Source organism: Microbacterium sp. SL75, from assembly GCF_026625865.1.
Classification (GTDB): domain Bacteria; phylum Actinomycetota; class Actinomycetes; order Actinomycetales; family Microbacteriaceae; genus Microbacterium.
In genome coordinates this window covers 1,082,180-1,193,800 of record NZ_CP113067.1, presented here as the reverse complement: position 1 = coordinate 1,193,800, position 111,621 = coordinate 1,082,180, and the positions used below count along the sequence as shown (strand labels likewise).

The window sequence follows — 111,621 nt, the reverse complement described above, 5'->3', positions numbered from 1 at the left end:
GTCGAGATGCTGGCGCAGGGTCGGACCCGGGATGAGCTCCATGACCAGGTAGCCATGCCCCTCGCGCGTGAGGTGCGCGTCGTACAGCGTCACGAGCGACGGGTGATCGAGGGCGGTGAGGATGCGCGCGGCCGCGAGTCGCCGGCGGGGATGAGCGACCTCGTCGGGGTCGAGAGGAAAGACCTTCGCCGCCACATCGCGCGCGAGCACGTCGTCGCGCGCCCGGTACACGGTGCCCTCGCGGTCGGAGCCGAGGGGCTCGATCAGCCGGTAACGCCCCGCGAAGGCGCCCTCGAGCGACGGGAGCGTCGCGTCGGGGGTGCCCATCGGATCCTCGTCGAGAGGCCGGTCGCCGTGCGGGTGGAGCTCGGACAGGGTCGTCACACGAGGGGGTCGCCGTTGTCGCTGGTGCGACGGGTGGTGACGCTCTGGCCGCTGGCCGGGTCGACCGTGGAACGGGTCGTGGACTCGACCGAACGACGACGGAACATGAAGACCAGGCTGATCACGAAGACGACGACGCCCGCGGCCATCAGGATGTACCCGATGGTCTGAAGATTCGCCACGCCACCGAGGTCGAGGTTGACCGCGAAGGCCAGGATGGCACCGATCACGAAGAGTGCGATGCCGCTGCCGATACCCATGGGAAACTCCCTCGTTGCTGTGATTGTCTAGTGATCGCGACCGGTGACATGGACCTGTGCCGGTCGCGATCGCTCAAACGCTACTGAGTGAAAAGACTTTGCTGCGACCGATGGCGCGGCGCATTCTTGGGGTGCATAATGGACGACCTTCAGCGCAGGGCGAACGCTTTCGCGGCGCTCGGAGACCGCGGTCGTCTGCGGATCGTCGACCTTCTGGCGGTCGGAGACATGTCGTCGAGCGAGATCGCGGCCGCCCTCGGAATGAAGTCGAACCTCGTGGCCTTCCACACCAATGTGCTGCACGAACGGGGAATCGTGCGGCGGGTGCGCTCCGAATTCGACGGCCGCCGCACCTACCTGCAACTGATCCCCGACGCATTCTCGGCGCTCGCCGCCGACCCCACGTCGGTGGGCGGTCGCGTCGTCTTCGTCTGCACCGCCAATTCCGCCCGATCTCAGCTCGCCCAGGCGATCTGGGTGGACCACAGCGGCATTCCCGCCGCCTCCGCAGGAATGCACCCGGCCGATCGCGTGAATCCGGGAACGATCGACGCAGCGACCCGCCACGGCATTCCTTTGGACCCGGATGCCAGGCCCCGAGCGCTCGACCAGGTGGCGCGCCCCGGCGACTTCTTGATCAGCGTGTGCGACCAGGCGCACGAGCAGATGAAGGGCCGCGACGACGTGCACTGGTCGATCCGCGACCCCGCGAACAGCGGCAGCGTGGAGGCGTTCGACCGCACCGTCTCGGAGCTGCGTGCGCGGATCGCGCGGGTTGCGGCGCAGCTCGTCGCGGCGTGAGCGTCGGGCACCTCACGACCGCGCGGTCAGCGCCGGGATCAGCACCGGAGTGCGGTCACGGTAGGCGAGGTAGTCGGACCGGTCGCCCCAGCGCTCGTCGGCGCGCTTCTCGAGCAGAGGGATGCCGCTGACCCGCGTCAGCAACAGCACCACGAACAGCGGCGACAGGACGGCGACCCACTGCCAGCCCTTCAGCACGGGCACGGCGACGAGGAAGACACCGACCCACACGAGGATCTCGCCGAAGTAGTTGGGATGCCGGGACCGCGACCACAGGCCCGTGCGGATGAACTCCCCCCTGTTCGCGGGGTCGGCGCGGAACGCCTGCTTCTGGAGGTCGGCGACGACCTCGAACACCATCCCGGTGAGCCACACGACGATCCCCGCAACCGCGAACCCGTCGAGGGGCGCCCGGTCGGCGGCATCCGCGCTCATGGCGATCCAGGCGGCCGACGCGGTGAGAGCCACCCAGAGCCCCTGGATGCACCAGACCTGGAAGAAGCGCAGCGGGTTCGTCTTGATCTCGTCGAAGCGTCCGTCGGTACCCGCCCGGTGCACACGCGCGAAGAGGAACGAACCGAGGCGCGCGGCCCACACGACGACCATCGCGGCGAGGATCCACCCGCGGGCGTCCTGCGCGGGGGCGAGCAGGGCGAGGGCGATCGAGACGGCGATGAAGGTGAGGCTGCCGGTCAGGTCGAAGAACCGCTCGGTGCGGCGCAGGGCCGAGGGGAGGAAGACGACGAACTGGATGACGAAGGCCGCCGTCACAGCGATCGCGAACACCGGGATGCCACCGACCTGCGCACCGCGGAAGCTTCCGGCGACGGCGAGCCCCGCGCCGATGACGAGGGCCACCACCACGGCGACGAGCGCCGTGAGGTTCCGGGTCGCGGGGGACCGTTCCGAGGTGGGGGGAACGGGTGCGGTCATGATGCGGCTCCTCTGTACAGGGTGTCGATCGTGTCGGCGGCGCGGTGCAGGACCTCGCGGCGCTTGATCTTGAGAGTCGGGGTGACGAGCTCGCGATCGTCGAGGTCGGCGAGCACGACGGTGAAACGGCGCACCTGCTCACTGCGCGACACGAGGGCATTCGCCGCGTCGACGGCGGTCTGCAGGTGGGCGGTGAGGCGGGGGTCGTCGATCGCGCGCACGGCGCCCGGAATGCCGGGCTCGAGCGTAGAACCGTTCGCGGCCACCCAGGCGGCCGACTGCTCGGGATCGAGGATCAACAGGGCCGAGAGGTAGGGCTTGCCCTCGCCGATCATGACGGCGTGCTGCACGAGCGGACTCGCCTCGACCGCGCCCTCCCAGCGGGCGGGCACCACCGTCTTGCCGTTCGAGGTGACGATGACGTCTTTCAGGCGGCCCTCGAGGATGACCCGCCCCGAGTCGTCGATGCGACCGAGGTCGCCCGTGCGGAAGAAACCGTCCACGAATGCATCGGCGTCGTGACGGGGGTCGCGGTACCCCGAGAACACGCCCACACCGCGGGCGAGCACCTCTCCCTGCGGGCTGATGCGCACGGTCGATCCGGGAAGGGGGAGTCCCACCGTGCCCGAGGCGATGCGCCCCGGCAGGTTTCCGGTCAGCGGCGCGGTCGTCTCGGTGAGGCCGTAGCCCTCGATGACCGGGACCCCGATGCCCCGGAAGAACAGCGACAGATCGCGATCGAGGGTCGCCCCTCCCGACAGGATGTACCCGACCCGCCCACCCATCACGGAACGGAGCCGCGCGTAGAAAAGCGCGTCGAAGACGGCCTTTCGCACCCGGAAGCCGAGGGGAGCGCGGCGCGGGTGGCCGGCATCCCGGAACTCTTCGAACCGCCCGCCGAGGATCGCGGTGGCGACGGCGCGAGCCCACAGCCGGCCGAGGTGCTTCTCGGCGGCTTTCTCGCCCGCGGCCGACTGGATCTTCTGCAGGACGCGGGGAACCGCCACGAGGAAGGTCGGGTGCAGCACGGCGAGGGTGGGCACGACCTGCGCCGGCTCGGAGAGGTGCGCGATGCGCATGCCGCTCGCGATGCAGATGAGCTGCAGGCCGCGCGCGAGCACATGGGCGAGCGGGAGGAAGATGATCGTGTTGCCCTGCGGGTTCACCACTTCGCGGTACGCGGCGGCGATGTTGAGCACTTGACCGAGGAAGTTCGCGTGCGTGAGCACGGCGCCCTTGGGCTCGCCGGTCGTTCCCGAGGTGTAGACGATGGTCGCCGGATCGTCGTGGCCGGCGCGGATGCGGCGGCTCTCGAGCTCGGCCTCGGAGACATCGGCACCCCGCGCGCTGAGCTCGTCGAGCGAGGGGACGTTCTCGACGCCCGCCATCGCCCAGGTGCCGAGCGTCTCGTCCCCGGCCTGCGCGAGTGCGTCGGTGAGGAGGTCGGCGTGCGCGCGGGTTCCGGCGACCGCGAGGCGCACGCCGGCGTCGCGCACGATCGCATCGACCTGCGAGGCCGACGACGAGTCGTACACGGGAACGACCACGCCCCCGGCGAACCAGGTGGCGAGATCGGCGACGGCCCACTCGTAGCGCGTCGGCGCCATGATGGCCACGGTGTCGCCGGGCTGCAGGCCGACGCCGACCATTCCCTTCGCGAGCGCGCGGACGGCATCGAGGAAGGCCGCGGTGGTCACCGGCTTCCACCCGCTGTCGGTCGGCACCTCGAAGGCGATGTGATCGGGGGCTTCCTCCGCACGGCGGACGAGCAGATCGGTCACGTTGGTGAACGCGTCCAGGCGCGCCAAAGCGGGCGTGTGCGTCTCGAACATCATTCCTCCGGGCGAGTGCGCGGTCCTCGGGTGGGGGACCGCCGAGATCATTTCGGAGGCGTGCTCGGTTCGGATTGCCGGTCGGGGCTTCCCGCGCGCGGGCTCAGGGGGCGCTGAGGGCCCGCACGGTCAGGCGCACGAAGAAGTAGCCGATGGCGATGTTGATGACCACCCCGATCAGATACGTGACCGAGAGGCCGTTCGTCGCCGAGATCGAAGCGAACGCCACCACGGCGGCGATGACGCCCCCGCCTCCTGCCACCGCCAGGGCCGCGAGGTGCACGTTCGGCGACGGGCGAACGGCGGCCAGCAGCCACAGCACGCTGAGCAGCCCGACTGTCACCCCGCCCGCCAGGAGGGTGGGCTCGTCCAGACCGATCCACAGGTACATGACCGCGACGACGACGAAGATCGGCGCCAGCACGAACGCAAGAGCCCGCGCGCGGCGGGCGAGCTTCTCGGGCGGAACCGGGTCGATCGAACGCGAGGCCATCTGCCCTCTTCCCCCTGCGTGGCGCGGAGTCGCCAGGCTATCCACCGGGTCCGCTCCTCGTCCAGGAGAAGGGAGGCTGTCGCCGTCAACCCCCGGGCCTTTCAGGCTTTTCTTGGCACTCGACCGGTATTTTCTCTCGCGTCGGTGTGGACTCGTGCGCCCCGCACGGGTCGCTGATCGCCGGCCAGCGAGACGACGCGGAGGCGACGACGATCAGTACCTTGACGGCACCCGCTCCTCGCGTGACGGCTCCGGCGACGGCATCCCGCCCCGCGAACCCCGCGAACCCCGCGCGCCACCTGCCCTCTCTGACAGGGCTCCGCTGGGCGACGGCGATGCTGATCTTCGGTCACCACCTCATGGCGGTCGAGTACTTCGGCGGCACCGCCGGAACCGTCTGGGCCTTCGTCTTCGAAGCCGGCAAGACCGGCGTGACGCTCTTCTTCATCCTCTCGGGCTTCGTGCTCGCCTGGGGCCACAAGCCGCGCCAGAGCGCCGGGTCGTTCTACTGGCACCGCTTCGCCCGCATCTACCCCCTGCATCTCGTCGGCGTGGGACTGGCTCTGGTCGCCGCGGCGACCCTCGTCCCCGAGATCCGGACCGCGGGACGGGCGCCCCTGGTCGCGAACGTCTTCCTCGTCAACGGCTGGGTGCCCGACTGGTGGCAGGCCGGCAACCCCGCGAGCTGGTCGCTCGTGTGCGAGGCCTTCTTCTATCTGAGCTTCCCGTTCCTCATCCGGCCCCTCGTGCGTCTATCGAACCGCGCTCGGACCGTCGTGGTCGTGGGATCGCTCGTGCTCGTCGCCCTGGCCCCGCAGATCGCCGCGGTGTCTCCGGTGCCGATGGCGGCGGCATCCACTCCCCTCCTGCGCCTGCCCGAGTTCGTGCTGGGCGTCACCCTCGCGCTGGTGCTGAAGAGCGGGGCATGGATGCCGCTGAAGCTGCGCTACACGGTCCCGCTCGCCGTCGTGGGCTACGCCCTGTCGGAGGCTCCCCCGATCCCCGGCACCGACATCCACCCCGGCCTGGCCGCGACCGTCGGGTCGTTCGCTCTGCTGGTGGCCTCTCTCGCCGCCGCCGACGCCCACGGGCGGTCGACGTTCCTCGCGCGCCCTGTGTGGCAGGAGCTCGGACGCGTGTCGTTCGCGTTCTACCTCGTGCACCTGCTCGTGATCGCGTCGGTGTCGTCGTCGTGGCCCGACGGTCACCCCCAGCTGCCCTGGCGGCACGCGCTTCTGCTCGCGCTCGCCGCTTTCGCGATCGCGCTGGCGATCGCGTGGGTGCTGCACCGGGCGGTCGAGATCCCGGCGCAGAAGTGGCTGCTGCGGTACGACCGGTCGCGCCACGTGTCGGAGGGCACGGGCGCTTCGGTCGGGGGAGAGGCGCGCGCGTCGACTGCCGCTTCCCCCGCCTCCCGCTAGGCTCGCGGGATGTTCGGGGCGCACATGTTGATCCTTCTGCTCACCTGGGGTGTGGCCCTGGTCGCGATCGGCGCGGTGCTGTACGTCGCCGTGCGTCTCGCGGTGCTGCACGCGCTGAAGGCGCACACCCGCTGGGTCGAGTCCGGGCAGCGCTGACGCGGCGCCCGACCGCTCCCGGGGGCCTGCGTCGAGAACAGGGGATTCGCTGAGAACAGGCCGTTTCACGGCGAATCGTCCTGTTCTGGTGGCATCCCCTGTTTTCGTGACGCGGCGGTCCGGGCCGCGACACGCCCGGCCCACCGATCGTCCAGATTCGCCTCGGTACACTTCCCTGTGCCCGAAACACAGCTGAACCCCGACCGCGATGCCGCGCGGGCGGTATCCATCGATCCGACCGAGCTCGAGATCGCGCTGCGCGTCATCGACGCCGCGTCCTCGCTCGACCCCGAGGATCCCGCGTACATCGCCCTGCGCCGCCAGACCGGCAAGCTCTACAAGGACGTCAAGCGCCAGTCGCGCAAAGAGAAGCGTCAGCGCATCGCCGAGGCCGACCGCGCGGTCGTGGCCGCGACCGCCACGGGCGCCGCCGACCGCATCGACGACGAGACGCGCGGCATCCCGCTGGCCGCTCGCACGTCCATGCCCTTCGCCGGAGAACTCATCAAGGCCCGCGCCTGCTACATCTGCAAGCAGGATTACACCCTCGTCGACGCGTTCTACCACCAGCTCTGCCCCGACTGCGCGGCCATGAGCCACGCCAAGCGCGACGCCCGCACCGACCTCACCGGCAAGCGGGCCCTGCTCACCGGCGGCCGCGCGAAGATCGGCATGTACATCGCGCTGCGGCTGCTGCGCGACGGCGCGCACACGACCATCACCACGCGCTTCCCGCGCGACGCGGTGCGCCGCTTCTCGTCGCTGCCCGACAGCGCCGACTGGATCCACCGGCTCAAGGTCGTCGGCATCGACCTGCGCGACCCCGCCCAGGTGATCGGGTTGGCGGAGTCCGTGGCATCCGAGGGTCCTCTCGACATCCTGATCAACAACGCCGCGCAGACGGTTCGGCGCTCTCCGGGGGCCTACAAACCCCTGGTGGATGCCGAACTCGCACCGCTGCCCGAGGGACCCCTGCCCGAGTTGGTGACCTTCGGCCACACGAACGACGCCCACCCGCTCGCCCTCGCGCAGTCGGTGTCGGCGCACCCGATCCTCGCGTCGGCCGCGCGCACTGCGGACGAGCTGACCGCCGAGGCGATGGCGGCGGGGTCGTCGTCGCTGGAGCGTCTGGCGGCCGGAACGGCGATCGACGCGGGCGGGCTCGTGCCCGACGAGGACCGCATCAACAGCTGGACGCAGCACGTCGACCAGGTCGAGCCCCTCGAGATGCTCGAGGTGCAGCTGGCCAACATGACCGCGCCGTTCCTGCTCGTCAGCAGACTGCGCCCCGCGATGGCGGCGTCTTCGGCGCGGCGCAAGTACATCGTCAACGTCTCGGCGATGGAGGGCGTCTTCGGTCGCGGCTACAAGGGCCCCGGCCACCCGCACACGAACATGGCGAAGGCCGCGCTGAACATGCTGACGCGCACGAGCGCCCGCGAGATGTTCGAGACCGACGGCATCCTCATGACCGCCGTCGACACCGGCTGGATCACCGACGAGCGCCCGCACTTCACCAAGGTGCGCCTCGCCGAGGAGGGTTTCCACGCCCCGCTCGACCTCGTCGACGGCGCGGCGCGCGTGTACGACCCGATCGTGCGCGGCGAGGCCGGCGAAGACCTGTTCGGGATCTTCCTGAAGGACTACAGCAAGGGCAGCTGGTAAGGCGCCGCGGGGTGGGCGCGGGGCGTGCCCGGCGCCCGCTCCGGTGCCGCGCCCGGTCCGGTCCGGCCCGGCCCGGTTGAGTGTCCAAAACACCCGGACGACTTTCGAATCCGTCCGGGTGTTTTGGACACTCAACGCGCGTTCGGGTCGCGAGGGCCTCAGGCGGGCAGAAAGTACTCGCGGGCGAGAGGGGCGATCTCGAGACCGGATGCCGTGGCCGTGGTGACCCAGCGGAGCTCGGCGATCTCGGCATCCGGTGTCGGCTCCTGGTCGCCGATGTCGACGCGGAAGACCTCGGCCACGACCTCGAAGCCCGGTTCGTTCGCCGCGCTCGCGGCGTAGGAGCCGAGGGGTTCGAGCAACGCGGGGTCGACGCGCAGGCCGACCTCCTCAGCCAGTTCGCGCGCGAGCGTCTCGGCGGGCGTCTCGCCGACCTCGGGCTTGCCGCCGGGCTGCATGAACGCCGTCGTGCCGGCCTTGCGAACGAGCAGCAGGCGCCCCTCGGCGTCGGTTATGACCGCGGCCGAAACGTGGATACGGCGCGGGGAAGTGGCATCCGGGATCACCTCGGCACGCTAGCACCCGGGAGCCGCCCTCTCGGCGCGGAGGGGGCGTGGGCGTGGGCGTTGAGTCGGCGTGGGCGTGGGCGTGGGCGTGGGCGTGGGCGTGGGCGTTGAGTCGGCGTGGGCGTGGGCATAGGCGTTGAGTGTCCAAGAAACCCGGACGTTTTGCGGAATCGTCCGGGTGTTTTGGACACTCAACACTCGACGGGCGCCGTGCGACGGTCCCGCGGGTCAGAGGGCGCCGCGGCGGATGCCGGTGACGATCGGCCGCGTCGACGCCAGTGCCGCGGCCACCAGCGCGAAGCCCGCGGCGAAGGTCAGCGCGATCGTGAGCACCGAGAGTGGCGCGACGATCAGGCTGATCCCGACGAGGGGGAACGCGAGCATCAGGCCGAGAGCCGCGCCTCCCACGGCGGCCCACCGCAGCGGCACCATGACGGTGATGCGGCGGGCGCGGCGGAGCTCGGCATCCGGGATGCCGAGGCGATCCAGGCCCACGATCAGCTCGCGCTCCTCGAGCACCGATGCCGCCTGCGTCACCCCCACCGCGCAGGCGAGCAGGACGAAGGCGATGCCGAGGGTCACGAGAACGCCCGTGCGGATGTCGGCCATGAGGGGGCCTGCTTCGGCGGCGGCGTCGGCGATCGCGAGACCGCACCCGGCGACGACCGCGATGAACGACACGAGCGCCATGCCCGACACGCGGCGCCAGGCGGGGCCCGCGTGGGCGGCGAGCTCTCGGCCGGCGACGAGTTCGGCGGCGGAGCGGGCACGCCGGGCCATCGCGCGCCCGCGGGCGGCGACGATCGGGGCGCCGATGAGGTTGAGCAGGGCGAGGGCCCCGGCGAAGAGGCCGAGCAGCACGACGAGGGTCACGGCCGGCCCCAGCAGCGGCGCCAGAGCGCCGAGGTTCCCCACGAGCGCCACGACCCCCACGATGAGCACCGCCCCGACGACGAACGCCGTGGTCTTCTTCGCCGGCGCCTCGCTCCGTGTGCGCACGCCGAGCGGGGTGACGGCGACCCCGCGCAGGCTCGCGGCCGCGCTCGCCGCGCCGATGAGCACCACGGATGCCAGCACCCCGGCCCCCAACGGCGGGTCGACGACCACGGCACCGACGCCGACCGGCCCGCCGAAGAACGGCAGCAGCCCGACGAGGGGAAGGAGGGCGGCGTACAGCAGCACTCCGGTGAGGGCCCCCGCGGTCGCGATCGCGGTCGCCTCGAGCACGGTCAGCGACCACAGCTCGCGTGTGCTCGCGCCGAGCAGGCGCAGGGTTGCGAGGCGGTCGTTGCGGCGGCGGCTCGTCAGGCGCGCGGCGGCCGCGCCGAGGGTGACGAGCGGTACGGCGAGCAGCACCAGGGCGAGCACGGCCAGGATGCCGTAGAGCCCTCCCTCTGCCCCGGCTCGCGGGTCCACGAGGAACATGCGCGCCCCGCCCGCGACCACGAGCAGCAGCGCGGTGGTGACGGCGAACGCGACGACCGGGAGGGCGATCGCCGCCAGGCCCTGGCGCGCGGGGCGCGAGAGCAGCCGGGCGAGGGGGAGGACGGTGCTCATCGGTTCGCCTCCGTCGAGGTCGAGGTCGAGGTCGAGGTCGAGGTCGAGGCCGAGGCCGGAGTCGAGGTCGGGGTCGGGGCCGCGGCCGGGGTCGGGGTGGACGCGGGGGCCGGCCACGCCGCAGCGGATCGCGGCGCCGGGCTCGCGGGCGACAGCGCTACCGCGGCATCCGTCTCCGAATCCCCGACGATGCGCCCGTCGCGCACCCGCACGATCCGCGAGCAGCGGCGGGCGACGTCGGCATCGTGCGTGACCATGACGAGGGTGCGGCCCTGGCCGGTCGTGGCGAGCAGCAGGGCGTCGAGCACCTCCGACGAGGTCGTCGAGTCGAGGGCACCGGTCGGCTCGTCGGCGAAGACGACGGGAGCCCCGGTCACCTGGGCGCGGGCGATCGCGACGCGCTGCGCCTGACCGCCCGAGAGCTGGCCGATGCGCCGACCCTCCATCCCCGCGAGACCCAGGGCGGCGAGCCAGACGGCGGCGTGCCGCTCGGCATCCTGTCGGCGAAGACCCTTCAACAGCAGGGGGAGCGCTGCGTTCTCGACGGCCGTGAGCTCGGGCAGCAGCAGGTGCTCCTGGAAGACGAAGCCGAGCGCTTCGCGACGTACCCGGGCGCGCTCGCTCTCGCTCAGCCCGACGAGCTCGCGCGGGGCGGCGCCGGGGGCGCTCAGCACGATGGAGCCCGCGTCGGGGGCGATGACGGCCGCGAGGCAATGCAGCAACGTGGTCTTGCCCGAGCCCGAGGCGCCCATCACGGCGACGGACTCTCCGGCGCGGATCGTGAGCGAGACGCCGTCGAGGGCGCGCAGCGCGCCGTACTGCTTGACGAGGCCGGAGGCGGTGAGCACGGGTGAGGAGGTCATGTTCCCATCCCAGCGAGCCGGGGCCTCGGGGTCGTCCGCCCCGGGGAGTATCCGCGTCCCCCTCGAGATCGATCTGTCGCTCAGCCGCCGGTCGCTGTGCTTCGGCCTTCGCCGGGCACATCGGCCACCGTGATCCCGGTCACGGCGGCGGCGGTGCTCGTGGTGTCCGCCGGGTGGGTGCCGACCGCGTCGCCCCGACCGACGGCTCGGCGGTCATCCAGGTGCAGGTGACCGCCGGCGCGGGCACTCCGATGTCGTCCGCGCTGACGTCCGTCTCGAACGCGATCGCAGAACGCGCAGAGGGACCGAGCCGTGCGGCCCGGTCCCTCTGCGTGCTCGAGTGCGATTCAGGAGCAGGTGTACGTCACACCGTCGACGTAGTGCTGCCCCGGTCCCAGGTCGCCGCACGCGGCGAAGATGCCCGCGAAGACGCTGATGACGATGATGGCGACGATGATGCCCACCACGAGAAGGACGGCGCCGACGATGATGCCGATCAGTGCGGGGGTGTTCTTGTACCCGGCCTTCTTCGACTGCACGAGAGCGACGATCGAGATGATCAGGCCGATCAGGTTGAACGGGAAGGCGACGATGAGGCCGATGATGCCGAGCGTCTTGCCCGGGTAGGTGGTTCCGGCGGGTGCGGGCTGCGTGGTCACGATGTTCTCCTCTGGTGTCGGACACGATGCCCTCGGCCGCGGTCGAGGGGGGATGCTCGGGCCGCTCGAGGGATCGTCGAGAGGCTATCGCCCTGGCTGCTCGGCGTCGGGGAGGCGCGATCCGTCTGACGCCGCACACCGGACGACGGCTTCAGGTGCGGCCAGGGTGCTCGATCGACGAATGCTGTCGGCGCGAGAGGTCGTGGATCCCCCAGTGGTGTCTCACCCTCATCGCTCGGCGGTGTCCGGTCGGTCCTGAGCGGCCTCCCGACCGACGAAGGCGGATGCCAGCACGTCGACGACGTCGTCGAGGGCCTGCTCGTCGTGACTGCTCAACCACCACTCGACCAATCCGTCGACGCTCGCGCGGAGGGCTGCGGCGACGATCGGCGTGGGGGTGTTCAGGGTGCGCCCGGTCGCGTCCGACCACCGCTCGATGCTCTGGGCGATGGCCCGCACGCTCGCCTCGATCTCGCTCTGCGCCGCGGCGCGCAGTTCGGGATGAGCGCGGGCGGATGCCGTGAGCTCGCTCACCACGCGGTACTCGCTCTCGTGGCGGCGGAGATCGTGAGCGAGGCCGTGCAGGGAAAGGCGCACGGCCTCGGCGAACCCGTCCAGCGGCAGGTCGTCGGCCCAGACCGCGTCGAGCGCGCGCTGCGACGCGCGGTGGAGCACGGCCTCGACGAGGGCCTGCTTCGACCCGAAGGCGTAGGTGACCACGCGGTGGGCGACGCCCGCGCGCTCGGCCACCCGTCGCAGGCTCAGCGCGGATGCCCCCGCATCGGCGACGACCGAGAGCGCGGTGTCGAGCAGGCGCTCTCGGCGCTCCTCGAGGGGAAGGTAATCACGAGTGGGGGCCTCGGTGTTCACGGCGTTCTCCAAGCGATCGGGGCGGTCGAGTCTCGCATACTGAATATATCCACCCGGACCAATTGGAGGTCGAGATGACCGAACTGCACGTCACCCCCGCTCGCGAAGCCGACCTCCCCGCCGCCGCGGCCGTGCTCGCGCACGCATTCCGCGACGACCCCGTGATGGCCGCGATCCTGCCCGGAGGCCGCCGCCTCGAGCGGCTCACCACCCTGTTCACGGCCATGCTCCGCGGTGCCCCCTTCGAAACCGGCAGCGTCGACCTCGCCCGCCGCGCCGGCGGCGACGAGATCCTCGGGGTCGCCGCGTGGGAGGGCCCCGGCGCGCCGTCCCTGCCCTGGCGCCAGATCCCCGGGTACCTGTCGGCGCTCGGCCTCGCCGGTGTCGTCCGGGCCGCTGCCCTGTCGTCGCGATTGGCCCGCCACCGTCCTCGCTCACCGCACTGGTACCTGGCGCAGATCGGCGTCTCGCCGAAGGCTCGAGGACTCGGCGTCGGCGGCGCGCTCCTGCGCTCCCGGCTCGAGACTCTCGACGTCACGCGAGAGGCCGCCTACCTCGAGTCGTCGACTCCCGACAATCGTCGGCTTTACAGCCGCCTCGGCTTCGAAGAGATCGCCCCGATCCGCGGCATCCGCGGGGCCTCTCCGATGGCGATGCTGCGCCCGTCCGCTCCCGCCCGGCAGGCGGTGCCCGCTCGAGCGGTCTGACGAGGGGCCCGGGTAAGCGTCTCGACGTCGAGCGTCCACGAAGTCCGCTCAGGCGCCGAGGAATAGACTGGATGCCATCGACACCGTCTCTCCGGGACCCTCCGTGACCACTCCTTCTTCCGAGCGAGCCTTCGACGTTCGCCACGTGCAACTCGCGCGCGCCCTTTTCGCCGCTCTCGCCGCGGTGATGGTCACCTTCTCGTCCGACCATTCCGCCCCTCTCGGGCTGGGCGTGTTCAGCGGATTCGCGATCGCGACCGGGCTCGTCTTCGTGCTGTCGGTGTGGCTCGTCTTCCCGCGCGATCAGCGCCTGACGCCGGCCCTCCTCGCGGCCGTATCGATCGTGGCGGGCCTGGTCGGCAGCGTTGGCAGCTGGCGCACGACCGGTGTCTTCTTCGGGGTCGTCATCGCCTGGGCGATCCTCTCGGGCGTCATCGAGCTGGTGGGCGCCCTGCGCCAACGCAAGACGGTCGGGGCCGCGGGCGCGCGCGACGGCGTGCTCATCGGCATCCTGAGTCTCGTGCTCGGGGTGGTGCTGATGCTCCCGATCCAGCAGTACGCGCTCGACTACAGCATCGCCGGGGCGGGTTCGTTCACGCTGACCGGTATCACCATCGCCGTGGGACTCTTCGGCGGGTACGCGGCGGTCGTCGCCGTGTTCCTCGCGATCGCGGGGTTCTCTCCGCGTCGCCCCGAGCCCGTTCCGGCCGTACCCTCCGAGGAGGCCGCGTCATGACCGACAAGCCCACCACCCGCCGCGATCTGATGAAGCCCGTCCAGCTTCTCGGTCTGGCTTTCATCGCCGCGCTGTTCGCCGGCTTCGTCACGCTCATGTCGATGGGTTTCTTCCAGACGCGTCCCGCCGACGAGATCCAGCGCGCACTGATCGTGGCGCTGGTCGCGGCCGGCGCGACGTTCATCGTCACTCTGGTTTCGCTCGCGCTGTTGCTGCTGGTGGTCGACCCCACCAAGGTCACCTCGACCATCGATCGCCCGCTGCTCCTGCCGAAGGATGCACCGGATGCCGACTCCTCCAGTGCCCCGACCACGCCCGAGGCTCCGCGCGCCGACGACGGCCCCGTCGAACCCCGGGCGTAACGCCTACCGACGCGGGTCGATCATCGTCATGCCCGCGGGGGAGGCCGAGTCCATCGTGGGGAGCAGACCGGCGGCGTCGTCGAGTCCGACGACTCGCTCGATGAGTTCCTGCGGGCGCAGGGCGCCGCTCTCGATGAGCGACAGCATCTCGGGGTAGGCGACCGCGGCCATGCCGTGGCTGCCGAGCAGGTCGAGCTCCCACGCGATCACGCGTGCCATGGGCATCGGGGTCTCGCCATCGGCGGTGGGCAGCAGGCCGATCTGCACGTGCCGGCCGCGACGGCGAAGGCTCAGCACGGCATCGCGGGCCGTCTGCGCGCTGCCGACGGCGTCGACCGAGACGTGACTGCCGCCGCCGGTGAGCTCGTGCACGGCTGCGGCGATGTCGGAACCGTCGGCGAGTAGCGTGTGCTCGGCACCGAGTCTCTCGGCGGCATCGAGGGCCGCGGGGGTGCGGTCGACGGCGATGACGCGCGCGCCGAGGGCGGCACCGATCATCACGGCGCTCAGGCCGACCCCGCCCGCTCCCACGACGGTGATCCACTCGCCGGCCTGGGCCCTGGCCCGACCGGTCAGCGCGCGGTAGGCGGTGGCGAAGCGGCAGCCCAGGGCCGCGGCGGCCTCGAACGAGACGTCGTCGGGAATGCGCACGACGTTGGTGTCGGCCGCGCGCAGCACGACGCGCTCGGCGAAGCTGCCCCACTGCGTGAAACCGGGCTGCTGTTGGTCGGGGCACACCTGCGCGTCGCCGCCGCGGCACCACTCGCACACGCCGCACCCCATGACGAACGGCACCGTGACGCGGTCTCCGACGCTCCAGCGGTGCACGCCCTCGCCGACCTCGACGATCACCCCCGCGAGCTCATGTCCCGGCACGTGCGGGAGTGCGACATCGTCGTGCCCGACCCACGCATGCCAGTCGCTCTTGCACAGTCCCGTCGCGTGCACCTCGACCACGACCCCGCCCGCCGGCGCGCTCGGTTCCTCGACCTCGCGCACCTCGAGGGCTTCGGCCAGGGCATCCATGATCATCGCGCGCATGGCATCCATTCTCCCGCGTGTGCCCGGCGCTCCCGCGCTCCGTGCGGTCGCCCACCTCGGGTGAGTCGTCGCGCGGCGGGCGGTGACGCCGCGTTCGCCCCTTGAGTGTCCAAAACACCCGGACGTTCCGAAATTTCGTCCGGGTGTTTTGGACACTCAAGTGGGCAGGCGGCGCGCGGCCTGCGCGGCGCGCGCTGCCTCCGCTGGGCGGTCGGTGACGCGTCGTCTGCCCGTTGAGTGTCCAAAACACCCGGACGTTCCAAAATTTCGTCCGGGTGTTTTGGACACTCGCGAGGTGCGCGGCGGGGGAACGCGCGCACCCGGTCAGGCGCGGCGGCGGCGTGCCCCGAGCAGCGCGGCGCCGAGAGCCGACAGAGCCAGGGCCAGGATGCCGAGAACCACGGGTGCCTCTGAGCCTGTGACGGCGAGACCGCTGGCGGTGCCGCCGTCCGAGCTCCCCGGCCCGCCGATCGTTCCCGCGGGAGCACCGGGCGTGCCGGAGCCCGTGCCGGGGCCCGTGCCGAAACCGTCGCCGTCGCCCGGGGCGGTGCCCGCTCGCACCGTGACGGTCACGGACCGCACCTGTTCGCGGTTGCCCGCCACATCGGTCGAGCGGAACTGCACGACGTGGTCGCCGGCGCCCGTGAGGGTCACGCGGGAGCCGGTGGTCCACGTGGTTCCGTCGAGCGAGTACTCGGTCAGGGCAACGCCCGAGGTGGCATCCGTCGCAGCGAACACCACCGTGGCTTCGGTGGGGGCCAGAGCCTGGAACACCGCGGCCGGCTGCATCAGGCGCCGCAGGGTCGAGGGCTCCTCGACCGAGGCCGCGGTGGTCGGGGCGGCGGTGTCGATGCGGACGGGCAGGGATCCGGCGACCTCGGGCACCTCACGGCCGTTCCACAACGCGCGGTAGTCGACGGTGTGGTCGCCGTCGGCGGTGATCGGGAAGTCGAGGTCGTCGCTCCACGCCCCGCCGTCGAGGCGATGCTGCACGACGACGTCGCTGTTGCCGTCGTGGTACAGCGAGACCGAGACGGGAGCGGTGGTGTGCCAGCCCGAGGCGTTCGGGGCCGTCTTCACTGCCGGGTCGATGTGCACGATGCCGCCGGCCTCGGGCACGAAGATCTCGGGGATCTTGAGATACGACCCGGGAGTCGCGAAGGTGAGGCGCAGACCCGTGGCGAGGACCTTCGGGAACGACAGCGTCGTCTCGGTGCCGTTCGTCACGGTGGGCGCGTCACCCGTGAGAGGCAGCGGCTTCCACTGGTTCTCGTGGTAGTCCCGGTACTCCAGCGAGACGCCGGCGATCGATCCCTCGATGTTCGTGAAACGCACCTCGTTCAGGCGGTGGATCTCGAACGTCTCCATCGTGAAGGTCGCGGTGTCCTTGTAGCCCGCGTCGGTCCAGGTCGACCATGCCGTCCCCAGTCGGCCGTCGCACGCGTTCGAGGCGGGCATCGTGGCCCACTTCGTCTGGTGGAAGGATGCCGACACCTGGGCGTCGCCGCCGCGGCACACGTTCGCGGCCGAGGCGTCGCCCCACACGTCGACCTCCGAGATCGACTGCCACGTGTTCGCCTCGCTCGTCAGACGCAGTCGCAGAGCGCTCGCTGCCGGAAGTGTCCGGGCGTTGATCACGGCCGTGGGGGCCGGGGTGCTGGCATCCTGAGCGAGGGTCGCCTCGACCGCGGTGTCCTTCCACGCGCCGGCCGGGTCGCGGTACTGCACCTGGATGCGCGAGGGCCAGGTCGCGGTCGAGCCGTCCTTGTACGTGTGCACCACGATCGAGTCGAAGGTGCGGTCCGTACCCCAGTCGAACTGCAGCCAGCTGTCGCGCGGATAGCCGTTGCCGGTCCAGTCGTCCCAGCCCTTGGCCGTGGGATTGTCGTCGGTGAGCGTGCCGACGAGGTCGTTGCGGCTCGACGCGGTGACGGTCGCCTCGGGGGCGATGTCGGCGACGCCGGGCTCGGCGACGGTGATCGTGCGCTGGAACGAGCGGCCGGCGGTGAACTGCGCGTCGGCGGCGAGAGTGCCGGTGATGGTCTGGGGGCCGAGCGCGCTCGTGTCGATCGTCGACCACGTGACGGCGACCGGGGCGGTGCCGGCGGAGGTGGTGATGGGGACGCTGGCCGGCAGCTGCGGGGTGGCGCCACGTCGGACGTTCTGGGGGAGCGCGGCGGTGTCGGCCTTCCAGGTGCCGTGACCGAAGCCCTTGTCATCCCAGTAGGAGGCATCCCAGCCGTCGCCGTAGCGCGCGGGATCCTCCGCCGCGGGGTTGTGCATCTCCAACCGGCCGTTCTCGCCCACGGTGAGCGGGAGCCAGACGTAGGTCGAGTCGGACTTTCCCTCGTTCCAGCGATCGCCCATGTAGACGAACTTGCCGGGCTCGAGCTCGAACACGTTCGTCGTCTGCGAGCCGAAGGTCGAGCGGCGCACGTCGCCGATCGAGAGCAGGCCGTCGCCCCCGTCGGGGATGGCGTCGTACGAGACGGTCTCGTTCACGTCGTTCGCATCGACACCGCGGATCCACGTGCCCATCAGGTTCTTCGCGGTGTAGTACGTCTGCGGGTTGGGTGCCCAGCCGGTCGCCCCGGAGGTGACGACGCTGTAGGTGCCGTCGCGCTCGAAGATCGCGGGGGCCTCGAGGTGGCCGCATTCCTTGACGATCTGGAAGTCGGTGCCGCGCTTCGGCGCATCGGGCGTACCGTCGGCGAACACGTAGGGGTACCGGCCGTCCTCGGAGTACTGGTTCACGTCGAGGGTGTCGCGGTCTGTGGTGTGCGTGACGTTCGTGTAGCTGTCGTCGAGCGCGGCGATGTAGAGGCTGTAGTTCTCCTCCGACGAGTACGAGATGTACGCCTTGCCGTCGTCGTCCTGGAACACCGTCATGTCGCGCGCCTGACCGGGAACCGCGTACGGCGTGCACGCCTGGTAGTCGGTGCGGTTGGGCATGCGGAAGGCGCCCGTCATGCGGAAGGGCCCCGCGGGGGAGTCCGAAACGGCGACCGCCGCCATCGATCGGGCATAGGTGCTGCCGCCGGGTTCGATGCGTCCGTCGGCGTGCCACCACATGACCCACTGACCGGTCTTGTCGTTGTGCAGCACCTTCGGGCGCTCGAAGATCGCCGTGTAGTCGGAGTTCTGCGTCGAGTTCAGGTGGTAGGCCAGGGCATCGATCTTCTCGGTGCGGGGCTGGCCGTTCTCGTCGACGGTGTCGTAGAGGTCCTCGAAGTAGGGCGTGAGCAGGTCGTCGCGCGTCGAGATGCTGCGCAGGGCGTCTCCGAGGTTCGTCCAGTTCTTGGCATCCGTCGACCGGTAAACCGCCACGCCGGGGCTGTTCCAGTAGCCGTTCGTGCGGTCTTCGCCGTACCAGTAGTAGACGGTCTGGCCGTTCTCCTCGGTCGTGACGACCTGCCCGCCGTGCGCCTGGATGTGCCGGCCGTCGGTGTCGAACCACTTCGGCTGGAAGTAGTCGGTCGCGCCGGAACCCGGATCAGCGAGCGGCTGGAAGGTCGTATACGTGGCGGGTGGGTCGATGCGGGGGACGCCGTCGTTCGGATCGGTCGGGACGCCGGCTGCCGCGCTCGCCGCGAGGGGGGATGCCAGGGCGGTGGCGAGCAGAGCGGCCGTGGCGGCGGCCAGCAGGCGTGAGGTGAGCGGGCGTCGAGGCGTCATTGCGTCTGTTCCGATCCGCGCCGCGACGGTGCGGCACATGGCGACCTGAGGCCGCGGTGGGGGATGTTGACGTCAACACTATGGGCCGACGGTGCGCGGCGTCCAGGGGGGATTTGCGTGGACGCTGGCCGGGGGCGGCGCGTCGCTCGCCGCCCGCGCACCCACGTCGAGTGTCCAAAACGCCCGGACGTTTTCGAATTTCGTCCGGGTGTTTTGGACACTCAACAGGACGGCGGGCGACGCGACGCGCGGTGCCTGGCGAGGGGACACGCGAAGGCGTGACGCGGGACACGCGAAGGCGCGACGCGGGGTACGCGAAGGCGCGACGCCGCCCCACGTCACGACGTGAGTGTCCGAGAAACGCCGTCGGCGCGGGGGCCGACGCGGCGTGTCTTGGACACTCGACGGAGGGGGCGCGTTCCCCGCAGCGCGTTACAGCGCGTCGACCACCCGCGAGGCCAGTCCCGCGTACGCGGCGGGGGTCAGCGCGAGCAGGCGCTCTTTCGCGGCGTCGCCGATGTCGAGGCCGCGCACGAACTCGGCCAGCTCGGCCCCGCCGACGCGGCGGCCGCGCGTGAGGTCCTTGAGCAGCGCGTAGGGGTCGGTGATCTGCGAGCGGCCCGCGGCGATCTCGGCGCGCACGACCGTCTGGATCGCCTCGGCGAGCACTTCCCAGTTCACGTCGAGGTCGGCCAGCAGCACGTCTTCGGCGAGCGAGATCTCGGTGAGACCGCGCTGCAGGTTGTCGAGAGCCAGCAGAGAGTGCCCGAAGGCGACGCCGATGTTGCGCTGGGTCGTCGAGTCGGTGAGGTCGCGCTGCAGGCGGCTCGTCACGAGAGTGGATGCCAGGGTGGCGAACAACCCGCCCGCAATCTCGAGGTTCGCCTCGGCGTTCTCGAACCGGATCGGGTTGATCTTGTGCGGCATGGTCGACGACCCGGTGGCGCCCGCGACGGGGATCTGGGTGAAGTACCCGAGCGAGATGTACGTCCAGATGTCGGTGGCGAGGTTGTGCAGGATGCCGCCGGCGTGACGGGCACGGTCGTAGAGCTCGACCTGCCAGTCGTGCGACTCGATCTGCGTGGTGACCGGGTTGAAACCGAGGCCGAGCGACTCGATGAACTCACGCGTCAGCGACGGCCAGTCGACGTCCGGCTCTGCGGCGACGTGCGCCGACCAGGTGCCGGTGGCTCCCGAGAACTTCGCGAGGTACTCGCCGGCATCCAGTTGACGGATGACGCGCTCGAGGCGCCACGCGAAGACGCCGATCTCTTTGCCCATCGTGGTGGGCGTGGCCGGCTGGCCGTGGGTGCGCGAGAGCATCGCGGCGTCGCGGTGCTGCTTCGCGAGCTCGGCGAGTGCGGCCGTGACCGAACGGAGCTTGGGCAGCCACACGCGTTCGACCGCGCGCTGCACGGTGAGGGCGTAGGCGGTGGAGTTGATGTCCTCGCTGGTGCAGGCGAAGTGCGTCAGCTCGGCGAGGGCGGTGAGGCCCAGGGTGTCGAGGCGGTCGCGCACGAGGTACTCGACGGCCTTGACGTCGTGGCGGGTGACCGCCTCTTTCTCTTTCAGCCACGCGATCTCGTCGGCGCCGAACTCCTCGTAGAGGGCGCGCAGGCGCGCGCGGTCGGCGTCGGAGACGGGCGAGGTGCCGAACAGCGAGCGGTCGGTCAGGGCGAGCAGCCACTCGACCTCGACCTCGACGCGGGCGCGGTTGAGCCCGGCCTCCGACAGGTAGTCGCCGAGTTCCGCGACGGTGGCGAAGTACCGTCCGTCGAGCGGGCTGAGGGGCTGCGGGGGCAGAGAGGACACGGGTCTCCCGGGGGTTGCGCGAACGGGTCAGCCCGCGGAACGGATGGCGGGCTCGAGCTGTCGGAACAGGGCCCTGCTGGCGCGTTCGATCATACCGAGCACCTCGTCGAACATCGGGGCCCCGGCGTAGTACGGGTCGGGGACGTCGAGGGTCTCGGCATCCGGAAGGAAGGACTGCAGCAGCGCGATCTTGTCGGCGTCGTCGTCGTCACGCGCCCAACCGCGGAGCACGCGTTCGTGGCTGCGGTCGAGGGCGACCACGAGGTCGTTGCGCTCGAAGTCGGCGTACTGAAATTGGCGGGCGCGGTGCGACGAGCCGTCGTAGCCCAGGCGCTCGAGGGCCGCGAGGGTGCGGTGGTCGGCGCGTTCGCCAACGTGCCAGTCGCCGGTGCCGGCCGACGTCGACGCGATGTGCGCTCCGAGACCGGACGTGTGGGCGATGCGGCGGAACACCACGTCGGCCATCGGTGAGCGGCAGATGTTGCCGCTGCAGACGAACACGACGCGGAACGGCGCGTCGGGGTTCGCGGTCATCCCTCCATCATGGCGGTGATGAGCCCGGCGCGCATCAGCGGCGTTCGCGCTCCTCGCGCCGCGGGCGCAGGATGCCGCCGAGCACGGCGTTGATGATGCCGATGACGAGCGCCGCGACGACCGTCAGCCAGAACTCGCCGGTGCGCAGGCCCCAGTCCCAGTTCTCGGTGATGACGCCCGTGAGCCACAGCAGGAAGCCGTTGATGATCAGCGAGATGAGCCCGAGGGTGAGGATGTAGAGCGGGATCGCGACGATCTTGACCACGGTGCCGATGATCGTGTTCACCAGGGCGAAGATGAGCCCGACCAGCAGCAGCGTGAGCAGCACCTGGAACCACTCGCCCGGCGCGAACGGGATGAGCCGCACCTGCAGGGCGGGCAGCAGGGTGACGATCCAGATGGCGAAGGCGTTGACGGCGACGCGGACGACGAAGCGCATGCCCCCATCGTGGCACGCACCCGCTGGAGCACCACGGCCTTGTGGAGAGCTCGCGGCTCTCCCCATCGTGGGGAGGAGCGGGTCGGAAAAGTCGGACTGACGCGCGCGGCGGGCCCCCGGTTAGGCTCGCGGGGTGAGTGAAGAGCCGGTTCTGCCCCGTATCCGCCCCGAGATCGCCGCCCTGCCCGCGTACCGCCAGGGGCGACAGGCCAGCCCCGACGCCTTCAAGCTCTCGAGCAACGAGAACCCCTTCGAGCCCCTCCCCGGCGTCCTCGATGCGGCCGTCGCGGCGGGAGCGTTCAACAGATACCCGGATGCCACGGCCGCACGCCTGCGCGAGCGTCTCGCCGCGCGGTACGGCGTCTCGCCCGACGAGGTGCACGTCGGTGCCGGCAGCGTCTCGGTGCTCGCGCAGCTGCTGCTGGCGACCTCGGGCCCCGGCGACGAAGTCGTCTACGCCTGGCGCTCGTTCGAGGCCTACCCCTCGCTGGTCGCCGTCGCGGGCGCGAAGAGCGTGCAGGTGCCGTTGACGGCGGACTCGCGTCACGACCTTCCCGCGATGGCCGCCGCCGTCACCGAGCGCACGCGCCTCGTGATCGTCTGCAGCCCCAACAACCCCACCGGCCCGACCGTCGGCTACGACGAGTTCGCTGCCTTCGTCGACGCCGTGCCGCGCGATGTGCTGATCGTTCTCGACGAGGCCTACGCCGAGTTCGTCACCGACCCCGACTCGGTCGAGGGCAGCCGCGTGCGCGCCGTGCTCAACCGGCCGAACGTGGTCGTGCTTCGCACCTTCTCGAAGGCGTACGGTCTCGCGGGTCTGCGCATCGGCTACGCGATCGGCCACACCGGCGTGCTGAACGCCGCGCGCAGCACCGCGATCCCGCTCTCGGTCACCGCTGCCGGCGAGGCCGCGGCGATTGCGAGCCTGGATGCCGAGAGCGAGCTGCTGCACCGCGTGAAGGTCATCGCCGAGCGACGCGACCGCCTGGTCGACCGCCTCCGCGCGGTCGGGTGGGACGTCCCCGACGCCCAGGGCAACTTCGTGTGGCTCGCCGCCGGCGACCGCACGGTCGAGGTCGCCACCGCTTTCGAAGAGGCCGGGCTCATCGTGCGCCCCTTCCCGGGCGACGGCATCCGCATCTCGATCGGCGAAGAGGAGTCGCTCGACCGCGTGGTCGAGGTCGCCGCGGCCGCCGCCGTGCGCTGACCCGCGGGGGCGCCTTTGTCGATCGGGCACGTCGGATTCCGGCATCCGTTGTGCACCTCATGCGGTCTCGCGCATGGGTCGCGCGTTAGCGTGGGTTCATGACCCCGCTCGACGACCCCGCTCTCGTGCGCGTTCTGGCAGCCGACGGCACGCTGGCCCCCACGCCCGCCGCCGAGCGCTACCTGCCGCTCATCGACGCCCTGACCGACGCCGAACTCGAGACCTTCTACCGCGACATGGTCTCGATCCGCGCGTTCGACGTACAGGCCACCAACCTGCAGCGCCAGGGGCAGCTCGCCCTGTGGCCGCCGTCCTTCGGGCAAGAGGCGGCGCAGGTCGGCTCCGCCCGCGCGGCCCGCGCGCAGGACCACGTCTTCCCCTCGTATCGCGAGCACGTGGTCACCCGCATCCGCGGCGTCGACCCGCTCGACATCATCCGCCTCATGCGCGGACTCACCCACGGCGGGTGGGACCCCACCGACCCCAAGAACGGCAACACGCACATCTACACGCTCGTGCTCGGTGCGCAGACGCTGCACGCCACGGGCCTGGCGATGGGCCTGGTGTTCGACGGCAAGAGCGGCAGCGGCGACCCCGAGCGCGACGAAGCCGTCATCGTCTACTACGGCGACGGCGCCTCGAGCCAGGGCGACGTGCACGAGGCGATGGTCTTCGCCGCGAGCTTCCAGACCCCCGAGGTGTTCTTCCTGCAGAACAACCAGTGGGCCATCTCGGTGCCGGTCGCGACGCAGTCGCGCTCGCCGCTGTACAAGCGCGGTGAGGGCTACGGCATCCCGAGCCTCCAGGTCGACGGGAACGACGTGCTCGCGAGCTACGCCGTGTCGAAGGTCGCCCTCGACGAGGCGCGCGCAGGCGGCGGCCCCCGCGCGATCGAGGCGATGACGTACCGCATGGGCGCGCACACGACCAGCGACGACCCCACCAAGTACCGCACCTCCGACGAAGAGAAGGCGTGGGCCGGGCGCGACCCGATCGCCCGCATGCGCGCCTACCTCGAGGGACGCGGCGCCTCGCAGCAGTTCTTCGACGACGCGGATGCCGAGGGTGCAGCCCTCGCCGACGACGTGCGCGTGCGCACGAACGAGCTCGGCGGCATCCCGCGCGTGCACATGTTCGAGAGCGTCTACTCCGAGGCTCACGCGCTGATCGCCGAGGAGCAGCGCTGGCTCGACGACTACGAGACCTCGATGGAAGGGGGCGCGCAGTGACCGACAACATGCCGATCAGCCGCGCGCTGAACGCCGGACTCCGTCGCGCGCTCGAGACCGACGACCGCGTGCTGCTCATGGGTGAGGACATCGGCCCGCTCGGCGGCGTCTTCCGCGTGACCGAGGGCCTGCAGAAGGACTTCGGTCCGCGCCGGGTCATCGACTCCCCGCTCGCGGAGTCGGGGATCGTCGGCACCGCGATCGGTCTCGCGATGGGCGGCTTCACGCCCGTGCTCGAGATCCAGTTCGACGGCTTCGTCTTCCCCGCCTTCGACCAGATCACCTCGCAGCTCGCGAAGATCACGAACCGCCACGAGGGCGCGGTACGCATGCCCGTCGTCATCCGCATCCCCTACGGCGGACACATCGGCGCGGTCGAGCACCACCAGGAGAGCCCCGAGGCGTACTTCACGCACACGGCAGGGCTCCGGGTGGTCAGCCCCTCGAACGCGAACGACGCCTACTGGATGATCCAGCAGGCGATCGAATCGCCCGACCCCGTCGTCTTCCTCGAGCCGAAGGCCAAGTACTGGCAGAAGGGCGAGGTCGACCTCGAGGCGCCCGCGCTGCCGTTGCACGCGAGCCGCATCGTCCGCCGCGGCACCGACGTCACGCTCGTCGGACACGGCGCGATGGTGACGACCCTGCTGCAGGCCGCCGCTCTCGCCGAGAGCGAGGGCACGAGCTGCGAGGTCATCGACCTGCGTTCGCTCTCGCCCGTCGACTACGGCCCCCTGCTCGACTCGGTGCGCCGCACCGGCCGCATGGTCTACGCGCAGGAGGCGCCGGGCTTCACCTCGCTCGGCTCCGAGATCGCCGCGACCGTCATGGAGAAGGCCTTCTTCGCGCTCGAGGCGCCCGTGCTGCGGGTGTCGGGGTTCGACGTGCCCTTCCCGCCCGCGAAGCTCGAGGGCACCTACCTGCCCGACGCCGACCGCATCCTCGAGGCCGTCGACCGGTCTCTGGCGTACTGATCCGCTCTTCCTCTCCCCGCCATGAACCGCGAGACTGCAACTCGCTGACGAATCCGCGACAGCCTGTCACCGTTTCGTCAGCGAGATGACGTCTCGCGAGCAAAGGACACCACCGTGACCGAGCAGACCTTCGTTCTCCCCGACGTCGGAGAAGGCCTCACCGAGGCCGAGATCGTGCAGTGGCGCGTCGCTCCGGGTGACACCGTCGCCGTCAACGACGTGATCGTCGAGATCGAGACGGCCAAGTCGCTCGTCGAGCTGCCGTCGCCGTACTCCGGCACGGTCGGCGAGCTGCTGGCATCCGAGGGGTCGACCGTCGAGGTCGGTGCGCCGATCATCACGATCGGATCCGCGGATGCCGAGACCCCGTCGCAGGCAGAGCCCGTCACGGTTCCGGAGCCCAGCGATCCCGGTGGGGCGGTGCTGGTCGGGTACGGCACGGGTGGCGCGGTGTCGTCGCGTCGGCGCAAGCCCGCGGAGCGCCCCGTGAAGGCGTCGGTGGGTGTGGTCGCGAAGCCCCCGATCCGCAAGCTCGCGCGTGACCTCGGCGTCGACCTGTCGGCCGTGACTCCCAGCGGACCCGCCGGAGAGGTGACCCGCGACGACGTCGTGAAGCACGCCGAGCAGGCGAGCGTCTTCCGCAACATCGAGACGCCCGCGTGGGGTGCCGTCCGCGAGGAGACGATCGCCGTGGCCACTCCCGCGGCGCCCGCCCCCGTGGCATCCGCTCCCTCCTCCGACGCCCGCGAGGAGTCGATCCCCGTCCGCGGCGTCCGCAAGGCGACCGCCAACGCGATGACCTCGAGCGCGTACTCGGCGCCGCACGTGTCGGTGTGGGTCGACGTCGACGCCTCGCGCACGATGGAGCTCGTCAAGCGCCTCAAGGCCTCGCCCGACTTCGCCGACGTGAAGATCTCGCCGCTGCTGATCATGGCGCGCGCCGTCATCTGGGCGCTGCGTCGCACCCCGATGATCAACGCCGCGTGGGTCGACACCGAAGACGGCGCCCAGATCTCGGTGCGCCACTACGTGAACCTCGGCATCGCCGCGGCGACCCCCCGTGGCCTGCTCGTGCCGAACATCAAGGACGCGCAGTCGATGAACACCCGCGAGCTCGCCAAGGCACTCGAGCACCTCACCCTCACCGCACGCGAGGGCAGGACCAGCCCCGCCGACCAGACCGGTGGCACGTTCACGATCACGAACATCGGTGTGTTCGGAGTGGATGCCGGGACCCCGATCATCAACCCCGGCGAGGCCGGCATCATCGCGCTCGGCGCCATCCGTCAGAAGCCGTGGGTCGTCGACGGCGAGGTGCGGCCCCGCTGGGTGACCACGGTCTCGGGCTCGTTCGATCATCGCGTGGTCGACGGCGACGGGATCTCGCGGTTCATCGCGGACGTGGCATCCGTGCTCGAGGAGCCGGCGCTGCTGCTGGACTGATATGAGGCTTTATCGTCGAGGCTCGCAACTCGATCGGCACTGGCCATGGCACGTCCGAGTTGAGTCTCGCCACCCTGAAGCGCGCACGCCTATCTGCGATTCGATCGTCGCTGTTCCGCAGTTCGTGGCTGATACCTGAGGCGCCTTTCTGACGAGGGAATTCGCACCGGGCCCGCTCCTCAGGCGGCCGAGCGCGTCCTGGCCGACGAAGGTCTCGGGCCTCATCGACTTTGGTCGTCGAGAGTCGTGGCACTGGCGGTCGGCACGTCCCGTCCGCATTGGCACAGACCACATCATTCGCCGTGTGTCGTACGAACTTGCGACGGCGTTATGGCGTCGTCCACCCGTACGGGAGTTGGTTCGGGATCCCCCCTAGGGCAAGATCGGAGGAGAGGCCTGCTTTGGGCTCCTCATTCGCGATCACGAAATGAACCACGACGATGCTTCCTTCGTCTCACTCGCGCCTCGTCGAGGCATACCTAGAGGCGCTCTCTTCAGCGGACATAGACGCCGTGCTCGACTTGTTCACCCCGGATGGTGTCGTGAGTTCCCCTCTGTACGGTGAGCGCTCGGCACGAGACTTCTACCTCACCTTGTTCGCTGACACAGCTGCGTCCACGCTCACCCTTCGCCAGATCCTGATCAGCCCAGCGGCAGCGGCGCCAACCCTCGCGTTCTGGTTTGACTTCGATTGGACACTCGCGGACGGCACCCCCGCCCCATTTACCGTCGTCGACGTTGCTGAACTCGATCCTGATGGGCGCATCCGACACCTGCACATCATCTACGACACGTATCCGATCCGGTCCCTTTGGGATCAACAGCAGCGGGCGGGCACAGCCCCGACTCGTTGATGGCTCACAAACCGGAAGGGCAGGCGGACCGGAGCGTTGTCAGACGCAGCACCAATGTCCCCGTCGAGGTCAGTGAGCCCAGCGGCCGCGTTCAGGGGGCGGCTTGCGCGTAAACGAGCCGATTGAGAAGCAATGCGAGGGTTTGCTGTTCTTCGATAGTCCACCCGTCCACAGATGCTCGAACCATGTTGGTTGCCGCATCGCGCATCGCTGCGGCCGCGTCGTCCCCCTGCGTGGTGAGATGCACTGATCGAAACGCGCATGACTCGCGTAACGCTCGCCTCGGCGGAACACGTTCGAATGCTGCTCGACATGCCCCCAAGCAGAGGAGGAGCTTGACCCGGTGCGTCACGAGCTCGGTCGTGACAACGTCTTTTTCCTCCACATTTCCCTGCTGCCGTTCATCGGCGCATCGGGCGAGCAGAAAACCAAGCCGACGCAACACTCGGTCGCGCAGATGCGCTCACTCGGCATCCAACCTGACGCGCTCGTGCTTCGCAGCAACCGCCCGGTCAGCAAGTCGAACAAGACAAAGATCGCCTTGATGTGCGATGTCGAGGAGGGCGCCGTAATCAACGCCGTCGACGTCCCGTCGATCTACGACCTCCCCATGTTGCTGCACGAGCAGGGCCTCGACCAGGTGATCGTCGAAGCTCTGAGGCTCGACGCACACGGCATGGACTGGTCGGCGTGGAGACCGGTTCTCGACGCGGTACACGAGCCCGAGGGAGAGGTCACCATCGCCCTCGTCGGCAAATACATCGACCTCCCGGATGCCTACCTGTCCGTCACCGAAGCCCTGCGGGCCGGCGGCTTTCCGCACCGCACCACGGTGAAACTGAAATGGGTCGCGTCGGACGATTGCGCCACTCCTGAGGGCGCTGCGACGCAGCTCGGCGAGGTGGACGGCATCTGCGTGCCCGGCGGGTTCGGCGTGCGCGGGATCGAGGGGAAGCTCGGTGCGCTGACATTCGCTCGCGAGCAGGGCATCCCGACCCTCGGCCTGTGCCTCGGCCTGCAATGCATGGTCATCGAATACGCCCGACATGAAGCGGGGCTGCCGGAGGCCTCAAGCACCGAGTTCGATCCTGGGACCTCGACCCCGGTCGTCGCAACCATGGCGGCGCAGGTCGACATCATCACCTCCGGAGACCTCGGCGGCACAATGCGCCTCGGGCTTTTTCCCGCCTCTTTCGCGGAGGGCTCCCTCGCCGCAGACCTCTACGGCACCCGAGAAGCGTCCGAACGCCACCGCCATCGCTACGAGGTGAACAACACGTATCGAGATCAGATCGCGGACGCGGGGCTCCGCTTCTCCGGCACCTCGCCCGACGGCACCCTCGTCGAATACGTCGAACTCGACCGCACCGCGCACCCGTTCTACATCGGCACTCAAGCGCATCCCGAGCTGCGCTCTCGCCCGACAAACCCGCACCCGCTGTTCGCGGGGTTGGTCGGCGCTGCCATCACACGACACGCGGCGTCCAGGCTCTTCAGCAAGCACACCGATTCACAAAGACTCAAGCGCCCATGATTCTCCGCAAGCACACGCACCCGACCGTCGTCCTCGAGAAGGACGGCGCCTCGCTCCTCATCGACCCCGGGGTCTTCACGACGGACGCACCGGAACTCATCCGCGATGCGTCCGTAGTACTCATCACGCATGACCACCCGGACCACGCCGATGTCGATCTCCTCACCGCCGCCCTCGACAGCCAGCCGGATCTCAAGATCTGGGCTCCCCCCAGCGTCGCGAACCAGATCCCCCGACATGGTGACCGGATCCGGGTCGTCGAGCCCGGTGGCACAGGGGACGCCGCCGGCTTCCATATCTCTGTCGTCGGCGGTCGCCACGAGTCCATCCACCTCGACATGCCCGCGTCCGGCAACGTCGGTTACGTCATCGACCAGGACGTCTACCACCCCGGCGACTCCTATTACGTCCCCGAAGAGAACGTGACAACCCTCCTTGTGCCGCTCTCCGGCCCGTTCTCCCGGCTGGACAAGATCGTGGACTTCATCCGTGCCGCCCGCCCGACACGAGCGATCGCGATCCACGACGTACTGCTGACGGAGATGGGAAAGGAGTTCCTCGCACAGTTCATCACCCCGCTCGCCGGACTGGAACTCGCAGTCCTTCGCGACAACGACTCCGTCCAGATCTGACCACATCTCCGCAGCGGACGGGCTGCACGAGTGCAAAGCGTGAACAAAGCGTCTGGCCCGAGCCGGCTGATGTGCTCGTGCAAGTGCTGTGTTCGCCCCTGCTTCCGGTCGAGGGCACGGTGCAGGTGGACCAAAGAATCGGCGACTCCCGCCGAGTCGGCCACGATCGTCCGTTCGATGATCCATCGCCGTACGTGTGGACCCTTGAGCGGGCTTCGTGCTCGTGAGTCCACCGGGAGGGGCGGGCTCGCCTGTCGGGCGTTCTCGGGTCAGGCTGCGATGTTTTCCGCGATCCACTCACGGAGGGTTGTCGTCTTGATCTGCCGGCGAGCGTTGAATGTCTCGGCCTTCGGCCACGCGACGCCGCGCCCCTGCGCGAACGCTGCCCGGTACTTCCGGGTCATGTTGTCAGGGTCGGACGCAAGCTCCGCCATCAGCGTCGGCTCGGACCACACCCGCAGCTCGAACGGACGGTCGAGGATCGTTTCGAGGGTCTTCGCGAGCTGACCGTAGGTGATCGTGTCGCCGGCCACGTACACGATCTCGTCGCGGATGCGCGGCTCGGTGAAGACGATTTCCGCGGTCAGAGCGCCGATGTCTTCCGGGGTGGTGACAGTGACGGCGGTGTCCGCCGTGCCGAGGGCGTTCACGGTGTTGTTCGGCAGGTCGACCATTCCGGAGTCAGCGTCGAAGAGGTAGTTCATGAACATGCCGGTGGAGATGATCACCCACTCCATGTCGTGCTGAGAGCGGAGCAGGTCACGAACATCGAGCTGGGAATCGAAGATGTCTTGCGGGCTGCCGCGGCCGATGACGTCGAAGTCGACGCCGAACTGCCACGGGAAGTACCGCGGAAGTGCGGCTGCGAGTGCGGCCTGGGCAACCTTCATCGGGGTGTCGAGGCCTGCGGTGATACCGGTGCAGCCGATGACGGTGTCGTAGTCGCGGAAGATGGCGGCGAGGTCCTCGATGGTGCTCTCCACCAGGTCGCCGTGGACGATGCCGATGCCGAGCTGACGGATCTCGGCGACGTCGCGCTGCTTCGCCGGCGCCGTCGAGTTAATCGTGGTGTTCCGCAGCAGCACGTCGACCGAGGCGGCAGGTACGTCGGCGGCTCGGCGGACCACGTTGCGGAGGACAGGCATCCCGAGCTCCCCCGCCCCGATGACGAGGATCTTTCGTGACTGGCCGTCCCAGCTGCGCGTTGACATGTCTTCCTTCCTCTGGCTCCCGACGGTCGGGGCCGAGCACGAAGTGAAGGCTAAACTTTGCCATTACTGTCAAGGTCAAGTCGAGGCAGAAGAAGGGCGCAACACCATGAAGATCAGCGAGGCGGCGGACGCAATCGGGGCCCCCGCGCGCATGCTGCGGTACTACGAACAACAAGGCCTAATCGCGGCGTCACGTTCGTCGAACGGGTACCGGGACTACTCGCAAGAGCAGGTTGAGCACGCCCGCCATGTCCGCGCGCTGGTCGAAGCGGGCCTGTCCACCCGGATGATCAAGATCGTCTTGGACATCGAGACCCCTGGCCCGGCGAAACGATCAGAAGTGGGCGGGCGGGCATCTGCCGAGGAGCTCGCCCGGGAACTGCGGGTCGTGGAGAACCGCATCGTCTGCCTCGAAAAGAGCCGAGACGCTGTGATCTCATACCTCGAAGGCACGGGGTACGCGGACCTCCTCGCCAACGCGCGCCTCTCACGCGCGTCAGACGGCCCCGACCGGCCGACAACCTGACGGCGGTTCGAACTCATCACGCGCAAACGCCGCGTTTGCCGCGCGCCGAGAACACACGACCGTGTCGAGGTCGTGCGGGCGCGGTGGGTGTGCGCACGCTCGGATCATGTGACCTCCACGGCGGTCGGGGCGTCTTACAGGGGGAGCGCGACGCCCTGCTCGTCGGCCACCCGACGCAGGTCGAGCAGCGTCTGCTCGGGGAGGAGCAGACCGCCGGCATCGGCGACCGCTGCCGCGGCACGATCTTCGAGCTCGCCGGGGTAGAACACCTCGGAATGGCCCTGCGCGAGCGGTACCGACTTCGCCTCGTCGACGAGCGCGGCGACGCTGGCACGATAGTGCTCGATGTCCGCGGCGGTCTCGACGTCGATGGCGATGAACATGTGTCCGGCGCCGCTGCGCGCGGTCGGTTCGTAGGGTCCGTGCACGCCGGTGCCGACGGCGCTGCCGGTCAGGGCGCCCGAGAGCACGTCCATCATGAAGGTGATCGCGTACCCCTTGTGCCCGGCCATGGGCAGGATGACTCCGTGCACCGCTTCGGCGGCATCCGTCGTGCGTGCGCCTTCGGGGGTGAGCGCCCAGGTGTCGGGAATGGGCTCGCCCTTCTGGCGGGCCAGGTAGATCTTGCCGCGCGCGACGGCGGTGTTCGCGATGTCGACCGCGACGACTTTGTCGCCGTAGGGGGCGGCGATCGACCAGGGGTTCGTGCCGAGTCGCTTCTCGCGCCCGCCCCAGGGTGCCATGGCGGGCGAGGCGTTCGTGGTGAGGATGGCGGCGCAGCCGTCGTGCGCGGCGCGGCGGGTGAAGTACATCGCCGTGCCGAAGTGGTTGGAGTTGCGCACGCCCACGAGCCCGACGCCGTGCTGCTTCGCGCGACGCACGGCTTCGATGCGGGCGCGTTCGGTGAGCACTTGACCCATGCCGTCGTGGCCGTCGAGGATGAGCATCGCGCCGGTGTCGACGACGGTCGTGGGTTCGGCGACCGGGCGCATGGCGCCGGTGCGGAGTCGCTCGAGGTACCACGGCAGCCGCAGGACGCCGTGCGACTGGTGACCCCACTCGTCGGCGGCGACGAGGGAGTCGGCCACGAGCTCCGCGTCGGCGCGGGGGACGTCGACGCTCTCGAAGACGTCGCGCGTGAACGCGCGCAGTGCCGTCGGGTCGACGCGCGTCGTCTCGGATGCCGCGGCGGGGGACGCCGTGGAATCGGGCGTCGCGGTGAGCGTATCGGGATGCGCAGGCTGAGCAACCATGGTCTGCCTTTCGGAAGCGGTGTACACCTACAGGTATACACTACGACGCGATCATCATCTCCAAGGAGGAGCTATGCACGCCGTCTGGGTCGAACTGGAAGTGCTTCCGGGAAAGGTGGAGGAGTTCCGTCGCGCGATCGCGGCGAATGCGGAGGCGACCGTACGCGATGAGCCCGGGTGCTTCTCGTTCGATGTGATCGAACTCGACCCTGAGCGCCGGCGCTTCGCGTTCTACGAGATCTACCGCGATCGTGACGCCTTCGTCGTCGAGCACCGGAGCGCGGCACACTACGGCGCGTGGAAAGCGGCCGTCGCCGAGACCGTGGTGCCGGGCTCGCAGACCATCACCGAAGGCCGGCGCCTATTCGCCGAGCGCGCTTAGGAGACCAGGATCTCTCCGGCTTCGCCCCCCAGGAGTTGCCGGAAGATCGCCTGGTCGACGTGATGCAGGTGCGTCGTCATCGCCGCGGCGGCGGCATCGGGGTTCCCGTCGATGATGGCGGTGCACATCGCGATGTGCTCGTTCACCGACTCCTGCAGGCGAGACCGGTCGCTGTGCGCGATATAGCGCAGCCGGGCGCTGTGCGGACGCAGATCCGCGATGGCGCGGGCGAGGTAGCTGTTGGGCGTGTGGAGGGCGACGATGCGGTCGAACTCCGCCGTCGCTCGACGGAACTGCTCCGCGAACGTCTCGTCGTAAGGGACCCCGCGCATCGCGTGGAAGGTGTCGAGGAGGGCGAGGAGGTCGTCCCGCAGAGCGGGGTTCGTCTCGGCCTTGTGCGCCACCGCCCGCACGGCCTCGGGCTCGATGAGCCGACGGAAGTCGAACAGCGCGCGTGCTCCGCGCAGCGAGATTCGGGACACCGTGGGGGCGCGCCGCGGCTCGAGGTCCACGAGCCCTTCGGCGGCGAGGCGGCGGATGGCCTCGCGTACCGGCGTGCGCGAGGCGCCGGTGTGCGTCGAGAGCTCGATCTCCGACAGGGCCTGGCCCGGCGCGAACACGCCCGTCTCGATGTCGTGGCGAAGCTGCGCGTACGCCCTGTCGGCTTTTCCCCGCCAGGCGCCCATTGCTTCGACCATGCAAACAGCATAGTTGTCTAATGGGTATACCCACGTGTATAACTCTTAGGGGTGGCACCGCCGCCGCCCCCCTCATTCGAAGGAGCGACGATGCTCGTAGTACTCGGCTTCGCGATGATCGCGGTGTTCATGACGCTGGTCATGACCAAGCGCGCCACGCCCATAGCCACGCTGATCCTCGTGCCGATCATCTTCGGGCTGTTCACCGGCGCGGGCCTCGGCCTGAGCGACATGATCATCGAGTCGTTCCTCAAGTTGGCGCCGACCGCCGGGTTGCTGTTCTTCGCGATCATGTTCTTCGGCACGATGATCGACGTCGGGCTGTTCGACCCGCTGATCCGCCTCATCCTGCGCTTCGTGGGCAACCACCCCACCCGACTGGTGGTGGGCACCGCGCTTCTGACGTCCATCGTGTCGCTCGATGGCGACGGATCGACGACGTTCATCATCGTGACCTCGGCGTTCCTGCCGATCTACCTGCGTCTCGGCATGAGTCCGGTGATCCTCACCGTGGTGGCCGCGATGTCGAACGGTGTGCTCAACACCGTGCCGTGGGGCGGGTCGACGGCGCGGGCGGCCGCTGCGTTGAACGTGTCGCCCATCGATATCTTCGTGCCGATGATCCCCTCGATCGCGGCGGGCATCGGGGCTGTCCTGGTCCTGGCCTACCTGATGGGCCGCTCCGAGACGAAGCGTCTCGGCCGTCTCGAGCTGACCGAGTCCCCGGGCTTCCTCCGGCGAGCGGATGCCGTGAGCGAGGAGATCCAGGCCGGTTCCTCGCGTCGGTTCCGCGACCGCAGCGCTCAGGAGAACGCCGCTCCGGCGTGGAACTCCTCGGTGGTCGTCACCAACAACTTCGCCGTTCCGGTCGACGATGAGGGCAAGAACATCCTGGACCGGCCCAACGCCCGTCCGAAGCTCATCTGGTTCAACCTGGCGCTGACCCTGGCCGTGATGACGGTTCTCGTCATGGACATCACCGAGCCGGTCGTCATCTTCCTCGTCGCCGCCGCCCTCGCCCTGGTGGTCAACTTCCCGCGCATCCAGGAACAGTCCGCGCAGATCAAGGCGCACGCCTCGTCGATCGTGTCCGTCGTCGGAATGGTCTTCGCCGCTTCCGTGCTCACCGGTGTCATGAGCGGCACCGGCATGGTCGAGGCGATGGCCGCTTGGCTGGTGAGCGTCATCCCGCCCGTGCTCGGACCTTTCATGGCCGTGATCGCCGGCATCCTGAGCATTCCGTTGACCTTCATCATGACCAACGACGCGTTCTACTTCGGGGTGCTGCCCATCCTCGCCGAGACCGCCGGGCACTTCGGTATCGAACCGGTCGAGATGGCGCGTGCGTCTCTCGTGGGTCAGGCCCTGCACCAGTCGAGCCCGCTGGTGGCGTCGTTCCTGCTGCTCATCGGTCTCGCGAATGTCAACCTCGGAGAGCACTTCAAGAAGGTGATCTGGCGCGGCACCATCGTCGCGCTGGTCATGCTCGCCGTCGGCGGCTTCATCGCCTACCCCCTCTTCTGAGCCCTCTCATCACAGAAAGGCACCCCATGGCCATTACCTCGGTGAACCCCGCGACCGAAGAGGTCGTCGCATCCTTCGAACTGCACACCCCCGACGAGGTCGAGCAGAAGTTGGCCGCGGCCGCTGTCGCTCAGCGCGCATGGCGCCGCGAGCCAATCGAGGTGCGCACGGCGTTGCTGACCCGCATCGCCGAGGTTCTGCGCGCGGGCAGTGAGGAATACGCCCAGATCATCACGCGCGAGATGGGCAAGCCCATCGCCGAGTCGCGGGCAGAGATCGAGAAGTGCGCGGTCACGCTGGACTACTACGCCGCGCACGCGCCGAAGTTCCTCGCCGACGAGCGGGTGGAGTCGAACGCGACCGAGAGTGCCGTGGTGTTCGACCCGCTGGGGGTGGTGCTGGCGATCATGCCGTGGAACTACCCGTTCTGGCAGTTCTTCCGCTTCGCCGCTCCCGCGCTGGCGGCCGGGAACGCGCCGTTCCTCAAGCACGCCAACAACGTGCCCGAGGCGGCCCTCGCGGTCGAGGAGATCGTGCGCAAGGCCGGCGCCCCCGAGGGCCTGTGCACGACCGTGCTCATCGACGCCCGAGACGTGAAGGCGCTGATCGACGACGACCGCATCGCCGCGGTCACCCTGACGGGCTCGACGCAGGTGGGCCGGATCGTGGCGTCGCAGGCGGGCACGGCGTTGAAGAAGCAGGTGCTCGAACTCGGCGGGTCGGACCCCTTCATCGTCCTCGCCGACGCCGACATCGCCGAGGCGGCGAAGGTGGCGGTGAAGGCGCGCTTCACCAACGTCGGTCAGAGCTGCGTGAACGCCAAGCGATTCATCGTCGAGGAGGCGGTGGCCGACGCGTTCGTCGCGGCCTTCGTCGAGCACGCGTCGGCGTTGAAGGTCGGCGACCCGATGGAGGACGACACGAACATCGGGCCGATGGCGCGGGCGAACCTGCGCGACGACCTGCATCAGCAGGTGCTGCGGACCCTCGAGAACGAGAACACCGTGCTCAAGCTCGGCGGGGCGCCGGTCGACGGCCCCGGGTTCTACTACCCGCCCACGGTCATCGACCACCTCCGCCCGGGTGACACCGCGTTCGAGGAAGAGACGTTCGGGCCCGTCGCGGCGATCATCCGCGCCCGCGACACGGCGCACGCGATCGAGCTGGCCAACGACACCGAGTACGGCCTCGGCGCCGCGCTGTGGACCGGCGACCTCGACCGGGCGCGCCGGCTGACGCGCGAGATCGACGCGGGAGCGGTGTTCGTCAACGGCATGGTCGCCTCCGACGCGCGTCTGCCGTTCGGCGGCATCAAGGCGTCCGGCTACGGCCGCGAGCTCGGCGTCTACGGGCTGCGGGAGTTCGTCAACGTCAAGACCGTGTGGATCGGCCCCGCGAAGACCGCCCCGGCCGCAACGATCGGCGAGTGACCATGAGCATCGAGAGCATCACCTCCCAGCCCGCGCACGTCTTCCGCCCCGAGGAGCTTCCCTCGAAGAACCGCGGCGGCGGTGCGCGAACGATCCCGCTCGTCACCGCCGCACGGGGCGCGACGACCTACCTCAACGGCGTCACCATCTTCGAGCCCGGTGCCGCCATCGGCCACCACACGCACAACGTCGCCGAGTCGGTCATGGTCATCGCCGGCAGCGCCGTCGTCGACATCGACGGGGAGCGCACCGCGCTGAACACGTTCGACACCACGTTCGTGCCCGCCAACGTCGCCCACCACTTCGAGAACGCCTCCGACACGGAGGAGATGCGGATCTTCTGGACCTACGGGTCGCTCGACGCCACCCGCACCCTCACCGCATCCGGGGAGCACGGAAGAGTGGATGCCGAGTCCGCCGACGCCACGGGCGGCTCGGTGCGGATGGTGACGGAGATGGCGACCATCGCCGTCCTCCCCGGCCACGAGCAGGACTTCGAGGCCGCGGTGGCGCAGGCCGTCCCCCTGTTCCAGCGGGCGCACGGGGCGCGGACGCTGCGGCTGGAGTCCTCGGAGGAGAACTCGCAGACCTACCGGCTCTTCGTGGGGTGGGAGAGCGTCCACGACCACGTCGAAACCTTCCGCACCTCTGACGCCTTCCCCCTCTGGCGCGAACTCATCGAACCCCACATCGACGGCCCCCTCCGGGTCGAGCACCTGCGCAACGTCCTGACCGCCTTCTAGCCGAGCCCGCGTGCCGCGTCACCGTTCTGGGTGGCGCGGCGCAGGGCGGGGTCCCTCGGGCGCGGGGGAACCACGTCGAAAGACGGGGAGTGTCGAATCCAGGTTTACCGACGCGGCCAGACGAGCCTCACGATCACCGCGCGTGAGGGCAAGGCGAGCCCCGCGGATCGAACCGGCAGCGCGTTCACGACGACGAACATCGGCGTGTTCGGAGTGGATGCCGGGACCCCGATCATCAACCCCGGCAAGGCCGGCATCATCGCGCTCGGCGCGATCCGCCAGAAGCCGTGGGTCGTCGACGGCGAGGTGCGGCCCCGCTGGGTGACCACGGTCTCGGGCTCGTTCGATCATCGCGTGGTCGACGGCGACGGGATCTCGCGGTTCATCGCGGACGTGGCATCCGTGCTCGAGGAGCCGGCGCTGCTGCTGGACTGAGCGGCGCGCGCCACTGCCGACGCGCAGCGATGATCAGGGCAGCGACGGCCGCTTCTCGACCGGCGTCGACCGCGTGGGGATCAGCAGGGCCAGCACGAGCGCGATGGCCGCGGCCCCGATGCCCATCAGGAACGACACCTGGAACGCCTGCGAGGTCGGGACGCGCGTCTCGCCCGAGCCGGTCGACAGCGTCGCGAGCACGACGCCGACGATCGCGGCGGCGGTGCTCGTCCCGAGGGAACGCGCGAGGGCGTTGAGGCCGTTCGAGGCTCCGGTCTCGCTCGGCGGAACGGCGCGCATGATGAGCATGGGCATGGCGGCGTACCCGAACCCGATGCCGAAGCCGATCAGGATGTTCGCGACGACGAAGTGCCAGACCTCGGTCGAGAAGATCAGGCTGAAACCGTAGGCGAGGATGAGCGAGATCGAGCCGGCCACGAGCAGCACACGGGGTCCGATCGTCCGGGCCAGGGTGCCCGAGATCGGCGAGAGCACCATCATCACCAGGCCCGAGGGCATGACCACGAGGCTCGCGGCCAGCAGTGACAGGCCGAGTCCGACGCCGGTCGCGACAGGAAGCTCGAGCATCTGCGGGTATGCGACGTTCGAGGTGAAGAGGGCGAAGCCCATGGCGACGGATGCCAGGTTGGTGAGCAGCACGGGGCGGCGCGCGGCGACGCGGAGGTCGAGCAGCGGGTTCTCGACGCGCAGCTCGTACCAGCCCCACACGAGCAGAACGAGGATGCCGCCGATGGCGAGGCCGAGCGTCAGCGGCGAGGTCCAGCCCCACGAGTTGCCACGCGAGACCGCGAGCAGCACGCCGATCAGGCCGATCGCGAGGGCGACGGCGCCGAGGTAGTCGAAGCGCCCGGCGGTGCGCAGCACGCTGACGGGGACGATCCACAGGATCAGCACGAAGACGACCGCGCCGAGGGCTCCGGCGATCCAGAACAGCCAGTGCCAGTCGGTGTTCTCGGCCACGAGGGCGCTGATCGGCAGCCCCAGGGCGCCGCCGACGCCGAGGGTCGCGCTCATGAGGGCGATCGCGCTGTCGACGCGGTTCTCGTGCAGCACGTCGCGCATGATCGAGATGCCCAGCGGCACGACGCCGACCACGGCGCCCTGCAGCGCGCGGCCGATGATCATGCCGATGATCCCGGTCGACAGCGCCGCCACGACCGAGCCGAGCATCATCACGACCAGCAGGACGAGCACGATGCGGCGCTTGCCGTACATGTCGCCCAGGCGGCCCGCGATGGGAGTGATGACGGCGGCGGCGAGCAGCGTCGAGGTCACGACCCAGGCGGTGTCGTCACGCGAGGCGTTCAGCAGCTGCGGCAGCTGCGACTGGATCGGCACCACGAGGGTGAACATGAACGACGAACACAGGCCCGCGAGGGCCAGGATCGCGACGACCAGACCCTGAGGGCTGTTCCGGGATAATCTCTTACGCGCGTTTTCATCCCGTGACATCACTGTCCAGGCTACGCCTCCGCCGTGAGCCCGCGGGTCGATGAGGCGTGCGATCATCGCCGATGCCTCGGCATCCACCCAATCGATTACTCCGCGTGACAGCCCGTTACCGGTCGTAACGCCTCGAATTCCGATCCCGGATGCCACGTGCTGACGTGGTCTCATGACTACTCGCCGCACCGCACGCCTGGCCACGATCCTCAGTGCTTCCGCCGCTGCCCTGATGCTGACCCTCACCGGTTGCGCCGGGGGTGCGGCATCCGGAGACGACTCCTCGCGCATCGTCCTCGGCGCCGACGACGGCAACGAGGCGCACTGGACGGTGCTGAAGCAGAAGCTCGCCGACGAGGGCATCGACCTCGAGGTGCGCACCATCAACGACGGCGTGCAGCTCAACCAGGGCGTGCAGGACGGCGAGCTCGACGGAAACCTCTTCCAGCACCTCATCTACCTGTCGCAGTTCAACGTCGAGAACAACGGCTCGCTCGTGCCGGTCGGCGCGACCGCCGTCTACCCGCTCGCGCTGTACTCCGAGCAGTACACCGACGTGAAGGACCTGCCCGAGGGAGCGAAGGTCGCGATCCCCAACAACCCGACGAACCTCACCCGCGGCCTGCTCAACCTGCAGACGGCGGGGCTGCTCACGCTCAAGGACGGCGGCAACGCCTTCTCGACGCCGGCCGACATCGTCTCGACGAAGGTCGAGCTGCTGCCCGTCGACACCAACCAGACCGTGACCGCGCTCAAGGACGGTAGCGCCCAGGCGGCGATCGTCAACAACACGCAGGCGCAGAAGGGCGGGCTCGGCGACGAGCTCATCATCTTCAAGGAAGATCTGAACAACCCGCAGCTCGCCCCTTACATCAACGCCTTCGTCACGCGCGATGACAAGAAGGACGACCCGCGCTGGGCCAAGGTCGTCGACGCGTACCACTCCGCCGAGGTCGAGGCCGCGGTCACCGAGCTGAACCAGGGCAACCTGCAGTTCAAGACCGAGTGGACCGGCGCGCAGCTGCAGGACGAGCTGACGAGCCTCGAAGACGCCCTCAAGGCCCAGAAGGGATGACCGCGGTCATCGAGCTGCGGGGCGTCACCAAGAGCTTCCGCACCGATCGCCGCACCTCCACCACCGCCGTCGATGACGTGTCGTTGACGGTGGAGGAGGGGTCGATCGTCGGGGTGATCGGTTACTCCGGTGCCGGCAAGTCGACCCTCGTGCGGCTGCTCAACGGTCTCGAGCAACCCACGTCGGGCACCGTCGAGGTGCTCGGAGTCAACGTGGGCGATGCCACCGAGGCGAAACTGCGCGACCTTCGGCGCCGCGTGGGCATGATCTTCCAGCAGTTCAACCTCTTCACCTCGCGCACCGTCGCGGCCAACGTCGCGTACCCGCTCAAGGTGGCGGGTTGGAAGAAGGCCGACCGTGACAAGCGCGTCGCCGAGTTGCTCGACTTCGTCGGTATCGGCGACAAGGCGAAGCAGTACCCGCGACGCCTGTCGGGCGGGCAGAAGCAGCGCGTCGGCATCGCCCGCGCGATCGCGACCGACCCGCGTATCCTGCTCGCCGACGAGGCGACGAGCGCCCTCGACCCGCAGACCACGGCCGAGGTGCTCGACCTGCTGCGCGAGATCAACCGGCGCCTGGGCATCACGATCGTCGTCATCACGCACCAGATCTCGATCGTGCACGAGCTGTGCGACCAGGTGATCGTGATGGACGGCGGCCGCGTCGTCGACAGCGGCGACACCTACCGCGTGTTCGCGCACCCCCGGGCCGACCTCACCAAGCGCTTCGTCGCGGCGGTGACCCAGGGCGTGCCCTCGGGTGAGGCGCTGGCGGCCCTCGCCGCCGGCGGGGGAGAGCTGGTCAGCGTCGAGGTCAACGAGTTCTCGAGCGAAGACGTCTCGAACGTCTTCCACCGCCACGGTGTGCGCCACTCCGTCGTCTACGGCGGGGTGACCGACGTGCTCGGGCGGCAGCTCGGCACGCTGACGTACCGCGTGCACGCGGACGACCTCGACACCGTCGTGGCCGAACTGCGCGCACACACCGACGTCGTTCTGCCGGCACAGGAGGTGCGCTCGTGAACAAGTGGGACACCCTCACCCCGGTGCTGATCCAGTCGATCGGCGAGACCGTCTACATGGTCGCCGTGTCGTTGCTGATCTCTGGCGTCGCGGGCCTGGTCATCGGCGCGCTGCTGTACGCCACGCGGCCGGGCAACCTGTTCGAGAACCGCGTGGTCTTCGCCGTCGCGAACCTCGTGATCAACCTCATCCGCCCGATCCCCTTCATCATCTTCCTCACCGCCGTGGCTCCGGTCACGCGCGCGGTGACGGGGACGACCCTGGGGACGGATGCCGCGATCGTCCCCATCACGATCATGGCCACGGTCGTGATCGCCCGCGTCGTCGAACAGAACCTCGTGGCGGTCGACCCGGGCACCGTCGAGGCGGCTCGGGCCGTGGGTGCGCGCCGCATCGGCGTGCTGTTCGGCGTCGTCATCCCCGAGGCGCTGGCCCCGCTGATCCTCGGCTACACGTTCATGTTCATCGCGGTCGTCGACATGTCGGCCATGGCCGGCTACATCGGCGGCGGCGGCCTCGGAAACTTCGCGATCATCTACGGCTACCAGCAGTTCAACCAGCAGGCGACGTGGGTGACCGTGGCGATCATCGTCGTCATCGTGCAGGCGGGGCAGCTGATCGGCAACGCGCTCGCGCACCGCATCCTGCGTCGCTGACGCGGATCGGCTCGCGCGGCGCTCGCGCCGCGGCATCCCGTCGATTGCCCACCACGCGCCGCGTCGCCGCACGGCGAGGCGGCGCGTGGCGGACACACGACACGGGATGCCGGGACTCGGCGCGCGTATTCGTCGTCCGGCGGTCGAGGTCACGGTCGGTGGCTCTCCCGCCCTCCGCTGTGAGACCCATCGTCTCGTGCGGCGCGGTGGGGGAGCCGCGTCGGGGGCTACGACGTTCCCGTCGCAACGGCGCGATGGGAGGAAGTCGACTGCCATCGTGTGGCTTGCCGACGTCCACACACCATTTCGATCCGTTCAACACCTTTTGGTACCGTTTAATGACCCTCTCGCCATTCCGCGGTTTCCCGAAGCCTCCGCTGGAGCGGTGAGGGGTGGGTGCACTCGTGTTCAGTCACCGCAGTCGATGGGTTCAGATGAGAGGTCGAACGGGATGTCTGTGAAATTGAGGTGGGGGCGGTCGTTGGCGGCCGGGGTGCTCGTGGGGGTGCTGGTGTTGACTGTTCCGACGACGGCGAGCGCAGCGCAGGTAACCAGCGTCCCGGTCGGCAAAGGGCCGTTGTCGGTGGCGGTGTCCACAGATGGGGCTGCGGCATACACCGCCAACTTCGATGACCAGACGGTGTCGCGGATTACGAACCTGACAGCGGCGACTCCGAGTGTCGTGAGCATCCCCCTCGGTGTGAGGCCCCGCTCGGTGGCGGTCTCTCCGGGCGGGGATGTGGTTTTTACGGCTAATCCCGATGCGAACACGGTGTCACGGATCACCAATCTGACGGCGGCGACGCCTACCGTGACGAGCATCGCGCTCGGCGAGAGTCCTTATTCGGTGGCTGTGTCCCCCGATGGGTCTACCGTCTACACCGCCAACGTGCGCACCAGCACTGTGTCGCGCATTACGAATCTGACTGCGGCGACCCCCACGGTCACCAGCATTGCAGTGGGTAGAGGTGTGATGTCTCTGGTGGTTTCCCCCGACGGAGCTACTGTCTATACGGCCGACGGCCGCGATAACGCGGTGTCGCGAATAACAAACCTGACTTCGGCGAACCCGACGGTGGCTCACATTCCGATCGGCTCGAGCGTCGACGCCGTGGCGGTATCCCCTGATGGGGCGACTCTGTACGCCGTCAGCCCCGCGACGTTGCATCGGATGACAAACCTGACTGCCGTGACCCCGACCGTGAGCAGCATCCCTATCGGCGTCCAGGCGACGTCGTTGGCGGTCTCACCCGACGGAACGACGGTCTACACCGCTAATCCCTTCCTCAACACGTCGACGCAAATCACGAACCCGACCAGCGCGACCCCCACCGTGACCAGCATCGGCGTCGGCCGCTACCCCCAGTCCGTCGCGGTGTCCCCGGACGGGTCCGCTTTCTACACCGCGGATTACTCGGACAATGCGGTGTCGCGGGTTTCGTTGACCGCCGCACCAGCGTTCACGGCGGCCGCGCCGCCCGCAGCAACGGCAGGATCGGCGTACTTGTACACGTTCACCGCGTCGGGGACTCCCGCCCCGACCTTCGCGGTGGCGGCGGATGACATTCTCCCCGCCGGGCTGACCCTCGATGCCACCACTGGTGAACTCTCGGGTACTCCCACCACTGCCAGGACCAGCACGTTTCGAGTCGTTGCGAAGAACTCCGTGGGTGAGGTCACGTCGGATCCGATCTCTTTCACCGTCCGTGAAAAGCCGGTGTTCACAGCGGCGGCACCGCCCGCAGCGGAGGTGAACTCGGCGTACTCGTACACGTTCACTGCGTCGGGTTTCCCTGCTCCGTCGTTCTCGGTGGCGACGGGTGACACTCTCCCTGCCGGGTTGTCGTTGGATGCCACGACGGGTGAGCTCTCGGGTACACCCGCTGCGGCCGGATCGACCACGTTCCGGGTGGTCGCAGAGAACTCTGCCGGTGAGGTGACATCGGGTCCGATCACGCTTGTCGTTCAAGAGGCGCCGGTCTTCACCGCGGCTGAGCCGCCCGTAGCGGCGGTGCGGACGGCGTACTCGTACAGTTTCACGGCGTCCGGCACCCCGACACCGACCTACCGCGTCGAGGCGGGTGACACTCTCCCCGTTGGACTGACGTTGGACGCCACCACGGGCGAGCTCTCGGGTACACCCGCTGCGGCCGGAACGACCACGTTCCGGGTGACCGCGGAGAATTCCGCCGGGGAGGTGACATCGGATCCGATCACCTTCATCGTCCAAGAGGCGCCGACCTTCATCGACGCCACGCCGCCGGCGGCGGTGGCGGGCGCGGAGTATTCGTACTTCTTCGGCGCATCGGGTTACCCCGAGCCGACATACAGCCTGGAGGCGGGAGATTCTCTCCCCGCGGGCCTCACGTTGTATCCCGCGACCGGCGAGCTCGCGGGCATCCCCACGACGGCGGGCACGAGCACGTTCCGACTTGTCGCGACGAACGCTGCAGGCAAGGTGACGTCGGACCTGATCACATTCACCGTGCAGGATGACCCGGCGTTCACGGCGGCGACTCCTCCTGCGGCGGTCGAAGGGTCGGCGTATTCGTACACGTTCGCCGCGTCCGGTGTCCCTGCACCGACCTTCAGCCTGGCGACGGGGGACGCTCTCCCGGCCGGTTTGACGTTGAACGCGACGACCGGTGAGCTTTCGGGCACACCCACCACTGCAGGGACGAGCACGTTCCGGGTGGTCGCAACCAACGCCGCGGGTTCCGACACGTCGGATCCGATCACGTTCACCGTGCAGGCGTCGCCGGTGTTCACCGCGGATGCGGCGCCGACAGCGACGGTGGGGACGGCGTACTCGTACACCTTCACTGCCACGGGCACTCCTGCTCCGACGTTCAGCCTGATGACCGGTGACGCTCTTCCTGCGGGGTTCACCTTGAACGCGAAGACGGGTGAATTGTCCGGCACGCCCACGACCGCGGGCTCGAGCACGTTCCGAATCGTTGCGGCGAACGCTGTGGGGACCGTGACCTCGGATCCGATCACGTTCGTCGTGAGGCCGGCTCCTGCCCCCTCTCCGTCGCCCACGCCCTCGGCGGTAGCAGACAGCTCCGCGGTCTCGCCGGCTGCCGCACTGGCGGTCACCGGCATGGCGGGAGTATCGGTCGCCTTCACCCTCGCGGTGATCCTCGTCGCCGCGGGCATCGTGGTCCTTTTCACCCGCCGACGTCGCCGCAAGAACAACAACCCCACGCCGTAAAAGCCCCTGTGGCAACCGGCCCCGACAGGAGGGGCCAGCCCGCGGGCTGGCCCCTCCTCCATCGTTGATGTCGAGCTCGTCAGCGTGCAGAGGCGGAGGAGCGACCGACCTATGTGAACTGACGGGTAGCGGGAGACGGCGTCTGCGGCGGCCGCTCCCAGAACCACGCGATGCGATCCCCGACGCGACCCGAGGCTGAGAACCTCGTATGCGCTACGCTCTGAGTTTGAGAACGATTATCAACGGCGATACGGTTTCCGTATGAACCGTCGCTTCCTCGCCCCCGTCCTCCTCGGGACCGTCTCCGTTCTCGCGCTCGCCGGTTGCGCCGGAGGCACCGCCTCCCCCGCGTCGTCGGACTCGTCCGCAAAGATCAAGGTCGTGGCATCCACTGACGTCTACGGCTCGATCGCTCAGGCGGTCGGCGGAGACTACGTCGACGTCGCCTCGATCATTACCTCGCCCAGCCAGGACCCGCACGAGTACGAGGCGAGCGCGCAGGACCAGCTGACGCTCAAGAACGCCGGCCTCGTGATCGAGAACGGCGCCGGCTACGACGCCTTCATGGAGTCGCTCATCCAGGCCAGCGGCACCACGGCCCCGGTGCTCACCGCCGTCGAGTACAACCACGACTACCCCGGCTCGAAAGAGCACTCCGACGACGCGAGCCCGGCGCCCAGCGAGAGTGCCGACGACCATGGCCACTCGGACGAAGACGGCCACGCCCACATCGAGGGCTTCAACGAGCACGTCTGGTACGACCCGCACACGGTCGAGGACCTCACCGAGGCCATCGCCGAGCAGCTCGGAACGCTCGCCCCCGAGCACGTGGCCGACTTCAACGCGAACGCCGAGGCCTTCACCCAGCAGATCGCCGGCCTCGAGGACTCCCTCGACGCGATCAAGGCGAAGGATGCCGGCAAGAAGATCTTCGTGACCGAGCCGGTGCCCGTGTACCTGACCACGGCGGCGGGCCTCGACAACGCGACGCCGAACGAGTTCAGCGAATCGGTCGAAGAGGGCCAGGACGTCCCGCCCGCGACCCTGCTCGAGTCGCTGCAGCTGCTGGACTCGGGCCAGATCGGCGTCATGATCGTCAACCCGCAGACCGGTGGCGCCGAGGTGACGCAGGTGCAGAACGAGGCGAAGGCCAAGAACATCCCCGTGATCGAGTTCACGGAAACGCTCCCCGAGGGTCAGACTTACATCTCGTGGATGCAGAGCAACATCACGGCGTTGTCCGACGCGCTGGCGGCGTGAGCGCGGCCGCACCGCTGCGCGTTCGCGGCGCCGCCCTCGAGAGGGGTGGCCGTGAGCTGTGGGCCGGGCTCGACCTCGAGGTCGAGCCCGGCGAGCTCGTCGCCGTGCTCGGCCCGAGCGGCTCGGGCAAGACGACGCTACTGCGCGCGATTCTGGGGCTCGAGCGGTTGAGCTCCGGCTCGATCGAGGCGCTCGGAGCCCCCGTGCGCCGCGCCGGTAACCGCCGCATCGGCTACATCCCGCAGCAGCGTCCGCTCCCGCGCGAGACGCCCCTGCGCGGCCGCGACATCATCGGCCTCGGGGTGGACGGGCACCGGCTCGGCCTGCCGCTGTCGCGAAAGAAGGACCGCGCGCGCATCGACGAGTTGCTCGAGGCGGTGGGGGCCACCGCCTTCGGTGACCGGCCGGTGGGCCTGCTCTCGGGCGGAGAGCAGCAGCGCCTGCGCGTGGGCCAGGCTCTCGCGGACGACCCCGCCCTACTGCTCTGCGACGAGCCGCTCACGAGTCTCGACCTGGCCAACCAGCAGGCCGTCGTCCGACTCATCGACCGTCACCGCCGCGAGCGGGACGCGGCCGTCCTGCTGGTCACGCATGACATCAACCCGGTGCTCTCGCGCGTGGACCGCATCCTCTACATCGCCAACGGCCGCTTCACCCTCGGCACACCCGACGAGGTGCTCACGACCGAGACGCTCTCGGCCCTCTACGGCGCCCCCGTCTACGTCGTGCGCGCGGGCGGTCAACTGATCGTCGTCGGGGCGCCGGATGCCGACGAAGCCCACCACCATCACCACGACGAGGACGACGCATGAACTGGTCCGACGTCGGCAACGCCCTGTTCGGCGGGGTGAGCCAGTACGGCGCGATCCTCGAGCTCGTGCAGAACTCCGTGTACGCGGGAGCCGTGCTCGGCCTCGTCGGCGGACTCATCGGCGTCTTCGTCATGCAACGCGACATGGCCTTCGCCGTGCACGGCATCAGCGAGCTGTCGTTCGCCGGCGCCGCCGTCGCCCTGCTCGTCGGTGTCGATGTGGTCTCGGGATCGATCGTGGGCTCGCTCATCGCGGCGGCTCTCATCGGAGTGCTGGGCGCCCGCGCGCGCGATCGCAACTCGATCATCGGCGTGCTCATGCCGTTCGGTCTCGGGGTCGGCATCCTGTGCCTGTCGCTCTACAACGGACGCAGTGCCACCCGCTTCAGCCTGCTCACCGGCCAGATCGTGTCGGTGCAGAGCGGGCAGCTGGGGTGGCTCGTCGTGATCGGCGTCGCGGTGTTGGTCGCCCTGCTGCTCATCTGGCGCCCGTTGCGCTTCGACTCGCTCGACCCGCAGTCGGCCGCGGCCCGCGGCGTGCCGACCACGGCGGTGTCGCTCGCGTTCATGCTGCTGCTGGGACTCATCGTGGCGGTCGCCGTGCACATCATCGGTGCCCTGCTCGTCATGGCGCTGCTGGTGACTCCGGCCGCGGCGGCGATGCGGGTGGCATCCGGTCCGCTGTCGGTGCCGCTGCTCGCGGCGCTGTTCGGTTTCGTCTCGGCCGTGGGCGGGGTGCTCCTGGCCGTAGCCGGGACGCTGCCGGTGAGTCCGTACATCACGACCATCTCGTTCGCGATCTACCTCGCGTGTCGTCTGGTGGGTGCGCGACGCGACCGGACGACCCGCGCCCTCTGAGCCGTCCGGCCGGGGCGGGAAGGGCTCCCCCCGCCGACTTCGAGCACGCCCAGCCGATTCACCGATCCCCTCGCTAGACTCGCGGCCATGGTCCAGCGCAACACGTGGCAGCGCGAACGCGTGCGGGAGGCTCTCTCCGGAGCCCCCGGCTTCGTCAGCGCCCAGTCGCTGCACGCGACCCTGCGCGACGAGAACACCGGCATCGGCCTGGCGACCGTCTACCGCACGCTCGCGGGTCTCGCGGCCCGCGGCGATGCCGACTCGCTGCAGAGCCCCGACGGCGAGAACCTCTTCCGTGCCTGCGAGACGCGCGGACACCACCATCACCTGATCTGTCGCTCGTGCGGCAAGGCCGTCGAGATCGCCGCGACCGACGTCGAGGAGTGGGCACAGCGCACCGCCGCCCAACACGGGTTCAGCGAGGCCGAGCACGTCGTCGACATCTTCGGCATCTGCACCGATTGCGCCCGCGCCCGGGCTCGTGAGCGTGGCGACGAGTAGTCGCACCACGGCTCCCACGCCGCAACGCTCGGGCGCCTCCCGCACCCTCGTCGCGCTCGGCCTGGGTGTCGTCGTGGTCACGGCGCTGTTCCTGGTCGACGCCTTCGCCCCCACGTTATTCGCACAGCCGTTGCCGACCCGCGCGCAGGACGGTCTCACCCTCGCTCTCAGCGTGCTCATCGAGTCGCTGCCCTTCGTGGTCCTCGGCGTGGTGCTGTCGATCATCGTGCAGGTGTGGGTGCCCCCGGGAGCGATCGAGAGATGGATGCCGCGCGCGCCCTGGGCGCGCCGGGCGGTGCTGTCGCTGCTGGGGATGTTCATCCCCGTCTGCGAGTGCGGCAACGTGCCCTTCGCCCGCGGTCTTCTCATGCGCGGCTTCGGAGTGAGCGACACGCTGACCTTCCTGGTTGCGGCCCCGATCGTGAACCCGATCGTCATCATCAGCACCCACGCGGCCTTCGGCTTCAGCGACGGCATCCTGGTGGCGCGCCTGATCGGCGGGTACCTGGTCGCCAACCTGATCGGCTGGCTGTACAGCCGGCATCCCGATCCCGACAAACTGCTCACCGAACGCTTCCTCGAGACGTGCGAGATCGTCGTCCAGGAGCGCGGCGACCGTGGTCGGCGCACCCTCGCCCAGTTCGTCGTCGAGCTGCGCTCGGTCATGCCGGCCCTCATCATCGGCTCGCTGCTGGCCGGAGCAGTCCAGGTGCTCATCCCGCGCAGCGCCCTGCTGGCCATCGGGTCCGACCCGGCGCTGTCGATCGCCGCGATGATGGCGCTGGCGATCGTGGTGTCGCTGTGCTCGAACGTCGACGCGTTCTTCGCGCTGTCGTTCGCCTCGACCTTTACGCCCGGATCGATCGTGGCTTTCCTCGTGGTGGGGCCGATCATCGACCTGAAGATGATGGCTCTGCTGCGCACGACCTTCTCGACGCGCGTGCTCGTGGGCATGACGGTCGTCGTGGTGCTCTTCGCCTTCACACTCGGAACGGTGGTGAACCTCCTTGTCTAGAACGGGTGCTCTCGCCACGCGCTGGCTCGGGGTGGGCCTGACCGCGTGCCTGTCGATCACGACCATCACGCTGTGGGCCACCGGCCGCATGGCGCTGTACATCAACCCCGATTCGGCGTGGTTCGCCGTCGGCATGGCCGTCCTGGCGCTGGTCGGCTCGATCGCCTCGTTCGCCCTGCCGCTCGGCGCCGAGGCCGACCACGGACACGATCACGAGCACGGCCACGCCCCCGCCGCGGCCTCCGCCCGGCGCGAGGCGTTCGCGCACGCCGATCACGAGCACACCGATCCGCTCGACGCGCACGATCACGCAGCCCACGATCATCTCGCGGCCCGCCCGCGCCTGACCCCGGGCGGGATCGCGGCGTTCACCGGCGGCGTGCTCGCCTCGGGTGCGGTGATCGCGGTGCTGCTGACTCCCGCGGCGTCGCTGTCGACCGAGCTCGCGGTGTCGCGCGACGTGGGAGCCCCGCCGCTGTTCGCCGGCTCCGACGTGGTGACCCTCGCCGCGTCGGGCGACACCTCGAAGTTCGGCATCGGCGACTGGTCGGCGGTCTTCGCCCACGCCACCAACCCCGAGACCTTTGACGGAAAGCCCGTGACCCTCACGGGCTTCATCACCCCGGCCAACGACGGATCGAGCTTCGACCTCACCCGACTCGTCATCACGCACTGCGTGATCGACGCGCAGACCGCCCGCCTGCCTATCGCGGCCACCACCGACGCCCCCTCGACCGGGCAGTGGGTGACCGTCACGGGCACGGTGCGTTCGAGCGGCGACGGCAAGCTCGCGGTGCACGCCGACCAGGTCGCGGCCATCGCTGAGCCCTCGGACCCGTATGAGTACTGATTCCCGTCGCGGCGGCGACTCCCGGCGCTCGCGCGCGCGTCGGCGGCGCGGGCGCGGCTTCGCGATCGCCTTCGCCGCGATCCTCGTCGCTCTCGTCGTCGTCGGCGGCCTCGGCGCAGTAGTGGCCGTGGCCCAGGGGCCGCGCGTCACGGACGTGCAAGTCGATCCGGCGGCCGCCGTCGCGGCATCCGGCTCCCGCGTGATCCTCACCACGACCCAGTCCCTCGAGAAGGTGGACGCCTCGCAGGTCCAGGTGGACCCGGCGACCCCGTTCACCGTCGACACCTCGGGTCGCAGCGTCGGCGTGCGTTTCACGCTGCCGCTGCGCGACGACACCGACTACACGATCACCGTCAACGGCGTGAGCGGCCTCGGCGCCGGCCCCGCCTCGACCCTGACCGAGTCGTTCCGCACCCCCGCCCTGCAGGCCTACCTGATGCAGCGCGGCACGCCCGAAGGCGACACCATCTTCCGCACCGACCTGCAGGGGCAGGCGGGTCTGCCCGTGTTCGTGCACCCGCACATCGAGGACTTCCGCGCCACCGCCAACCACCTCGTGATCTCGGTGCGCGACGGCGACACCCCGCGGGTCATCGTGACCGACCCCGACGGCAAGAACCAGCGCGACATCGCCCTCCCGGGCCCCGGCTACGTCACCAACCTGCAGTCGGCCGACCGGGGCGAGCGCATCGGATTCACCTTCTCGGATGCCGACCTGGGCGCTGCCGGGGGACGCGAGAGCCGTCTGTTCACGGCGTCGGCGGCCGACGACGCCCCGCCCGTCGAGGTGGGGCTGAACGGCGGCGACGTGCGCATCGCCGACTACCGTTTCGTGCCCGACACCGACAGCATGCTGGTGCTGACCTTCGACTCGCGACTGCTGCTGACCGACGCGCAGGGCGGTAACGCCGCGCCTCTCGGCAGCGCCGTCTCGATCGACGGCATCGCGCGCGGATCGTCGGTCGCGATCGTGGAGCGCCTCGAGGGGATCCGCGAGATCAACCTCACCGACGGCTCCGAGCAAGCGCTGGTCGACCCCGTCGATCCCCCCGGCATGGCGGGGCGCGCGACGCCCCTGCCCGGGGCGGGCACGGGCACGATCCGCTCGTTCGCCGACATCAGCTCCGACGGGGTCTCCCGTTCCACGATCGTCTCGCACGTCGACACCGACGGAACCGTCCGTCAGCTGCTGAGCGTGCCGGGCTCGGACACCGTGCTGCAGACCTGCGTGTCTCCGAGCGGCCGCTATGCCGCCGTGCTCGTGGCTCCCCGAGCCGTCGACAACCCCTTCGACCGGTATCAGCTGCCGCTCCCGCAGCGTCTGCTCACGCACCTCGTCGAAGTCGACAGCGGCCAAGAGGTCGTGGCGCTGCAGGGCTTCGACCTCTCGTGGTGCCAGGTTCCCCCGCAGTGATGCGACCCGCGACACGCGCCGACCTCGTCGACCTGCCGGTCGAGGCCGCGCCGCGGCTGCTCGGCGCCGTGCTCGAGACCGAGGTCGCCGGCGAGCGGGTCCGCGCGCGCGTGACCGAGGTCGAGGCGTACCACGGCCGCGGCACGGGCGACCAGCCCGATCCGGGCTCGCACGCGCGCATGGGACCGACCGCGCGCAACGCCACCATGTGGGGCGAGCCCGGTCACCTGTACGTGTACCTGAGCCACGGCATCCACTCGTGCGTCAATGTCGTCTGCGGCCCCGAGGGCGTCGCGGGTGGAGTGCTGCTGCGCGCCGGAGAGATCGTCGAGGGTGCGGACATCGCCGAACGCCGACGCCTCGAACGCCGCGGGGCTGTGCGCTCGTCGCGCGATCTCGCCCGCGGTCCCGGGCGCTTCGCGGACGCGGTGGGTCTTCGGCATCCGATCCACGACGGCATCGACGCGGTCACCGGCGAGATGCGCGCGGGCGCGCGAGCGCGGTTGCTCCTGCCCGACGCGCCGCCGCCGGGCGTTGCGATCGGGCCGCGCGTGGGTGTCGCGGGCATCGCGGGCACCGACGCCTTCCCCTGGCGCTTCTGGATCGAGGGGGATGCCACGGTCTCGGCGTTCCGATGGGGGCGGGGCGCGGCCGAGGCGGCTGCCCGTCAAGGCGACACGCCGTCCGTGCTAGACTGACCCCTCGTCTGCGCGCACTCCAGCACGCAGTTCGCATCCCTCACTCTCGAACGTGGGCTTCGGCCGCGCTCGGACGGGGTGCAGACAAGGGATCTTGGGTGACACCGTCCGGTGTCACGGTACAGAAGGAGACATCACCATGGCAGCAGTGTGCCAGGTGACTGGAGCGGTTCCCGGCTTCGGTCACAACATCTCGCACTCGCACCGCCGGACGAAGCGCCGCTTCGACCCGAACGTGCAGAAGAAGACCTACTTCGTTCCGTCGCTGGGTCGCAACATCAAGCTCAACGTTTCGGCGAAGGGCATCAAGGTCATCGACGCTCGCGGCATCGAGTCCGTCGTCCGTGACCTGCAGGCGAAGGGCGTGAAGCTGTAATGGCGAAGAAGGCTCAGGACGTTCGTCCGATCATCAAGCTGCGTTCGACCGCCGGCACGGGGTACACCTACGTGACGCGCAAGAACCGCCGCAACAACCCCGACCGCATCGTGCTGAAGAAGTACGACCCCGTGGTCCGCAAGCACGTCGACTTCCGAGAGGAGCGCTAAGCACATGGCTAAGAAGAGCAAGATCGCGCGCAACGAGCAGCGCAAGGTCGTCGTCGAGCGCTACGCCGCGAAGCGCGCCGAGCTGAAGAAGACCCTGGTCGACCCCAACGCGACCGACGAGGCCCGCGAGGCCGCCCGCGTGGGCCTGCAGAAGCTGCCCCGCAACGCGTCGCCCGCGCGCGTGCGCAGCCGCGACGTCATCGACGGCCGCCCCCGTGGTGTCCTCACGAAGTTCGGCGTCTCGCGCGTCCGCTTCCGTGACATGGCCCACCGTGGCGAGCTGCCCGGTGTGACCAAGTCGTCCTGGTAAGCACCAGACACCCGTTCGAAGGGCGGGGGTTCCGAGAGGAGCCCTCGCCCTTCGGCGTTTCCGGTGAACGCCGCGCGCCCTTCAGGAGTCGACGGAGTTCAGCTGCTCGATGGCCTCGGTGCGACCGCTGACGCCGAGCTTGAGGTAGATCGACCGCACCTGGCTCTTCACCGTGTTGAGCGAGACCCCGCGTTCTCGTGCGATCTCGGCCAGGCTGAGGGGGCTTTCGAGCAGGAATGCCAGGGCGCGCTCCGTCGGTGTGAGGCACGGGGTGGCGTACGCCGGGGCGCTCTCGTTGTCGGGCGCCGCCACGCGGGCGAGGACCCCCTCGAGAGAGGCCATCAGGTGCCGCAACTCCGGGTTGTGAGCGACGACGCCCTCCATCAGTTGCCGTGTCTCGTCGTGCGGGAGCATGAGGAACGGAGTCGCCCAGGTCCCCGTGCGCTGCATGATCAGCAGGGCCGCCTCCATGCTCTGGTGAGCGCGGCGGGAGTTGCCGAGCCGCTGCTGGGCGAGGGCGCGGCGCAGCAAAACCGGTGTGAAGGTGCGCAGGCAGTGTTCGGTCTCGGATGCCACGCAGGCGTCGGTCTCGAGCAGCAGCTCGCGCTCCCGTCCGAGACGCAGCAGGGCCGTGGCTCGCTGCATCGAGAAGCAGATACCGTGACCCTCGGGGTTGTCGTAGGGCGCGAGGACCGCGAGAGCCTGTGCGTCATCGCCCTGCGCGACGTAGAGGTCGGACAGGATGCACAGCAGGAAGTGGCGCACCATACGGTGGCTCGCGCTTCGCAGACCCCCGTGGAGCAGTTCGCGGGCCTCGGCCCGCCCGTCGGCGAACTTGTGCCGGAGGAGCTTGACCATCACTCCGGCGGCTCGCGCCGTGTACGTCCAATACGGGTCGTCGCGTTGGGTGAGTGCCATCGCCGAGGGGACGGCGGCGAGGCGTTCGACGTCGCAGCGTGCCGACGAGGTCAGGATGTCGGCGAGGAAGAGCAGGTAGGCGGCCTCTTCCACGGGCCATCCTTCGGCCGCGAAGATCTCCTGCGCGCCGGACGAGGCTTCTTCGGCCGCGGTGTACTCGCCGTTGATCGCGTGCCCCAGCGCGATGACCGTCAGTGCCCGATACCGCAGAGCGGGTGTGTCGGCGAAGAGGAGCGCCTCGGCGCCGAACCGGGCGGCGTGCTGCGCCGAGCCGATCGCCGCGCAGTACTCGCCCGCGCTGGCCAGCAGCAGAGCCCGGCCGCGGGAAGAGAGGGCGGCGGGGCGTTTGAGGCGCACTTCGTCGAAGTACCGACGCACCACGCCTACGCCGTCGACAAGAGCGTCGCGCCGCGCTCGCGCCGCCAGCAGCGCCCCCACCGTCTGCGCGGAGGCGTCGGTCCACATCGCGGGTGGGGCCGGGGTCTCGGCCTCGGCCAGCAATGCGAGATGACGGGTGAACGGGATGCCGTGGCCCGGTGCCAGCCGGATCGCCGTCGTGACGACCGCGGCGTGGAGGGTCGCGCGCGCGTCGATGGAGGATGGGGTTCCCGACATCGCACCTCCGCTTCGCGAGCGCCTCATGGCAGTTTTGGTCCTTTCTATGGTATTTTATACCGTTTCGTGAATTGCCTGATCAGGTACCCCCGAGCGCCGGTCGACTCCCGGGGTACCGCGGTTCCCGCGCGGGGAGCGGGCCTCGATCGCGCGCTCCCCGTTTCCGGGCGAGGTGCAGGGCCGCCGACGTACGAGGGCGCCGCGCAGCTGCCCCGGTCGCCCCCTCCGCCCCGTCGACGCCGCGACACGCCGGCGCGAAAGGGGGAAAATCCGTCAGAATCCGCGTAATTCCGCGGTTCGGTTGATACTGTCGAGGCGGTCTCCCGACCACCGAGGAGGATTTTCCCCTCGTCCGCGTAACGAGAGGCGACTGAGACGTCGCCTGGAGGACAACCACATGGCTGACAAGTCCATCACCAAGACCGAGCTCGTCGCGAGCATCGCCAGCGCGACCGGGCAGAGCCAGTCCGCCGTGTCGGGCGTGCTCGACTCCCTCTTCTCCACCGTCTCCGAGGCGGTCGCCAAGGGCAGCAAGGTTTCGATCCCCGGCTGGATCGCCTTCGAGCAGGTCGCGACGTCGGCTCGCACGGGCCGCAACCCCCAGACGGGCGAGGAGATCTCGATCCCCGCCGGCAAGCGCGTCAAGGTGACCGCGGGCTCCAAGCTGAAGGCCGCCGTCAAGTAAGACGACGTCGAATCACAGAGGGGGGTTGCCACGCGGCATCCCCCCTCTGTCGTTCCTGCGCGACGTAGGCTGAGGGGGTGAATCCCCGCCTGCTCCGCGTCGCGGGACCCGTCATCCTGGTCGTGGTCTCGCTCATCGCCGTCGCGGTGGGGCTCGCCTACGGTGGAGGAGCCGCGCCCACGCAGCTCGCCGACCCGGGTCCGGTCGTGCGGTGGGGTCTGCCGATCGCCACGGTCGTCGTCAACCTCGCCGCCGCCACGATGGTCGGCTCGCTGGTCCTGGCGCTCTTCGCCCTTCCTGCGGGGGAGCGACCGTTCGAGATCGCCCTCGACACGGCATCCATCGGCGCTGCCGTCTTCACCGTCTCGGCGGCGACCACCGGGTATCTGACCTTCCTCAACGTCCTCAACGCGAAGCCGACGCTCGACGCGGTCTTCGGCCAGCAGCTCGGGCGCTTCCTCGTCGAGAGCTCGATCGGGCAGGCGTGGCTGATCACCACGATCGCGGGCGCCGTGCTGACCGTGCTCACCTTCGCCGTGCGCTCGTGGATCCCCACGCTCGTGGTCGCGATCCTCGCCCTCGCCTCGCTGATCCCGATGGGAACACAGGGACACGCCGGCGAGGAGGCCAGCCACAACGCGGCCGTCACCTCGCTCGTGCTGCACATCATGGCCGCCGCCGTATGGCTCGGCGGTCTGATCCTGCTCGTCGTGGTCCGCCCCGCGTTGTCGCGAGGCCAGTTGCAGACCACGCTGCTGCGCTACTCCTCGATCGCCCTCGTCGCCTTCATCGTCGTCGCGATCTCGGGGACGGTGCGTGCCTCGATCGGTCTCTTGGGACTGCAGAACCTCTGGTCGGCGTACGGCGTGCTCGTACTGATCAAGGTGGGCGCCCTGATCGCGATGGGCGTGCTGGGCGCGTGGTACCGCCGTCGTCTCATCTCGCGCATGGCCGAAGAGCCCGGTTCCCGCCGCTTCTGGGGCGTCATCACGCTCGAGCTCGCCTTCATGGGCATCGCCAGCGGTGTCGCCGCCGCTCTCGCGCGCACGCCCCCGCCCGTGCAGCCCCCGCTCGTGGGGCAGACCCCGGCCGAGGTGCTGACCGGTGCGCCGCTGCCCCCCGACCTGACGATCGAGCGCTGGTTCACCGCGTGGGACATCGACCTGCTGTGGACGCTCGTGGTGGCTTTCGGTGTGTTCTTCTACCTGGCGGGCGTCTACCGGCTGCTGCGCCGCGGCGACTCGTGGCCGATCTACCGCACCGTGCTCTGGTGCCTCGGCATGCTGGGCGTCTTCTGGGTCACGTCGGGCCCCATCAACGTGTACCAGGACTACCTGTTCAGCATGCACATGATCGGGCACATGCTGCTGTCGATGGCGATCCCGCTCCTGCTCGTGGCGGGGGCCCCGGTGTCGCTCGCTGCCCGCGCGATCCGCAAGCGCACGGACGGGACGCGCGGCGGTCGCGAGTGGATCCTCTGGGCGGTGCACAATCCGGTCGCGAAGGTGCTGACCAACCCCTACGTGGCGGCGGGCCTGTTCATCGGATCGCTCTGGGCGTTCTACTACACCGACCTCTTCCGCTGGTCGCTGTACGACCACGTCGGGCACATCTGGATGGTCGCGCACTTCCTGGTGACCGGTTACCTCTTCGTGCTGAGCCTCATCGGCATCGATCCTGTTCCGTACCGTCTGCCGTACCCGATGCGCCTGCTGATGCTCATCGCGATCATGGCGATGCACGCCTTCTTCGGCATCGCGATCATGATGAATTCGGGTCTGATGGTGGCCGAGTGGTTCGGGGCGATGGGGCGCACCTGGGGGGCGACCCCGTTGCAAGACCAATACGTCGGCGGTGGTGTCGCGTGGTCGGTGGGCGAGATCCCCACTCTTGTGCTCGCCATCGCGGTCGCCATCCAGTGGAGCCGTAGCGACGAGCGCCAGCAGCGCCGACGCGACCGCCACGTCGACCGCGTCGGCGACGTCGAGCTCGACGCCTATAACGAAGAGCTGCAGCGACTGGCCGAGCGTGACGCGCGGGTGGCGTCGCGGGGCAACTGACCCGTTCGCCGGGCTCAGTCGGACGAGCCGCCGACGAGGATCGAAGCGGTGCCGTCGGGCAGCACCGTGATCTCGCCGTCGACGCGGAAGGCAACGTCTTCTTCGACGGTGCGCACGCTGCCGTCGAAGATCGAGCGGATGTCGACCACGATGTGCGCCACGGCCTTCGCTGAGGGGATGCGCCACCCCGCCCCGTCGGGCACGACGGTCACTACCGGCTGCTCGACGATCGACCAGGTGGGGGCGTCATCGATGCGGTTGCGCACGGTGAAGCCGAAGGGGCACCCGGTCGGCTGCAGCACTTTCTGCTGGGCGCACGTGGTGAGGAAATCCTCGACACGCGACTGAACGACCGAGATGAACTCGTCGGTCGGCTGGGCCTGGACATCGACCGGGATGCCGGCCAGCGGCGCGTCGGCGAGCACGGCGACACCGGGAGTCGCCGAGATGGCGGTGTCGACGTTCACCGAGTAGAGCCCGGGTGAGAACACCAACAGGGGGACCGCGGCCGTGGGGTCCACGTCGGCGCCGTCGACCGAGACCTGACGTTTGTCGACCTCGAAGCCGTTGACGGCGAAACGCATCGACCCGTCGACCGTGAGTTTCATGACCGACAGCGGGCTCCGGGCGAACCGCCAGCGGGGGAGGAGGCCCTCGTTCGTGTCGTGCTGGATCGCGAAGGTGGTCTGTCCGCCGTAGCCGCCGGCCGTGTAGCTCACGGTGATCTGCGTCTGCTCGCCGTTCGTGCTCTCGCCGGTGATCTCGGCATCCGTCAACGCGGTGAGCGCATCGGGGCGCAGCAGTGCCTCGGAAGCGGTGGCCGGGAGACCCGCGGACTGCAGCTCGGCGGAATCGACGGCCACACCGGGGAGCGCGAGGGCCTCCGCCGTCCGGTGGTCCTGAAGCAGCTCGAGGTAATGCTGGACGAACGCGCGGGGGCTGTAGAACTCGCGATAGAGCGAGGCCGCGCCCGCGCCGAGGGCGGCGATCAGCAGGACGCCCACGAGGGTGATTCCGGCGATGGCGCGTCCTGGGCGCGCGCGCACGCCGCGAACGCCTTCGGGCGTCGCGGGGCCCCCGCCTGCGGTGTCCACGCCTCCAGTGTAGGAAAGGCTCCTGTGGAGGCGCCCCGCACGTCAGTCCATGACGAGCGACTGCACCACGGCCACCGCGGCGAGCTGACCGCTCGAAAGGGCCGCGGCGAGCGAGAACATCGGCCCCGGCAGATGGTCGGGGTGCGACAGATCACCCACGGCGTAGACGTTCTCGACGCTCGTCCGGCCGAACGGATCGGTGCGCACGGCCCCCGACTCCTGCAGCTCGACGCCGAGTGCGTCGAGGAAGTCCGCGCGCGAGCTCCAGGTGGGCGCGACGAAGGCCCCGGCGACTTCGAGCACCGAACCGTCGGTGCGTGCGAGGGCGAGTCCGTCGGCGGTCCCGTCGACGCGGACGACGGTGGCGGGGTCGACGAGATGGACCTCGGATGCCACCGGCTCCAGCATCCGCCCGAGCACGGCGGCGTGGTCGCTGCCGTTGACGATCGCGACCGGACGGCCCGCGAACTCGTGGCCGTGGCAGAACGGGCAGTTCGCGACGCGGTCGCCCCACTGCTCGTCGAGCCCGGGGATGGCGGGGAGCCGGTCGGCGACCCCCGTGGCGAGGATCACGGCGTGGGCGCGGAGACGCTCGGCGCCGACGTTGACCGTCAGGGCGTCGTCTTCTCTCACGACGGCCGAGACGGCGGCATCCCGGATCTCGACGTCGGGGTAGGCGGCGATCTCGTCGCGGCCGAGGCGGCGGAGCTCGGCGGGGTCGCGCCCGTCGTTCGTGAGCAGGTTGTGCGCGTGACGGACGCTGCCATTGCGGTAGTCGCCCGAGTCCAGCAGCAGCGTGCGCCGGTGCATGCGCCCGAGGGTGAGGGCCGCCTGCAGGCCGGCGGGGCCGCCTCCGATGATGATCGCGTCGTACACGACGTGCTCCTTTCCGCTTGCTTTCCGGACCATCCTGTGACTTCATGTCGACATGAAGTCAAGTGGCGTGCGCGCGGGCGAGTCGATCGGTGAGGCGGCAGCGCGGTTCGGTCTCGAGACGCACGTGCTGCGGCACTGGGAAGACGAGGGGCTCCTGCGTCCGACCCGGGATGCCGCGGGCCGACGCCGCTACGACGAGGCCGACAGCGTGCGGATCGCGGTGATCCTGCGCAACAAGGCGGCGGGGCTCTCGCTCGAGCAGATCCGCGTGCTGCTCGACGACGGAGCCCCCGACCGCCACCGGGTGCTCGAAGAGCACGTCGCCGAGCTCGACCGCCGCGCTGCCGACATCGCCCAGGCTCGCGCCATGACCGAGCATGCCCTGCGCTGTCGCTCGCACGACATCACCCAGTGCCCGCGGTTTCGCAGCCACGTCGCCGACGTGCTCTCGGGAGAGGCGCGCTGGCTGCTCGTCCACACCGAGCCGACGGGCGGGCCCATCCCCAGCCCGCCGCCCGAGTCGACCCGTGCGAACTAGCATGGGCCGGTGACCACGCCGCCCCTTTCCGCCGAGCAGCAGGCGCTGTTCCGGCTGATCGAGGACACCCGGGAGCACGTCTTCGTCACCGGCCGCGCCGGCACGGGCAAGTCGACCCTGCTGCAGCATCTGGCGTGGAACACGAAGAAGCAGATCGCCGTGTGCGCTCCCACCGGGGTGGCAGCCCTCAACGTCGAGGGTCAGACGATCCACTCGCTCTTCCGTCTGCCGATCGGGCTCATCGCGAACGGCGACATCGATCAGAACGACGCCACTCGAAAGCTCCTCAACGCCATCGACACCCTCGTCATCGACGAGATCTCGATGGTGAACGCGGATCTCATGGATGCCATCGACCGCTCGCTCCGCCAGGCCCGCGGTCGGCGGTCGGAGCCGTTCGGCGGCACGCAGATCGTGATGTTCGGCGACCCGTACCAACTCGCTCCCGTGCCGCCGCGCGGCGATGAGATGCGGTACATCCGCGACCACTACCGCTCGTTCTGGTTCTTCGACGCCAAGGTGTGGTCGGGCGAGGCTGCCAGCGACGGTCTCATCGACATCGGGCGCCACGGCGCCGACCTGCACGTCAACGAACTCGTCGAGATCCACCGGCAGTCCGACCCGGGGTTCAAGCAGCTGCTCAACGCCGTGCGGTACGGGCGCGTGACGGCCGAGATGGCCGGCATCCTGAACACCGCCGGTGCCCGCACGCCGCCGCACCCGGCCGACGGCGAGCACCCGATCATCACGCTCGCGACCCGCAACGACCGCGTCAACACCATCAACCGCCGGCACCTCGACGAGTTGATCGGTCGCACGCAGACGGCCAACGCCGAGATCTCGGGCGATTTCGGTCGGGGCGAGGCGAACTATCCCGCCGAGATGGAGCTCACGCTCAAGGTCGGCGCACAGGTGATGTTCCTCCGAAACGACGCGGCGCAGTTCGGCGAGGCTCCGCGCTGGGTCAACGGCACGATCGGCACCGTGACCCGCATCGCCGGAGACAGCGTCCGGGTCGAGGTCGACGGTACCGCGCACGACGTCGAACCGGCCGTGTGGGAGAGATACCGCTACGCGTACGACCCGGGGACGAAGAACCTCTCGCGCGAGATCGTCGCCGAGTTCACCCAGTTCCCGTTGAGGCTGGCGTGGGCCGTGACCATTCACAAGTCGCAGGGCAAGACCTACGATCGCGCGGTCGTCGACCTCGGTGCGGGTGCCTTCGCCCCCGGTCAGACCTACGTCGCGCTCAGCCGCTTGACCTCGCTCGACGGCCTGTACCTGACGCGTCCGCTCAAGCCCGGCGACATCCGTGTCGACGAGGACGTGCGCCGCTTCATGAAGCAGGCGTGGTTGAGCAGGCAGGCGGCCGCGCAGGCCTGAGCGGTCACCCGCCGACCCTGGTCACGCGACCTGGCCGGCCTTGGCGCGCGTGAGGTCGGCGAACAGTTCGGTGGTGAAGCGGTAGGCCACGAGCACCTCGGCGATGACGCGCTCTTTCTCGCGATCGTCCCAGGGGGCGGCGTCGAGCTGCTCGCGGTAGACGGTCTTGAACGCCTTGGGGTCGGCGATGTCGCCGAACAGCAGGAAGCCGATGCCGTTGGTCTCGAAGCCGAAGCGGCGTCGCATGAGCCGGCCGATCGAGGGCCCGCCCGACAGGTCGCCGAGCAGGCGCGTGTAGTGGTGGGCGACGAAGCCGCCGGGCCACGTGGCGGCCACGCGGCGGATGCGCGAGACGTAGGCCTGCGTGGTCGGCAGTGGGGTGATCCGCTCGCGCCAGTCGTCGCCGATGAGGAAGCCGAGGTCGGCCTCGAGGGCGGGGAGGCGGGAGTGGCGCCCCTGGAGGAACACGGATGCCACGGGGTCGCTGCGCATGCGACCGGCGGCCTCTTCGAGAGCGGCGTAGATGAACCAGTGCTGGGCGATGAGGGCGATGTAGTCGTCGCGCGTGCCGGCACCGGTGAGGAGGTCGGTCATGAACCCGTCGCACTCGTGGGGCGAGTGCGCGTCGCTGGAACGCTCGCGCAGAGCTGTCGAGAACGGGACGACGGCGTTCATGCGGCCATCTTACGCACAGAGTTAGGTTTACCTAACCCCCATTTCGCCCAGAAACTCCTCTCACCCGGCCCGTCGTGATGCAGACGTGACGGTAACGGGTGCGCAAGCGCCGCTTTCGTTCAGGTGCCATGTGTTTGAATCTTTGGAGCGGGCGCTTCGTCGCGCGCGGAAATGCTGGGGGTTTCACATGCGGGCATGGCGTCGTTCCGCGGCCGTGGCGATCGCGGGAGCGAGCGTTCTCGCCGTCGTGCTGAGCGGGTGCTCGCCGCAGGGTTCGGTGTCGATCAACGTCCCCACCCAGGTGGATGCCCCTCTGCCCGAGGCGACGGTGACCGAACTGCAAGCGGCCGTCACCTCGGCCATGACCGCGACGGGGTCCACCGGTGCGATCGTCGGCGTGTGGGCGCCCTGGAGCGGTACGTGGGTATCGGGTCTGGGAACGCAGGGGCCCGGCGGTGCGGAGGTCACCGCAGACCTCGGGTTCCGCGCGGGCGATGTGACCGGCGCGATGACGTGCGACGTGCTGTACCGCCTCGCGGCCGACGGCACGCTGTCGATGAGCGACCCCGTGACGACCTGGGTCAGCAACCTCCCCGGCTACGACGACATCACCCTGCGTCAGCTCTGCGACGGCACCTCCGGCCTCGCGTCGTACATCTCGGTGCTCGACGGGGTCACGGCGAACAACCCCGAGCGCGTGTGGAACCCGCGCGAGCTCATGACCTACGGCATCGCGAGCCCGCGCACCAACGCCCCGGGCGCAGCCTTCGCCGATTCGGCGACCAACTTCGTCCTCGCCGGTCTCGCGGCCGAGCGCGCCGCCAACGAACCGATCGCTCAGCTCATCGCCGAGCGCGTCACCGAGCCGCTCGGACTCGACGCGACCGGTCTGCCGAACCCGGCTCCCGCCGACCCCGCCGACGCGTCGCTGCGCGGATACTGGTCGCAGCAGAACGCCGAGGGTGCCTGGAACTGCACCGACCCGCGCGACTACACGGACATGTCGTCGAGCTACGGCGGTGCGGCCGCGGGCGCGGTGACGAACATCACCGACCTCGGTCGGTACGCGCAGGCGCTCGCCACCGGAGCGCTCCTGCCCGCCGGAAACGACCGGTTCGCCGCCCCCGTGCCCGTCGGCGGCGACCAGCCGACGTGGTTCACCTCGGCCGGCGGCGCCTTCCAGGCCGGCTCGCTGATCGGGCAGTACGGTTCGATGCCCGGCTATCTGGTGGGGGCGTTCGCCGACCCGACGACCGGGATGTCGGTCGCGGTCGTTCTGAACAATTCCGGCGGCGACAAGACCACCGGCGCCTGGCTGGCGTGGGAGCTCGCGGCGATCGCCTCGAAGGCTCCCGCCGCCCAGGGGCAGACCGCACCCCAGGCGGGGTTGCCGTGGACCGCCGAGCAGATGCGCGACAACATCAACAGCAAGGCCATCTGCGCCGCTCCCGCCGGATGACCCGGCGATGACCGCGCGCGGCGGGCAGGGGTCGGCCGCCTCGCTCGTGCTGGTCGGTCTGGCGTGTCAAGAGGTCGGCGCCTCGTTCGCCGTGATGCTCTTCCCCCACACCGGGCCGCTCGGCATCGTCATGCTGCGGCTGCTGTTCTCGGCCGTGCTGCTGCTGGTCATCGCGCGCCCGCGCCTGCGCGGACACACCGGTTACGCGTGGCGCTCGGTCATCGGATTCGGCGTGGTGCTGGCATCCATGAACGGTCTCTTCTATCTCGCGCTGCAGCGTCTGCCCCTCGGCGTGACGGTGACGATCGAGGTACTCGGGCCCCTTACCCTGTCGATTCTCACCGCGACGGGGGTCGCGCGGTGGGTATGGGCGGGACTCGCGCTCGGCGGCGTGGCCGCGCTCGGCGCGGGAGGCTGGGATCGCCTCGACGCGCTCGGCGTGCTGTTCGCCTTGGGCGCGGCGGTGAGCTGGGCGCTGTACATCCTCGCGTCGGCGCGGGTCGGCCGGGAGTTCCCGCGGCTCGACGGTCTCGCGCTCGCGATGACCGTGGGCGCCGTGATCGCCCTGCCGTTCGGGATCGCCCAGGCAGGCTCGGCCCTGCTGCGGCTCGACATCCTGGCCATCGGGGCCGCGGTCGCGCTGCTGTCGTCGACCATCCCGTACGCTCTCGAACTCGTGGCGCTCCGGCGCCTGGCGGCCTCGGCGTTCGCGATCCTCATGAGCCTCGGGCCCGCCACCGCTTCTCTCGCCGGGTTCCTCCTGCTCGGCCAACACCTCTCGTGGCTCGAGCTCGCCGGGATCGCGCTCGTCATCACGGCCAGCATCGGGGCGGTGCTCGCCGCCGCGCGTCGCAGCGCCGGGGCGCGGCATCCGGGACCGGACGCCGACGAACCCCTGAGCGAGCCCGTCGGCTGAGCCGCACCCACCACGTTCCTCTTCGCCGCGGCCCGGGCGACGGAGGCGGCGGCTCGTTGTCGACGCCGCCGGGCGACTCTGGCGCGGGCAGTGTCGTGCGTGACTTGCTTCTCTGCGGTCGGCGCAATACGGTGAAACAGTCCTATCCGTACCGTTTCGCTCCGTCCCGTTCCTTCTGAGTTATGTGTACCCCCGAGACTGCGGGATCCGAGGCCGGCTGTGCGGAAGTGTCTCGCAACCTGAACGGGGCAAACGGCCTCACCCGAGGACGCACTCCCCAGCGAGCCGGTGGGGGTACCGAGCGTCGCACCTTACCGCCTCGCCGCTCCGTCGAGCCCCAGCGCACATTTTCGCGGCGGGAGTCAGTGGAGACATGTCACACACCCGGAGAGAATCAATGAGAAGCACTGGACGTCGTCCCTTTCGTAGGGCGAAGGTGCTGCTGTCCGTTCTCGCGTTGCTCAGCCTCGGCGTGGGTGCGGGAGGTTCGACGGGCGCGCATTTTACGGCAGCGACTTCCATAAAAGGGAACGCTCTGTCTTCGGCAACGCTCTCGAGCCCCGAAGGGCTGAGCGTCGTCGGGGGGAACGACTCGGACAGCATCTCCTGGTCGTCGGCGACCAACCAGTCCTGGGCGGTGTTCAACAACGTGTCCTCTGGTATCACTTACACCCTCAGTCGCGCATACCCGAACCAGGGCTACGAAACGGTCTACAGTGGCAGCGGTACGTCCTATACGGACCCAGGTGCTCAACAAACGGTCCTCAAGTACAAGCAGGTATCGTCCGGCTTTACCCACACACTCGGGCTCAACGAGGATGGGAGGGTCTATTCATGGGGTTCGAACAATGCGGGCCAACGCGCATACGAAGATACGTTCAAGTACAGCTTCCCAACGAAGGTCACACTCCCCGGTACCGCTGTCCAGGTAGAAGCGGGTTACGAATTCTCGCTTGCGCTCCTTCAGGATGGCACCGTGTACGCCTGGGGTCGGAACGACTACGGCCAACTCGGAGACGGGACGTCGACGCTGAAAAAAACTCCCACGAAGGTCAACCTGCCTTCAAATGTGGTGATTTCGTCACTCAGTCACCTTGCCCCGCGCTCCTTCGACGCGTTCGCCGTAACCACCGCGGGAGACGTTTACGCGTGGGGCCGGAATGGCAATGGCCAGCTCGGAATCGGTTCGGGAACCAATCAAAACACCCCCGTCAAGGTCGCTGGGACATACAAGTCGGTCGCGGCGGGAGATCTCCACACGCTGGCGATTGACAATTACGGTGACCTCTGGGTATGGGGTTACGGTAAAGATGGTCGTCTCGGCGACGGCGCGACCAACGGCTATGACAGGCCCACTCGGATGAGCAGGGACAAGGACGCCTCGTGGCTCCCCCCGTTCACAGATATTCGAGCGGGCCTGGCCTTCTCACTCGCCCTCGACAATTCCGGCAGGGTATGGATTACCGGAAGCATGTTCGACGACGTCACGCCTGGTCGAGGATATTTCGAACAACTTTCTCTGCCGGCACCAGCCGTCGCGATCGCGGCCGGACAGCACACCGCGTGCGCGATTCTGAACAACCAACAGCTGTGGTGTTGGGGGAGTAATGAGGGCACGAGCTCCCTGCTGGGAGACGGCACACAACAAACCCAGCGCTACCCCATTCGCAATCAAATGACCGGGAACCTCCCCGTGCAGAGCGTGACAATCGGCTTCTACAATGTGTTTGCCATCACGACCCAGCAAGACAGCGCGAAGAGCAATGTCCTGGCCTGGGGGTTGGACGATGACTACCAGCGCGGAACAGGCCAGGACCCCACGCCGAGCAACTCCACGAAACAGTACGCCGAATGGGTCTATCCAACCCTGGTTTGTCCGAGCGGCTCTTCCCGGAGGGGCTCGTACTGCACTATTCCCTCGGGAACGACGTATTCACTCAAGTACTCCTATTTGGGGTGGACGTCTCCGGTCAGCACGCGAACGAAGTGACGGTTTCGATACAGCGAAGTGGGGGTCGCCACAGGAAATGGTGCGAATCACGCGACTTCTCGCAGAGTGCGTGGGGCGTCTGGCGGGCCATCTTCGGGCGCCCAGCCGTGAGCGATTCCGTTCGCTGAGCGACCGCCACGTCCCCCGGGCAGATGCAAGGGGTCGGTCCCGCCTCCCCTCGGTAGTGAGGATGACGACATGAGCGACGACCAGCAGCAGACCAAGAAGGACTTCGACGAGGCGGTCAACATGACCGCGAGCGAGCTGAGAAAATGGCTCGACACTGGCGAATCCAAATCCGTCGGACAGAAGAAGGACGGCGGCGAGTCGACCGGCCACGAGAGCGGGCGCCACATCGTGCGCATTCTCGAGAAGAAGAAGGCCGACCTCACCGACGACGACTACGCCCACATGCGGAAGGTCGTCGGGTACGTCAAGCGGCACAGCGCGCAGAAGCCGAAGGGCGATGTCACCGACACCGACTGGCGGTACTCGTTGATGAACTGGGGCAACGACCCGAAGAAGTGAGCGGCGCCGGGGAACGGCCCGTATACATCGCGTAAGGATCGCGCGTCGTCGGGCCCCGCATCATAGCCAGGCGGGGTACAACGGAACCATGCCCATCATCGACAGCGCCGTGTACGTCGACGGACACCGGATCGAGAACCCCGCGAGCCTCGACCAGACCTTCGAGTACATGGAAGCTCACGGAGGCATGGCGTGGATCGGGTTGCTCCGCCCCGCGCCCGAAGAGCTCGAGCGCGTCGCCGCCGAGTTCTCGCTGCACCCCCTCGCCGTCGAGGACGCCCTCGCCGGGCACCAGCGCGCGAAGCTCGAGCGGTACGGGGGCAACCTCTTCGCGGTTCTGCGCCCCGCCCGCTACATCGACGAGACCGAGACCGTCGAGTTCGGTGAACTGCACGTGTTCATCGGCCCCGACTACGTGGTGACGGTGCGGCACGCAGAGGTGCCCGACCTCGCAGCCGTGCGCAAGCGGCTCGAGAAGAACCCCGACCTGCTCGCGCGGGGGCCCGAGGCGGTGCTCTACGCGATCCTCGACGAGGTGGTCGACCAGTACGACCCCGTCGCCCGCGGCCTTCAGAACGATGTCGACGAGATCGAGGACCAGCTGTTCGGCGAGGGCGGTGCCGATCTGACGCAGCGCATCTACGAACTCGCGCGTGAGGTCATCCACTTCCAGCGGGCGGCCGAGCCCCTGCGCGACATGCTCGAGGCGCTGCTGCGCGGCGCCGACAAGTACGGCGTCGACCTCGAGCTCCAGCGGTCGTTGCGCGACGTGCTCGACCACGTGCTGCGCCAGTGCGAGAAGCTGACCGCCCTCCGGGCGATCCTCGACAACGCCCTCACCGTCAACGCGACGCTCGTGACACAGCGCCAGACCGAGACCTCGCTCAAGCAGAACGAAGAGGTCAAGAAGATCTCGGGCTGGGCGGCGATCCTGTTCGCCCCGTCGCTCGTGGGCGGCATCTACGGCATGAACTTCAAGAACATGCCCGAGCTGGACTGGACCTTCGGTTATCCGATGGCCCTCGCGCTCATGGCCGCCACCTCGGTCGGTCTGTGGTTCGCGTTCAAGCGCAAGCACTGGCTCTGACCCGTCGCGCCGGGTCGCGGCATCCGGTCCGGGATGCCGACATGTCGGCGCGCTTGCTGGACAGATGCTGCGCAATTCGCACGATGGGTAGGTGACCGACTCCTCCCCCCGCTCGAGCGACGCCGCAGAGCCGCCCCGCACCACCTCGACCGTTCAGCTCGAGGACAGCGGCTACCACAAGCGCCTCACGTCGCGTCAGGTGCAGATGATCGCCATCGGCGGCGCGATCGGAACGGGCCTGTTCCTGGGTGCTGGCGGTCGCCTGGCGCAGGCCGGCCCCGCGATCGTGCTGTCGTACGCCGTGTGCGGTGTCTTCGCCTTCTTCATCCTCCGCGCGCTCGGCGAGCTCGTGCTGCACCGTCCCACCTCGGGGTCGTTCGTCTCGTACGCGCGCGAGTTCTTCGGCGAGAAGGCGGCGTTCGTCTCGGGCTGGTTCTACTGGATCAACTGGGCGACGACCACGATGGTCGACATCACGGCCGCCGCGCTCTACATGAACTTCTTCGGCAAGTACGTGCCGTGGATCGCCGCCGTCCCGCAGTGGGTGTGGGCGCTCGCCGCGCTCGTCACCGTGCTGGCCGTCAACCTGGTGTCGGTGAAGGTGTTCGGAGAGCTGGAGTTCTGGTTCGCTCTCATCAAGGTCGCCGCCCTCGTGGCATTCCTGCTCGTGGGCATCTACTTCGTCGTCTTCGGCACCCCCACGGGCGCCCCCACCGGGTTCTCGCTCATCGCCGACAACGGTGGGTTCTTCCCCAACGGCATCCTCCCCGCGATCATCCTCATGCAGGGCGTGGTGTTCGCGTACGCCTCGATCGAGCTGGTCGGTACCGCGGCCGGCGAGACGAAGAACCCCGAGAAGGTCATGCCGCGCGCGATCAACTCGGTCATCTTCCGCGTCGCGATCTTCTACGTCGGCTCGGTGCTGCTGCTGGCCCTGCTGCTGCCGTACACGGCGTACACCAAGGACGAGAGCCCCTTCGTCACCTTCTTCGGATCGATCGGCGTCCCGGGTGTCGACGTGATCATGAACCTCGTGGTGCTCACCGCCGCCCTGTCGTCGCTGAATGCGGGGCTGTACTCCACGGGCCGGATCCTGCGCTCGATGGCGGTCGCCGGCTCGGCGCCGAAGTTCGCCGCGCGCATGAACAAGGCGGGCGTCCCCTACGGCGGCATCGCGATCACCGCGGTCGTCGCCCTGCTCGGAGTCGCGATCAACTACGTCAACCCCAGCGACGCCTTCGAGACCGTGCTGAACGTCGCCGCCGTCGGCATCCTGGTCACCTGGGCGACGATTATCCTCTGCCAGATGAAGTTCAAGCGCCTCGCCGACCGGGGCGAGCTCGTGCGGCCGAAGTTCCGCCTGTTCTGGGCGCCCTACACGGGGTACGCGACGCTCGTCTTCCTCGCGGTCGTGCTCGTGCTGGTGTTCATCGACTCTCCCGCGACGCTGCTGGTGGCCGTGCTCGCGAGCCTCGCCATCACGATCGGCTGGTTCGCCTGCCGCAAGCGCATCGCCGAGCTCGCCGCCGAGCGCGAGGGCTACACGGGCACGGTGCCGGTGGTGCCGAGCCCCTTCCCGCAGCCGCGCGAGAAGAAGGCGCGCGACACGAAGCGCTGAGCCCGCGGGCTCTCGGCGCGGCGCTCGGGCTTCGGCTCGGGCGCCGCGCTCTTTCATGGGGGCGTGTTTACCTTCGTTGAGTGTCCAAAACACCCGGACGTTTTCGATTTTGGTCCGGGTGTTTTGGACACTCGAGAGGAGGTGGGGCGCCGGATGCCGGCATCCCGTCGCTCGCGTTCAGGCGCGGGGCGTCGCCAGCCCGCGCCCCGGACACGCTGAGTGTCCAAAACACCCGGACGTTTTCGATTTTGGTCCGGGTGTTTTGGACACTCGAGAGGGGGAGTGCGGGTCAGGCGTCGGAGGGCCAGCCGCAGTAGGCCTCGGCGAGGTAGGCGCGGCCGTGCTCGGACTCCACGACGGTGCGCAGTTCGCCGATCTGGCGTCGACGGTCGAAGTCGGTGGCATCCGGGGCCACGTGCAGCAGGCTCGTCATCCACCACGAGAAGTGCTGCGCCTTCCAGATGCGGCGGCTGGCGGTCTCGGGGTACGCGTCGAGCAGGCGATCGTCGTTCTCGAGCAGCAGCGCCTCGAGGGCGGCGGCGAGCAGGCGCACGTCGGCGATCGCGAGGTTCATGCCCTTGGCGCCGGTGGGCGGCACGGTGTGCGCGGCATCTCCGACGAGCGCGACGCGGCCGCGGCGCAGCTCGTGCGCGACGAAGCTGCGGAAGCGCAGGACGTCGCGCTGGAAGATCGGGCCCTGCTTCAAGGTCGTGCCGGGCACGCGCCTCTGCAGCTCGTCCCACAGCTGGGCCTCGGAATACGCGTTCGTGTCGGTGTCGGGGTCGCACTGGAAGTACATACGCTGCACGGTGTCGGAACGCTGGCTGACCAGGGCGAAGCCGTCGGGGGAGTTGCTGTAGATGAGCTCGTCGCTCGAGGGCGGGGCCTCGCACAGGATGCCGAACCACGCGAACGGGTACTCGCGGAAGTATCCGCCGGTGCTCGAGCCGGTGACTGCCGCGCGAGCGACGCTGCGCGAGCCGTCGGAGCCGACGACGAAGTCCGCCTCGATCTCGAGGGGCTGCCCGTCGGCGTCACGGGCGATGACGCGGGGGCGGGCGGTGCCGGCGTCGTCGACGCGCTCGGCCGTGATGCCGAAACGAAGATCCTGCCCGGCGTCGAGCCGCGCGGCGATGAGGTCTTTCAGCACCTCGTGCTGCGGGTACAGCCAGACGGCACGGCCGACGGATGCCGCGAAGTCGATGCGGTGACCCTCGCCCTCGAAGCGCAGTTCGACGCCGTCGTGGCGGTGCCCCTGGGTGCGGGCACGCGAGGCGGGACCGAGGGTGTCGAGCAGTTCGACGGTGCCCTGCTCGAGGATGCCGGCCCGGATCGTGCTCTCGATGTCGTCGCGCGAGCGCTGGTCGATGACGACGGACTCGATGCCCGCTCGGTCGAGCAGATGCGAGAGCAGGAGCCCCGCGGGGCCGGCGCCGACGATGGCGACGCGGGTACGGACGGTGGTGGTCATGGCGTCTCCTTCGACGGTGGCTAGGTCGATGGTGCCCCTCGCTCCGCCGCTGCGCCGCGGTGTTCTCGTTGAACGGGATAGCGCTCACGCCTTCGGCGAGTCCGCTCCCGCCGCCTCTTCGTCCCGCGGACGACCGAAGTCCACCCCGGCGCGAAGAGGGCGGGGTCAGCGGCGGTAGCCGAGGGCGCGCTCGGTGTCGCGGGCGGCGCGGTGCAGCTCGACCAGGGCGAACGGGGTCTCGGCGTCGCGGGGGAGCACCACCGACAGGGCGGCGATCACCGCACCCGTCTCATCGCGCACGGGCACGGCGACTCCCGTCGAGACGCTGTCGACGTAGCCGGGGGCGATGACCCGGCCCAGGCTGCGGATCTCGGCGAGCACGCGGCGCAGGGCCGCCGGGTCGACGATCGTCTCGGGGGTGACGGCGCGCAGGGGTCCGGCGAGTACGCGCTCCCGCAGATCGTGGGGGGCGAAGGCGAGGAGGACGAGACCCGACGACGACGCGTGCAGGGGAAGGCGCCCGGCGATGCGCGTGATGTTCGCCCCCGAGTCGGGGGCGCTGAGCCGCTCGAGGAAGAGCGCTTCCTCCTGCTCGAGGATCGCCAGCTGCGTGTGTTCGCGCACGCGCGTCTGCACCCGCTCCATCGCCGGCAGCGCCGCTTGGCGTAGGCGCAGGGCGTGAGAGGACCGCGTGGCCAGTTCCCAGAGGCGCATGCCCACGCGGATGCGGCGCTCTTCGTCGCGCTCGAGCAAGCCGGCATCCACCAGCTCGTTCACGATCCGATGCGCCGACGAGCTCGGCAGACCCGCCCGCCGTCCGATGTCGGACGTGGTCTGCGCGGTGCGCGTGGGGGTGAAGGTCTCGAGGATCCGCACCAGGCGGTCGGTCACCGAGTCGCCCGAGGGGGAGTTCGCCATGGGGTCAGGATGCCATGATTCCCATTCAGCGGGAACCGCTCGCCACTGCTGGGGACGGTGCCGGAGCATTGTCTGGTCGAAGGAGACCCCATGTCGAACCCTCCCGCCGCCGCCCCCGAATCGCTGCTGGCCGCACCCGATCAGGCCACGCAAGACGAGATCGTCCGCGAGATCCGCGCCCGTCACGCCGAACTCGACGCGCTCGAGGCCGCGGGCACGCATGTCGCCGCGACCGCCCACGACTTCCCGGCGTATCGGTCGAGCGTGCTGCGGCATCCGACCAAGAATCCGAAGCTCGTCGACCCCGAGACGATCGAACTGTTCTCGCCCGCGTTCGGACAGCGAGACGTCGCCGCGATCGAGTCCGACCTCACGCTGCAGCACGCGGGCGAGCCGCTGGGGGAGCGCATGAGCGTGCAGGGGCGCCTGCTCGATTCGTGGGGCCGGCCGGTGGCGAACCAGCTCATCGAGATCTGGCAGGCCAACGCCGCCGGGCGCTACATCCACCAGCGCGACCAGCACCCCGCCCCGCTTGACCCGAACTTCACCGGCGCCGGGCGCGCGGTCACGAACGACAACGGCGAGTACCGGTTCACCACCATCAAGCCCGGGCCCTACCCGTGGAAGAACCACCGCAACGCGTGGCGGCCCGCGCACATCCACTTCTCGGTGTTCGGCTCGTCGTTCACGCAGCGGCTCGTGACGCAGATGTACTTCCCGGGCGACCCGCTGTTCGCGCTCGACCCGATCTACAACTCCATCCACCGGCAGAAGGACCGCGACGCCCTGGTCGGCGTCTACGACCACGACCTCACCTCGCCCGAGTGGGCGACGGGGTACCGCTTCGACATCGTGGTCGACGGGCCGGAGCAGACCTACTTCGAGCAGGAGGGCGACGAGTGATCCCCGCCAAGACGCACCGCGCCACCCCCGGCCAGACGGTCGGACCGTTCTTCGCCTACGGCCTGGAGTTCCCGAAGCAGCACGAGGTGGTGTTCCCGCATTCGCCCGGTGCGATCGTGCTCTCGGGCACCGTGTACGACGGTGCGGGCTCGCCGATCCCCGACGCCCTCATCGAGATCTTCGGGGCGGATGCCGACGGCTCGGTGCCGCGCGCGCGAGGCGCGTTCCGCCGCGACGGTCACACGTTCACCGGCTTCGGCCGCGCCTTCACCGACGACGAGGGGCGCTACTCGTTTTGGACGCGGGAGCCGGGCGGCATCTGGGGGCGCGCGGGATTCTTCGCCGCGATCGTGTTCGCGCGCGGCCTGCCCGACAAGCTGCACACCCGCATCTACTCGCCCGCCGACCAGGACGCTCTCGCCGCCGACCCGCTGCTGTCGTCGCTCTCGAGCGAGGAGCGCGCTAGCCTCGTCGCGACCCGGACGCCCGACGGGTACCTGTCGCACGACATCCGACTGCAGGGCGAGAACGAGACGGTGTTCCTTGCGTTCTGATCCCCTTCCGCGCATCGACCTCGGGCTGCTCTCGCCGGTGAGCGTCGGTCATGACGCGCTGCTGTCGGACGGGTTCGTGCTGTCCACGATGATCCGCGTCGAGTGCGCGCTGGTCGCGGCGTACGTCGAGGTGGGGGCCGCCCCGCGCGGGGCGCGGGTCGAGATCGACCACGTCTTCGGGATCGACGAGAAGGGTGGCGCGTCCCCGCGCGGGATCGACGTCGACGCCCTCGTCCGCGACGCGGTCGCCGGGGGCAACCCCGTGATCCCGCTCGTCGGCGCGCTGAAGGCGCAGGTGCCCGAGGAGCATCGAGCGTGGATCCACCGCGGGGCGACGAGCCAGGACATCCTCGACACGGCGCTGATGGTGGTCGCGCGGCGCGCGGTCGAACAGACGCGTCGTTCGGTCGAGAACGCGGCCGTCTGGGCCCGACAGCTCGCCACCGCGCACGCCGACGAGGTGTCCGCGGCCCGTACCCTCACCCAGCACGCCGTGCCCACCACGATCGGTGCGCGCGCCGCGATCTGGGCGCGCGGACTCGAGCGCGCCGTCGTGCGGCTGGATGCCCTCGTCTTCCCCGCGCAGCTCGCGGGTGCGGGAGGGACGCTCGCGTCGTTCGTCGAGATCACCGGATCGACGGATGCCGCCGATGCCCTTCCCGCGGCTTTCGCCCGGGCCCTCGAACTCGACGCCCCCGACGCGCCCTGGCACGTGGCGCGTTGGCCCGTGACGGAGATCGGAGACGCCCTCGTCCAGGCCATCGATGCGCTCGGCAAGATGGCCGCCGACGTCGCGACGCTCAGCCGCACCGAGATCGGCGAGGTCTCGGAGGGCGTGGGCGGAGGATCGTCGGCGATGCCCCAGAAGCAGAACCCCGCCGAGGCGGTGCTCACCCGCTCGGCCGCCCTGCGCGCACCGCACCTGGGTGCGACCCTGCACCTCGCCTCGGCCCTCGCGGTCGACGAGCGCCCCGACGGCGCCTGGCACTCCGAGTGGCCGACACTGCGCGAGCTGCTCCGCCTCGCGGTCGGTGCGTCCGCGCACGGATCGTCCCTGCTCGCGCACCTGCGCGTCGACGCGGCCGCCGCCGCCGCCACCGTCGGTCTGACCGGCGGGCGCATCGTCAGCGAGCGCCTGCGGGGAGTGCTCGTGCCGCTCATCGGTGCCGAGCGCTTCGCAGCCTTGCTCGATGGTGACGACGACCTCGCCCCGCGTCTGCGCGCGCTGCCCGAGGCGGCCGGTCTCGACGTCGACACGTTGCTCGACCCGGCTCGGTACCTCGGCCTCGCCCCCCGCCTCGCGCGTGGCACGGGTCACGCGGGCGGCGGCACGGCACGCAGCAGGGGAGTCGACGCATGAGCCTCGTTTCGCTGACCGAGCCGGTCGGACCCGCCGACGCGCCCCTCGTGGTGCTGGGGCCGTCGCTGGGCACCTCGACGATCCTCTGGGAGGACGTCGTGCCCCTCCTCGCCGACGACTACCGCGTCTGCGCATGGGACCTCCCCGGCCACGGCGCGGGGCCCCGGGTGCACGAGGCGTTCACCGTCGGGGACCTCGCGGATGCCGTGGCCGCCGCCGTACCCGAGGAGACGTTCCTCTATGCCGGGGTGTCCCTGGGCGGTGCGACGGGGCTCGAGCTCGCGCTGCGGCACGGCGAGCGTCTTCGAGGCGCCGCGATCGTGGCATCCGGAGCCGTCCTGGGAGAACCCGCGTCGTGGACGGACCGGGCGGCGCAGGCCCGGGCGCAGAGCACCTCGAGCCTCATCGTCGGCTCGGCCCAGCGCTGGTTCGCCCCCAACTCGATCGCGCGGCGTCCCGAGTTGACCGGGCGTCTGCTGCATGTCCTTCAAGATGCCGACGACGACGGCTACGCGCGCTGCTGCGAGGCGCTCGCCGCGTACGACGTGCGGCCCGTGCTGGGCGAGATCCGCGTCCCCGTGCTCGCGGCCTGGGGGTCGTTCGACGCCGTCGCCCCGGAGGCCAAGGCGGTCGAGATCGCCGAGGGTGTGGCGGACGGCCGTGTCGCGCGCATCGACGACGCCGGCCATCTCCCGCCCGCCGAGCAGCCCGAGGCCGTGGCGGCGCTGCTGCGGTCGTTCTTCGTACCTGCGACCGGAAAGGACGCCTGATGCCCACCGACCAGGAACGCCACGACCAGGGCATGGCCGTTCGCCGTGCCGTGCTGTCGGACGAACACGTGGACCGCGCGACGGCGGCGACGACCGAGCTCACCGCCGACTGGCAGGACTTCATCACGCGCGTGGCCTGGGGCGACGTCTGGTCGCGGCCCGGTCTGGACCGCCGCTCCCGTTCGGTCGCGGTGCTGAGCTCGCTCATCGCCCACGGCCACCACGAAGAGCTCGCGATGCACCTGCGGGCGGCACTGCGCAACGGCCTCACGATCGACGAGATCCGCGAGGTGATCCTGCAGTCGGCGATCTACTCGGGTGTGCCGGCGGCCAACACGGCGTTTCGCATCGCGACTCAGGTGTTCGCCGAAGACGCGTGAGAGGTCGAGAGCCGTTGGAGCCAGGGACGCTCCCCCTCTCGCGCGGACGGGCCGGGTCCCCGGCATCCCGCCGATAATGGGGGAGTGGAGGTCTGGGAGACGCGAGAGTGGTTCGCCGACTACCTCGACGCCCTCAACCGGCACGACCTCGAAGCCGTCCGCGGGTTCTTGCACCCCGCGGTGCGCCGCGCGCACCTGCCCGCGGGGGCCGAGGCGTGGATCGCCGATCTGGCGGAGCTGCTGCACGGCTTCCCCGATTGGCAGTGGAAGCGCATTCAGCTGATCGTGGAGGACGACCGTCTGGCGGTTCATCTGCGGGGCGGGGGAGAGCACACCGGCGCGTTCGCGCACGTGATGCCGACCCGCCGACGCGTGAACATCGCCTCGTTCGCGATGTACCGCATCGAGAAGGGGCGGATCGCCGAGGCGACCGGCACCGACGATTCCGCGCAGATCCGCGCCGCGTTGGTCTGACGGGGACGCGGCCGTTCGACGCCTCCGCCCTGTGGCTCGTCCGTCGGGCGATCTGTCAAGGGCGCCTCGATGTCGGAGGGGGCCGGTACGGTCGCATTCGCCCGTTTCCATCCCGGGCAGAAAGAGGGGCGACCATGGTGTCTCACGACCGCCCCGGCGCCGGAGTCGTCTGGGCTCGCGTCGAAGACGGTTTCCACGTCGGCAGTAAGAGCGGGGTGTTCCTCGGCTACATCGACCGCCAGAGCGGCGGGGGGTACCTGGCGTACAACGGTCGCTCGCGCCTGGTCGGTCGCTTCGAAGCCCTGACCGCCGCGATGGCCGCCGTGACCAACGACCAGCCCCCGCATGACGCCGAGATCACGCTTCGCGAGGTGCGTGTCCCCGCGCCGCGGTCGATCGACGGCGGGAGGGCCTCGTGAACTCCGACCTCGTGTCCATCTCGTACGTCAGCGCGGCGTCCGATCCGTTCGACGACGACCGCCTCAAGGACCTCCTCACGCAGAGCCGCCGGTCGAATCACGAGCACGATCTCACCGGCATGCTGCTGTATCGCCGCGGGCGTTTCTTCCAGGTGCTCGAAGGGTCGCAGGATGCCGTGGACGAACTCATGACGAAGATCCGACGCGACCCGCGGCACACGGACGTGCGCGTGCTGCTCTCGGAGCGCATCGACGAGCGCCGCTTCACGGAGTGGACGATGGGGTACGAGCCGATCGGCGTTCCCACGACACCCGCGCCCGAGGGCTTCCGCGACACCTTCGACGACCTCGAGGCCGACGACGAAGACGCGAGCATCCGCGCCGTGCGCGAGCTCACCGTGTGGTTCCGCGCGCGGACGGCGAACGGCGCCTGACGCAGTGGCCGGTCCGGGGCGCGCACGGTAGCGTCACGGGGTGACCTCCCACCCGGCAACCGTGCGTTCCTTCGCTCGCGTCGTCGCCGGCGCGATCGTGCTCGTCGTGGTGCTGTTCGCCTACGTGCTGCGGATCGCGGCGGGCGACGCCAACCCCCTCGACTACTTCGGATACTTCACCAATCAGACGAGCAGTCTGACGGCGCTCGTGCTGATCGCCGTCGGAGGAATCGGTCTGGCGAATCGAGCCCTGCCGTTCCCGCTCGCTCTCGCGTGGGCGATCGGCGCGGCCTGTCTGATCGTGGTCGGAGTCGTCTACAACGCTCTGGTGCCCGGAACGGGGTCTGCCCCGCCGTGGGTCAGTGCGGTGTTGCACGCCGTGTTCCCGGTCATCGTCGTCCTTGACATCGCGACGGCTCGCGACCGGCCGCGGCTCGCGTGGCGGCACCTCTGGTGGGTACTGCCGTACCCGCTGCTCTGGATCACCGTCGTCCTCGTGCGCGGGGCGACCGACGGGTGGGTTCCCTACGGGTTCCTGCTGCCCGAGCGCGGCCTCGCTTCGCTGGTGCTGCACATCGTCGGCATCCTGGCTCTGCTTCTCGTCGCGGCGGCGGGGGTCTGGGCGCTCAGCCGACGGCGGTTTTCGCGAGCGTCGCGGTCATAGGGGCGGATCGAGGGCGCCCAGCGCGGCATCCATCTGCTCTGCCAGGTGCGCGTACCCGGTGTCGTTCGGGTGCAGGCCGTCGCCGGCCATCCAGCTGTCGGCGGAGTCGGCGTAGTGCCCGTCGAGCCAGTGGCTCGCCCCCTCGATGTGGTCGGCGCCGATGCGCGCCGCGGCGTCTTCGACCCAGCCCGCGATGACGTCGACCGACGCCGGGCGGTCGGCGGTGTACCAGAAGGGCTCGACGACGACGATCCGTGCGTCGGGCAATCCCTCGCGCAGGCGCTGCAGGTCGCTCTCGATCGTCTCGCGGATGCGCTCGGCCGCGCGGTCGTAGCTGAAGTTGTCGTTCAACCCCATGGTGACGAAGACGAGGTCGGGGTCGTCGGCGATGACCTGGGCGGGGATGTCGTCGAGTCCGGGCCCCATCGAGGCGCGGCGGTTGACGAAGCCGAGGCCGTTCTCGCTGCGGTTGATCTCGCGCCAGCCGCGCTCGGCCGACACGATCGTCGACCAGCGCTTGTCGTTCGAACTCGCGCCCGTGCCGCGTGTGTACGAATCGCCGTAGAACGACACGACGGGTCCGGTGGCGGCGGGTCCGGTGGCGGCGGGGGCGGATTCGGTGGCGGGTGCCGCGCAGGCGGTCAGCCCGAGAACGAGGGATGCCGCTGCGGTCAGGCCGAGGAGTCGTCGCGCGCGCATGAGCCCATTCTCGGCGGTGATCAGTCCTTCCGGGCCGGGGGAGCCGGATCGGCGGCGAGGCGTTGCACGTGGCGCGCGATCCTCTTCGCCCGGGTCGCGGGCGTCGTCGCGGTGACGACGGGATGCAGCACCGAGTAGCGCTCGGCCTTGGTCAGCGCCTCGAAGGCGCGCGCCGCGACGGGCTCGGCATCCAGGGCTTCGCGCAGGTCTGCCGGGATCTCGATCGCCGCGGATCCCTCGTAGGCGCGCTCCCACCGCCCGTCGGCCTGAGCGCGTGCGATCTCGTCGGCCCCGCGGGGCCGCATGCGCCCCTCGTCCGTCAGGCGGGCGACGTGATCGACGTTCCGCTTCGACCACATCGAGCGGGCGCGGCGCGGGGTGAAGTGCTGTCGGAAGGTGTCGGCATCCCGGGACTGCTTTCGCCCGTCGATCCACCCGCTGCAGAGGGCCTCGTCGAGGGCGTGGGCGTAGGTGAGGGACGTGGGCGAGGTCGTGCCCTTCTTCGCGAGCACCAGCCACACACCATCGCTGGTGTCTTCGTGGGCGTCGAGCCACGATCGCCAGCGCGCGGCGTCGTCGACGATCAGCTCGGGGGCTTCGGTCATGATCGTGATCCTCTCAGCCGGCTCACCGGACCCTAGCGCGGACCTCCGACACGAGCGCCCTATCGGAGCGCGCGCCCCGGGGCAACCGGCCCCCTCCGATGCGCTCGAGAGGAGAACATCGCTGAATGCGCAGTGTGACCTATGCCGGTGAGACCGTGACCACGACCGATGACGTGGCGGAGGCGCTCGTGCAGCTCACCGCGTCGATCGCCGCCGAAGGGCAGGCGGAGGCGGTGAGCATCCCGATCGTCACCGAAGGCGGCGAAGAAGAGGCCGAGCTGGTGATCGGCGTCGGCAACGACGTGCTCAGCGCCCCGGCCGACTGGGAAGGTCAGGAGCCCGACTTCTCGTGGGCGGCCGGAGAGCTGCGCCAGCACAAGCGTTTTCCGCAGGCACCGGCCATCGCGGTCGAGCAGCCGGCCGACGATACGAACCCCGACGCCTTCTGGGACCCCGACCTCGACGGATTCACCCGCGCCTGACCCGGCTCCCCGGGCCCCCGCACCCGCGGGGGGAGCTCGTCAAGCCCGCCTCGCCGGCCGCGCGCGAACGTAGCGTGGGCCATCCGCATCGGACGCGACCGGTTCATCGCCCCGATGCGTGAGCCCCGGACAGTTCGGGCGGCCCGCCGTTTCGTGGAGCCGCCCGAACGCTCGGCACCGGGAGGATGGGCGCATGCTGCACTCTCTGGTCACCGGCGCCTCACGCGGAATCGGGCGCGCGATCGCCGTCGCCCTGAGCGCCCGCGGAGATCGGGTCGCCGTCCACTACGGTCAGGACCTCTCGGCTGCCGAGGAGACCCTCGCGCTGCTGCACGGCGACGGACACGTCCTCGTGGGAGGAGACGTCTCCGACCCGGAGACCGCGGAACGCATCGTCGACGACGTCCTCCACGCGTTCGGACGCATCGACGTCCTCGTCAACAACGCGGCCCTCGCCCCGAACCCCTCGACCTCGCACCCCATCGCGACCGTCGACTACGCCACCTGGCACCGCACCTGGGAACGCATGGTCCAGGTCGATCTGCAGGCGCCCGCCAACCTGGTCTTCCTCGTCGCGCGCTCCCTCATCGAACGGGGGCTCCCGGGGTCGATCGTGAACGTGGGCTCGCGCGGCGCCTTCCGTGGCGAACCCGAGTTCCCCGCCTATGGGGCGGCGAAAGCGGGGCTGCACGCGATGGGGCAGTCCCTCGCGGTGGCGCTCGCTCCGCATGGCATCGCGGTCACGAGCGTCGCTCCCGGGTTCGTCGGCACCGACCGGCAGCAGGAGAAGCTGGCCGGAGCGGCGGGCGCCGGCATCCGGGATCAAAGTCCCTTCGGCCGCGTCGCCACTCCCGAAGAGGTGGCGGATGCCGTGGTGTACCTCAGTTCGCCGGGTTCGCAGTGGGCGTCGGGTGCGGTGCTCGATCTGAACGGGGCGTCGCACCTGAGGACGTGAGACCGGTCCCGCGCGGGAGGAAGTGAGCGGCGGGTCGGGGCCGAGGATGGCGGCTCTCGTGGACGACGCGGGACTCCGCCGCGGGGGTGTGCACGACGAGGGCTATCGAGGCGGGTTCCGCCTGCGCCGCGAGCGCCGCGTAGACGTCGCCCCAGGTGAGCGTCACGTATCGGTGTGTCCGATCGAAGGCGGCCCGTCGACCGGCGTCGGCGAGACGTTCGGCGTGATCGCGGAGCGGCGAGGGGTCGACCATCCACGTCCCGGCACCGCTGATCCGCCAGGACTCGCGGACGCGCCGCGCGAAGGGGCGGCTTCTCCATGCCAGCCAGGCCCACGGCACGAGCCACACGACGGCGCCGAGTGCCACGCTTGCCGCGACGGAGCTGGTGTGATGCGCGGCGGCGGCCGCGGCGATGCCGCAGAAGAAGCCGACGTAGGGCCAGATCACCGCCGCGTTCCACACGAGTCGCTCTTCGGGCCTGCCGTCCGGGGGGAGCACCTGCAGGTGCTCGACGACGAGCCCGTGACCGCTCAGTCGCCGTTCGTAGAAGCCCCAGGTTCCGCTCGCGTGAAAGGGGAAGCCGTTGTTCGTTCGCACACGACGATGCTGCGCTCGACGCATCGGCGCGGGGAGGATCCTGACGATACCCATGCGCCCCGCCGACTCGTCGACACGGGCGAACGACTGTCTCCACAGCTGTGGATAACTTTGTGGAGAGCGTGTGTGGAAACCGTCGCAGCCTGTGCAAACACGTGTGGATAAGGCCCGGATTCGTTAACGTGTTCGAAACTACACGCGCGTAATTCCGCGGCGCCGGTCGTCTCCGGAGGTTCCGAGCCCTGTGGAAAGTTCCCCTCTAGGTGCCGCGCCCGCGGGCTCAGCCGAGAAAGGCGAAGAGGAGCCGGACGAACCCCCACGCGCACATCGTGACCCAGAACAGCGTCCACCCGAGCAGGGTGTAGCCCCAGACGGCCTGGCCCACGCTCATGCGACCACGGCGGAAACGGACGCCGAGCACGATGCCGACGACGAGCGCACCCGCGACGACCAGAGCCGCGATCTGCTGCTGCCAGACGATGATCAGCGGGAGCGCGAGGATGACCGCGAACGCCGCCGCGTCGTAGTTGACGCCGGAGGACGCCGCCTGCACGCCCTGCAGCACGAAGAAGGCGACGAGCGCCAGCGCGATGACCACCACCTGCAGCCATCCGAGCGCCTTCACCCAGAACGGCAGGCCTCGATCATCCGTAGCATCCGGATGACGTTCCGCGACCTCTGTCATGGCGTTTCCCCCCTCGTCGCGTCCAGTCTGCCCGTGCGGTGAACGGCCGAGGGGGAGGGGTTGACGGGGGAAAGACAAAGCCCTCCCGAACGGCCTGAGGCCGCCCGCGAGGGCTGTGGAGGGGCTGACGGGAATCGAACCCGCGCTATCTGCTTGGGAAGCAGATGTTCTGCCATTGAACTACAGCCCCGTGCGCCTTGCGGCAGCTCGGCCAGCATAACAGCGTCTGCGTGGCATCCCTCGGCATCCGGGATGATCACGCGATTCGAGCGCGGGGTCGGCGCCGTCGAGACCGCGGGAGATTCGCGAGGACGCACACGTTCGTCGCCCATCGCACGCGGTCTCGACAAACGGATGCGGTTTCGACACCGCCCTCGGCGCCGAAACCCGACCGACGTGACACGGGCCCCGCCCCTAGGCTGGGGCCGTGCTGCTCTCCGATCGCGATATCCGGGCCGAACTCGACGCGAAGCGCCTCGGCCTCGAGCCCTTCGACCCGGCCATGGTCCAGCCCTCGAGCGTCGACGTGCGTCTCGACCGCTACTTCCGGTTGTTCGACAACCACAAGTACCCCTTCATCGACCCCGCCGAGAACCAGCCCGAGCTCACGCGTCTCATCGAGGTCGAGCCCGACGAGCCGTTCATCCTGCACCCGGGCGAGTTCGCGCTCGGGTCGACGTTCGAGCGCGTCAGCCTGCCCGACGACGTCGCGGCGCGCCTCGAGGGCAAGTCGTCGCTCGGGCGTCTCGGGCTGCTCACCCACTCGACCGCGGGGTTCATCGACCCCGGGTTCTCGGGTCACGTCACGCTCGAACTCTCGAACGTCGCGACGCTGCCCATCAAGCTGTGGCCCGGGATGAAGATCGGGCAGGTCTGCTACTTCCGGCTCACCTCGCCGGCCGAGAACCCGTACGGCTCCGGGCCCTACGGCAACCGGTACCAGGGACAGCGCGGCCCGACGGCCTCGCGCTCATCGCTGAACTTCCACCGCACCGACGTCGGCTACACCGACGCGGGTTCTGCGGGACGCTGACCGAATGACGACGCGACGGCCTCCCGAGGGAGGTCCCGCCGCGTCGTGTTCTCGATGATCACTCGGATGCCGCGGACTCGCGCCCACGGGTGAACCCGGCGTCGAAACCGCGTTCGTAGGCGCGCTCGGCCGCCCGGTGTCCGCGGCCGTGTCCGCGCTCGTGCCGGTGGCCGTGCTCCCCGTGGCGGGGCGCGGTGCCGGGGGCGGAGCCATCGGAGGCGCTGTCGCCGTCGGCGCGGTGTCCGTCGGTGCGCCCGCCGTGGCGGGGGCCGAAGCCGTGGTGGGCGTTGCCGCCGTCTTCGCGTCGGTGGTCGCGCTCGCCGCCGCCGAAGCGGGGGCCGCCGCGCATTCCGGGACCGAAGCCGCGGCCGGAACCGGGGCCGAAGTGGCCGGGGCCGAAACCGAAGCCGCGGGGTCCGCGCGGGCCGGCGTCTTCCTCGAGGCCGAGGGCCTCGGAGATCGCGTCGAGGGCGGCGGTCAGGCGCGCGATCTCTTCGGCGGGAACTCCGGCGAGAAGCGCCTGGCGGTCGGCATCCACTCGATCGAGGATCTGGCGACCCTCGTCGGTGAGCGTCCAGCCGTCGCCTGCGGGGGCGATCCATCCCCGGTCGGCGAGGGCGCTGATGCGCTTGCCGCCGCGGGCGATGCGGTCGCTGATCCACGGGGCGTCGAGGCGTCCGTCGATCACGGAGAGGACCGCGACGGTCTTCGGGTGCAGGTCGCTGTCGCGCAACTGCGCGAACAGGCGGTGGTGCAGCGCGTGGCCGACCGTCGTGAGGCGATGGGCGAGGCTGCGGGGGTCAGCAGGTGCGGGGGTGTTCATGGGGGAGTCCTTTCGTTGGCGGTCGATCCGCCATTGCATGTCATGTGACAACGAATGTACTGTGACATGCATTCCCGATGCTTGTCAAGAGACATGTAAAATTTCCGCATGGCCACCGACCCCGCCGACGAGATCGCCGCCGCCCTCGGGCGCCTGCGCGGACGACGCCCGAGGCCGCCGTTCCCGGCCGAGGCGCACCACCACCCGCACGGCGACCACGGTGGCGGGCACGGCGGGCCCTGGGGCCGCGGCGCTCCGCCGTGGGCCGCCGATCCCTCGCACGGACGCTTCGGCGGGCCGGCGCGCCTGCGCATGCTCGACGCCCTGGTCGCGGCATCCGGTTCGCTCTCGGTCAGCGAGATCGGCGAGGCCGTCGGCGTCGACCAGCCGCGCGCCTCGCGCCTCGTGCAACAGGCCGCGCAGATGGGGCTGGTCGCGCGCGAGCCCGACCCCGACGACGCTCGTCGCACGCGCGTGCGCCTCACTCCCGAGGGCGAGAGGCTCGTGTCGGGTTTCCGGGGACGAAGGCGGGATGCCGTGCGCTCGGCACTCGAGTCCTTCAGCGACCCCGAGCGGGTGGAGTTCGCCCGACTCTTGGCGAAGTTCGCCGATTCCTGGCCCCGCGACTGAGGCCGCGGGGCGTAGCTCGCGGCATCCGGCGCTTTGCCACGCAGTCACGCGCTCCGCACGGGTCGCACGGTCGGGGTCGCCGGGCTCGCGCGAAGCATGTGGCACGACCGGCGCCCCGGACCTCGGCCGGCGCGGGATCAGGAGATGACGGCGGGCTTCGCCTTCACCGGGATCAGCAGCAGCAGCCCCGCGCCGAGGATCAGCACGATGCCCAGGATGCCGAGGCGCGTGTCGCCCGTCAGTCCGACGAACAGCGCGAACAGGCCCGGGGCGAGGAACGACACGGCGCGACCGGTCGTGGCGTAGAGGCCGAAGATCTCGCCCTCGCGCCCCTCGGGGGCGACGCGCGCGAGGAACGACCTGCTCGCCGACTGCACCGGACCGACGAAGGCGCACAGGCCGAGGCCCACGATCCAGAACGCGGTCTGCGAGGTGCCGATGAACAGCACCGCGCTGCCGAGCACGATGAGTCCGATGAGCGAGGCCATGATGACGCGCTTGGGTCCGAACCGGTCGTCCAGGCGTCCGGCCGCGAAGGTGCTGATACCGGCGACGACGTTCGCCGCGACGGCGAAGTACAGCACCTGCGTCGAGCTGAATCCGAAGACCTGCGCGGCGATGATCGCCCCGAAGGTGAAGACGCCCGTCAGCCCGTCGCGGAACACCGCGCTGGCGACGAGGAACACCAGGACCTGTCGGCTGTCGCGCCACAGCGATCGCAGCGTGGCCCACAGCAGAACGTAGGAGCGGAAGAAGCTGACCTTCACCCGCCGCTCGCGGGCCGGGATCTCGGGTACGCGCAGCAGCACCGGAATCGCGAAGACGGCGTACCAGAGGGCGGATGCCACCACCGCCAGGCGGATGTTCCAACCGCCGTCCTTGGTCACGGCGAGGAGCCCACCGGAATCCGGATCCCCGAAGCTCTGGATGAACAGCACGAGCAGCAGGATCAGCAGCACGATGCCGCCGACGTAGCCCATGCCCCACCCGAAGCCGGAGACGCGGCCGATGTTCTCGCGGGTCGAGACCTGCGTGAGCATCGCGTAGTAGTTGACGCTCGCGAACTCGAAGAAGACGTTGCCGACCGCGATCAGAGCGGCCCCCAGCACGAGGAAGTGCGGAGTGCCCTCGACGAACACCATCGCCGCCATCGCGATCACCACGAGTCCGGTGTTGATGCCGAGCCAGAGCTTGCGACGGCCGGTGCCGTCGGATCTCTGGCCCAGGACGGGGGCCACGAGCGCCACCACGATCCCGGCGATCATCAGGGCGACGCCGACGAGGGTGGCGTTGTCGGCGAGGGCGCGCACGAGGGCGGGGTCTTTGTCGTTGCCGTCCGCGGCGGCCACGATCGCGGGGTCCACGAAGAGCTGGCTCGCCAGATAGGTGCTGAAGACGAAGGTCGTGACCACGGCGTTGAAGGCCGCGGAGCCCCAGTCCCACAGGGCCCAGGCGAGCACGGGACGGCGTGCGGAGACGTCGGTCGGGGTGGCTGCGGGGGGAGGCATGGGGGTCACGGTAGGGCCCTTCGGTGAACACCCGGTAAGGCCGGGATAAGGCCACGTCGTCGTCGACGTGCGCGTTCAGGTTAGACCCCGGCCCGCGCGTGGGCGCGGAGGAGACTACCGTGGAGTCATGGCATCCGAAACCCCCGTCGACTCCGCTGAGGCAGAGACCACCCCCGAAAAGCTCACCTTCGCCGATCTGGGACTGGATGCCGCTGTGCTCAAGGCCCTGAAGGACGTCGGGTACGAGACCCCCTCCGCGATCCAGGCGGCCACGATCCCGGTCCTGCTGCAGGGGCGCGACGTCGTCGGCCTCGCCCAGACCGGAACGGGCAAGACCGCTGCCTTCGCGCTGCCGGTGCTGTCGCAGATGGAGACCGGCCACAAGAACCCGCAGGCTCTCGTGCTCGCTCCCACCCGTGAGCTGGCCCTGCAGGTGTGCGAGGCGTTCGAGAAGTACGCCGCCCACATCAAGGGCGTCTCGGTGCTCCCCGTGTACGGCGGTCAGGGCTACGGCCAGCAGCTGTCGGCCCTGCGCCGCGGCGTCGACATCGTCGTGGGCACCCCTGGTCGCATCATGGACCACCTCGACAAGGGCACCCTCGACCTGAGCGAGCTGAAGTACCTCGTGCTCGACGAGGCCGACGAGATGCTCAAGATGGGCTTCGCCGAAGACGTCGAGACGATCCTCGCCGACACGCCCTCGACCAAGCAGGTCGCGCTGTTCTCGGCGACCATGCCGGCGCAGATCCGCCGCATCTCGGCGCAGTACCTCAACGATCCCGAAGAGATCACGGTCAAGACCAAGACCGCGACCTCGACGAACATCACGCAGCGTTACCTGATCGTGTCGTACCAGCAGAAGATCGACGCCCTCACGCGCATCCTCGAGGTCGAGAACTTCGAGGGCATGATCGTCTTCACCCGCACGAAGAACGAGACCGAGACGGTCGCCGAGAAGCTGCGCGCCCGCGGCTACACCGCCGCCGCCATCAACGGCGACGTCGCCCAGGTGCAGCGCGAGCGCACGGTCAACCAGCTGAAGTCGGGCAAGCTCGACATCCTCGTCGCCACCGACGTCGCCGCCCGCGGCCTCGACGTCGACCGCATCAGCCACGTCGTCAACTACGACCTGCCGATCGACACCGAGTCGTACGTGCACCGCATCGGCCGCACCGGTCGCGCGGGTCGCACCGGTGACGCGATCAGCTTCGTCACCCCGCGCGAGCGCCGCATGCTCACCGCGATCGAGAAGGCCACGCGCCAGCCGCTGACCGAGATGTCGCTGCCGAGCGTCGACGACGTCAACGCCACGCGCCTGACCCGTTTCGACGACGCGATCACCACCGCCCTCGAGGACACCGCGGCCATCGCGACGTTCCGCGACGTCGTGGCCCACTACGTCGCTCACCACGACGTGCCCGAGGCTGACGTGGCCGCAGCTCTCGCCGTGGTCGCCCAGGGCGACACCCCGCTGCTGCTCGAGGCCGAAGCCTTCCGTCAGCAGCGTTTCGACAACGATCGGCCCGCGCGCGAGGGCGGTTCGCGTGACGGCGGTTCGCGCGACGGCGGCCCGCGCCGCGACACCTCGGGCCGCTTCGCGACCTACCGCATCGCGGTCGGTCGTCGCCAGCGCGTCGAGCCGCGTCAGATCGTCGGCGCCCTCGCGAACGAGGGGGGTCTGCGCCGGGGCGACTTCGGCGCGATCCAGATCCGCCAGGACTTCTCACTTGTCGAGCTCCCCGCCGACCTGTCGAGCGACACGATCGGCCGCCTCGCCGACACTCGGATCTCGGGTCAGCTGATCGACCTGCGCCTCGACCAGGGTGGTCGCTCCGCCAAGCGCAGCGACCGTCCCCAGCGCCGCGACCGCGATCGCGACTGAGCCCCGGCATCCGTTCGACGCCCCCGCTGCCTTCCGGTGGCGGGGGCGTCGTGCGTGCACCGGGCCAGCGGCCCGCGCGACGTGCGCGCCCCCCACTTGAGCGCCGTCCGCGCCGCCGTTTCGGCACACGGCCTGCACGCATCGGGACATGGGCGCTCGGGATGCCGGTGCCCCGCGGCCGCGGAACGCGGAGCGCACAGCGCGCCGGGCGGTACGGCATCCGGAAGTTGAGCCGATTCATATCAACTCTCCTTGACGACCCGAAGGGCGTGCGTTAGCCTTGAGTCATCGCGGCTCAACCCGCGCAGAGACTTTCATCCAGAACCCCGAGTGCGGCAACGGCCGTGCTCACAAGCAAGGAGACACATATGCCCCGTGCAGTGGGAATCGATCTCGGTACGACCAACTCCGTCGTGAGCGTACTCGAGGGTGGCGAGCCCAAGGTCATCGCCAACGCCGAGGGTTTCCGCACGACCCCCTCGGTCGTCGCTTACACGAAGGATGGCGAGGTGCTCGTCGGCGAGACCGCCAAGCGCCAGGCCGTCACCAACGTCGACCGCACCATCTCCAGCGTGAAGCGCCACATGGGCACCACCTGGACCTTCGACGTCGACGGCAAGAAGTGGACGCCGCAGGAGATCTCGGCCCGTATCCTCCAGAAGCTCAAGCGCGACGCCGAGGAGTACCTCGGTGACAGCGTGACCGACGCCGTCATCACGGTGCCCGCGTACTTCAACGACGCCGAGCGTCAGGCCACCAAAGAGGCGGGTGAGATCGCGGGCCTCAACGTGCTGCGCATCATCAACGAGCCCACCGCGGCAGCCCTCGCGTACGGCCTCGACAAGGGTAAGGAAGACGAGCTGATCCTCGTCTTCGACCTCGGTGGTGGAACGTTCGACGTCTCGCTGCTCGAAGTGGGCAAGGACGACGACTTCTCGACCATCCAGGTGCGCGCCACCTCGGGCGACAACCGCCTCGGTGGAGACGACTGGGACCAGCGCGTCGTCGACTACCTCATCAAGCAGTTCAAGGACACGACCGGCGTCGACGTCTCGGGCGACAAGATCGCCCTGCAGCGTCTGAAGGAAGCGGCCGAGCAGGCCAAGAAGGAGCTGTCGAGCTCGACCTCGACCAGCATCAACCTGCCGTACCTGTCGCTCACCGACTCGGGCCCCGTCTCGCTCAGCGAGACCCTCACCCGCGCGAAGTTCGAGGACCTCACCAAGGACCTCCTCGACCGCACCCGCAAGCCCTTCTCCGACGTCATCCGCGAGGCCGGCGTCAAGGTCGACGACATCGCCCACGTGGTGCTCGTCGGCGGCTCGACCCGCATGCCCGCGGTCGCCGAGCTCGTCAAGAAGGAGACGGGTAAGGATGCCAACAAGGGCGTGAACCCCGACGAGGTCGTGGCCGTGGGTGCAGCCCTGCAGGCCGGTGTCCTCAAGGGCGAGCGCAAGGACGTCCTGCTCATCGACGTCACCCCCCTGAGCCTCGGCATCGAGACCAAGGGCGGCATCATGACCAAGCTCATCGAGCGCAACACGGCCATCCCGACCAAGCGCAGCGAGACCTTCACCACCGCCGACGACAACCAGCCGTCGGTCGCGATCCAGGTCTTCCAGGGCGAGCGCGAGTTCACCCGCGACAACAAGCCGCTCGGTACCTTCGAGCTCACCGGCATCGCCCCGGCCCCCCGCGGCATCCCGCAGGTAGAGGTCACCTTCGACATCGACGCGAACGGCATCGTGCACGTCTCGGCGAAGGACAAGGGCACCGGCAAGGAGCAGTCGATGACCATCACGGGCGGCTCGTCGCTCCCGAAGGAAGACATCGAGCGCATGGTGCGCGAGGCCGAAGAGAACGCGGCCGACGACAAGAAGCGCCGCGAGTCCGCCGAGACCCGCAACCAGGCCGAGACCCTGTCGTACTCGATCGAGAAGCTGATCAAGGAGAACGAGGACAAGCTCCCCGCCGAGGTCAAGACCGAGGTGCAGGGCGATGTCGACGCACTCAAGACGGCTCTCGCCGGCGACGACGACGACGCGGTCAAGACCGCGTTCGACAAGCTGAACGCCAGCCAGGGCAAGCTCGGCGAGGCCATCTACGCCTCCTCACAGGCCGCGGGCGAGCAGGCCGACCCCAACGTGGGTCAGCCCGGCAACGGTGAGACGCCGAACCCCGAGGAAGACGTCATCGACGCCGAGGTCGTCGACGACGAGCCGACCGACGAGAACAAGAAGTAAGCGATAGAACATGGCACACAAGGACGACGAACAGCCCACGGGCTCGGGCGCCGGTCCTGACGAGACGGGGCCGGAGGAGAACACCTCCGGCCCCGCGCCGTCGGGCGAGCAGTCCGAGACGCAGGAACCGGATGCCGAGGGCCTGACCATCGACGACATCCTCGGGGCCGAGCAGACGCCCGAGGCCGCCGCAGAGGGGGCTTCCTCCGACAAGGAGGCCTCGCTGCTGATCGACCTCAAGCGCCTGCAGGCCGAGTACGCCAACTACCGTCGGCGCACCGAGGAGCAGCGCGAGCGCGAGATCGAGCGCGCCAAGGGTGAGGCCGTGAAGGGCCTGCTACCCGTCATGGACGACCTCGACCGCGCCGCCAAGCACGGCGATCTGGTCGAGGGCACCCCGCTCGCGGCCATCGGTGACAAGGTGCGGGCCGTGGCCGAGCGCCTCGGCGTGGTCTCGTACGGCGCCGTCGGCGACGTGTTCGACCCGCAGCAGCACGAGGCGATCTTCCAGGCCCCGACTCCGGGCGTGACCGAGACGACGATCCTCGAGGTCGTCGAGGTCGGCTACCGCCTCGGTTCGGTCGAACTGCGACCGGCGAAGGTCGTCGTCGCCGTGCCGGCCTAGGAGGAGGACGAATGGCGAGTCAGGACTGGTTCGACAAGGACTTCTACAAGGTCCTCGGTGTCGACAAGAGCGTCAGCGCTGCCGATCTGAAGAAGACGTACCGCAAGCTCGCGCGCCAGTACCACCCCGACTCGAACCCGGGAGACGCGAAGGCCGAGGCGAAGTTCAAAGAGATCAGCGAGGCCTACTCGGTGCTCAACGACCCCGAGCAGCGCGAGGAGTACGACCAGATCCGGGCCATGGGCTCGGGGGCGCGCTTCTCGGCTCCGGGGGCCGGGGGCGGGGGCGGCTTCGACGACGTCTTCAGCCGCTTCGGCCAGGGGCGTCAGGCGCCATCCGGCGGCTTCGACGACTTCTTCACGATGTTCGACCAGCAGGGCGGCGGCTTCGGCTCCGGCCGGTTCGGCCAGACGACCGGAGGGTTCCGCGGCTTCGGCGGCCCGCAGAAGGGCGCCGACGTCACCGCGCGGACGACGCTCGACTTCGTCACCGCGGCCAAGGGCGAGACCATCACCCTCGCGGGCGAAGACAACGTGCCGTTCAAAGTGAAGATCCCCGCCGGCGTCTCGGACGGGCAGAAGATCCGTCTGCGCGGGCGAGGGCGCAAGTCGCCCGACGGCGGCGAGAGCGGCGACATCGTCGTGACCGTCGCGGTGCGTCCGCACCCGGTGTTCACGAGGGACGGACTCAATCTCCGCCTCACCGTGCCGGTCACCTTCACCGAGGCGGCGCTGGGCGCGACCATCGAGGTGCCGACGCTGGGGGGCGACCCCGTCCGCCTGCGCGTCGCCCCCGGAACGCCGTCCGGCCGCGTGCTGCGCGTCAAGGGACGCGGGATCGAGACCGCGAAGGGCTCCGGCGACCTGCTCGCCGAGGTCCAGGTCGCGGTTCCCACTCATCTCGACGACGCCGCTCGCGAAGCCCTCGAGCGGTTCCACGAGCTCGAGCCCAAAGAGAACCCCCGCGCCGACCTGATGGCCAAGGCGCGATAACATCGCGCGCGTCGCCGAGGTTCTCGGCATCCGATACGACAGGATGCCGAGAACCCGGCACCGCACCCGGCACGACGAATGAGGTGAAGACGTGTCCGAGAGAGAGATCGACGAAGACGCTCCGATCTTCGCCATCGCCGCGGCCGCCGAGCTGTCGAACATGCACCCGCAGACCCTGCGGCAGTACGACCGGCTCGGTCTCGTCGTGCCCGCGCGCACACAGGGTGGGTCACGGCGGTACTCGAGCCGCCACGTGCAGCAGTTGCGCGAAGTCGCACGCCTGTCGGGCGAGGGCATGAGCCTGCCGGCCATCGCCCGCCTGCTCGCCCTCGAGGAGCGGGTGCACGAGCTCGCCCGCCGTGTGAACGACCTCGAACGTCAGCTCACGATCGAGCGGCAGTCCCGCCCCGGGGCCCGTGTCTTCGCGGCCGGGGCGACCGGATCGGTCGTGACCCTCCGCCACGGAGCCCGCGTGCGCCGCGCCACCGACATCGTGCTGTGGCGGCCGCGCGACATGCACGGCGACTGACGCGCCGTCTTCTTCTCGGTCTCTCCCGAGCTGTCGGCCGATAACACCCGTCTTGCTCCGTCGGTACGACGACACAGGGGTGCGCCTCGGTAACAGGGCGGTTCCGCCGAGATCTCCCCGTGTCGAACTCGACGCCCGTTCTCCGGACGGTTCCCCGGGTCAGGCCGGGTCGAGTCGCAGGACCGTGGGCGACTCGCCGAGCTTCATGTCGTCGACCACCCGGATCGTGCGCGCCACCTCGTCGACCGACGCGATGACCGTGCCGAAACGCTCGCGATCCGAGCACACGGCCGTCACGGTGACGAAGTGCGAACCCGTGTCCCACGTGTAGGTGGCGAACGGTGGCGTCTTCGGATCGCTCGGGAGCGGCATCGCGAGCTTCTCGCCCACACCGAGATGGGGGTTTCGGAACGACTCGGTGTCGTCGTACTCCATCGGCATCATCGCGCGCGCCGTTCGCAGCTGGGGCGTGGCCTCTTGCAGCTGCGCCATCACGACGAGCAGCTCGGGGTCGCTCTTCCAGACCCAGACGAGCACGCGCCCGGCCGCGCGGCGCATGAGAAGGGGCGCCGCCTGGCTCAGGATCCAGGCGAACGCACCGCCGCCCGGCTTCGGAGCGGCGCCGGCGGCCTGATTGGCCTGGCTCAGCAGCATGCCGATCGCGGCCTTCCGGTGGCGGCGGCCGCGGAAGCCGAGCGAACCCGTCACGGGCACCCAGAGGTCGGCGGGGGCGTCGGCCTGCAGTCGGGACATGCGATCAGCCTACGATCCGGCGCCGGGGAGCGGGATGCCGACTCCCGGCGTTCGCGGCGGGAGAACGCCCCCATACCGGAGCGGGTGGCCGTTGTCGGAGGTCGGTGCCAGTCTGGGCCCAGCGGTCATCGCGACCGCGTCGATCTCTTCGGAGGGCTTCGTGCTCGGCAAACTTCTCATCCGCTATCTCTCGCGTTATCGCTGGTTGCTGGTCGCCATCCTGGTGTTCCAGGCGGCGTCCGCGATCGCGACGCTCTATCTCCCGCGCCTGAACGCCGACATCATCAACCTCGGCGTCGCGCGCGGTGACACGGGCTTCATCTGGTCGCAGGGCGGGCTCATGCTCGTGATCTCGCTCGGGCAGATCGTGGCATCCGTGATCGCCACCTACTTCGCCGCGCGGGCCGCGATGGCCGCGGGCCGTGACATCCGCCTCGATGTGTTCGAGCGCGTGAGCGGCTTCTCCGAGCGCGAGCTGTCGCAGTTCGGCGCGGGCTCCCTCATCACGCGCAACACCAACGACGTCCAGCAGGTGCAGATGCTGGCGATGATGGGCGCGACCATGCTGGTCAGCGCCCCGCTGCTCGCCATCGGCGGCATCGTCATGGCCCTGCAGCAAGACGTCGGTCTCAGCTGGCTGATCGCCGTGGCGGTGCCCGCGCTGCTCGTGGCGGCCGGGCTCATCATCGCGCGCATGGTGCCGCTGTTCCGCAGCTACCAGACCAAGCTCGACGCGGTGAACCGCGTCATGCGCGAACAGCTCACGGGAGTTCGCGTCGTGCGGGCCTTCGTCCGTGAGCGCATCGAAGAAGAGCGCTTCCGCGAGGCCAACACCGACATCCTCGTGGTGGGTCGCAAGGTGGGCTCCCTCTTCGTGCTGCTCTTCCCGCTGGCGATGCTCGTCCTCAACGTCACGGTGGTCGGTGTCATCTGGTTCGGCGGCATCCAGGTCGATGCCGGCGGCGTCGAGATCGGCACGCTGTTCGCCTTCATCCAATACGTGGCGCAGATCCTCGGCGGGGTGCTCATGGCGAGCTTCATGACCGTCATGATCCCGCGCGCCGCCGTCTCGGCCGAGCGCATCGGCGAGGTGCTCGACAGTCGTTCGACGCTCGAGCGTCCGGCGAATCCCGTCGAGCGACTGCCCGAACCCGGCGCGATCGTGTTCGACGACGTCGCCTTCGCCTACCCGGGCGCGGAGTCTCCCGTCGTCTCGGGGATCAGCTTCACGGCCCGACCCGGCGAGACCGTCGCGATCGTCGGCTCCACCGGTGCGGGCAAGACGACACTCGTCTCGCTCATCCCACGCCTGTTCGACGTCACGTCGGGTGCCGTGCGCGTCGGCGGTGTCGACGTTCGACAGGCCGATCTCGACGTGCTGTGGAAGAGCATCGGGCTCGTGCCGCAGCGGCCCTTCCTCTTCAGTGGCACGGTCGCATCCAACCTCCGCTTCGGACGCGAGGAGGCCACCGACGCCGAGCTCTGGCATGCCCTCGACATCGCTCAGGGTCGTGACTTCGTCGAGGCGATGGAGGGCCGGCTCGAGGGGCGCATCGCACAGGGTGGGACGAACGTGTCGGGCGGTCAGCGCCAACGCCTCGCGATCGCGCGAGCCATCGTGCACCGCCCCGCGGTGCTGGTGTTCGACGACTCGTTCTCGGCACTCGACCTCAGCACCGACGCTCGATTGCGACAAGCGCTGTGGAAAGAGCTGCCCGAGGTGACCAAGATCGTCGTGGCGCAGCGCGTGTCGACCATCACGGGCGCCGACCGCATCGTGGTGCTCGAAGACGGTCGCATGGCCGGTCTCGGCACGCACGACGAGCTGCTCGCCACGAGCGCCACCTACCGCGAGATCGTCGAGTCGCAGCTGGGGGTCGAGGCATGAGCACTCCCGACACCCTCACCGAAGAAGAGCGCGCCGAGGCAGAACTCGCCGAACAGGCGCGACTGAACTCCGGCAGCTGGGACAGCGTCGCGCCCGGGAAGGCCTCGAACTTCGGCCCCAGCTTCCGCCGCCTCGTCGGGCTTCTGCGGCCGCACGCCGCGGCCTTCGTCTTCGTATCGATCCTCGGCGCCCTCGGCGTCGTCCTCGCGGTGCTCGCACCGCGCGTGCTGGGGGATGCGACGAACATCATCTTCGAAGGCGTCGTCTCGAAGGGCCTCGCCCAGCAGTTCGCCGCCGGCACCTCGCAGGTCGAGGTCGTCGACGCACTGCGCTCCGCCGGTCAGAACGACATCGCCAACATCGTCGGCGCGATGGACGACTTCTCCGTGGGGGCCGGGGTCGATTTCGACGCGCTCCGACGCGTCATCGTGACGGTGCTCGCGATCTACGTCGGCTCGTCGCTGCTGTCGTGGATCCAGGGCTACGTGATCAACGTCATCATGGTGCGCACCATGTGGCGCCTGCGCGAAGACGTCGAGGCGAAGATCAACCGCCTGCCGCTGTCGTACTTCGACCGGGTCCAGCGCGGAGAACTCATCTCCCGCGTGACCAACGACATCGACAACATCACGCAGACGATGCAGCAGTCGCTCTCGAGCGCCCTGACCTCGGTGCTGACCGTTGTGGGCGTGCTCATCATGATGTTCACGATCTCGTGGCAGCTCGCGCTCGTCGCCCTCGTCTCGCTGCCGCTCATGGCGGTCATCTTCGGCGTCATCGGGCCGAAGTCGCAGAAGGCCTTCGGCGAGCAGTGGAAGAAGGTCGGTCGCCTGAACGCCCGCGTCGAAGAGTCCTTCTCGGGTCACGCCCTCGTGAAGGTCTACGGCCGCGAGAAGGACGCGCGCGAGAAGTTCGAGGCCGAGAACGAGGAGCTGTACCGGGCGAGCTTCACGGCGCAGTTCCTCTCGGGCATGATCATGCCGGGCATGATGTTCGTCGGAAACCTCACCTACGTCGGCATCGCCGTGCTCGGCGGACTGATGGTGGCCGGCGGGCAGATCCGCCTCGGTGACGTGCAGGCCTTCATCCAGTACTCGCAGCAGTTCACGCAGCCGTTGTCGCAGCTGGGCGGAATGGCAGCGGTCGTGCAATCGGGCACCGCCTCGGCCGAGCGCGTCTTCGCGCTTCTCGACGCCGAGGAGCAGGACCCCGACGCCGCGGACGCCCCGACCCACGTCGACGGACGCGGTGTCATCGAGTTCCAGAACGTCCGGTTCTCGTATACGCCGGAGCGGCCGCTGATCACCGACCTGTCGTTCCGGGTGGAGCCCGGGCAGACCGTGGCGATCGTCGGCCCGACCGGTGCGGGCAAGACCACTCTGGTGAACCTCATCATGCGGTTCTACGAGCTCGACGGCGGGCGCATCCTGCTCGACGGGCAGGACATCGCCGAGCTCCGACGCGACGACGTGCGTTCGCGTACGGGCATGGTGCTGCAGGATCCCTGGCTCTTCGCCGGATCGATCCGCGACAACATCCGCTACGGCCGCGAGAGCGCCACCGACGACGAGATCATCGAGGCCGCCGTGGCGACCCGCGTCGACCAGTTCGTGCACTCGCTCCCCGAGGGGTACGACACCGTGCTCGACGAGGACGCAGCCAACGTCTCGGCGGGCGAGAAGCAGCTCATCACGATCGCGCGGGCGTTCGTCGCGCGCCCGTCGGTGCTGATCCTCGACGAGGCGACCTCGTCGGTGGACACCCGCACCGAGCTGCTGCTGCAGCAGGCGATGGCCGCGCTGCGCCAGGGGCGGACGTCGTTCGTGATCGCGCACCGCCTGTCGACGATCCGCGATGCGGACCTCATCCTGGTAATGGAGCACGGCGACATCGTCGAGAAGGGCACGCACGACGAGCTCATCGCGCTCGAGGGGGCGTACTACCGCCTCTACCGTTCGCAGTTCGAACAGGCCACGACCGACCTCGACCCGGTCTCGGCGGAGGGGCAGCGCGACGGCGACCCGCAGCGCTCACCGGCGACGGATGACGCCGTGGTGGTCTCGGCGATGGCGGTGGCGGCATCCGAGGTCCCTGCCGCGGCGGGTACCGATGGTCCGCCGCGTCCCGCGCAGGGCGTCCCCGCCTCCGAGCCCCGACCCGACGAGTGACGTCACCGCTTCGCGTCAGCCCTCGAAGCCCGCTCGGTTCCGCGCCGGGCGGGCTTCGTCGTCCGTCCGGGATCCGGGGGACCGTCGGCGCCACCCGTGAAGCGGCCCGGGGCCCCCGAAATTCGCTCGGGTACAGTGGGGAAGCGCATGCACCTTCCCCTCGCCACGACCGCCGCATAGATAGGCCTCACCCCTCGTGACCACTCCTGCGACGCCCGCCGATCCTCCCGCGCCCGCCGCGTCGAGCGACTCCTCGACCGCGCCCGAAGCGGTGCCGACCCCCGATCGGCCGCTGCGGATCCTCATCGGCGCCGACACCTTCCTCCCGCACGTCAACGGTGCCGCCCGCTTCGCCGAACGTCTTGCGGCGGGTCTCGTCGCCCGCGGACACGAGGTGCACGTCGCGGCCCCCAGCGCGCAGCACGGCAAGGTCGGCACCGGCACAGAGGTCATCGAAGACCAGCCGATGACGGTGCACCGGCTGCCCTCTCACCGCTTCCTGCCGCACGACTGGCTCACCTTCGTGTTCCCGTGGCGCGCGAAGCACTACGCCCGCATCCTGCTCGACGAGATCAAGCCCGATGTCGTGCACATCCAGTCGCACATCATCATCGGTCGCGGTCTCGCCCGTGAGGCGCGCAAGCGCGGCATCCCGGTGATCGCGACGAACCACGTGATGGCCGAGAACATCCTCGATTTCACGACCCTGCCCGACGCGCTCGACCGCCTCTTCGTGAAGCTGGCCTGGGCCGACGCGGAGCGCACGTTCAAGATGACGCGTGCGGTGACGACCCCCACCCGCAAGGCGGCCGACTTCCTCGAGTCGACGATCGACATCTCGGGCGTCATCCCCATCTCGTGCGGTATCGACCGCTCCAACTACCGGCCCGACTTCACGCCGCGCGACGCCAACCGCATCCTGTTCGTCGGGCGCCTGACGACCGAGAAGCACATCGACGTCGTGCTGACGGCGTTGTCGCAGCTCGACCCCGCTCTCGATGCCACCTTCGACATCGTCGGCGGCGGCGACCAGCGCGCCAAGCTCGAGACCCTCGCGCAGCAGCTCGGAGTCGCCTCGCGGGTGACGTTCCACGGACACGCCTCCGAAGAGGACCTGCGCACGCTGTACTCACGGGCCAGTGTCTTCGCCATCGCCTCGATCGCGGAGCTGCAGTCGATCGCCACGATGGAGGCCATGGCATCCGGCCTGCCGATCGTCGCCGCGAACGCCGTGGCCCTCCCGCACCTCGTGCACGAGGGAGACAACGGCTACCTCTTCGAGCCGGGCAATGCCGAAGAGCTCGCCGCGCGCCTGACCGACGTGCTCAGTGCGGCTCCCGACGAGCGGAAGCGTATGCAGCAGGCGTCCCTCGATGCCGTCGCCGTGCACGACATCAACCGCACGCTCGACACCTTCGAGGCGCTGTACCGCGGTCGACCGCTGCCGGAGTAACGCCCGTGCACGTCGTGATGTTCGCCGACCAGCACCTCGAGTCGCTCGGCGGCGCGCAGGTGTCGATGCGGTTGCAGAAGCGCTTCCTCGAGCGCGCGGGTCACGTCGTCACGGTCGTGGCGCCGCGCCTGCATCGACCGGCCGACCACGACGCGGCCTACCTCGACCTGCCGTCGATCGCGATCACCCCTGACCGCGAGTACGCGCTGACCTGGCCGGGCGCCCGGACGGACAGATTCCTGGATGCCGAGATGGGCGCGCGGCTCCCGGTCGACGTCGTACACGTGCAGGCCGACTTCTGGGGCGCGTTCATCGGCCACCGCTACGCCGCTCGCCACGGCCTGCCGGTGGTGCACACCATGCACAACCGCGTCGACGTGGGGATCGAGGCGACCGCGCCTTTCCCCGGGCTCGTGCTGCGCGCGCTCAACGCCTGGGCGCGGCGAGTGCTTCCGGATGCCGTCGGGTCTCGCGCGAGCGCGCCGACCTCGGACGGCTCGGTCGCGTCTGCGCGAGGTCGGCGAGTGGCGCCGAGTCCGGCGACCCCGCGCCCCGCCGACGGGTGGGCGTTCCTGCGACAGCTCGCCCACCTTTCGCGAGCCGTCACCGCCCCCTCCGGCCACTTCGCCCGCCGCCTCGAGACGCACGGCGTGGCCGATGCGGTCGACGTCATCTGGAACGGCATCGACGACGATGTGCTCGACGCGGCACTGAGTGCCGAGGCGGGGGTTCGCCGGCCCGGCCGCCCGCGGTTCATCTGGCTCGGCCGCATGAGTCCCGAGAAGCGCCTGCTGCCGTTCCTCGAGGCGGTCGTCGCCTCGGGAATCGACGCCGAGGTCGAGATCGTCGGCGGCGGGGCCCAGCTGCGCGCCGCGCGACGACTGATCGAACGGTCGTCGCCCGTGGCCTCGGTGATCTTCTCGGGCCGCCTTCCCTACGCCGAGACGCTCCGGCGTCTCGGCGATGCCGACGTCGTCGTGCAGACCTCGATCGGGTTCGAGACCCAGGGCATGACGGTGTTCGAGGCGGCCTCGCTGGGGACCCCCGCCGTGGTGAGCGACCCCGACATCGCCGCCGAGCTCGGCTCGGGCGTCTGGGCGGTTCGGGATGCCACGGTCCCGGCGCTTGCGGAGACCCTGCGCCGTGCCGCGGACGACGTCGCCGCCGGCTCACCGATCGTGCCCGATCCCTCCATCGCCGAGCGGTTCCGCCAGTCCTCGCGCACAGCGGCGATGGTCGACGTGTACGCTCGCGCGGTCGCCGCGGGCCGCTAAGACGACCGGTCCGAGCGGATCGGAAGACCCCGCACGCGCGCGGACGGAGCGTGTCGCGACGCGCCGGGGTGCCGGCATCCGGGATCGGGGTGTGTTTCCCTGTCTGAGACCGTGCGCGGCGGTGACCGTCACGGTGTGGGCGCGACGGCGGGGCCGGTCGCGGCGTGCCGGGCCTCGGGGGCTGCCGCCCGCAGCGTCTCGAGCGGCGCCTGGTTCTTCGCCGCGCGGGGCTCTCGCGGGGCCTCGCCCCTCGCCGCGCGGGGCTCTCGCGGATCCGCACGCCGGGGGTCCGTGGGAACCCGGCCGTAGCCGTCGGTGCGGACGAGCCACACGGTTCCGACGATGCCGGCCAGAGAAAGGATGCCGAGGGCGATGAAGTAAGCCATGGCAGAAAAGCTACGGGTAGAGGAATGGTGCCCACGAGTGGCATGATGGACGCCTGTCGTCAGATTTCTGCCACACCGGAGGTTCGCATGCGCTCGGTCGCCGTCGTCATCCAGCCCGGGTTCGCCCCGTTCGAGTTCGGTCTCGCCTGCGAGGCGTTCGGCTTGGACCGCAGCGATGACGGCATCCCGAACTTCGACTTCCGAATCGTCGCGCCCCACCCCGGTGTCGTGCCGTCGAACATCGGGTTCTCGGTCAACGTCGAACACGGACTGGATGCGGCCGCCGACGTCGACATTCTCGTGCTCGCGCCGATACCGCGCGCGCAGTGGGGAGCCGTCGACCCGCGCGTGATCGAGGTCGTCCGTCGGGCTCACGAGCGCGGCGCCTGGTTGCTGAGCGTATGCAGCGGGTCGTTCGTGATCGCGGCATCCGGAGTCCTCGACGGCAAGCGGGCGACGACGCACTGGCGCTACGCCGACGTCATGGCGCGGATGTACCCCGGGATCGAGGTGGATCCCGATGTGCTCTACGTGCAGTCCGGGAACATCATCACCAGTGCCGGCACCGCCGCCGGGCTCGACGCGAGCCTTCACCTGCTGCGTCAGGAGCTGGGCTCCGAACTCGCCAACCGCATCGCCCGTCGCATGGTCGTGGCGCCCCAGCGCGACGGAGGCCAAGCGCAGTTCATCGCCTCACCGATCCCGATCGATTCCTCGCTCTCGCTCGCCCCGGTCACCGAGTGGATGCTGCAGAACCTGGATGCCGAGCTCTCGGTCGACCGGCTCGCGGCGCGCGCCCACATGTCGCCGCGCACCTTCGCTCGGCGGTTCAAGGCGGACCTGGGGGTGACCCCGGCCGCGTGGCTCGCGCGTCAGCGTCTGCTGCACGCCCAGCGGATGCTCGAGCAGACCGACCTGGGCCTCGATCGGATCGCCGCGGAGTGCGGTTTCGGCTCGGCCGCGGTGCTGCGCCAGAACTTCGCCCGCACGATGGGGCTGACCCCCACGGCGTACCGCGCGCGTTTCTCGTGCGGCGAGCCCGTGGCATCCGGGGCTGATGTTCCCGCGCGGGATGAGGAACCGATCCCGGCCTGAGTTCGCCGGGTTGGGTTCCGGTCTCCACGGGTCCCGGCCGGTGGTCTGGCCGGTGGGCCGGTGCGCCGGCCCGGACAGGTGCCCCGGTTCTGTGCCTCGGCCCGGTGTGCCTGGCTGGTGTCCTGGCCGGTGATTCGGCCGGTGGGCCGGTGCGCCGGCCCGGACAGGTGCCCCGGTTCTGCGCTTCGGTCCGGTGTGCCTGCCCGGTGTCCCGGTGTCCTGGCCCAGTGTTCTGGCCTGATGTCCTGGTGCGCCTACCCGGTGTCCCGGTGTCCCGGCCCGGTGTCCTGGTGGTCCGGCTCGTGGCACGGTCGGTGGCCCGTCTCCGGTGGGCCGACGGCCCGACGGCCCGTGCCGTCGTGCGGAGTTCGCGGCCGACGCCTGTTCCGGCGGGCGTGGCGGCGGCGTGTCGGACGGAAGTCCGCGCGACGGTCCGTGGCGACGTGTGCGGCGGGGTGTGGTTTGTGCCCGAAGCCGAGCCGCGGGGCAGGGCCGTCGGGCGGAGAACGACGCCGACACGCCGTTTCGCCGCCGCCCCCACCGGCGTGGCGCGGCAACGCTCCGCATGACGGCCCGTCTCGGCCCGCACGTCGACCTCGACGTCGACGTCGACCTCGACCTCCGCCTCGACCTCGACCTCGACCTCGACCTCAACCTCAACCTCGACCTCAACCTCAACCGGGTCTTCCCCGTGTCACGGCCCCGTCTCGGGTGCCCCGACCCCCATTGCCCCGTGACTCCCGCGCTGCTAAACTTGAGTCAACGCAGCTCAACTTTTGAGGCGGCGAACAGACTTTCAGGAGAACATATGAACGCCACACAACAGCCGGGGCAGGAGGACGCGCGCAGCGCCCTCGAGCAATTCGGCATCAACCTCACCGACCGGGCTCGCCAGGGCAAGCTCGATCCCGTGATCGGGCGCGACGGCGAGATCCGCCGCGTCAGCCAGGTGCTCACCCGGCGCACGAAGAACAACCCCGTGCTCATCGGCGAACCCGGCGTCGGCAAGACCGCCGTCGTCGAGGGGCTCGCGCAGCGCATCGTCGCGGGCGACGTCGCCGAGAGCCTCAAGAACAAAGAGCTGGTCTCGCTCGATATCTCGGCTCTCGTCGCGGGGGCGATGTATCGCGGCCAGTTCGAGGAGCGCCTCAAGAGCGTCCTCAAAGAGATCACCGAGTCCGACGGCCGCATCATCACGTTCATCGACGAACTTCACGTTCTCATGGGCGCGGGTGGCGGCGAGGGGTCGGTTGCGGCCAGCAACATGCTCAAGCCGATGCTCGCGCGCGGCGAACTGCGCCTGATCGGTGCGACCACGCTGGACGAGTACCGCGAGTTCATCGAGAAGGATGCGGCGCTCGAGCGGCGCTTCCAGCAGGTCTACGTCGGCGAGCCCACGGTCGAAGACACCGTGGCGATCCTGCGCGGCCTCAAGGAGCGGTACGAAGCTCACCACAAGGTCGCGATCGCCGACGCGGCGCTCGTTGCCGCGGCATCCCTGTCCAACCGCTACATCCCCTCGCGTCAGCTGCCCGACAAGGCCATCGATCTGATCGACGAGGCCGCCTCGCGGCTGCGAATGGAGATCGACTCCGCGCCGCTGGAGATCGACGAACTGCGCCGACACGTCGACCGCCTCAAGCTCGAGGAACTCGCGCTGAAGAAAGAGAAGGACGACGCGTCGAAGGAGCGCCTGGCGACCCTGCGCGAGACCCTCGCCGCCGAACAGGCCAAGCTCGACGACCTGCAGGCCCGGTGGGAGCGCGAGCGCGCCTCACTCAACCGCGTCGGTGATCTGAAGACCCGACTGGATGCCGCTCGCGTCGACGCCGAGCGCGCGCAGCGCGAGGGCAACCTCGAGCGGGCATCGCGACTCCTCTACGCCGAGATCCCGGCTCTCGAACGCGAGCTCATGGTCGCCGAGCGCGAAGAACCGGCGGGCGACCGCATGGTCAACGATCAGGTCACCGACGAGGACATCGCGGCCGTCATCGCCGCGTGGACGGGGATTCCGGTGGGGCGCCTGCTGCAGGGCGAGACCGAGAAACTGCTGCACCTCGAGCGCGAGCTCGGCAAGCGCCTGATCGGACAGAAGGATGCCGTGAAGGCGGTGTCCGACGCGGTGCGTCGCTCGCGCGCGGGCATCAGCGACCCGAATCGCCCGGTCGGCTCCTTCCTCTTCCTCGGCCCGACCGGCGTCGGCAAGACGGAGCTGGCGAAGTCGCTCGCCGACTTCCTCTTCGACGACGAGCACGCCATGGTGCGCATCGACATGTCGGAGTACGGCGAGAAGCACTCGGTCTCGCGCCTGGTCGGTGCCCCTCCGGGGTACGTCGGGTATGAGGCCGGCGGGCAGCTCACCGAGGCCGTGCGTCGGCGCCCCTACAGCGTCGTGCTGCTCGACGAGGTCGAGAAGGCGCACCCCGAGGTGTTCGACGTGCTGCTGCAGGTCATGGACGACGGTCGCCTGACCGACGGCCAGGGTCGCACGGTCGACTTCACCAACGTGATCCTGATCCTGACCTCGAATCTCGGGTCGCCCATCCTCATCGACCCGACCCTGTCGATCGACTCCAAGCGCGAGCAGGTGCAGGCGCTCGTGCGCCAGGCCTTCAAACCCGAGTTCGTGAACCGCCTCGACGACATCGTCATCTTCCAGGCGCTCAGCCAGGACGACCTCGCACAGATCGTCGAGCTCGCGGTCGACGCGCTGCACAAGCGCCTGCGCGAGCGGCGGCTGAGCCTCGCGGTCACACCCGATGCCCGGTCGTGGCTCTCCGAGCGCGGCTACGACCCGATGTACGGCGCCCGGCCGTTGCGCCGTCTGATCCAGACCGAGATCCAGAACCGCCTCGCCATGGCGATCCTCGCCGGAACGGTGCGTGACGGCGACGTCGTGCGGGTCGATGTGGCCAGCGACGGCGACTCGCTCGTGCTCGTCAGCACCGGCCCCGCGCAACCGGAGCCGGGCGACGACGACGTCATCGAGGCGGAGATCGTCGAGTAGCGGGAGCGAGGGGGATGCCGCGTCGAGGGCGTGGCATCCCCCCTCTGCGTTCGAGGATGCGGCGCGTCTCCCGCTCGCTCGACACTCCGTGCATAAACGCCGTCTCTGCTCGCTCGACGTCCCGTGCACGAGCGCCGTTTCCCGCTCCTTCGACCCCCGCGCAGAAACACGCTCTGCTCGCAGAAACGCGAGCAGAGCGTGTTTCTGCGCGCAAATAGCGTTTATGCGGGCGGGGGGGGATACGGCGACCCGGTCCCGGTTGCCCCGCGGGGCAGCCCGGACTCCGGATCACCCGCGCCACGCGAACGAGAACGCTCCCCGCCCGGAGGGACGCCGTACGAGGGCGGTCCTCCCGGCGGGGAGCGTGAAAGGGCGGATGCCGTGGCTCAGTCGTCGACGAGCAGCGACTCCTCGACCGTGCGACGCTGGCGCGGCGCGAGCTCGCGCTGACGCAGGCCCTCTTCGGCGGCGTCGACGTCGCCCAGGGCGCCCACCGCGATCACGGTGACGGGGGTGAAGCGGGCGTCGATGTCGAACGCCGCGCGCAGGTCGTCGGCGACGAAGCCGCCCATCTGGTGGGTGGCGAGGCCCTCGGCGTGCGCCTGCACGGTGAAGTGGGCGGCGGCCTGTCCGCTGTCGTACAGAGCCCAGGTACGAGCCTCGCCGTCTTCTGTCTCGGTCTCGGCGAGCACGACGAGAAGAGCGCCGGCCGCGGGAGCCCAGGCCTGGTTGAAGCCCATCAACGCGGCGACGACGCGCTCGTGCGCGGCGGTGCCCCGGCGCGCCACGATGAAGCGCCACGGCTGGAAGTTCATACCCGAGGGAGCCCAGCGGGCGGCCTCGAGGGCGGACCGCAGGGCCGACTCGTCGATCGGCGTCTCGGGGTCGAAGACGCGGGTGCTCCAGCGCTCGGCGAGGACGTCGAGGATGGGGGCGTCGGTGGGGGCGGTGCGGTCGAGGGTGAGAGACATGGGGACTCCTGAGAACGAGGGCTGATCCGGGACGCCGTTGACCCGAACCATTGAACGCCATGAGACGGCGAAGTGTTCCCGTGTGAACCTATAGGTCTGCCATGAGCCGCCGGTCCGCAACCGGCGGCGGCGAGGCCCCGGTGCGCGCGGCGGCGTCGGTCAGGCGTTCCACGACGCGGGACCGGCGGTACCCGCCGGGTACTCGTCGAGCGGGACCTCGCCCTTGCGCCACGCGTCGATGACCGGCTGAACGATGCGCCAGCACTGCTCGGCCGCATCGCCGCGGACGGCGAGCATGGCGTCCCCATCGAGGATGCCGGAGAGGACTTCGCCGTAGGCCTTGAGGGCGCCCTCGCCGAGGTGGGCGGAGAGGTTAACGCGCTCGAGGTCGAGAGGGTCGTCGGCGCCGTTGATGTTCAGGCCCAGGCTGATCGTGTCGGGCCCGAGCGAGAACACCATCTGGGAGGGCTCGCTCTCGCCGATGAACCCGTCGGGAAGATGCCGGACGGGCTTGAACGTCACGGTGACGGCCGGGTCTCCCGCACCGAGTGCCTTGCCCGAGCGCAGCAGGATCGGAACGCCCTGCCAGCGGGCCGTGCGCACCTCGACGGTCATCTCGGCGAGCGTCTCGGTGTCGCGCGAGGCATCGACCCCGGGCTCGTCGACGTACGACGAGAAGTGGCGGTCGCCCACGTCGCCCGCGGTGTAGCGTGCGCGGCGCGAGTTCGCGACCGGGTCGTCGTCTTTCACGTGGGTCGCGCGCAGCACCGCCGAAGTCGCATCGCGCAGATCGAGTTGATCCAGGGATGCCGGGGGCTCCATCGTGACGAAGGCCATGACCTGCAGGAGGTGGCTCTGGATCATGTCGACCAGGGCACCGGCCGCGTCGTAGTAGCCGGCGCGGCCCTCGAGGCCCAGGGCTTCGGGGAAGTCGATGCGGATCGAGGCGATGTCGTCGGCCGACCAGACGCTCTCGACGATGCGATTCGCGAATCGCGTGCCCAGCAGGTTCAGCACGGTGGAGCGGCCCAGGAAGTGGTCGATGCGGAACACCTGGTCTTCGGGCACCAGGGTCGCCAGCTGCGTGTTCAGCGTGCGGGCGCTCGCCTCGTCGGTGCCGAACGGCTTCTCGAGGGCGAGGATCGTTCCCTCGGGGATCGTCACGTCGCTGAGCGCGAGGCACGCCTTCTCGGTGACCGCCGGGGGCACCGCGAAGTACAGGGCCGGTCGGCCCTCGGCGTCGTCGAGCAGCTTCTGCAGATCGGCGGCCGTCGTGATGTCGGCTCGAGAATAGGTCGTCTCCGAGACGGAGGCGAAGGCGTCGTCGGCATCCATCGTCTGGAAAGCCTTCTCGACCACCTCGCGCCAGTGCTCGTCGGTCCAGTCCTCCATGCCCGCCCCGTGCAGACGCACGGACCGGTTCGGCTCGCGCGAGAGCAACTGGCCGAGGGCCGGGAGCAGCAGTCGCGAAGTGAGGTCGCCCGAAGCGCCCAGGATGATCAGGGTGGTGTCCGCAGCCATGGGGTCACCGTAGCGCTCGCCCCCGACATCGCCGTGCCGCTTGCAGCGGGCACAGGGAAGTCACTAGCGAGATCGATCGACACGATGTCGGCGGTACCTGCCACAATCCGAGGGTGACGACTCCGATCGAGGACTACGCGGTCCTCAGCAACTGCCGGTCCGCCGCTCTCGTCTCCTCCGCGGGGAGCGTCGACTGGTTGTGCCTGCCGCGGTACGACAGCGGGTCGATGTTCGGCGCCCTTCTCGGCGATGAGTCCCACGGTGCCTGGACGCTGCGTCCCGCCGACCCCGAGGCGCGGGCGACCCGGCGGTACGACGGCGACACCTTCGTGCTCGTCACGCGGTGGGAGACCTCGACCGGTATCGCCGACGTCTACGACGCCATGCCCGTCGACGAAGGCGTGGAGGCCCTCATCCGCCGCGTGGTCGGGGTCTCGGGCGAGGTCGATTTCGTCAGCGAGGTGCGTCTGCGCTTCGACTACGCCCGTGCGGTGCCGTGGGTGCGTCAGATCGGCGGCGGCGACGAGCACGTCATCCTCGCCGCGGCCGGCCCCGATTCGGTGACGATCCGCGGACCCCGCCTCATCGCCGTCGACACCGCCCACCGCGGCCGTTGGACGACGGAGCCGGGCCGAAGCGTCGACTCCGTCCTCGCCTGGGGCCCGTCGTGGCAGGAGCCGCCCGTCGCCTTCAACGTCGAGGCGGCGCTCGAGCGCACCCGCGAATGGTGGGCCGCGTGGGCCGACCGCGTGCAGGCCGCCGGTACCCACGCGGCGCTGGTCACGCGCTCGCTCATGGTGCTGCGCGCCCTCACGCACTCCGAGACGGGCGGAATCGTGGCGGCGGCGACGACTTCTCTCCCCGAGGCCTTCGGCGGTTCCCGCAACTGGGACTACCGCTACGTCTGGCTCCGCGACGCCGCTCTCACCCTCAGCGCCTACATCGACCACGGCTACCTCGATGCCGCGCACCGCTGGCGCGACTGGCTGCTGCGCGCGATCGCGGGCGACCCGTCCGACGTGCAGATCATGTACGGGATCGCGGGGGAGCGCGACCTGCCCGAGCGCGAGATCCCCAGTCTTCCCGGCTACGGCGGCGCGGCCCCCGTGCGCATCGGCAACGGCGCGGTCGACCAGTACCAGGCCGACGTCATCGGCGAGGTAATGGTCGCGCTCGAAGCTGCGCGCAACGCCGGCGTCGAAGAGACGACGTTCTCGTGGTCGCTGCAGCGGGCGCTCCTCGACCAGCTGGCGACCGAGGTCGACCGCCCCGACCTCGGGATCTGGGAGATGCGCGGCGAACCCCACTTCTTCACGCACTCGCGGGCGATGGTGTGGGCGGCGTTCGACCGTGGCATCCGGGCCGTCGAAGAGGGCGGGCGCGACGGCGACGTCACCACGTGGCGTACCCTGCGCGATCGTGTTCGGGCCGACATCGACGCCCGCGGTGTGCACGCGGGCGGTTGGTTCACGCAGCACTTCGACACCGACGAGGTCGATGCCTCGCTTCTCGTGCTGCCGCAGGTGGGTTTCTGCGCCTACGACGATCCGCGCATGCTCGCCACCGTCGCGCGCATGGAACAGACCCTCATGCCCGACGGATGGCTGCTGCGTTACCGCGCCACGGGCGTGGACGGCCTGACCGGCGACGAGCATCCCTTCCTCGCCTGCTCGTTCTGGCTGGTGGGGCAGTACGCCCACAGCGGCCGCCGCGACGAGGCCGTCGCGCTCATGCACCGGCTGACGGCCGTCGCCAACGATCTCGGCCTGTTGTCCGAGGAGTACGACCCCACGACCGGTCGTCAGGCCGGGAACACCCCGCAGGCGCTCTCGCATCTCGCCCTGGTGGGGGCGGCCGACGCCCTCGACGCCACGGCGCCCCACCGAGAGGCCTGAGCCCGCCCCGACCGCACCGGCACGGCCCTAGAGTCAACGCATGGACGACGACGTCGAGCTGCGCCGGCTGCGCGAGCGCGTGTACGGGGCCGAGGGGGCGTCCGCGACCCCCGCGATGATCGAGCGTCTCGCCGAGCTCGAGGAGCGGGTCCGCCGCTCCGGCTCCTCCGCCGCCCCCGAGTCCGCGGGTTCGACGCCCGCCCCCGTCGCCCCCGTCGCCGTGCGCTCCGTCCCCGGAGCCGCGGCCCCTCTCGAGGATCCCCCGACCCCCGGAGCCGCCGCCCCTGACGAGGATCCCTCGACCCCGGATGCCGCCCCCCTCACGCCCCGGCGCGTTCTGCGCCTCGTGCTCCTCTCCGTCGGCGCTCTGGCTCTGCTCGGTATCGGCATCGCGATCGGTGCGAGCGTGGCCCCCACCATGGCCGCGACCCCCAATCCCGCGTCGGCGGCCTATCCCGAGCTGACCTTCCCGCAGACGATCGAGGACGTCATCTCGGCCGACATCCTGCGCGACAGCGGGATCGACGCGGGGAGCACGCGCTACATCGCGACGGTGAGCGACTTCCGCATCTACCTCGCCCAGCCCGACGATGGCGACGGACGCTGCATCGTCGCCTTCACCTCCACCGACAATCGACCGTGGTCGGCCGGCTGCGCGAGCGGGGCACAGGAGGGAGCCGCGATCTTCGGGGTCGACGAGACCCTCACCGTCGCGATCGGGGATCCCGATGATTCCGATGTCACCGGCATCCCGATCCGTTTGTCACCGAGTGTCACGGCGTACGTGACGCAATAGCGAAGGCGAACGACGATGTTCCACGCCGATGGCGCCTACTCCGGGTTCGCGGTCGACGACCTCGAGGCGGCGCACCGTTTCTATGCCGACACCCTCGGACTCCGCGTCGAGGTGCTCGAGGGATCGGGCTTTCTCACGCTGCATCTCGGTTCCGGGGGACGCGTGCTCGTCTACGGCAAGCCCCACCACCAGCCGGCCTCGTTCACGGTGTTGAACTTCCCCGTGGCCGACGTCGAGGCGGCTGTCGACGACCTGCGCTCCCGCGGCGTCGACACGAAGATCTACGACGACGCCGACTTTCCCGCCGACTCCCGCGGCATCATGCGCGAGGGCGGTCCGCTGATCGCGTGGTTCCGTGACCCGGCGGGCAACGTCCTCGCCGTCCTCGACGAATGACGGATGGCTCAGCCCATCGCGCGGAGGTCGGTTCCGGTGGCATCGAGGCGGAAGGACTGGTCGCGGTAGTCATCGCGCAGTCCGAACGATATCTCGGGCGCCTCGACGCTGCGGTTGAAGGTCGGGCTGTCCAGGTCGGTGTCGGTCGTGCGGTGGATGAACACCGATCCGCCGTCTGTCGGTAGCCCGCTCTGGGCCGAAGCGTTCTCGATGGCCGGCCAGATGCGGTCGAGAGCCACGTCGGACCACGAAAACTGTTCCTCGGCGAGCTGGGGCTGGCTGCTCGCGGGCCCGTCGTGGCTGACGCGGCCCCCGCGGTAGGTCCACTCGTCGGTCTCGATAGCGCCGGCACGGACCGGGGCGTTCACGATCACGGCATCCGCGATCACGGTGATCGACACCACTCGATCGTGACCGATCGCCTCCTCGAGCGACCTCTCGGCGCTGAGGAGGGTGTCGGGCCGGCGCATGTCGACGCTCCACCGTCCCTCCGACCACGCGTTGACGGTCAGGCCGAGACCCTCTCGGAACGGCAGCAGAACGGCACCGGCGGCGAGGGCCGCGACCACGGCGAACAACGCGAGTCGAAGGGGACGTCCGCGGCGGCCGATACCGATGAGAGGCCCGCGGCGACGGCCTTTGTCGATGCGCGTTCCCGGGGGGATCGATCGGACCTCGACCTCGGTACGTGTCGGGATGACGAGGCGCTCGATCTCGGCGGGCGAGAGTTCCCCGTCGACGAAGGCGACCTCGGGGCCGCCCTCGAGCAGGATCGCGACATCGCGTTCGATACCGGACTGATAGGCCGGCAGCTCGATCAGCGGGACGATCGTGCGGATCGTGGTCGCCCACGCGTCGCCGGTGAGCGCGACCACCGTCACATCGATGTCGCAAACCGGCTGCTCGTTGATGAACGTCCCGGTCTGGCGAACCGAGTCGATGCGGGCGCGTCCCAGGCGGCGGGCGTCGCGAGCCTCGTGGACGGCGGCGGCAGAGGGGAATGACGCCGAGAGACCGCTCGCCAACCGGGTGACGGTGATTGCGAGGATGAAGACCGTGAGCGCGATGCCGAAGATTGGCATCCCGGTGTCCGGATTTCCGAGCAGGGCGACGATCAGAGCCCCGATCACCACTCCCAGGGCGGCGGAAGCAACAAGGCGAAGCACCCGAAAAGCCTAGACGTCCCGGGTGAGCGTCGGGAAAAGGGGGCGGGATGCCGTGGCTCCGGGAACCCGCAGAAGGGCGGGGGTCACCGTGGCCACGGCAACCCCCGCCCGGCTGACCGGACCCGAACCGGTCAGCCCCGCAGAGCCTCGCCGAGCTTGACGCGCGCCCCCATGCGCAGCAGCGAGTTGCGGTAGATGCGGGCGGCGACGCCGATCGCGAGCACGCACGAGGCGAG

108 protein-coding genes, 1 tRNA gene and 3 pseudogenes (2 of these 112 only partly in view) are annotated in these 111,621 nt (G+C 69.6%); 73 read left to right on the top strand and 39 right to left on the bottom strand.

The genetic code is table 11. The annotated features are described in order from the left end of the window. Positions 1–327: the 5' portion of a serine/threonine-protein kinase gene (locus tag OVA17_RS05460; RefSeq protein ID WP_267788697.1), read on the bottom strand. The gene continues 690 nt to the left of window position 1, outside the view; only the first 327 of its 1,017 coding nucleotides appear in the window; its start codon is at positions 325–327; its stop codon lies beyond the left edge, outside the window. A 53-nt stretch (positions 328–380) separates the two neighbouring features. Then, entirely contained in the window at positions 381–644 is a 264-nt protein-coding gene (locus tag OVA17_RS05455) for a DUF6458 family protein (protein WP_141377955.1), read from the bottom strand. A gap of 138 nt (positions 645–782) precedes the next feature. Between OVA17_RS05455 and OVA17_RS05450 the strand changes: the two genes are divergently transcribed. Further along, on the top strand, positions 783–1,445 hold the full coding sequence (locus tag OVA17_RS05450) for an ArsR family transcriptional regulator (RefSeq protein ID WP_267788695.1): 663 nt from the start codon (positions 783–785) through the stop codon (positions 1,443–1,445). Between the two features lie 12 nt (positions 1,446–1,457). Here the strand turns inward: OVA17_RS05450 and OVA17_RS05445 are convergent, their stop codons facing one another. The 3 genes from OVA17_RS05445 to OVA17_RS05435 form a co-directional block, all read right to left on the bottom strand. Further along, positions 1,458–2,378, bottom strand: coding sequence for a DUF1295 domain-containing protein (locus OVA17_RS05445; RefSeq protein ID WP_267788694.1), 921 nt, complete (start codon positions 2,376–2,378; stop codon positions 1,458–1,460). Then, positions 2,375–4,210, bottom strand: a complete 1,836-nt coding sequence (locus tag OVA17_RS05440) for an AMP-dependent synthetase/ligase (protein WP_267788693.1) — start codon at positions 4,208–4,210, stop codon at positions 2,375–2,377. Before OVA17_RS05440 ends, OVA17_RS05445 begins: the two co-directional genes overlap by 4 nt. Positions 4,211–4,313: 103 nt before the next feature. Next, positions 4,314–4,703, bottom strand: coding sequence for a hypothetical protein (locus OVA17_RS05435; protein WP_267788692.1), 390 nt, complete (start codon positions 4,701–4,703; stop codon positions 4,314–4,316). 221 nt (positions 4,704–4,924) lie between these two features. Between OVA17_RS05435 and OVA17_RS05430 the strand changes: the two genes are divergently transcribed. From OVA17_RS05430 to OVA17_RS05420, 3 genes are all read left to right on the top strand, one after another. Further along, the gene (locus OVA17_RS05430) at positions 4,925–6,124 is read left to right on the top strand and encodes an acyltransferase family protein (RefSeq protein WP_267788691.1); all 1,200 of its coding nucleotides are present in this window, start codon (positions 4,925–4,927) and stop codon (positions 6,122–6,124) included. A gap of 9 nt (positions 6,125–6,133) precedes the next feature. Next, positions 6,134–6,280, top strand: a complete 147-nt coding sequence (locus OVA17_RS05425; protein ID WP_210076720.1) for a hypothetical protein — start codon at positions 6,134–6,136, stop codon at positions 6,278–6,280. Positions 6,281–6,457: 177 nt separating this feature from the next. Continuing rightward, entirely contained in the window at positions 6,458–7,945 is a 1,488-nt protein-coding gene (locus OVA17_RS05420) for an SDR family oxidoreductase (protein WP_267788690.1), read from the top strand. Positions 7,946–8,103: 158 nt separating this feature from the next. Here the strand turns inward: OVA17_RS05420 and OVA17_RS05415 are convergent, their stop codons facing one another. The 5 genes from OVA17_RS05415 to OVA17_RS05400 form a co-directional block, all read right to left on the bottom strand. Next, on the bottom strand, positions 8,104–8,511 hold the full coding sequence (locus OVA17_RS05415; protein WP_267788689.1) for an NUDIX hydrolase: 408 nt from the start codon (positions 8,509–8,511) through the stop codon (positions 8,104–8,106). Between the two features lie 228 nt (positions 8,512–8,739). Then, positions 8,740–9,936, bottom strand: a complete 1,197-nt coding sequence (locus OVA17_RS16380) for an FtsX-like permease family protein (RefSeq protein WP_324289938.1) — start codon at positions 9,934–9,936, stop codon at positions 8,740–8,742. 128 nt (positions 9,937–10,064) lie between these two features. Then, on the bottom strand, positions 10,065–10,931 hold the full coding sequence (locus OVA17_RS05410) for an ABC transporter ATP-binding protein (RefSeq protein WP_267788688.1): 867 nt from the start codon (positions 10,929–10,931) through the stop codon (positions 10,065–10,067). 347 nt (positions 10,932–11,278) lie between these two features. Then, positions 11,279–11,590, bottom strand: coding sequence for a hypothetical protein (locus OVA17_RS05405; protein WP_267788687.1), 312 nt, complete (start codon positions 11,588–11,590; stop codon positions 11,279–11,281). Positions 11,591–11,818: 228 nt separating this feature from the next. Further along, positions 11,819–12,460, bottom strand: coding sequence for a TetR/AcrR family transcriptional regulator (locus OVA17_RS05400; protein ID WP_267788686.1), 642 nt, complete (start codon positions 12,458–12,460; stop codon positions 11,819–11,821). A gap of 74 nt (positions 12,461–12,534) precedes the next feature. On the opposite strand from OVA17_RS05400, the gene OVA17_RS05395 reads away from it, so the two are divergent. The 3 genes from OVA17_RS05395 (at position 12,535) to OVA17_RS05385 (ending at position 14,265) form a co-directional block, all read left to right on the top strand. Next, entirely contained in the window at positions 12,535–13,167 is a 633-nt protein-coding gene (locus OVA17_RS05395; protein ID WP_267788685.1) for a GNAT family N-acetyltransferase, read from the top strand. Between the two features lie 103 nt (positions 13,168–13,270). After that, positions 13,271–13,903, top strand: a complete 633-nt coding sequence (locus OVA17_RS05390; protein ID WP_267788683.1) for an acyl-CoA synthetase — start codon at positions 13,271–13,273, stop codon at positions 13,901–13,903. Then, positions 13,900–14,265, top strand: a complete 366-nt coding sequence (locus OVA17_RS05385) for an amino acid transporter (RefSeq protein WP_267788682.1) — start codon at positions 13,900–13,902, stop codon at positions 14,263–14,265. The genes OVA17_RS05390 and OVA17_RS05385 overlap by 4 nt, the downstream gene beginning before the upstream one ends. A gap of 3 nt (positions 14,266–14,268) precedes the next feature. Here OVA17_RS05385 and OVA17_RS05380 read toward each other — a convergent pair whose 3' ends face one another. From OVA17_RS05380 to OVA17_RS05360, 5 genes are all read right to left on the bottom strand, one after another. Continuing rightward, positions 14,269–15,306: a zinc-dependent alcohol dehydrogenase family protein gene (locus OVA17_RS05380; protein WP_267788680.1), complete on the bottom strand. Its 1,038-nt coding sequence runs from the start codon at positions 15,304–15,306 to the stop codon at positions 14,269–14,271. A 324-nt stretch (positions 15,307–15,630) separates the two neighbouring features. Continuing rightward, the gene (locus OVA17_RS05375; RefSeq protein WP_267788679.1) at positions 15,631–18,981 is read right to left on the bottom strand and encodes an OmpL47-type beta-barrel domain-containing protein; all 3,351 of its coding nucleotides are present in this window, start codon (positions 18,979–18,981) and stop codon (positions 15,631–15,633) included. Positions 18,982–19,413: 432 nt separating this feature from the next. Further along, positions 19,414–20,793: an adenylosuccinate lyase gene (gene purB, locus OVA17_RS05370; protein ID WP_267788677.1), complete on the bottom strand. Its 1,380-nt coding sequence runs from the start codon at positions 20,791–20,793 to the stop codon at positions 19,414–19,416. 27 nt (positions 20,794–20,820) lie between these two features. Next, entirely contained in the window at positions 20,821–21,327 is a 507-nt protein-coding gene (locus OVA17_RS05365; protein WP_267788676.1) for a low molecular weight protein-tyrosine-phosphatase, read from the bottom strand. Between the two features lie 34 nt (positions 21,328–21,361). Then, positions 21,362–21,766: a phage holin family protein gene (locus tag OVA17_RS05360; protein ID WP_267788675.1), complete on the bottom strand. Its 405-nt coding sequence runs from the start codon at positions 21,764–21,766 to the stop codon at positions 21,362–21,364. 133 nt (positions 21,767–21,899) lie between these two features. On the opposite strand from OVA17_RS05360, the gene OVA17_RS05355 reads away from it, so the two are divergent. From OVA17_RS05355 to OVA17_RS05325, 7 genes and pseudogenes are all read left to right on the top strand, one after another. Further along, complete coding sequence (locus tag OVA17_RS05355; RefSeq protein WP_267788674.1) at positions 21,900–22,976, top strand: histidinol-phosphate transaminase; 1,077 nt, start codon at positions 21,900–21,902, stop codon at positions 22,974–22,976. Between the two features lie 98 nt (positions 22,977–23,074). Next, a complete protein-coding gene (locus OVA17_RS05350) occupies positions 23,075–24,205 on the top strand; it encodes a thiamine pyrophosphate-dependent enzyme (protein ID WP_267788672.1) in 1,131 nt (376 codons plus the stop codon). An 8-nt stretch (positions 24,206–24,213) separates the two neighbouring features. Further along, a complete protein-coding gene (locus tag OVA17_RS05345) occupies positions 24,214–25,179 on the top strand; it encodes an alpha-ketoacid dehydrogenase subunit beta (protein ID WP_081349711.1) in 966 nt (321 codons plus the stop codon). A gap of 114 nt (positions 25,180–25,293) precedes the next feature. Then, positions 25,294–26,622: a dihydrolipoamide acetyltransferase family protein gene (locus OVA17_RS05340; protein WP_267788670.1), complete on the top strand. Its 1,329-nt coding sequence runs from the start codon at positions 25,294–25,296 to the stop codon at positions 26,620–26,622. 440 nt (positions 26,623–27,062) lie between these two features. Further along, on the top strand, positions 27,063–27,476 hold the full coding sequence (locus OVA17_RS05335) for a nuclear transport factor 2 family protein (RefSeq protein WP_267788669.1): 414 nt from the start codon (positions 27,063–27,065) through the stop codon (positions 27,474–27,476). A 343-nt stretch (positions 27,477–27,819) separates the two neighbouring features. Beyond that, positions 27,820–29,010 (top strand): annotated as a pseudogene (locus OVA17_RS05330) (CTP synthase); the annotation flags it as partial. Beyond that, the gene (locus OVA17_RS05325; protein ID WP_267788668.1) at positions 29,007–29,642 is read left to right on the top strand and encodes an MBL fold metallo-hydrolase; all 636 of its coding nucleotides are present in this window, start codon (positions 29,007–29,009) and stop codon (positions 29,640–29,642) included. The pseudogene OVA17_RS05330 and the gene OVA17_RS05325, both read left to right, overlap by 4 nt. A gap of 269 nt (positions 29,643–29,911) precedes the next feature. Here OVA17_RS05325 and OVA17_RS05320 read toward each other — a convergent pair whose 3' ends face one another. Then, entirely contained in the window at positions 29,912–30,853 is a 942-nt protein-coding gene (locus tag OVA17_RS05320) for an aromatic alcohol reductase (RefSeq protein ID WP_267788666.1), read from the bottom strand. Here OVA17_RS05320 and OVA17_RS05315 point away from each other — a divergent pair. Continuing rightward, complete coding sequence (locus tag OVA17_RS05315; RefSeq protein ID WP_267788664.1) at positions 30,852–31,379, top strand: MerR family transcriptional regulator; 528 nt, start codon at positions 30,852–30,854, stop codon at positions 31,377–31,379. The two genes, OVA17_RS05320 and OVA17_RS05315, sit on opposite strands and share 2 nt — an antisense overlap. Positions 31,380–31,513: 134 nt before the next feature. Here the strand turns inward: OVA17_RS05315 and OVA17_RS05310 are convergent, their stop codons facing one another. Continuing rightward, complete coding sequence (locus OVA17_RS05310; protein ID WP_267788662.1) at positions 31,514–32,632, bottom strand: Ldh family oxidoreductase; 1,119 nt, start codon at positions 32,630–32,632, stop codon at positions 31,514–31,516. A gap of 73 nt (positions 32,633–32,705) precedes the next feature. Here OVA17_RS05310 and OVA17_RS05305 point away from each other — a divergent pair, with 73 nt between their 5' ends. Beyond that, positions 32,706–33,014 carry a putative quinol monooxygenase gene (locus OVA17_RS05305; protein WP_267788661.1) on the top strand — a complete coding sequence of 103 codons (309 nt, stop codon included), beginning with the start codon at positions 32,706–32,708 and terminating at the stop codon, positions 33,012–33,014. Here the strand turns inward: OVA17_RS05305 and OVA17_RS05300 are convergent. Then, positions 33,011–33,712: a GntR family transcriptional regulator gene (locus OVA17_RS05300; RefSeq protein ID WP_267788660.1), complete on the bottom strand. Its 702-nt coding sequence runs from the start codon at positions 33,710–33,712 to the stop codon at positions 33,011–33,013. The two genes, OVA17_RS05305 and OVA17_RS05300, sit on opposite strands and share 4 nt — an antisense overlap. A gap of 90 nt (positions 33,713–33,802) precedes the next feature. On the opposite strand from OVA17_RS05300, the gene OVA17_RS05295 reads away from it, so the two are divergent. The 4 genes and pseudogenes from OVA17_RS05295 to OVA17_RS05280 all read left to right on the top strand — a co-directional run. After that, a complete protein-coding gene (locus OVA17_RS05295; protein WP_267788658.1) occupies positions 33,803–35,236 on the top strand; it encodes a CitMHS family transporter in 1,434 nt (477 codons plus the stop codon). Between the two features lie 26 nt (positions 35,237–35,262). Further along, on the top strand, positions 35,263–36,666 hold the full coding sequence (locus OVA17_RS05290; RefSeq protein WP_267788656.1) for an NAD-dependent succinate-semialdehyde dehydrogenase: 1,404 nt from the start codon (positions 35,263–35,265) through the stop codon (positions 36,664–36,666). A gap of 2 nt (positions 36,667–36,668) precedes the next feature. After that, positions 36,669–37,409, top strand: coding sequence for a cupin domain-containing protein (locus OVA17_RS05285; protein ID WP_267788655.1), 741 nt, complete (start codon positions 36,669–36,671; stop codon positions 37,407–37,409). Between the two features lie 126 nt (positions 37,410–37,535). After that, positions 37,536–37,844, top strand: a pseudogene (locus OVA17_RS05280) (2-oxo acid dehydrogenase subunit E2); the annotation flags it as partial. A 33-nt stretch (positions 37,845–37,877) separates the two neighbouring features. Here OVA17_RS05280 and OVA17_RS05275 read toward each other — a convergent pair. Beyond that, a complete protein-coding gene (locus OVA17_RS05275) occupies positions 37,878–39,317 on the bottom strand; it encodes an MFS transporter (RefSeq protein WP_267788653.1) in 1,440 nt (479 codons plus the stop codon). A 163-nt stretch (positions 39,318–39,480) separates the two neighbouring features. On the opposite strand from OVA17_RS05275, the gene OVA17_RS05270 reads away from it, so the two are divergent. Genes OVA17_RS05270 through OVA17_RS05260 form a run of 3 tightly spaced genes read left to right on the top strand, consistent with a single transcriptional unit; the run spans position 39,481 to position 42,061 of the window. Further along, positions 39,481–40,383: a MetQ/NlpA family ABC transporter substrate-binding protein gene (locus OVA17_RS05270; protein ID WP_267788652.1), complete on the top strand. Its 903-nt coding sequence runs from the start codon at positions 39,481–39,483 to the stop codon at positions 40,381–40,383. Further along, positions 40,380–41,405 carry a methionine ABC transporter ATP-binding protein gene (locus tag OVA17_RS05265; RefSeq protein ID WP_267788650.1) on the top strand — a complete coding sequence of 342 codons (1,026 nt, stop codon included), beginning with the start codon at positions 40,380–40,382 and terminating at the stop codon, positions 41,403–41,405. The genes OVA17_RS05270 and OVA17_RS05265 overlap by 4 nt, the downstream gene beginning before the upstream one ends. Next, positions 41,402–42,061, top strand: coding sequence for a methionine ABC transporter permease (locus OVA17_RS05260; protein ID WP_103207710.1), 660 nt, complete (start codon positions 41,402–41,404; stop codon positions 42,059–42,061). Before OVA17_RS05265 ends, OVA17_RS05260 begins: the two co-directional genes overlap by 4 nt. A gap of 408 nt (positions 42,062–42,469) precedes the next feature. On the opposite strand, the gene OVA17_RS05255 is transcribed toward OVA17_RS05260, so the two are convergent. Continuing rightward, a complete protein-coding gene (locus tag OVA17_RS05255) occupies positions 42,470–42,883 on the bottom strand; it encodes a hypothetical protein (protein WP_267788649.1) in 414 nt (137 codons plus the stop codon). Between the two features lie 151 nt (positions 42,884–43,034). Between OVA17_RS05255 and OVA17_RS16410 the strand changes: the two are divergent. The 13 genes and pseudogenes from OVA17_RS16410 to rpsN form a co-directional block, all read left to right on the top strand. After that, positions 43,035–43,967, top strand: a pseudogene (locus OVA17_RS16410) (YncE family protein); the annotation flags it as partial. Between the two features lie 30 nt (positions 43,968–43,997). Next, positions 43,998–45,275, top strand: coding sequence for a putative Ig domain-containing protein (locus tag OVA17_RS05245; protein ID WP_267788647.1), 1,278 nt, complete (start codon positions 43,998–44,000; stop codon positions 45,273–45,275). Positions 45,276–45,536: 261 nt separating this feature from the next. Then, a complete protein-coding gene (locus OVA17_RS05240) occupies positions 45,537–46,535 on the top strand; it encodes a metal ABC transporter solute-binding protein, Zn/Mn family (protein ID WP_267788645.1) in 999 nt (332 codons plus the stop codon). Next, complete coding sequence (locus OVA17_RS05235) at positions 46,532–47,347, top strand: metal ABC transporter ATP-binding protein (RefSeq protein ID WP_141378000.1); 816 nt, start codon at positions 46,532–46,534, stop codon at positions 47,345–47,347. The genes OVA17_RS05240 and OVA17_RS05235 overlap by 4 nt, the downstream gene beginning before the upstream one ends. Beyond that, positions 47,344–48,204, top strand: a complete 861-nt coding sequence (locus OVA17_RS05230) for a metal ABC transporter permease (RefSeq protein WP_267788642.1) — start codon at positions 47,344–47,346, stop codon at positions 48,202–48,204. The genes OVA17_RS05235 and OVA17_RS05230 overlap by 4 nt, the downstream gene beginning before the upstream one ends. An 87-nt stretch (positions 48,205–48,291) precedes the next feature. Next, entirely contained in the window at positions 48,292–48,705 is a 414-nt protein-coding gene (locus OVA17_RS05225) for a Fur family transcriptional regulator (protein WP_103207737.1), read from the top strand. Beyond that, the gene (locus OVA17_RS05220) at positions 48,686–49,720 is read left to right on the top strand and encodes a permease (protein ID WP_267788641.1); all 1,035 of its coding nucleotides are present in this window, start codon (positions 48,686–48,688) and stop codon (positions 49,718–49,720) included. Before OVA17_RS05225 ends, OVA17_RS05220 begins: the two co-directional genes overlap by 20 nt. Continuing rightward, on the top strand, positions 49,713–50,570 hold the full coding sequence (locus OVA17_RS05215) for a TIGR03943 family putative permease subunit (RefSeq protein WP_267788640.1): 858 nt from the start codon (positions 49,713–49,715) through the stop codon (positions 50,568–50,570). Before OVA17_RS05220 ends, OVA17_RS05215 begins: the two co-directional genes overlap by 8 nt. Beyond that, positions 50,560–51,984, top strand: coding sequence for a hypothetical protein (locus tag OVA17_RS05210; protein ID WP_267788638.1), 1,425 nt, complete (start codon positions 50,560–50,562; stop codon positions 51,982–51,984). Before OVA17_RS05215 ends, OVA17_RS05210 begins: the two co-directional genes overlap by 11 nt. After that, entirely contained in the window at positions 51,984–52,682 is a 699-nt protein-coding gene (locus OVA17_RS05205) for a DNA-3-methyladenine glycosylase (protein WP_267788636.1), read from the top strand. Before OVA17_RS05210 ends, OVA17_RS05205 begins: the two co-directional genes overlap by 1 nt. Positions 52,683–52,821: 139 nt before the next feature. Continuing rightward, the gene (rpmB, locus tag OVA17_RS05200) at positions 52,822–53,058 is read left to right on the top strand and encodes a 50S ribosomal protein L28 (RefSeq protein WP_055832508.1); all 237 of its coding nucleotides are present in this window, start codon (positions 52,822–52,824) and stop codon (positions 53,056–53,058) included. After that, positions 53,058–53,228, top strand: coding sequence for a 50S ribosomal protein L33 (rpmG, locus tag OVA17_RS05195; protein WP_013584775.1), 171 nt, complete (start codon positions 53,058–53,060; stop codon positions 53,226–53,228). The genes rpmB and rpmG overlap by 1 nt, the downstream gene beginning before the upstream one ends. Positions 53,229–53,232: 4 nt before the next feature. Further along, on the top strand, positions 53,233–53,538 hold the full coding sequence (rpsN, locus tag OVA17_RS05190) for a 30S ribosomal protein S14 (RefSeq protein ID WP_022878196.1): 306 nt from the start codon (positions 53,233–53,235) through the stop codon (positions 53,536–53,538). An 81-nt stretch (positions 53,539–53,619) separates the two neighbouring features. Here rpsN and OVA17_RS05185 read toward each other — a convergent pair whose 3' ends face one another. Beyond that, positions 53,620–55,071 (bottom strand): helix-turn-helix transcriptional regulator, encoded by a 1,452-nt coding sequence (locus OVA17_RS05185; RefSeq protein ID WP_267788630.1) that lies wholly within the window; start codon positions 55,069–55,071, stop codon positions 53,620–53,622. A 397-nt stretch (positions 55,072–55,468) separates the two neighbouring features. Here OVA17_RS05185 and OVA17_RS05180 point away from each other — a divergent pair, with 397 nt between their 5' ends. Together OVA17_RS05180 and OVA17_RS05175 are read left to right on the top strand one after the other, a co-directional pair. Then, complete coding sequence (locus OVA17_RS05180; protein ID WP_013584778.1) at positions 55,469–55,756, top strand: HU family DNA-binding protein; 288 nt, start codon at positions 55,469–55,471, stop codon at positions 55,754–55,756. A 77-nt stretch (positions 55,757–55,833) separates the two neighbouring features. Further along, positions 55,834–57,816, top strand: coding sequence for a cytochrome c oxidase assembly protein (locus tag OVA17_RS05175; protein ID WP_267788622.1), 1,983 nt, complete (start codon positions 55,834–55,836; stop codon positions 57,814–57,816). Between the two features lie 14 nt (positions 57,817–57,830). On the opposite strand, the gene OVA17_RS05170 is transcribed toward OVA17_RS05175, so the two are convergent. Together OVA17_RS05170 and OVA17_RS05165 are read right to left on the bottom strand one after the other, a co-directional pair. Then, entirely contained in the window at positions 57,831–58,910 is a 1,080-nt protein-coding gene (locus OVA17_RS05170; protein ID WP_267788620.1) for a hypothetical protein, read from the bottom strand. Between the two features lie 42 nt (positions 58,911–58,952). Next, on the bottom strand, positions 58,953–59,786 hold the full coding sequence (locus OVA17_RS05165) for an NAD(P)/FAD-dependent oxidoreductase (protein ID WP_267788618.1): 834 nt from the start codon (positions 59,784–59,786) through the stop codon (positions 58,953–58,955). Positions 59,787–59,838: 52 nt separating this feature from the next. Between OVA17_RS05165 and OVA17_RS05160 the strand changes: the two genes are divergently transcribed. Together OVA17_RS05160 and OVA17_RS05155 are read left to right on the top strand one after the other, a co-directional pair. Next, positions 59,839–60,324: a MerR family transcriptional regulator gene (locus OVA17_RS05160; protein WP_267788617.1), complete on the top strand. Its 486-nt coding sequence runs from the start codon at positions 59,839–59,841 to the stop codon at positions 60,322–60,324. Positions 60,325–60,333: 9 nt separating this feature from the next. Beyond that, positions 60,334–61,707 (top strand): ATP-dependent DNA helicase, encoded by a 1,374-nt coding sequence (locus tag OVA17_RS05155; RefSeq protein ID WP_267788616.1) that lies wholly within the window; start codon positions 60,334–60,336, stop codon positions 61,705–61,707. A gap of 21 nt (positions 61,708–61,728) precedes the next feature. On the opposite strand, the gene OVA17_RS05150 is transcribed toward OVA17_RS05155, so the two are convergent. Further along, on the bottom strand, positions 61,729–62,382 hold the full coding sequence (locus tag OVA17_RS05150) for a heme oxygenase (biliverdin-producing) (protein ID WP_210076792.1): 654 nt from the start codon (positions 62,380–62,382) through the stop codon (positions 61,729–61,731). Between the two features lie 187 nt (positions 62,383–62,569). Between OVA17_RS05150 and OVA17_RS05145 the strand changes: the two genes are divergently transcribed. The 6 genes from OVA17_RS05145 (at position 62,570) to OVA17_RS05120 (ending at position 69,980) form a co-directional block, all read left to right on the top strand. Next, positions 62,570–63,841, top strand: coding sequence for a serine hydrolase domain-containing protein (locus OVA17_RS05145; RefSeq protein WP_267788614.1), 1,272 nt, complete (start codon positions 62,570–62,572; stop codon positions 63,839–63,841). A gap of 7 nt (positions 63,842–63,848) precedes the next feature. After that, positions 63,849–64,757 carry an EamA family transporter gene (locus OVA17_RS05140; protein WP_267788612.1) on the top strand — a complete coding sequence of 303 codons (909 nt, stop codon included), beginning with the start codon at positions 63,849–63,851 and terminating at the stop codon, positions 64,755–64,757. Between the two features lie 436 nt (positions 64,758–65,193). Beyond that, complete coding sequence (locus OVA17_RS05135) at positions 65,194–66,747, top strand: RCC1 domain-containing protein (RefSeq protein ID WP_267788611.1); 1,554 nt, start codon at positions 65,194–65,196, stop codon at positions 66,745–66,747. A 198-nt stretch (positions 66,748–66,945) separates the two neighbouring features. Then, positions 66,946–67,275: a DUF3140 domain-containing protein gene (locus tag OVA17_RS05130; protein WP_267788610.1), complete on the top strand. Its 330-nt coding sequence runs from the start codon at positions 66,946–66,948 to the stop codon at positions 67,273–67,275. A gap of 88 nt (positions 67,276–67,363) precedes the next feature. Next, positions 67,364–68,362: a magnesium/cobalt transporter CorA gene (corA, locus tag OVA17_RS05125; protein ID WP_141378021.1), complete on the top strand. Its 999-nt coding sequence runs from the start codon at positions 67,364–67,366 to the stop codon at positions 68,360–68,362. Positions 68,363–68,453: 91 nt separating this feature from the next. Continuing rightward, complete coding sequence (locus OVA17_RS05120) at positions 68,454–69,980, top strand: amino acid permease (RefSeq protein ID WP_210076800.1); 1,527 nt, start codon at positions 68,454–68,456, stop codon at positions 69,978–69,980. A gap of 289 nt (positions 69,981–70,269) precedes the next feature. Here OVA17_RS05120 and OVA17_RS05115 read toward each other — a convergent pair whose 3' ends face one another. Both OVA17_RS05115 and OVA17_RS05110 read right to left on the bottom strand, forming a co-directional pair. Then, entirely contained in the window at positions 70,270–71,451 is a 1,182-nt protein-coding gene (locus OVA17_RS05115; protein ID WP_267788608.1) for a 4-hydroxybenzoate 3-monooxygenase, read from the bottom strand. Positions 71,452–71,616: 165 nt separating this feature from the next. Next, positions 71,617–72,369 carry an IclR family transcriptional regulator gene (locus OVA17_RS05110; protein ID WP_210076812.1) on the bottom strand — a complete coding sequence of 251 codons (753 nt, stop codon included), beginning with the start codon at positions 72,367–72,369 and terminating at the stop codon, positions 71,617–71,619. 90 nt (positions 72,370–72,459) lie between these two features. Between OVA17_RS05110 and pcaH the strand changes: the two genes are divergently transcribed. The 9 genes from pcaH (at position 72,460) to OVA17_RS05065 (ending at position 78,327) form a co-directional block, all read left to right on the top strand. Next, positions 72,460–73,272: a protocatechuate 3,4-dioxygenase subunit beta gene (pcaH, locus tag OVA17_RS05105; RefSeq protein ID WP_267788605.1), complete on the top strand. Its 813-nt coding sequence runs from the start codon at positions 72,460–72,462 to the stop codon at positions 73,270–73,272. Then, positions 73,269–73,826, top strand: a complete 558-nt coding sequence (pcaG, locus tag OVA17_RS05100; RefSeq protein WP_267788604.1) for a protocatechuate 3,4-dioxygenase subunit alpha — start codon at positions 73,269–73,271, stop codon at positions 73,824–73,826. The genes pcaH and pcaG overlap by 4 nt, the downstream gene beginning before the upstream one ends. Continuing rightward, positions 73,816–75,186, top strand: coding sequence for a lyase family protein (locus OVA17_RS05095; RefSeq protein WP_267788603.1), 1,371 nt, complete (start codon positions 73,816–73,818; stop codon positions 75,184–75,186). Before pcaG ends, OVA17_RS05095 begins: the two co-directional genes overlap by 11 nt. Then, positions 75,183–75,956, top strand: a complete 774-nt coding sequence (locus tag OVA17_RS05090) for an alpha/beta fold hydrolase (protein ID WP_267788602.1) — start codon at positions 75,183–75,185, stop codon at positions 75,954–75,956. Before OVA17_RS05095 ends, OVA17_RS05090 begins: the two co-directional genes overlap by 4 nt. Next, positions 75,956–76,336: a 4-carboxymuconolactone decarboxylase gene (pcaC, locus tag OVA17_RS05085; protein WP_267788601.1), complete on the top strand. Its 381-nt coding sequence runs from the start codon at positions 75,956–75,958 to the stop codon at positions 76,334–76,336. The genes OVA17_RS05090 and pcaC overlap by 1 nt, the downstream gene beginning before the upstream one ends. Before the next feature lie 84 nt (positions 76,337–76,420). Further along, entirely contained in the window at positions 76,421–76,810 is a 390-nt protein-coding gene (locus OVA17_RS05080) for an ester cyclase (RefSeq protein WP_267788600.1), read from the top strand. Between the two features lie 134 nt (positions 76,811–76,944). Next, positions 76,945–77,229: a hypothetical protein gene (locus OVA17_RS05075; RefSeq protein WP_210076823.1), complete on the top strand. Its 285-nt coding sequence runs from the start codon at positions 76,945–76,947 to the stop codon at positions 77,227–77,229. Continuing rightward, positions 77,226–77,663, top strand: coding sequence for a BLUF domain-containing protein (locus tag OVA17_RS05070; protein ID WP_267788598.1), 438 nt, complete (start codon positions 77,226–77,228; stop codon positions 77,661–77,663). The genes OVA17_RS05075 and OVA17_RS05070 overlap by 4 nt, the downstream gene beginning before the upstream one ends. 40 nt (positions 77,664–77,703) lie before the next feature. Continuing rightward, positions 77,704–78,327, top strand: a complete 624-nt coding sequence (locus OVA17_RS05065) for a Pr6Pr family membrane protein (protein ID WP_267788597.1) — start codon at positions 77,704–77,706, stop codon at positions 78,325–78,327. Here the strand turns inward: OVA17_RS05065 and OVA17_RS05060 are convergent. Continuing rightward, positions 78,322–79,026 carry an SGNH/GDSL hydrolase family protein gene (locus tag OVA17_RS05060; RefSeq protein ID WP_267788595.1) on the bottom strand — a complete coding sequence of 235 codons (705 nt, stop codon included), beginning with the start codon at positions 79,024–79,026 and terminating at the stop codon, positions 78,322–78,324. The two genes, OVA17_RS05065 and OVA17_RS05060, sit on opposite strands and share 6 nt — an antisense overlap. 20 nt (positions 79,027–79,046) lie before the next feature. Beyond that, a complete protein-coding gene (locus tag OVA17_RS05055; protein ID WP_267788593.1) occupies positions 79,047–79,631 on the bottom strand; it encodes a YdeI/OmpD-associated family protein in 585 nt (194 codons plus the stop codon). Between the two features lie 125 nt (positions 79,632–79,756). On the opposite strand from OVA17_RS05055, the gene OVA17_RS05050 reads away from it, so the two are divergent. Further along, positions 79,757–80,113 (top strand): hypothetical protein, encoded by a 357-nt coding sequence (locus OVA17_RS05050; protein ID WP_267788592.1) that lies wholly within the window; start codon positions 79,757–79,759, stop codon positions 80,111–80,113. Between the two features lie 193 nt (positions 80,114–80,306). After that, positions 80,307–81,068, top strand: coding sequence for an SDR family NAD(P)-dependent oxidoreductase (locus OVA17_RS05045; protein ID WP_267788591.1), 762 nt, complete (start codon positions 80,307–80,309; stop codon positions 81,066–81,068). On the opposite strand, the gene OVA17_RS05040 is transcribed toward OVA17_RS05045, so the two are convergent. The 3 genes from OVA17_RS05040 to OVA17_RS05030 all read right to left on the bottom strand — a co-directional run bounded on the left by OVA17_RS05040 (position 80,995) and on the right by OVA17_RS05030 (position 82,541). Next, positions 80,995–81,666, bottom strand: coding sequence for a DUF6611 family protein (locus OVA17_RS05040; protein WP_267788590.1), 672 nt, complete (start codon positions 81,664–81,666; stop codon positions 80,995–80,997). The two genes, OVA17_RS05045 and OVA17_RS05040, sit on opposite strands and share 74 nt — an antisense overlap. Positions 81,667–81,946: 280 nt before the next feature. Beyond that, positions 81,947–82,351, bottom strand: coding sequence for a hypothetical protein (locus tag OVA17_RS05035; RefSeq protein WP_267788589.1), 405 nt, complete (start codon positions 82,349–82,351; stop codon positions 81,947–81,949). Positions 82,352–82,467: 116 nt separating this feature from the next. After that, positions 82,468–82,541, bottom strand: a tRNA-Gly gene (locus OVA17_RS05030). Positions 82,542–82,778: 237 nt separating this feature from the next. Here OVA17_RS05030 and dcd point away from each other — a divergent pair. After that, positions 82,779–83,384, top strand: coding sequence for a dCTP deaminase (gene dcd, locus OVA17_RS05025; RefSeq protein WP_210076838.1), 606 nt, complete (start codon positions 82,779–82,781; stop codon positions 83,382–83,384). Between the two features lie 58 nt (positions 83,385–83,442). Here dcd and OVA17_RS05020 read toward each other — a convergent pair whose 3' ends face one another. Next, a complete protein-coding gene (locus tag OVA17_RS05020; RefSeq protein ID WP_267788588.1) occupies positions 83,443–84,207 on the bottom strand; it encodes a MarR family winged helix-turn-helix transcriptional regulator in 765 nt (254 codons plus the stop codon). A 108-nt stretch (positions 84,208–84,315) separates the two neighbouring features. Here OVA17_RS05020 and OVA17_RS05015 point away from each other — a divergent pair, with 108 nt between their 5' ends. Further along, positions 84,316–84,837: a MarR family winged helix-turn-helix transcriptional regulator gene (locus OVA17_RS05015; RefSeq protein ID WP_267788587.1), complete on the top strand. Its 522-nt coding sequence runs from the start codon at positions 84,316–84,318 to the stop codon at positions 84,835–84,837. A 137-nt stretch (positions 84,838–84,974) separates the two neighbouring features. On the opposite strand, the gene OVA17_RS05010 is transcribed toward OVA17_RS05015, so the two are convergent. Beyond that, positions 84,975–86,345, bottom strand: a complete 1,371-nt coding sequence (locus OVA17_RS05010) for an MFS transporter (protein ID WP_267788586.1) — start codon at positions 86,343–86,345, stop codon at positions 84,975–84,977. Positions 86,346–86,472: 127 nt separating this feature from the next. Here OVA17_RS05010 and OVA17_RS05005 point away from each other — a divergent pair, with 127 nt between their 5' ends. The 5 genes from OVA17_RS05005 to OVA17_RS04985 all read left to right on the top strand — a co-directional run bounded on the left by OVA17_RS05005 (position 86,473) and on the right by OVA17_RS04985 (position 92,616). Further along, positions 86,473–88,227: a DEAD/DEAH box helicase gene (locus OVA17_RS05005; protein ID WP_267788585.1), complete on the top strand. Its 1,755-nt coding sequence runs from the start codon at positions 86,473–86,475 to the stop codon at positions 88,225–88,227. A gap of 368 nt (positions 88,228–88,595) precedes the next feature. Beyond that, positions 88,596–90,470: a molecular chaperone DnaK gene (gene dnaK / locus OVA17_RS05000; protein ID WP_103207881.1), complete on the top strand. Its 1,875-nt coding sequence runs from the start codon at positions 88,596–88,598 to the stop codon at positions 90,468–90,470. 10 nt (positions 90,471–90,480) lie between these two features. After that, positions 90,481–91,095, top strand: a complete 615-nt coding sequence (locus OVA17_RS04995; RefSeq protein WP_116239535.1) for a nucleotide exchange factor GrpE — start codon at positions 90,481–90,483, stop codon at positions 91,093–91,095. 11 nt (positions 91,096–91,106) lie between these two features. Continuing rightward, entirely contained in the window at positions 91,107–92,087 is a 981-nt protein-coding gene (locus OVA17_RS04990) for a DnaJ C-terminal domain-containing protein (protein WP_116239534.1), read from the top strand. A gap of 91 nt (positions 92,088–92,178) precedes the next feature. Continuing rightward, on the top strand, positions 92,179–92,616 hold the full coding sequence (locus OVA17_RS04985; RefSeq protein WP_056224717.1) for a heat shock protein transcriptional repressor HspR: 438 nt from the start codon (positions 92,179–92,181) through the stop codon (positions 92,614–92,616). 159 nt (positions 92,617–92,775) lie between these two features. On the opposite strand, the gene OVA17_RS04980 is transcribed toward OVA17_RS04985, so the two are convergent. After that, positions 92,776–93,369 (bottom strand): hypothetical protein, encoded by a 594-nt coding sequence (locus OVA17_RS04980; protein WP_210076852.1) that lies wholly within the window; start codon positions 93,367–93,369, stop codon positions 92,776–92,778. Between the two features lie 160 nt (positions 93,370–93,529). On the opposite strand from OVA17_RS04980, the gene OVA17_RS04975 reads away from it, so the two are divergent. The 4 genes from OVA17_RS04975 (at position 93,530) to OVA17_RS04960 (ending at position 100,152) form a co-directional block, all read left to right on the top strand. After that, positions 93,530–95,257, top strand: a complete 1,728-nt coding sequence (locus OVA17_RS04975) for an ABC transporter ATP-binding protein (protein ID WP_267788577.1) — start codon at positions 93,530–93,532, stop codon at positions 95,255–95,257. Then, positions 95,254–97,425: an ABC transporter ATP-binding protein gene (locus OVA17_RS04970; RefSeq protein ID WP_267788575.1), complete on the top strand. Its 2,172-nt coding sequence runs from the start codon at positions 95,254–95,256 to the stop codon at positions 97,423–97,425. The genes OVA17_RS04975 and OVA17_RS04970 overlap by 4 nt, the downstream gene beginning before the upstream one ends. A 196-nt stretch (positions 97,426–97,621) precedes the next feature. Beyond that, positions 97,622–98,878: a glycosyltransferase gene (locus tag OVA17_RS04965; RefSeq protein ID WP_420712429.1), complete on the top strand. Its 1,257-nt coding sequence runs from the start codon at positions 97,622–97,624 to the stop codon at positions 98,876–98,878. A gap of 5 nt (positions 98,879–98,883) precedes the next feature. Then, positions 98,884–100,152: a glycosyltransferase gene (locus tag OVA17_RS04960; protein WP_267788574.1), complete on the top strand. Its 1,269-nt coding sequence runs from the start codon at positions 98,884–98,886 to the stop codon at positions 100,150–100,152. Between the two features lie 128 nt (positions 100,153–100,280). Here the strand turns inward: OVA17_RS04960 and OVA17_RS04955 are convergent, their stop codons facing one another. Next, the gene (locus OVA17_RS04955) at positions 100,281–100,538 is read right to left on the bottom strand and encodes a hypothetical protein (RefSeq protein ID WP_267788573.1); all 258 of its coding nucleotides are present in this window, start codon (positions 100,536–100,538) and stop codon (positions 100,281–100,283) included. A gap of 87 nt (positions 100,539–100,625) precedes the next feature. Between OVA17_RS04955 and OVA17_RS04950 the strand changes: the two genes are divergently transcribed. Together OVA17_RS04950 and OVA17_RS04945 are read left to right on the top strand one after the other, a co-directional pair. Continuing rightward, positions 100,626–101,633 (top strand): GlxA family transcriptional regulator, encoded by a 1,008-nt coding sequence (locus OVA17_RS04950; RefSeq protein WP_267788571.1) that lies wholly within the window; start codon positions 100,626–100,628, stop codon positions 101,631–101,633. Positions 101,634–102,441: 808 nt separating this feature from the next. Then, a complete protein-coding gene (locus OVA17_RS04945) occupies positions 102,442–104,640 on the top strand; it encodes an ATP-dependent Clp protease ATP-binding subunit (protein WP_267789359.1) in 2,199 nt (732 codons plus the stop codon). Between the two features lie 386 nt (positions 104,641–105,026). On the opposite strand, the gene OVA17_RS04940 is transcribed toward OVA17_RS04945, so the two are convergent. Together OVA17_RS04940 and OVA17_RS04935 are read right to left on the bottom strand one after the other, a co-directional pair. Continuing rightward, entirely contained in the window at positions 105,027–105,611 is a 585-nt protein-coding gene (locus OVA17_RS04940; protein WP_267788570.1) for a nitroreductase family protein, read from the bottom strand. Between the two features lie 159 nt (positions 105,612–105,770). After that, positions 105,771–107,132 (bottom strand): glucose-6-phosphate dehydrogenase, encoded by a 1,362-nt coding sequence (locus OVA17_RS04935; RefSeq protein ID WP_267788569.1) that lies wholly within the window; start codon positions 107,130–107,132, stop codon positions 105,771–105,773. Between the two features lie 113 nt (positions 107,133–107,245). Here OVA17_RS04935 and OVA17_RS04930 point away from each other — a divergent pair, with 113 nt between their 5' ends. From OVA17_RS04930 to OVA17_RS04920, 3 genes are read left to right on the top strand one after another with little or no spacing between them, the layout of a single operon-like run. Continuing rightward, positions 107,246–109,027: a glycoside hydrolase family 15 protein gene (locus OVA17_RS04930; protein WP_267788567.1), complete on the top strand. Its 1,782-nt coding sequence runs from the start codon at positions 107,246–107,248 to the stop codon at positions 109,025–109,027. Between the two features lie 40 nt (positions 109,028–109,067). After that, a complete protein-coding gene (locus OVA17_RS04925) occupies positions 109,068–109,823 on the top strand; it encodes a hypothetical protein (protein ID WP_267788565.1) in 756 nt (251 codons plus the stop codon). A 15-nt stretch (positions 109,824–109,838) separates the two neighbouring features. Then, on the top strand, positions 109,839–110,219 hold the full coding sequence (locus tag OVA17_RS04920) for a VOC family protein (RefSeq protein WP_267788564.1): 381 nt from the start codon (positions 109,839–109,841) through the stop codon (positions 110,217–110,219). Positions 110,220–110,227: 8 nt separating this feature from the next. Here OVA17_RS04920 and OVA17_RS04915 read toward each other — a convergent pair whose 3' ends face one another. Both OVA17_RS04915 and OVA17_RS04910 read right to left on the bottom strand, forming a co-directional pair. After that, complete coding sequence (locus OVA17_RS04915; protein ID WP_267788563.1) at positions 110,228–111,385, bottom strand: hypothetical protein; 1,158 nt, start codon at positions 111,383–111,385, stop codon at positions 110,228–110,230. A 131-nt stretch (positions 111,386–111,516) separates the two neighbouring features. Further along, on the bottom strand, positions 111,517–111,621 hold the final stretch of the coding sequence (locus tag OVA17_RS04910) for an ABC transporter permease (protein ID WP_267789358.1). The gene runs 1,029 nt beyond the window's last position; the window shows 105 of its 1,134 coding nt (coding positions 1,030–1,134); the start codon falls outside the window, past its right edge; the stop codon is at positions 111,517–111,519.

Bases quoted from the DNA above. Each gene is read 5' to 3' on its own strand.
- OVA17_RS05455 (WP_141377955.1), bottom strand. From the start codon at position 644: ATGGGTATCGGCAGCGGCATCGCACTCTTCGTGATCGGTGCCATCCTG.
- OVA17_RS05450 (WP_267788695.1), top strand. From the start codon at position 783: ATGGACGACCTTCAGCGCAGGGCGAACGCTTTCGCGGCGCTCGGAGAC.
- OVA17_RS05445 (WP_267788694.1), bottom strand. From the start codon at position 2,378: ATGACCGCACCCGTTCCCCCCACCTCGGAACGGTCCCCCGCGACCCGG.
- OVA17_RS05440 (WP_267788693.1), bottom strand. From the start codon at position 4,210: ATGTTCGAGACGCACACGCCCGCTTTGGCGCGCCTGGACGCGTTCACC.
- OVA17_RS05435 (WP_267788692.1), bottom strand. From the start codon at position 4,703: ATGGCCTCGCGTTCGATCGACCCGGTTCCGCCCGAGAAGCTCGCCCGC.
- OVA17_RS05425 (WP_210076720.1), top strand. From the start codon at position 6,134: ATGTTCGGGGCGCACATGTTGATCCTTCTGCTCACCTGGGGTGTGGCC.
- OVA17_RS16380 (WP_324289938.1), bottom strand. From the start codon at position 9,936: ATGTTCCTCGTGGACCCGCGAGCCGGGGCAGAGGGAGGGCTCTACGGC.
- OVA17_RS05410 (WP_267788688.1), bottom strand. From the start codon at position 10,931: ATGACCTCCTCACCCGTGCTCACCGCCTCCGGCCTCGTCAAGCAGTAC.
- OVA17_RS05395 (WP_267788685.1), top strand. From the start codon at position 12,535: ATGACCGAACTGCACGTCACCCCCGCTCGCGAAGCCGACCTCCCCGCC.
- OVA17_RS05385 (WP_267788682.1), top strand. From the start codon at position 13,900: ATGACCGACAAGCCCACCACCCGCCGCGATCTGATGAAGCCCGTCCAG.
- OVA17_RS05380 (WP_267788680.1), bottom strand. From the start codon at position 15,306: ATGCGCGCGATGATCATGGATGCCCTGGCCGAAGCCCTCGAGGTGCGC.
- OVA17_RS05375 (WP_267788679.1), bottom strand. From the start codon at position 18,981: ATGACGCCTCGACGCCCGCTCACCTCACGCCTGCTGGCCGCCGCCACG.
- OVA17_RS05365 (WP_267788676.1), bottom strand. From the start codon at position 21,327: ATGACCGCGAACCCCGACGCGCCGTTCCGCGTCGTGTTCGTCTGCAGC.
- OVA17_RS05360 (WP_267788675.1), bottom strand. From the start codon at position 21,766: ATGCGCTTCGTCGTCCGCGTCGCCGTCAACGCCTTCGCCATCTGGATC.
- OVA17_RS05350 (WP_267788672.1), top strand. From the start codon at position 23,075: ATGACCCCGCTCGACGACCCCGCTCTCGTGCGCGTTCTGGCAGCCGAC.
- OVA17_RS05345 (WP_081349711.1), top strand. From the start codon at position 24,214: ATGCCGATCAGCCGCGCGCTGAACGCCGGACTCCGTCGCGCGCTCGAG.
- OVA17_RS05335 (WP_267788669.1), top strand. From the start codon at position 27,063: ATGCTTCCTTCGTCTCACTCGCGCCTCGTCGAGGCATACCTAGAGGCG.
- OVA17_RS05325 (WP_267788668.1), top strand. From the start codon at position 29,007: ATGATTCTCCGCAAGCACACGCACCCGACCGTCGTCCTCGAGAAGGAC.
- OVA17_RS05315 (WP_267788664.1), top strand. From the start codon at position 30,852: ATGTCTTCCTTCCTCTGGCTCCCGACGGTCGGGGCCGAGCACGAAGTG.
- OVA17_RS05320 (WP_267788666.1), bottom strand. From the start codon at position 30,853: ATGTCAACGCGCAGCTGGGACGGCCAGTCACGAAAGATCCTCGTCATC.
- OVA17_RS05310 (WP_267788662.1), bottom strand. From the start codon at position 32,632: ATGGTTGCTCAGCCTGCGCATCCCGATACGCTCACCGCGACGCCCGAT.
- OVA17_RS05305 (WP_267788661.1), top strand. From the start codon at position 32,706: ATGCACGCCGTCTGGGTCGAACTGGAAGTGCTTCCGGGAAAGGTGGAG.
- OVA17_RS05300 (WP_267788660.1), bottom strand. From the start codon at position 33,712: ATGGTCGAAGCAATGGGCGCCTGGCGGGGAAAAGCCGACAGGGCGTAC.
- OVA17_RS05295 (WP_267788658.1), top strand. From the start codon at position 33,803: ATGCTCGTAGTACTCGGCTTCGCGATGATCGCGGTGTTCATGACGCTG.
- OVA17_RS05290 (WP_267788656.1), top strand. From the start codon at position 35,263: ATGGCCATTACCTCGGTGAACCCCGCGACCGAAGAGGTCGTCGCATCC.
- OVA17_RS05285 (WP_267788655.1), top strand. From the start codon at position 36,669: ATGAGCATCGAGAGCATCACCTCCCAGCCCGCGCACGTCTTCCGCCCC.
- OVA17_RS05275 (WP_267788653.1), bottom strand. From the start codon at position 39,317: ATGTCACGGGATGAAAACGCGCGTAAGAGATTATCCCGGAACAGCCCT.
- OVA17_RS05270 (WP_267788652.1), top strand. From the start codon at position 39,481: ATGACTACTCGCCGCACCGCACGCCTGGCCACGATCCTCAGTGCTTCC.
- OVA17_RS05265 (WP_267788650.1), top strand. From the start codon at position 40,380: ATGACCGCGGTCATCGAGCTGCGGGGCGTCACCAAGAGCTTCCGCACC.
- OVA17_RS05255 (WP_267788649.1), bottom strand. From the start codon at position 42,883: ATGCTCGTCACGGTAGGCGTCGCCGCCGTCAGATTGGTGATCCGTGAC.
- OVA17_RS05240 (WP_267788645.1), top strand. From the start codon at position 45,537: ATGAACCGTCGCTTCCTCGCCCCCGTCCTCCTCGGGACCGTCTCCGTT.
- OVA17_RS05230 (WP_267788642.1), top strand. From the start codon at position 47,344: ATGAACTGGTCCGACGTCGGCAACGCCCTGTTCGGCGGGGTGAGCCAG.
- OVA17_RS05225 (WP_103207737.1), top strand. From the start codon at position 48,292: ATGGTCCAGCGCAACACGTGGCAGCGCGAACGCGTGCGGGAGGCTCTC.
- OVA17_RS05210 (WP_267788638.1), top strand. From the start codon at position 50,560: ATGAGTACTGATTCCCGTCGCGGCGGCGACTCCCGGCGCTCGCGCGCG.
- OVA17_RS05205 (WP_267788636.1), top strand. From the start codon at position 51,984: ATGCGACCCGCGACACGCGCCGACCTCGTCGACCTGCCGGTCGAGGCC.
- rpmB (WP_055832508.1), top strand. From the start codon at position 52,822: ATGGCAGCAGTGTGCCAGGTGACTGGAGCGGTTCCCGGCTTCGGTCAC.
- rpmG (WP_013584775.1), top strand. From the start codon at position 53,058: ATGGCGAAGAAGGCTCAGGACGTTCGTCCGATCATCAAGCTGCGTTCG.
- rpsN (WP_022878196.1), top strand. From the start codon at position 53,233: ATGGCTAAGAAGAGCAAGATCGCGCGCAACGAGCAGCGCAAGGTCGTC.
- OVA17_RS05185 (WP_267788630.1), bottom strand. From the start codon at position 55,071: ATGTCGGGAACCCCATCCTCCATCGACGCGCGCGCGACCCTCCACGCC.
- OVA17_RS05180 (WP_013584778.1), top strand. From the start codon at position 55,469: ATGGCTGACAAGTCCATCACCAAGACCGAGCTCGTCGCGAGCATCGCC.
- OVA17_RS05160 (WP_267788617.1), top strand. From the start codon at position 59,839: ATGAAGTCAAGTGGCGTGCGCGCGGGCGAGTCGATCGGTGAGGCGGCA.
- OVA17_RS05150 (WP_210076792.1), bottom strand. From the start codon at position 62,382: ATGAACGCCGTCGTCCCGTTCTCGACAGCTCTGCGCGAGCGTTCCAGC.
- OVA17_RS05145 (WP_267788614.1), top strand. From the start codon at position 62,570: ATGCGGGCATGGCGTCGTTCCGCGGCCGTGGCGATCGCGGGAGCGAGC.
- OVA17_RS05140 (WP_267788612.1), top strand. From the start codon at position 63,849: ATGACCGCGCGCGGCGGGCAGGGGTCGGCCGCCTCGCTCGTGCTGGTC.
- OVA17_RS05130 (WP_267788610.1), top strand. From the start codon at position 66,946: ATGAGCGACGACCAGCAGCAGACCAAGAAGGACTTCGACGAGGCGGTC.
- corA (WP_141378021.1), top strand. From the start codon at position 67,364: ATGCCCATCATCGACAGCGCCGTGTACGTCGACGGACACCGGATCGAG.
- OVA17_RS05115 (WP_267788608.1), bottom strand. From the start codon at position 71,451: ATGACCACCACCGTCCGTACCCGCGTCGCCATCGTCGGCGCCGGCCCC.
- OVA17_RS05110 (WP_210076812.1), bottom strand. From the start codon at position 72,369: ATGGCGAACTCCCCCTCGGGCGACTCGGTGACCGACCGCCTGGTGCGG.
- pcaH (WP_267788605.1), top strand. From the start codon at position 72,460: ATGTCGAACCCTCCCGCCGCCGCCCCCGAATCGCTGCTGGCCGCACCC.
- OVA17_RS05090 (WP_267788602.1), top strand. From the start codon at position 75,183: ATGAGCCTCGTTTCGCTGACCGAGCCGGTCGGACCCGCCGACGCGCCC.
- pcaC (WP_267788601.1), top strand. From the start codon at position 75,956: ATGCCCACCGACCAGGAACGCCACGACCAGGGCATGGCCGTTCGCCGT.
- OVA17_RS05075 (WP_210076823.1), top strand. From the start codon at position 76,945: ATGGTGTCTCACGACCGCCCCGGCGCCGGAGTCGTCTGGGCTCGCGTC.
- OVA17_RS05060 (WP_267788595.1), bottom strand. From the start codon at position 79,026: ATGCGCGCGCGACGACTCCTCGGCCTGACCGCAGCGGCATCCCTCGTT.
- OVA17_RS05055 (WP_267788593.1), bottom strand. From the start codon at position 79,631: ATGACCGAAGCCCCCGAGCTGATCGTCGACGACGCCGCGCGCTGGCGA.
- OVA17_RS05050 (WP_267788592.1), top strand. From the start codon at position 79,757: ATGCGCAGTGTGACCTATGCCGGTGAGACCGTGACCACGACCGATGAC.
- OVA17_RS05045 (WP_267788591.1), top strand. From the start codon at position 80,307: ATGCTGCACTCTCTGGTCACCGGCGCCTCACGCGGAATCGGGCGCGCG.
- OVA17_RS05035 (WP_267788589.1), bottom strand. From the start codon at position 82,351: ATGACAGAGGTCGCGGAACGTCATCCGGATGCTACGGATGATCGAGGC.
- OVA17_RS05020 (WP_267788588.1), bottom strand. From the start codon at position 84,207: ATGAACACCCCCGCACCTGCTGACCCCCGCAGCCTCGCCCATCGCCTC.
- OVA17_RS05015 (WP_267788587.1), top strand. From the start codon at position 84,316: ATGGCCACCGACCCCGCCGACGAGATCGCCGCCGCCCTCGGGCGCCTG.
- OVA17_RS05010 (WP_267788586.1), bottom strand. From the start codon at position 86,345: ATGCCTCCCCCCGCAGCCACCCCGACCGACGTCTCCGCACGCCGTCCC.
- OVA17_RS05005 (WP_267788585.1), top strand. From the start codon at position 86,473: ATGGCATCCGAAACCCCCGTCGACTCCGCTGAGGCAGAGACCACCCCC.
- dnaK (WP_103207881.1), top strand. From the start codon at position 88,596: ATGCCCCGTGCAGTGGGAATCGATCTCGGTACGACCAACTCCGTCGTG.
- OVA17_RS04995 (WP_116239535.1), top strand. From the start codon at position 90,481: ATGGCACACAAGGACGACGAACAGCCCACGGGCTCGGGCGCCGGTCCT.
- OVA17_RS04990 (WP_116239534.1), top strand. From the start codon at position 91,107: ATGGCGAGTCAGGACTGGTTCGACAAGGACTTCTACAAGGTCCTCGGT.
- OVA17_RS04980 (WP_210076852.1), bottom strand. From the start codon at position 93,369: ATGTCCCGACTGCAGGCCGACGCCCCCGCCGACCTCTGGGTGCCCGTG.
- OVA17_RS04970 (WP_267788575.1), top strand. From the start codon at position 95,254: ATGAGCACTCCCGACACCCTCACCGAAGAAGAGCGCGCCGAGGCAGAA.
- OVA17_RS04955 (WP_267788573.1), bottom strand. From the start codon at position 100,538: ATGGCTTACTTCATCGCCCTCGGCATCCTTTCTCTGGCCGGCATCGTC.
- OVA17_RS04950 (WP_267788571.1), top strand. From the start codon at position 100,626: ATGCGCTCGGTCGCCGTCGTCATCCAGCCCGGGTTCGCCCCGTTCGAG.
- OVA17_RS04945 (WP_267789359.1), top strand. From the start codon at position 102,442: ATGAACGCCACACAACAGCCGGGGCAGGAGGACGCGCGCAGCGCCCTC.
- OVA17_RS04940 (WP_267788570.1), bottom strand. From the start codon at position 105,611: ATGTCTCTCACCCTCGACCGCACCGCCCCCACCGACGCCCCCATCCTC.
- OVA17_RS04935 (WP_267788569.1), bottom strand. From the start codon at position 107,132: ATGGCTGCGGACACCACCCTGATCATCCTGGGCGCTTCGGGCGACCTC.
- OVA17_RS04925 (WP_267788565.1), top strand. From the start codon at position 109,068: ATGGACGACGACGTCGAGCTGCGCCGGCTGCGCGAGCGCGTGTACGGG.
- OVA17_RS04920 (WP_267788564.1), top strand. From the start codon at position 109,839: ATGTTCCACGCCGATGGCGCCTACTCCGGGTTCGCGGTCGACGACCTC.